Raw genomic sequence first — 114,892 nt, forward strand, 5'->3', positions numbered from 1 at the left:
CAATGGGATGAAGTACCAACTTGGCAGCGGGATGGTCAACTTTGGCTACTGGACCCACGTGGGGAGGTAGTGCTTGGTTATACCGGCGATGTTGATCCCGGCAAGGTATTGGACGACATCAATCATTTGTTGAGAATCAATTCAGATAACCCCATGGAGGCGGAATTATCCAGCCGATGATGAAGCATAGCGGCTGAAGTGGAATGGCCAGGACAACGATAATCAGGGGCTGCCATGTCAAAGGTTGATGCCAGGCTTCGACTACTGAAGCACTTGAGCTTGATTGGAGTTCTCTTCACCGTGCTGGTGATCCTGGCCGGGGCTTGGACCCGTCTGGTGGACGCTGGCCTGGGGTGCCCCGACTGGCCTGGCTGTTACGGACGTTTGGTGGTGCCCGATACCGATACTGCCTTGGCCCACTCTCCTGAGGTGCCGTTGGCAGCTTTCCAGGCTTGGGTAGAGATGAGCCATCGCTATGTCGCTTCGGCACTTGGAGTGCTGGTGCTGGTGTTGATTTTCCTGGGGGCTTCCTTGCGACGACGCCCGGGATATCCCTGGAAAGTCAGCTTGGCGTTGTTGGTCGTGATTCTGATGCAAGGCGCCTTCGGTGCCTTTACCGTTACTCTTAAGCTTTGGCCGCAAGTCGTCACGCTTCATCTATTGAACGGCCTGGCTGTGATGCTGCTATTTCTATGGCTGCACCTTCGGTTGCGGCAGCATGTTCAAGGGCAGGGACAAAACGGACGCGTGGTGAAATCGAGGCCACTGTCGCCACTATGGGCCATGGCGGTGATACTGTTGGTCCTGCAATTGGCTCTGGGTGGTTGGACCACCAGTAACTATGCTGGAATCGCCTGCCAGGGGTTCCCTACATGTAACACCCAGTGGTGGCCCGATATGGACTGGAGTGAAGGCTTCCACCTGACCCAGACGGTAGGGCCGAATTATCTGCATGGGCAACTGCATGCCGAGGCGCGAACCGCCATCCATTTCGGGCATCGCCTGGGTGCGCTGGCCTTGGGGATGGTGCTGATGCTCCTGGCCTGGAGGCATTGGCGTGAACAGCGCCTGCGCTCTGTGTTATTGCTCTTGCTAGGTGCCTATGCAGGGCAAGCGGCATTGGGAATCGCCAATGTCTTGCTATGGATACCGCTGGTGTTGGCGTTGTTGCATACCGCAGGGGCCGTCTTGTTGGTGGTGGCCATGGCGCTGGGTGTTTGGCAGTGGCGACAGTTAGGAACCTTGTCGACGTTCGATGGAAAGGGCAGCAAGAAGGAGTGGGCGCATGCGTAATATGGCGATCGAGCGAGTCGATGGGGTATCGCAAGCAGTCTGGCAGTGGCGGGATCTGATAACGCTTTGCAAGCCGCGTGTGGTGATAGTGATGTTGGCTTGTGCGTTGGTGGGCATGGCACTGGCGTCGCCGGACTTGCCATCCTCGGGAGCGGTGATTTTCGGCCTGGTAGGCATCGGATTGGCGGCCTCCGGCGCTGCGGCTTTCAATCATGTACTGGATCGCCGCCTGGATGCTTTGATGATCCGGACGTCTCGTCGCCCTTTGGCTTCCCAGCGTCTACCCACGAGTTATGCCTTGGCATGGGCGACATTGTTGTCCGTTGCGGGGATCGGATTATTACTGTGGCAGGTCAATGTGCTGACTGCTTGGCTGACCCTGGCGTCCTTGATCGGTTATGCACTGATCTATACGGCGTTCCTCAAGCGTGCCACGCCGCAGAATATCGTGATCGGAGGCGTGGCTGGTGCGTCGCCGCCGTTACTGGGATGGACAGCGGTTACAGGGCATTTGAGTCCCGAGCCATTGCTGTTGATGTTGATTGTATTCGCATGGACTCCTCCTCATTTCTGGGCGTTGGCCATTCATAAGCGGGATGAATACGCCAAGGCGGGTATCCCGATGCTACCGGTAACCCATGGCGATGCTTTTACCCGTTTGCAGGTTTGGCTTTACGGTTGGTTGACGGTGGCGGCAACCTTGTTGCCATTCGTGATCGGTATGAGTGGTCTCGTCTATCTGGTCGGCGTCATGGCGCTGAACGCTCGCTTCATGTACTGGAACTGGCGGGTTTGGCGTGGGCATGATTCCCAAGCGCCACTTGCTGCGTTCTGGTTCTCGATCCGCTACATACTGGGAGTGTTTGGTGTGTTACTGCTCGATCATTATGCGCATGGATGGTTCTATTGAGCCAAGGAGCTTGACGCATTGAGGTTTGCGGTTAAGCATCATTGTTGCTTGCGCTCGATCCTGGCCCCCTGTAGGGACAGGGGCAGCCATCCTCGTTATACTCCAACGCGCCCAGAAACCGATATGAGATTTCCCGTCGATGAGTGAAATGACTGCCTTGATCTTGCTGGGTATTGCGCTCACGATTTTGGCTGGCCTCGGGACCTATGCTTGGACACTCTGGAAAGAGGTTCGCCGCCGCGAAGCGTTCAGGCGCGATGAAGCTCGCCGTGCCAATGAGAACTGCCTGGAAAGCTTGGATGCCATTGCTAGGGCCATGCTTCAGGAACAGGTCGATCCCACTGAGGGAGCTTTGCGTTGCAAGGTCTTGCTCGAAATCATCGATCCTGCCCTGATGGAGCGTCAGAGCTTCCGAGTGTTCGGCGACATTCAGGCTCGAACCGCGCACTTGCATACGCACTCGGCTCGCCGCGCCTTGACCCCTCGAGAGCGGGTAAAGGAAGATCGTCAACGGTTGGTGGTCGAAGAAGAATACCGTCAAGAGCTGCTCGCTGCAGCAAGGGCCGTTCTAGAGTTCAAATCGAACTGGCCGAGTAGCTTGCACTGAATGAGAATGGCTATGTCGTGTGCCGTCATCTGAGGAGGGTATTCGCGATTCTCTACCGTCATACAACAATGATGCACACGGTCACGTTTGCAACATTTTTGGCATTACGGCATTCTGATGTGAGGGCTAGTGGTGCCGATCTCATAACGATATCATTGGCCAAATCAGGAAAAGCACCTGGGAACACTGAATAAATGCGTGTGTGGGAAAACGGCCATGTTTAATGGCGTTGAGCGAGGATTTCGTCCAATTTTTTTGCATTTCCCTCAAGGTGTCTAGGCTTTCAGTGCTTCGTCACCTTGTCCTTCGTTCGGGGATGTCTGGTCCGCTCACCAATTTGTTCTGCCGTTCCGCTAGCCGAATCGTATATGATGTGCTTTCTTTTGCGGAGTAAGGTGAAGTAATCTCTTGTCCGCTTTGGGGGTTCCGCAAAGACGATGGACCTGCTGAGTAACGAAGAGTTACAACAAGCGTTGTGTTAAGAAGGAGTCTTACATGAAGAAATCAACAACTGGCTTGATGCTTGGTTCCGCTCTGGTCGTCGGCCTTTCCGGCTGTGCCAGTTCCGGGTCTCAGTCCTCTGGGGGGATGTCCACTTCCGCAGATCGCGCCTGGTACCAGCACCCGGTTGTATGTGGTCTCGCGGGTGGCCTGATCGGTGGCGGCATTGGTTATGCCACCAGCAGTGAGTCCGATGAAGACAGTGGCGCCGCGATCGGCGGGACTGTCGGTGCCACTGCCGGTGCGATGTTGTGCGCCGATCGCACGCCGGAGCCTGTTGAGCCACAGTGTCCGAGCTACGGTGAAGTACCGGCAGGCGTTGCCACCGATGCCGAAGGCTGTCCGCTGGATTCCGATGGCGACGGCGTCCCGGATTATCTTGATCAGTGCCCGGGAACTCCGGCCGGCGTCGAAGTCAATGCCCAAGGCTGTCCGCTGGATTCCGATGGCGATGGCGTGCCCGACTATCGTGACCAGTGCCCGGATACGCCGGCCGGTGCCGAAGTCAATGCGCTGGGTTGTACCGAAAGCCTGATATTGCGTGATGTGAACTTCGAGTTCGATTCCGCAAAATTGACGCCGCAAGCCGAGACGGTGCTGGATGAAGTCGCTGAGCGTTTGGTTGCCAACCCGAATGTGCGTGTGAGCATCGATGGGCATACCGATTCCGTTGGATCGGCTGCATACAACCAAGACCTTTCTCAGCGTCGTGCCCAGTCGGTCGTCGATTATCTGGAGTCACGTGGTGTCGAGCAGCATCGCATGCGTGCCCAGGGCTTCGGTGAGGAACAGCCGATTGCTACCAATGAGACCGATGCCGGTCGCGCCGAGAACCGCCGCGTCGAACTCGACGAGTGGGAATAAGATATCGTCGATGACGATGTAGTGGTTTAGTGACGGCTAGCGGTATTGCCGCTCGCTTGATGCCAGGGTGCCCTCGGGTACCCTGGCGTTTTCGTGTATCAAGGCGAATCGCGCATGATGGTAGCTTGATGCTCTGGACGTCCGCTATATGTGCCTGCTAAGGTTCGCCTTTTGCTACATTGTGCCGCTGGCACCGTCTCATCCCGAGCGATAGCGATCTCGCATCGTGGTGATGGTCAGCTGGCTTGGTGGCAATACCCCGCACTTTTTACCATAGCCTGCGACATGTGAGCCTTGGTATGGCTCACCACTGCGCTTAAGGATATTTTGCAATGCCTATCGTGACACTGCCTGATGGCAGTCAAAGACACTTCGACACTCCGCTGACTGTCATGGAACTGGCCGAATCCATTGGGCCGGGTCTGGCCAAGGCCTGTGTGGCCGGCAAGATCGATGGTGAGCTCGCGGATGCCGCCGATGTCATCGACCATGATGCTGAGGTGGCGATCATTACCGCTCGTGACGAGGAAGGTCTAGGAATCATTCGCCACTCCTGTGCGCACTTGGTAGGTCATGCCGTCAAGCAGCTCTATCCCGATGCCAAGATGGCCATCGGTCCGGTGATCGAAGACGGCTTCTATTATGATATCGACTTTGGTCGTTCGGTGACGCCAGAAGACCTCGAAGCGATCGAGCAGCGCATGAAGGAGCTGATCGAGCGTGGTTACGATGTGGTACGTGAATATGTCGATCGCGATCAGGCAATGCTGACTTTCTTGCACCGTGACGAGCCCTATAAGCAGGAAATCGTGCGTGGGATTCCGGAAGGAGAGACTATTCGCCTCTACCACCATGAAGAATATATCGACATGTGCCGTGGGCCACATGTCCCCAACACTCGTCACCTCCAGGCCTTCAAGTTGACCAAGCTGGCCGGTGCCTATTGGCGTGGTAATGCCGACAATCCCATGTTGACCCGTATTTACGGTACAGCCTGGGCGGACAAGAAACAGCTAAAGGCTTATCTCAAACACCTCGAGGAAGCCGAAAAGCGCGATCATCGTAAGCTGGCGCGTAAACTGGATCTTTTCCACATGCAGGAAGAAGCGCCGGGTATGGTGTTCTGGCATCCACGGGGCTGGACGCTTTGGCAGATCGTCGAGCAGTACATGCGCAATGTCTACAAGGCGAGTGGTTATCAGGAGATCCGGTGTCCGCAGATCATGGACGTATCCCTGTGGAAGAAATCAGGACACTGGGATAACTACGCAGAAAACATGTTCTTCACGGAGTCGGAAAAGCGTGAATATGCGTTGAAACCGATGAACTGTCCTGGCCATGTGCAAGTATTCAATTCCGGGCTGCGCAGCTATCGTGAGCTTCCGGTACGCTACGGTGAGTTCGGTGGTTGTCACCGTAACGAGCCTTCTGGTGCGTTACATGGCATCATGCGCGTGCGGGCGTTTACCCAGGATGATGGGCATGTCTTCTGTACCGAGGAACAGATCGAACCGGAAGTGACGGATTTTCATCGGCAAGCGTTGAAGGTTTATAGTGACTTCGGATTCGATGATATCGCCGTCAAGATTGCTCTGCGCCCCGATAAGCGTATCGGCAGCGATGAGGATTGGGATCGGGCCGAGCAGGCTCTCCGCGGGGCATTGTCCAACTGCGATGTGGAATGGGAAGAGTTGCCTGGAGAAGGGGCATTCTATGGTCCCAAGATCGAATACCACATGAAGGATTGCCTGGGGCGCGCTTGGCAGGTTGGGACCATGCAGGTCGATTTCATGATGCCGGCCCGCCTTGGTGCTCAGTATGTCACTGAGGATGGCTCGCGTCGGGCACCGGTAATGCTGCATCGTGCCATTGTCGGCTCCATGGAACGGTTCATTGGTATTCTCATCGAGCACTACGCAGGTGCCATGCCGCTGTGGTTGGCTCCCCAGCAAGCCGTGGTGATGACGATTACCGATGCTCAGCGTGATTATGCTCAAGCATTGACGCAGCGCTTGCAGAAAATCGGCTTGCGCGTCAAGGCGGACTTGAGGAATGAGAAGATCGGCTTTAAAATTCGGGAACATACGTTGCAGAAAGTTCCCTATCTCCTGGTGGTGGGAGATAAGGAAGTCGAATCCGACGCCGTGGCCGTGCGCACCAGAAGTGGTGAAGACCTCGGCAGCATGAAAGTCGATGAGTTGATTGCCAGACTTCACGCAGAGCGGGTGTGACGGTAACGTCAATTGCCAGAACGGAGATGTAACGATCAAGCGGAATACTCAGCGCGGGCGTCCACAAGACAAGCGCCCACCAATGAACGACCGTATCAGTGAAGACGAAGTTCGTCTGATAGGCAGCGATGGCGAGCAGCTTGGTATCGTCTCGACTCGCGAGGCGCTAGAACAGGCCGAAGCCGCTGGTATGGATCTCGTACAGATTTCCAATGCCGACCCCGTGGTCTGCAAGATCATGGACTACGGCAAATTCGTCTTCGAGCAGAAGAAGCAGAAGGCTGCTCAGAAGAAGAAGCAGAAGCAGATCCAGGTCAAGGAAGTCAAATTCCGGCCTGGCACCGACGAGGGTGACTATCAGGTGAAGCTAAAGAACCTGATACGATTCCTCGAAGGTGGCGACAAGGGCAAGGTGACACTGCGTTTTCGTGGACGCGAGATGGCGCACCAGGACATCGGCCGTCGGCTGATGGAGCGGGTCGCTGCGGACCTCGAGGAGGTGGCAACCGTGGAGTCCTTCCCAAAAATGGAAGGGCGCCAGATGATCATGATCCTTGCCCCCAAGAAGAAGTGATCCAAAGGCAGGTTAACGGGTGGTCGCCAGTGACGAAAGCGCTGGCGAGCTACCGGCCTTGGGTTTTCTGAAAAACACCGAGTGGAGATTTCCCTCATGCCGAAAATCAAGAGTAACAGTGGTGCGGCCAAGCGCTTCAAGAAGACAGCCAATGGCTTCAAGCGCAAGCAGTCTTTTCGTAGCCACATCCTGACCAAGAAGTCCACCAAGCGTAAGCGTCAGTTGCGTGGGATGCAGCAGGTCCATGACGCCGACAAGGCATTGGTTCAGCGCATGCTGCCGAATCTTTGAGCTTGGTTGATCCTTTTTAACGTCAGGAGAAAGTTATGACTCGTGTCAAGCGTGGCGTGGTGGCTCGTCGCCGCCACAAGAAGATTCTGAAGCAGGCCAAAGGTTACTATGGCGCTCGTTCGCGTGTATTCCGCGTAGCCAAACAGGCGGTTATCAAGGCAGGGCAGTATGCCTACCGTGACCGTCGCCAGCGCAAGCGTCAATTCCGTGCACTGTGGATCGCTCGTATCAATGCGGCGGCTCGTCAGAACGGTTTGTCCTACAGCCGTTTCATTGCCGGCCTGAAGAAAGCCGGTATCGAGATCGACCGTAAGGTTCTCGCCGATCTCGCCGTTCACGAGAAAGCGGCTTTTGCTGCCATCGTAGAGAAGGCCAAGGCTGCTCAGTAAGTGACACTGGCCGTATCGATGTCCCGATCATGATCTGATAGTCGGACATCGCGTGAACGTCACAGGGGAAGGGCAGCTGCTCTTCCCCTGTTTTTATTTCAAGACCCCGTTTTGAGCGGCCTCGTGTCGGTCGAAACGCATTCGGAGCTGAACGGATGGACCATCTTCCCAATCTGGTTGCCGAGGCTCGTTCTGCGATCGAGGCTGCCGAGGACATGCAGTCACTCGACGAGGTTCGGGTGTGCTATCTCGGCAAGAAGGGCGAGATCACAGCCTTACTCAAGGGGCTGGGCAAGCTGCCGGCAGAAGAGCGTCCTGCAGCAGGCGAGCGAATCAACCAGGCCAAACAGCAACTCGGGGCTGAGCTCGATAGCCGCAAGCAAATGCTGGAACAGGCTGCCTTGGATGCGCGATTGGCCGCTGAACGTCTCGACGTGACCTTGCCGGGGCGTGGCCAGGCCAGCGGCGGCTTGCATCCCATCACACGGACATTGGAGCGTATTGAGGGGCTTTTCACCCGCATCGGATTCGATGTGGCCGTAGGCCCGGAAATCGAAGACGACTACCATAACTTCGAAGCCCTGAATATTCCTGCTCATCACCCGGCTCGCGGCATGGCCGATACGTTCTATTTCGATGCCACCCGACTGCTGCGGACGCATACCTCACCGGTACAGGTACGTACCATGAAGGAGGCCGAACCACCGATTCGCATCGTTTGCCCGGGGCGCGTCTATCGTAGCGATTCGGATCTGACCCATACTCCGATGTTCCACCAGGTCGAGGGTTTGTTGGTCGATGAGGACGTCAGCTTCGCTGATCTCAAGGGCACTATCGAAGACTTCCTGCACGCTTTCTTCGAGCGTGATGATTTATCGGTGCGCTTCCGGCCGTCCTACTTCCCCTTTACCGAACCGTCCGCCGAAGTCGACATTCAGTGCGTCATGTGTAGCGGGGGAGGATGTCGAGTCTGCTCGCACAGCGGGTGGCTGGAAGTCATGGGATGCGGCATGGTACATCCGGAAGTGTTTCGCCACTCCGGTATCGATGCCGAGCGCTACAAGGGGTTCGCATTTGGCATGGGCGCCGAACGCTTGGCCATGCTGCGCTACGGCGTCAATGACCTAAGGATGTTTTTCGATAACGACCTGCGCTTCCTGCGACAGTTCGCCTGACCGCATAGACCGATACCAGAAGACAGGAATGCCCATGAAATTTTCCGAACAGTGGCTGCGTGAGTGGGTTTCCCCACAACTGGCGACTCAGGCGCTGGCCGATCAGATCACCATGGCTGGGCTAGAGGTTGATGCCGTGGAAGCGGTTGCCGAGGAGTTCAGCGGTGTCGTGGTGGCTCTCGTATCCCAGAAGGATCCCCATCCCGATGCCGATAAGCTCAGTGTCTGTCAGATCGACGATGGAAGCGGCGAACCGCTGCAGGTGGTGTGTGGGGCGACCAACGTAGCGGCAGGCCAGAAAGTGCCGTTTGCGCGTGTCGGTGCGTCGTTGCCCGGGGACTTCAAGATCAAGAAGGCCAAGCTTCGTGGCGTGGAATCACGTGGGATGATTTGTTCGGCTTCCGAGCTGGGGCTTGAAGAGGGACATTCGTCTGGCATTCTCGTGCTCTCGGACACGGCGCCGGTAGGCGAAGACTTCCGTACTTGGATGACGCTCGACGATAACATGATCGAAGTCGATCTGACGCCGAATCGCGGTGATTGCTTGAGTCTCAAGGGGTTGGCGCGTGAGGTCGGTGTGCTCAACCGTTTGGCGGTTCAGGAGCCGGTTATCGAGCCCCTGGAGGTCGCGCATGATGAGCGCTTCGCGATTCGTGTCAGTGACCCCGAACGTTGTCCGCGTTATATCGGACGAGTGATCAAGGGTGTCGACGTTGGAGCTACGACGCCCCTATGGATGGTCGAAAGACTGCGTCGCAGTGGCATCCGTAGCATCGATCCGGTGGTAGATGTCACCAATTATGTGATGCTTGAGCTCGGTCAGCCGATGCACGCCTTCGATCTTGCCAATCTTCATGAGGCAATTGACGTTCGTCTGGCGCGGCAAGGCGAGCGCCTGGTGCTACTCGATGGCCAAGAGATTGCCCTACGCGACAATACCTTGGTGATTGCGGATCGGCGCGGCCCCCTCGCGATCGCGGGTGTGATGGGCGGAGAACATTCCGGCGTTGGCCTCGAAACGCGTGACATCTTCCTCGAGTCAGCCTTCTTTACTCCCTTGGCGGTGGCGGGCCAGGCTCGATCCTATGGTTTGCATACCGATGCGTCTCATCGTTTCGAGCGCGGTGTCGATCCCGATTTGACTCGCTTGGCTGTAGAGCGGGCGACGTCGTTGTTACGCGAAATCACCGGTGGGGAGCCAGGCCCCGTGGTGGACGTGACAAGTCATGAGCATCTGCCACCAGCGCGTCAGATCGAACTGCGGGCATCGCGTATCGAGCAAGCCTTGGGAATGCCATTGAAATCGGAGATGGTGGAAGACATTCTGCAACGCCTTGGCATGGTAGTGAGTGAAAGCCGAGAGGGATGGCGGGTCGCAGCACCGAGCTGGCGGTTCGATATCGCCATTGAAGAGGATCTGATCGAAGAACTGGCACGGATCCATGGCTACAATCGTTTGCCGGTTCGTCGCCCGGCAGCCCGTCTGGCGTTGCGGCCGGATGGCGAAAGTCGCCAGCCTTTATCGCGCTTGCGTCACCAGATGGTGGCACGAGGCTACCAAGAGGCTATCAGCTATAGCTTCGTGTCTCCCGATTTGCAGCGAATTCTAATGCCCCAGGCGGTATCACCGCGGCTTGCCAACCCGATTTCCAGTGACATGGCTGTCATGCGTGCCAGCCTGTTCCCAGGGTTGATCAAGGCTCTGGAACACAACCTCAATCGCCAGCAAAGTCGTGTGCGTCTATTCGAGTCAGGTCTGGTGTTCCGTGGCGACCTGGACGATCTCGAACAGATCCCTATGCTGGGCGGTTTGGCTTGCGGTCTTCGCGAGCCGGAAGGGTGGTCCTCCGGGCGTGAAATGGTCGACTTTTACGATGTCAAAGGTGACCTCGAGAGCCTGTTGGCGAGTGGCGGAAATGCTTCAGCCTGGCGCTTCGAGCCAGGTCAGCATTCATCACTACACCCCGGTCAAACGGCACGCGTTCTATATCGCGGAGATGACGTCGGCTGGATCGGAACATTGCATCCGGCGGTGCGTGCTGAATTAGGGTTGAAAGTCGATGCAATATTGTTCGAAGTACGACTCGATGCCTTGACTCAAGGTTGCTTGCCGTCTTTCGTTCCGTTGTCTCGCTTCCCGGAGGTGCGTCGCGATTTGGCGTTATTGGTCGAGGAGAGTTTGCCTGTCCAGTCATTGCTGGATTGTCTGCGAGAACAGGCCGGCGAATGGCTGACGGAACTGCGCCTGTTCGATATTTATCAGGGCAAGGGGGTTGCCGAAGGTTACAAGAGTGTGGCTTTGGGCTTGACCTGGCAGCATCCTTCGCGCACGCTTAATGACGATGAAATCAATCAGTTAGTTGATGCAATCGTCACCGAATCCGGGCAGCGGTTCGGTGCTCGGCTGAGAAGCTGAGCTTCCGTTCTGCGCGGCGGCGGCGATCCAACGAGGGAATGATCATGGGTGCGTTGACCAAGGCGGAACTAGCCGAACATCTGCACGTCGAACTGGGCCTGTCGAAGCGTGAAGCCAAGTCGATGGTAGAGGCCTTCTTCGAGGAAATCCGTGGTTGCCTGCGCGAGAATGAGCAGGTGAAGTTGTCAGGGTTCGGCAACTTCGATCTGCGTGATAAACGGGAACGTCCCGGACGCAACCCCAAGACTGGCGAGGAGATTCCTATCTCGGCGCGGCGCGTCGTGACTTTCCGACCCGGTCAGAAACTCAAGGGGCGTGTCGAGGAGTTTGACGGTCCGTTGCAGCATTGACATTGTAGTGCTGCCTCCAGCGATGGGCAGTCATGATCATTAAGGCGCCATTCTCAGGAATGGCGCCTTTTCATTACGCTAGGGCTGGGAGCAGCGACCGGCGAGGTTAAGGCAGAGCAAAAATCGGTGGAAAAAGGGGGTTGGAGCTATCTGGGTTAGGTGGAGCCTTCCATCAGATAGGTGATGACGACTTTGATGATGTAGCCCAGCATCCCGGCCCCCAGCACAATGAACAACATGATGGTGCCAAACTTGCCAGCCCGGGATTTGCGGGCCAAGTCCCAAATAATGAAGCTCATAAATAGGATCAGTCCGCCGATCATTAGCGGTGTGATCCAAGCTTCGAATGTTTCCCGCATGATGTCTCCTACGCCGAAAAAAAGCCCAGTATAGCCAAGTGTTCAACGTCATGCAGATATTGAGGAGTGGTTGACGTGGTAGGGGCAGCGGTTGGGATTCGGCTAAACTGTCGACTATGTTACCATTCGAGAAAATTTCTCAAGTAAAGCAGGCCCATGCCCATTCTGAAGATTTTCGTTGGCACTGTGTACGGCGGTGCCCTGGACGTTGCCGAACAAGTGAAGCCACTCTTCGAGCAAGCCGGCTACGACGTCAGCATCTACGATCAACCGACCTTGGAAGATCTACTTGGCTCGCCAACCGATCTGGCGTTGTTCTGTACTTCGACTACCGGTAGTGGCGACTACCCGGGTAGCCTTGTGCCTTTTACGCGGGCTCTTGGCGAGCAGAGCCCCTCGCTGGCGGAAGTGCGCTATGGCTTGATTGCGCTTGGCGATAGCTCCTACGGAGATACCTTTTGCGGTGCAGGAAGAGCCTTGGATGCTCTGCTTGAGGACCTGGGGGCTCGTCGCCTCGGTGAACGCCTCGAAATCGATGCCATGGAAACCTTCATGGCCGACGATGAGGCGCTGCCGTGGGCGGAGGCCTGGATCGCCGAAGAGAACCTTCAGGTTGCCTGAGGTGCGTATCGGCCCTTCGCCTGAGCGGCTCAGTGCCATGCTGGGCTTGTTGGTGGTGATCCTTGCCACACTACCACGTTACGTGGATCAAGGATTGGATACGCGGCTGTCACTGATTGGAATGGCATTCGTGGTGGTGTCCATTATCGCTGTGGTTCACTGGCGTATGCTGGCACCGGCAGCACGTGCGCGATTGCTGCCATTGTTGCGACGCCTTGGACTTGCCGTTATCGTCGGTATGGCTGTGATGGCGGCCTGGCATGCCTTCTTTTCGCCAACGTGGGTTCGCTGGCAAGTACTGCTGGCCCAGGGCACAACCACGGGTCTGCTACTGCACGTGTTGGGAATGTGGTGGAACCCCGTCAGTGATCGCTCTGACTCTGAATGACAGCTTCCGCGTGCGAGGTGGTCGCGGCTGACGCCGCGACCATATCTTCCTTCCTTTATTGCAGCGTATAGCAAGGCACGTAAGTGCTGCCCGGAAGCTTCATGCGCCCTTGGGCGACGAAGGAGCTAAGCAGCTCGTCCAGTTGTGCCATCAGTGTAGATTCTGCATGCAGTCGGAAAGGGCCATTGGCTTCGATAGCGCGGATTCCAGATTCCTTGACATTGCCGGCGACGATGCCCGAGAACGCGCGGCGTAGATTGGCGGCGAGTTCATGAACGGGCTGGTCGCGATGGAGGGCGAGACCTGCCATGGCCTCATGGGTCGGTGTAAAGGGCGCCTGGAAGTCACGATCGACATTGAGGCGCCAGTTGTAATAGAAAGCATCCTGATGGGCACGGCGGAAGTCGGTGACCTCGTTAATGCCAGCACGCATGCTGCGTGCCACTCCTACAGGGTCGTCGATGAGGATGCGATAGCGGCTGCGAGCTGCATCACCGAGGGTATAGGTAAGAAACTCGTCGATGCGCTTGAAATAATCGGCTGAGTCGGCTGGGCCGGTAAATATCACCGGAAATGGCATATCCTGGTTGCTGGGATGAAGCAGGATCCCAAGGAGGTAGAGGATTTCCTCGGCGGTGCCGACCCCGCCAGGAAAGACGACGATGCCGTGGCTGACCCGTACGAATGCCTCCAGGCGCTTTTCGATATCGGGCATGATCACCAATTCATTGACGATCGGGTTGGGGGATTCGGCGGCAATGATTCCTGGCTCGGAAATACCCAGATAACGGCTCAAATTGCGGCGCTGCTTGGCATGGGCCACATTGGCTCCTTTCATAGGCCCTTTCATGGCACCGGGACCGCAACCGGTGCAGATATCCATGTCACGCAGGCCCAAGTGGTAGCCGACATCCTTGGTGTATTCGTATTCTTCTCGGGAGATTGAGTGACCGCCCCAGCAAACTACCATGCTGGGGTCGCGTGAGGGCTTGAGAGCACCGGCTTTGCGCAGGATATGGAAGATGGCATTGGTAGTGCCTTCCCCCGTGCTGAGATCGAAACGTTGCTGGGTCTGGATCTCGTTATAGACATAGACTACGTCACGCAGTACCGCCGATAACAGTTCGCGAATACCGCGGATCATCTTGCCGTCGACGAAAGCTTCGGCAGGGGCATTGCTGAGCTTGAGGCGAATACCGCGATCCTGCTGCAAGACTTCGATATCGAAGTCGCGATGGGTTTCCATGACCTTGCGACTATCGTCGGTGGGGTTGCCACAGTTGAGTACCGCCAGGGAACAGCGGCGCAAGAGGTCATGCAAGCCGCTGGCAGAGGTGTCGCGCAGACGATTTACCTCATGCTGCGAAAGTACCTCGAGACTACCTTCAGGAGAAATCGTGGTGGAAATGGTGTCCGGCACGGTTGGGGTCCTTGTCATGCGACGTCGGCCTATTGTCAGGAAATTGGATAGCCCTGAGCGAAGACGAAGATATCGCTCTTGGGGGCTGACATTCTCTGGTCGGGAACGCCTGATGGATGGTATCGGGCTCGACGGGCGAGCATGTTCGCAAACTCGCGGTTAGCGTTTCTTTCATAATGCTATCATGCCAGCGCCATGCGCACAGCGCTGCGTAAATAGCTGAAATCTGATAAAATGAACGCGCTGTACGCACACCTCCGACAGGCTGAATGAGTGGACCGTTGCTCCATGTTCAATGCCCAGTACTTCAGGACCTTCATCACGCTGGTCGAAACCGGTAGCTTCACGCATACCGCCCGCCGGCTGGACATGACCCAGCCTGGTGTCAGTCAGCATATTCGCAAGCTCGAGCAATATCTTGGCAAGCCTTTGCTCAATCGGCATGGCCGCAAGTTCACCCTGACCGAGACTGGGCGCCGTTCCTACGATTATGCTATCAAGCTGTTCGCTGAGCACGAGCACTTCCGGCATTCCTTGGATAACGACTCGCTTGATTCCGGAGAGTGTCGCATCGCCTCGCCGGGCAGTGTCGGTTTGATGTTCTATCCATTCCTTCTTGGCTATCAACAGATGTACCCCGGCCTGACGGTGAGCTACAGTTTTGCCTTCAACAATGAGATCGTGCAGGACGTGCTGGCCGGGCGCTATGATCTTGGCATCGTCACCGATGTGATCAAGCATCCTGATCTCGATTATGAACTCTGGCATCAAGAGCCGCTTTGCCTGGTGGTGCCGGCTGACTTCACCGGTACGACACTCAATGATTTACTGGGGTTGGGGTTCATGAACTACTCGGATGGCATCAATCATGCCAGCCAGTTGATGCGTGCCAATTTTCCCGGTGAGTTTCGTTCCATGAGTCACTTCCCTGAGCAGGGGTACACCAATGAAGTTTCCATGGTGCTGGATGCGGTGGCTCGAGGGTTAGGATTCACTGTGATATCGCGCTTGGTGCTGGAAACTTCGCCTTGGCAGCGTCAGGTCAAGGAAGTGTCACTACCGAACCCCGTTCATGAAAGCTTGCATCTGGTGATGCCCTCGGGTGCCGAACTACCTCGCCGCTATGCTCAGCTGCTGGATGATTTCCGTCAACATCGAAGGCATGCACTATACGGCTATTCCGAAGAACCGAGTTTCGGCTGAGAAGTCACTCGGTAGTAGGTTTGGGCGGGGGAAGGTCGCTCATCATTTATCGGTTGCCGTGGTGACGTAGTGAGCCAGAGCCTTGATCTCATCGCTCGAGAGGGTTTCCTCATAGGCCGGCATCACGCCGACTCCTCCCTTGACGGCGCTCATCACCATGTCGGTGGTGGGGGCAAGCTCATCAAGATTGGGCCCGATCTGGCCACTTGATCCGGCATCGCTAAGTGTGTGGCAAGTCGCACAAGGAGGCTTGGCACCCTGGGTGAATAGCCTCTTACCGATTTCGAATGGCTCATCGGCCATTGCCGACAGGCTCAGAAGGGCAGTGAGCAAGAAGGAGGGTATAAAGGGCTTTGTCATGAGGGGCTCGTCGATCCTGTAGTAGTCGAAGCAGCGGCCATTGGGTCGCTGCCCAATGCCCGCTGAGGGAGTGCTCAGCTCACCGTGACGGTGACGCCATGATCACGCCAACCGTTGTGCCCATAGCCCCTTTCATTATCCATCCGTGCTTCAGGCTGACTGTTGCCTTCCACGTCGGTGGCCCGTGAGACGATGCGATACTCACCCGGTGACAGCTCGGTGGCCAACACGAAAGGCCGCCAAGCGTAAGGTCCCAAGTCCGGCCCCAACAACTCCGCTTCTTGCCAGGTTTCGCCGTCGTCCACCGACACTTCGACCTTGTCGACCGTTCGGGTGCCGCCGAGCGCGACGCCGTAGAGCATGTTGCGACCCTGTTCGGTGGTGTCGAGTGGCAGCGTGATCCAGGACTTGATATTCATCTCCCACATGGAAGGCTGGTCCGGGGCGCCACTAACACCTACGTCGCGGACACGATAGCCCGATACCTGGATCTTGGCGTTGCTCTCGTTTTCGGTCAGAGCGACGTACTTGACGTACTTGACGTTGTTGACCCCATAAAAGCCGGGCACCACCATGCGCAGTGGGCCGCCATGCGCAATGGGGATAGGGTCGTCATTGAGTTCCCAGGCGAGAAGAACGCGTTCCATGACCTCCAGAGGCACGGAACGCTCGACCATCACTTCCTTGGCATCGAGGCCATCGGGAATCTCTTCGCCACCGGTGCCGGTGATGAACTTGGCACCGCCAGATGGACCACCGAGCGTATCGATAACCGCCTTGAGCGGCACCCCGGTCCACACGACGCAACCTGCCGCACCGACGCTCCACTGCGTACCGCTTGCACCATGCGGGAAGAAAGCGCGACCGTTGCCTGAGCATTGCAGAACCGAAGCGACGGTCTGAACATCGATCTTCTTGAGTTCTCCGAGGGTCAGGGTGCGAGGATCGTTGACGCCTTCGAAGCGTACCTCCCAGGCGTCGGGGTCGGCAACGATACTGGCATCGGGGGCCGGCAGGTTGTTGCGTACGAACAGTGTCTCGCTGGGGGTAACGATACCGCTGCGGATGGCGTTGCGACGGGTCTCCATGGTCGCTTCGCTATGCAGGATCAGATCCTGCTTGCGTTTCCACGACGCATAACCAGGTAGCGATGAGAGTTCCTCAGCTCGTACGAAAGGGGTCAGGCTCATGATGCCCAAGGCAGCCACCGCGCCGGCGCTGCCCTTGAGCAGTAGTCTCCTCGCGGGATTTTCCAGGATCTCGGTTATCTCGGTAGGCATTGTGGAGGTTGTCATGACGTGTCTCCTGGGTTGTTGTGATATGGGAGACATGACCTGGACGAAGCCGGTACATGGAATTTAGGTATATGTTCGTTTCCTTGGATTGGTCAAGGCGAAGAGACGCTGTCACTAGATGCACGAACCCCCCGGCACTGGCCGGGGGGGCGTGCGATACACGGCACTGGTGTCAGTCGCGGTATTCGTCGATGCTCGGGCAAGAACAGATCAACTGACGATCGCCAAACACGTTGTCGACGCGATTGACCGCTGGCCAGTATTTGGCTGCCTTGACGGCCTCCGAGGGGAAGGCGCCCAGTTCGCGGGAGTAGGGTCGCTCCCAATGCGAGTCCATGAGATCCGCCATGGTGTGCGGAGCATTTGCCAAGGGGTTGTCATCGACCGGCCATTCACCTTTTTCCACTCGGGCGATTTCTTCGCGAATGGCGATCATGGCATCGCAGAAGCGGTCGATCTCATAGAGCGACTCCGACTCAGTAGGTTCTACCATCAATGTGCCGGGCACTGGGAAGGACATGGTTGGGGCATGGAAGCCGTAGTCCATCAATCGCTTGGCGATGTCCTCTTCAGTGATGCCGGAGGTAGCCTTGAGTGGCCGAATGTCGATGATGCATTCATGGGCGACGGTACCGTTGGCTCCTTTGTAGAGAACCGGGTAATGCCCATCCAGGCGCTTGGCGATGTAGTTGGCGTTGAGGATGGCCAGTTCGGTTGCTTCGCGCAGCCCGCGTGTCCCCATCATTTTGATATAGGCCCAAGAGATGGGCAGGATCGAGGCTGAACCAAAGGCGGCCGCCGATACGGCGCCGCAATCGGGATTGACACCCGTGATGGGTGTCACTACGTGGTTGGAGACATAAGGTGCCAGGTGCGCCTTGACTCCAATCGGTCCCATACCCGGGCCACCGCCTCCATGGGGGATGCAGAAGGTCTTGTGCAGGTTGAGGTGCGAAACGTCGCCACCGAAGTCCCCTGGGCGGGCCAGGCCGACCTGGGCATTCATGTTGGCACCGTCGATGTAGACCTGGCCGCCATGGTCGTGGACGATCTTGCAGGCTTCGCGAATGCTTTCCTCGAAGACACCGTGTGTCGACGGATAGGTGAGCATGATCGCGGAAAGATTGTCACGGTGCTGCCCAGCCTTGTCACGCAGATCGTTCAGGTCGATATTGCCATCCTTGTCGCATTCCACCACCACGACTTTCATATGAGCCATGGCGGCAGAGGCTGGATTGGTACCGTGAGCGGAACTGGGGATCAGGCAGATATCACGATGTCCTTGGCCTTGGGCGACCTGATAGCGACGGATAGCCACCAAACCCGCGTATTCGCCTTGGGCTCCGGAGTTGGGTTGCATGGAGATGTGTTCGTAGCCGGTAATTTCCACCAGGAACGCAGCCAACTCGTCGATCATCTGCTTGTAGCCGACGATTTGATCCTTGGGGGCGAAGGGGTGGATATGAGCGAATTCCGGCCAGGTGATGGGAATCATCTCGCTGGTGGCATTGAGCTTCATGGTGCACGAACCCAACGGGATCATCGCATGAGTCAGTGACAGATCCTTGTTTTCCAGACGCTTGAGATAGCGCAGCATTTCGGTTTCGCTGTGATAACGCTGGAAGGTTGGGTGCGTCAGGAAGTCGGATTTACGCTGGCAGGCAGCGGGAATGCCGCTTAGACGCTTGGCGACTACCTCCTCGTCCAGTGCCGCGGCGGAGAGTTCGTGCTCCTCGCCGAGCAGCACGTCGAAGAGCACGCCAAGATCCGCCGTCGTCGTGGTCTCGTCCAGGCTGACGCCGATATCGCCGTTGTCGAAATAACGCAGGTTGATTTCATGCGTCATGGCGCGGCCATGAATCTTGCCGGCATCCACATTCGTCAGGCGTAGGGTGTCGAACCAGCTGTCGTGTACCAACTGCACCCCTTTGCGCTTGAGTCCTTCGGCGAGGATCGTGGTCAAGCGGTGAATACGCGAGGCAATGGTACGTAGACCGGAAGCACCATGGTATACGGCGTAGAAGCCGGCGATATTAGCCAGCAGCGCCTGCGCAGTGCAGATGTTGGAGGTCGCTTTCTCGCGGCGAATGTGTTGCTCGCGGGTTTGCATCGCCATGCGTAGCGCTTGGTTACCCCGGTTATCCTTGGAGACGCCGATGATACGCCCGGGAATGGAGCGCTTTAGCTTGTCGGTGGTGGCGAAGAAGGCAGCGTGGGGGCCGCCGAAGCCCATTGGCACGCCGAATCGCTGGCTATTGCCAATGACGATATCGGCTCCCAGGCTGCCGGGCTCCTTGAGCAACACCAAGCTCATGATGTCGGCAGCCACGCAGGTCATGACGCCACGCTCGGCGGCAGCCTTCAGCAGAGGAGCAAGATCGCGAATCTCGCCACTCTGGCTCGGATACTGCAGTAGAGCACCGAACACATCATGGGCCGCGATCTCTCCGGCCGGCGCGACGATCAATTCGAAGCCGAAGTAATAGGCGCGAGTGCGTATGACATCCAGCGTTTGGGGGAGGACATCGTCGGCGACGAAAAAGGCTTGGCTCTTACTCTTCTTGTTGGCCCGCTTGCACAGGGCCATGGCTTCAGCCGCCGCTGTCGCTTCATCCAACAGGGATGCATTGGCCAGCTCCATGCCGGTGAGATCCATGACCATCTGCTGGAAGTTGAGCAATCCCTCCAAACGGCCTTGGGCGATTTCAGGCTGGTAGGGCGTGTAGGCGGTATACCAGCCAGGGTTTTCCAATACGTTGCGCTGGATCACCGCCGGCAGGTGAGTGTTGTAATAGCCTTGGCCGATATATGTCTTAAAGACCTTGTTTTGACGTGCCAGGCGCTTGAGATAATCGAGCGCCTCGGCCTCGGCTCGTGGAGCGTCGAGGTTCAGCTCACGACCCAGCCGAATATCGGCTGGCACGGTTTTCTCGATTAATGTCGAGATGCTGTCGATATGCAGCATCTTGAGCATCTGTACAACGTCGTCGGCATCGGGGCCATTATGACGTTGAAGAAAGGCGTCGTGGCCGGCCAGTTCGGCCAGGCGGCGATTATCTAAAGCCATGAAGCACCTTGCATGTGTAGCGGAGCGGTCAAGCTCCTGACGGATAAAGGGACGAGATTGGCGAACCGCTGCGCGGCCCGCCAAACTCGTATGTCAGTCGTCGTCCTCAGCCAACTGGCCGTAGGCATCGGCATTGAGCAGGCTGTTGAGTGCTTCGATGTCGGCCGGCTTCAGCTTGGCGATCCAACCATCTTCATAGGGCGATTCGTTGAGAGTCTCCGGAGCATCCTCGAGCGCGTCATTTACCTCTAGCACCTCACCAGCCAAGGGGGCATAAAGGTCCGATGCGGCTTTGACCGACTCGATGACACCGAACTCTTCTCCAGCCTCGAGCTCGCGTCCTACCTCGGGTAGCTCAACGAAGACCACATCGCCCAATGCTTGTTGGGCATGATCAGTGATACCTATCGTGACGGTGCCGTCACCGTTGTCCAGAACCCACTCGTGGCTTTCGGTGTAATTCAAGTTCGCGGGAATTGTACTCATCACGTTTTCCTATACGAAATGGTTTTTCTGATTCGGGGAATCGCAGCATCATTATGCCTGAATAGTGAGCCGACTGGCAGCTATGGTGCGATTCTCCATCTGGAGCGCTTGACCGCAACCTAAGGGTGGCCGGCTTTGTCGGCATCGTCCAGCATCAGTGCTGAATTGCTCGGTGGGCGGATCGCAATCAAGCGTATAGCTGGTTCAGAGCAGTCATACAGAAAGGATACGCAACCTCAAGGTGCTCCCCGACTTGTACGGTGTCCCAATGCAAGCTAATGTACCCGTGTTTCCTATAAGAAACAAATTTCCTCCTTCTTGGCGCTGATGTATCTGCGCTGGCCAGGAAGTGGTGCAGTGCTATATTTTCGTTACATCGGTCATTTGGACAATGTTTTCTATGGGATGCTGGAGAAATTATGGTGGGATCCGCTATGGTACGCCAGTTCGAGCGGCAAGGGGCAGCAAGGGCTCGACTGGCCGTAGCGGAAAAGCGTCCGCCAGGTTCGCCAGGCCCCTGAGTTGCTGACCAAGCACATCCATGCACAGACAGACGTGCACAACAAGAAACGGAAAGGGGGTAAATAGATGGAAACCTTGAATAGTGTCTTCAGCGCTATCAATAGCGTGGTCTGGGGACCGTTGATGCTGATCCTGCTACTAGGAGTTGGCCTTTATCTACAGCTCGGTTTGAAGCTGATGCCGATTCGTAAGCTGGGCATGGGCTTCAAGCTAATGTTTCAAGGGCGGGTTTCGGCCAAGGATGACGAGAAGGAAGGGGAAATATCACCCTTCAATGCCTTGATGACCGCACTGTCGGCTACCATCGGCACCGGTAACATCGCCGGGGTGGCGACGGCTATCGCTCTGGGGGGGCCTGGAGCGGTGTTCTGGATGTGGATCACTGCGTTGGTAGGCATGGCCACTAAATTTGCCGAAGCCGTGCTGGCGGTGCGTTACCGCGAAGTCGATGATCTTGGCAATCATGTGGGTGGCCCGATGTTCTACATCCGGAACGGTTTGGGCAAGAAATGGGCATGGCTGGGCGGTGCTTTTGCATTTTTCGGGGCAGTGGCAGCCTTTGGTATCGGTAATACGGTGCAATCCAATTCGGTAGCCGATGCCTTGGATGCCTCTTTTGGCATGCCGCATTGGCTGACTGGCGTAGTGATCATGGTGTTGGCCGGTGCCGTTATCCTGGGTGGGATCAAGCGTATCGCCAAGGTGGCGGGCAAGCTGGTGCCGATCATGGGGATTGCGTATGTCATCGCTGGTCTGGCGGTATTGATCGTCAATGCCAGCCAGATCGGCTCGGCTTTCAGCATGATCTTTTACTATGCTTTCAACCCGCATGCTGCCGTCGGGGGTTTTGCCGGAGCCGCTGTGATGGCGGCCATTCGCTTCGGTGTGGCGCGAGGTATCTTCTCCAATGAGGCAGGCCTTGGTAGTGCTCCCATCGCCCATGCCGCCGCACAAACCAAGAATCCGGTGCGGCAAGGCCTGATCGCCATGCTGGGAACCTTTATCGATACCATTATCGTATGTTCGATCACAGCATTGGTGATTCTCACTTCCACAGTGTGGGAGACAGGGGAGGAAGGTGCCTCACTGACGGCCATGTCCTTCGAGGCTGCCTTGCCAGGTGTGGGTAACCATATCGTATCGATTGCCTTGGCGGTGTTTGCCTTCACCACGATTCTGGGGTGGTCTTTCTACGGTGAGAAGTGTTTCGAGTACCTGTTTGGCGTGCGTTCCATCACGCTGTATCGCGTGTTGTTCGTATTGGCCATTCCGGTGGGCGCTCTGGCCCAACTTGGCCTGATCTGGCTGATGGCAGATACGTTCAACGCCATGATGGCGATTCCCAACCTGATTGCACTAGCGTTGCTGTCGCCCATGGTCTTCAAGCTGACCAAGGACTTCTTCGATGGCAAGGATGTGTTGCCAGGCGAAGAACTCAAGTAATGGATAGTCAGGCGGGAGTAGGATGGGCTTCTCTCGCCGACTCCCTTATCGATATAACCGAGGGTGAGAGCACAAGCGATGAGCGAACTCAATAGAACACCGCTTTACGATCTGCATGTCGAACTGAAAGGCAAGATGGTGCCCTTCGCCGGTTACGAGATGCCGGTCCAGTATGCACTGGGGGTCAAGAAGGAGCATGAACACACTCGTGCCGCCTGTGGCCTGTTCGACGTCTCCCACATGGGGCAGGTGATCGTACGTGGTGCGGATCCGGCGGTGGCACTGGAAGCCTTGGTGCCAGCAGATATCGTGGGGTTGGCGGTGGGGTCGCAGCGCTATGCTCTATTCACCAATGATGAAGGCGGCATTCTCGACGATCTGATGGTGGTCAAGGCCGAGGACCATCTCTATCTGGTCGTCAATGCTGCCTGTAAGGAGCAGGATATCGCCCACCTCCGTAAGGGGTTGGGTGACGGCTATGAGGTAGAGGTGCTGGACCGCGGTTTGCTGGCCTTGCAAGGACCTCTCGCGGCAACTGTCATGCGGCGTTTGTGTCCTGCTGCCTGTGAGATGATGTTCATGCAGCATGGAAGATTCCACATCGGCGGTATGGATGTGTGGATCAGCCGCAGCGGCTATACTGGCGAAGATGGGTTCGAGATCTCGGTTGCCGTTGAGGATACCATGCCCTTGGCCAAGCGGTTGCTAGCCGAATCGGAAGTCGAGCCGATCGGATTGGGGGCGCGTGATTCGTTGCGTCTCGAAGCGGGTTTGTGCCTGTACGGCCATGATATCGACACGACCACGACCCCGGTCGAGGCAGGGCTGATTTGGGCCATTGGCAAGCCTCGTCGTCATGGTGGTGAGCGTGAGGGTGGTTTCCCCGGTACCGAGCTCATTCTACCGCAGGCCGAGAACAAGGATCATACACGCAAGCGGGTCGGGCTGTTGGGTGAGGGGCGTGCGCCAGTTCGGGAAGGCGCTGAACTGTATAGCGAAGCAGGCGAGAAAATCGGTGTCGTTACCTCGGGTGGCTTCGGTCCGAGTGTCGGAAAGCCGGTGGCGATGGGATATGTAGCGATAGAGCATGCTGCTCTCGATACACAAGTGTTTGCCGAAGTGCGTGGCAAGCGGCTACCTATGACCGTCACCAAGATGCCGTTTGTGGCTCCTGGTTATTTCCGTGGCTGAGAGCCTTTAGATGATTTATACCGTTATCTTAAAAGACAACCCTATCTGTATGAGCTTGAAAAACCGCCTCTCTATGAGAGGCGGTTTTCATGCAACTCACCGGGTTGATGCCATGATGGGATGAATCCATCGGAAAGTCAGGCTGATCCGCAAGCCTGGTAAGCGTCTGGGGAGCAAGGCATGTTGCAGTTGCTGCTGAGTCCCGGGTCCCATGAGAAGTAGGCTGTCATGGGGCAGCCACAAGTTGAAGGCTGGTGCGTGTCGATCGCGCCAACGCATACGCAAAGGGCGTTCCGCGCCGAGACTGACAGCAGCGATTACCGGGGATGGCCCCAATTCCGGTTCATTGTCGCTATGCCAGCCCATGCGCTCTTCACCATTGGCATAGCGATTGAGCAATACGCTATTGAAGCGTGTCGGCGTGCCATGCGCTTCCAGCAGTTCTTCGAGACGTTGGCACAGCGCCTCGACGTCAGGATGCCATGGGGTGGGAGTAAAGATCTGGCCAGAGTAGCGATAATGGGCGCTCGGATCTCCCATCCAGACCTGCTGACGAGGAATCGGATGGTCGCGACCGTAAAGTCGGAGGTTTGGTCGTTGCCAATCCAGATGGGCATCAAGGCGCTGTAGAAGTTCATGGCCAGCGGTGTCGCCAAGAACTCCCAGGAAGCGCCATATCGGGGGGCTTTCGAGTAATTTCTGCCAGCCGTGAGCATCGTCATGATAGTGCATGACGATAGATTGCCAGCATCGGATTGTCCTTGTCAGCTCACCAATGGGTTGGCATGAGTCTTAGGCTGAGCAAGGCAAAGGCGGTGCCGATCAAGGCTCCACCGAGAACGTCACTGACATAGTGCAGGCCCAGGCCTACCCTCGACGCCGCTATCAGCAGGCTGAGCGGCGCCACAATGAACAACAGTTCGGGTTGGGTGGCGGCGCACAAGCAACAGAACATGACCGCGTGCATGGTATGCCCGCTGGGGAAGCTATAGCGGTCCCGGGCTGGCATGGTGCAGGGGATCGAGCGGAAGGTGATGAAGGGACGTTCACGGCATAGGCGAGTCTTGAGTAGGCGATAGACCAGAATGGCCAGCAAAGCCGTCAGCACGAATTGAAAGAACCACCGCCATCCCATGCGTTCGTGCAGTAGCGGCTGAGCGCCGATCAAGACGACCCATGCTGGCCAGTCACCCAGGCGGCTGGCCAGGCGCAAGGTGGCGAGCCAGGGGCGATAGACACTGAAGCTAGCCAGACGTTGACAGAGCTGCCATTCGAGCAGGTCCAAGCGTTCAAAGACGGCAGGGGTGCGAGGCGTCATCGATGGGCTCCCGTACATTGTTGAGAATGGCGAGGAAGGTGCTGGCGATATGTTCCCAGCGGCATGATTCGATGCGTGTACGTGCTGCCCGCCCCAGTCGCCCATAGCGCGCCGGGTGTTGGCAAAGTTCAACTGCCGCAGTGATGAAAGCCGATGTGTCACCACAAGCAACAGTCACTCCGTGCTGACCGTTATCGATCCACTCGTTGGCAGCGGCATAGTCGAAAGCGACGATTCCCAGTCCGCTGGCCATGGCCTCTGCAACGACATTACCGTAGGTTTCGGAGAGTGAAGGGAAAATGAACACCTCGGCGCTAGCATAATGGCGAGCCAAGGCATCGTGGTCGATGAAGCCGGTGAAGATTGCTTCGGGGAGGCGCCGTTGCAGAGAGGCCCGAAGGGGGCCGTCGCCCACTAGCACCGTGGCCAGGTCGGGTTGTGCCTCCTGCATGGCTTGCAGGGTATCGACCAATAGGTCGAGATTCTTCTCGCTGGCAAGTCGGCCAACGTAAAGTGCGACTGGCTGGTGCTCGCCGACCCCCCATTGCTGGCGTAATGTCGGGTCACGCTTGTCAGGAGTGAAATGATGGCTATCGATGCCGCGCCCCATGACGTGGACATTGTCGAATCCCTGCGTCCGAAGGGCGTCTGCCTGTGTGGAGGTGGGGACCAGTGTGGCCTGAGTACGGTTGTGAAAGCGTCGTAGCGTTGCCTGCACTGGCACCTTGAGCCATCGCATGCCGTAATCACCGGCGTAATGATCGAAGTTGGTGTGAAAACCGCTGACGACTGGGATACCGAGGCGTCGGGCTACGCGTAGAGCAGAGAATCCCAGTGGGCCCTCGGTTGCGATATAGACGGCATTGGGGCGCTGGCTTCGCCACAAGCGGTTGATCGCTCGCCCCGCTGGGAAACCTAGCTGCACATCGGAATAGCCAGGTACTCGAAACCCCTTGACCTGTAACTCGACTTCCGCAGCCTCGAATGTAGAGCCATCCTTGGGTCGGGGGCGGATCAGTTGCAGCTGAATTCCTTGTCGTTGCAATTCTTGGCTGAGATGGCCGAGGGTATGGGCGACGCCATTGATTTCTGGCGCCCATGTCTCGCTGACCAGGCAAATACGCATGCGGTGTTCTCGTCATCATCTTTTTGTGACAGTGTCGCGATCCTCGATGACAGGTTCTGGACACCGCGATGACCGAATGATGACAGGGACGGAAGATCTCTAACGCAATACCTGGCGTGGATCGATGGGCTTTCCCCCGTGACGCAGGTCGAACAGCAAGTCATAGCGTTCGCTGGCGTTGCTGTAGCCCACCTCGCACAACGGGGTGCCGCGTTTGACACCATCGCCGTTGGCAACGGACAGACGGTCACACAGAGCGTAGACACTTTGCAGATTGTCGGCATGGTGCACGATGACGACCTTTCCGAGTTGTCGCATGCTACTGGCAAAGCGTACCTCGCCATCGGCGACGGCCTTGGCTTGCTGACCACTGCTGGTGGCCAGCAACATGGGTTGCAGGGTGCCACGGGAGTCGGTACCGAATTGGCGGACTACACGATAGTCATCCAATGGCCATGGCCAGCCACGTACCTTGTCAGGTAGTGGAGCGGGGGCCGGGCGAGAGGGGGCGTGTTGACTGCTGCCGCCACTGCGGCTGTTGCTTGCATTGGCCACTACTCGACTGCTGCCGTTGAGAGGGACCTGGATCAGTTGCCCAACTTTCAGTTGGGTGGGGTTGAGCTGGCGATTGGCTGCTTGAACACGTCCAGGCGTGGTGCCAAAGCGGCGGGCGATGCTCGAATAGGTGTCGCCGGGACGGATCTGATAGCGATAAGGGCCGCCTGATGGCGCTCGCTCATGTGTGGAAGGTACGAGGATGCGCTGGCCAACAGCCAGGCGGCGGGCATCGACACCAGGGTTGAAGCGCTGGAGGCGAACCAGAGGCACATTGGCGCGTGCGGCAATGCGCCCCAAGGTGTCGCCACGCTGGATGGTGACCCAATCGCCAGCGATCGTCTGGAGGCGTTGGGTTCCCGAAGGGCTGGCGGCACATCCGGCCAGCAACAACAGCAACATCAAACCGGCGAGTCGAGTGCGCCATCCTTTTCGTACCACAGGCCATTGAGCCATGAATGGAAGCGTTCCTTATAGTGCGGGTCCTGATGATAGTCGCCTTGCAGCATCCAGCTCGGAACGTCCAAGCGCCTGGCATGCAGGTGGATGGGCCCTTCGCGACCACAGAGAAATCCCCAGAAAGTGGGGTTAGGGCTGGCATAGCGAAGCGTTACGTCGAGAATGCCACTCAAGCGTTCTCCCATCAGGCTGATGACCTGAGCGGTCCCGCCGGCCTTGGGGCGTAGCAGGTGGCGAAAAGGGCTTTGCTGGGCATCGCGCTTGGCAGGGGTGAACCGCGTGCCTTCGACAAAGTTGTAGATGGCGATCGGCATTTCCCTGGCACGCTGGCACATACGCTCGGTTGCCTCGCGATCGACCTGTGCCAGATCGGGATTCTTCTCCAACTGATCGCGTTTGTAGCGTCGCATGAAAGGGAACTCCAAAGCCCACCATGCCAAGCCAACGATAGGAACCCAGATCAGCTCGCGTTTTAGGAAGAAGCGAGGCATGGGAATCCGACGGTGCAGAGCCATCTGCAGCATGAAGATATCGGTCCAACTACGGTGATTGGAGATCACCAGCCACCATTGCTGCGGCGACAGCCCGGCGGGGAGATGGACCGTCAGTTCAGGCTTGAGCCAGCGACGCATCCACCAAAGATTGGTACCGATCCAATTCAGCGCCACATGGTTGAGCCCTCGGAGCACACATCGACGCAGAACACGCGTCGGTGTGACCAGTTTGAGCAAGGTGAGGGCGAACAGTGGAACAGCCCAGAACAAGGTGACGGCGATCAGTAACACCAGGCTGACGAGCCCTTTAAGGGTCGACATGCATTCTCCTTCAATGACACGCCCTCGATGACTGGTCACTAATGTTACTGGAAGTATCGATCACTGCCCAGCCACTGGAGTCAGCAGCTGGGCAACGATTCAGCTCTGCAACTCGGGAAGGTCCTCGTAGAGTTCCAGTGCCTCGGGGTTGGCCAGGGCGTCGAGGTTCTTGACAGGACGTCCATGGACGACGTTGCGTACGGCGAGTTCGACGATCTTGCCCGACAGAGTGCGCGGGATATCGCTGACCTGAAGAATCTTGGCTGGAACGTGACGGGGGGTGGTATTGGCCCGAATAGTACGCCTTATCTCGTCACGCATGGCATCGTCGAGGGTCAAACCTTCCTTGAGGCGTACGAACAGCACCACACGGATGTCGTCATTCCACTCCTGACCGATGCATAGTGACTCCATGACGGCTTCGACTTTCTCCACTTGGCGATAGATCTCGGCCGTGCCGATACGCACGCCACCTGGATTGAGCACGGCATCCGAGCGTCCATGGATGATCAGACCGTCTTCCGGGGTGATTTCGGCATAATCGCCGTGTGCCCAGATGCCGGGAAAGGTAGCGAAGTAGGCATCGTGATAGCGTTTGCCTTCAGGGTCGTTCCAGAATCCGATCGGCATCGATGGGAAGGGGCGGGTACAGACCAACTCGCCTTTTTCTTCACGCAGCGGCTGTCCCTCGGCGTCGAAAACGTCTACCGCCATGCCTAGGCCACGACACTGCAGTTGCCCACGATAGACCGGCCGGATAGGGCAGCCCAAGGCGAAGCAGGACACGATGTCGGTCCCACCCGAGATCGAGGCCAGCAGAAGGTCGCTCTTGATCTCGCGATATACGTAGTCGAACGACTCATGGGCAAGTGCCGAGCCAGTGGACAGTACGGCCCGTAGCGGCGATAGATTGAAGCGTTTGCCCGGCGTCAGGTCTTCTTTCTCGCAGGCGGCGATATACTTGGCGCTGGTGCCGAATACCGTGATCCCTTCACGCTCAGCCATTTCCCACAGCACTTCGGGGCCGGGGGAGAAGGGTGAGCCATCGTACAGCACTAGAGTGGCGCCACAAGCCAGTCCAGAGACCAGCCAGTTCCACATCATCCAGCCACAAGTGGTGTAGTAGAACAGCACGTCCCGTTCATTGAGGTCGGTATGCAGGCGCAGTTCCTTGAGGTGTTGCAGCAGCGTGCCACCGGCGGAGTGAATGATGCACTTGGGCACACCGGTGGTGCCGGACGAGTAAAGAATGTACAGCGGATGATCGAAGGGCTGGGACTCGAAGAATATCTCCGAGGCTGGGTTGTTGAGATAGTCCTCCCACGTCACGGCCTTGTCGATGCCGCGTGTATCGGGTTCCTCTTTGAGGAAGGGAAAGACCACCACCTGGTTGAGTGAGTCGATAGCCTCGCTGATTTGTACTACCCGCTCGCGAGTATCGATCGGCTTACCGTTCCAGGTATAGCCGTCAGTAGCGATCAACACTTTGGGCTGGATCTGGCCAAAACGATCGAGCACGCCGTGGAAGCCAAAATCCGGTGAGCATGATGACCATACGGCACCAATGCTGGCACTGGCGAGCATGCCGATCACCGCATGCTCGCTGTTGGGCACGAAACCGGCGACCCGGTCACCGGCTGTTACGCCGCTTTGTTGCAGAGCATGCGCCAGCTTGGCGACCTGTTCGTATAGTTCCTTGTAGCTGATCTGTTTACGCCGCTGACGCTCATCCCGTACCACCAGAGCAGGGTGGTCGTCACGACGCTTGAGCAGGTTGGCAGCGAAATTGAGCCGGGCCTCGGGGAACCAGCGCGCGCCAGGCATGGCGTCGGGATGCTCGAGAACAGTGTCGCCCTTGGTGTCGGCAATGATATCGACCTCGTCCCATAGCAATGACCAAAATGCTTCCAGATTCTCGACACTCCAACCATGCAGATCGGTATAGTCACGAAGAGTCACCGACTCCTCTCGATTGATGCGCTGCATGAGAGCGGCCATCTGCGTGGCATCGATGGCGGCCTGGGTCGGCTGCCATAGCGGCATGGTCATTAGCTCCCCTCCATGTTCTTGTATGGAATGTATGGCGTTACGTATAGCCTGCCAGTCTTTGATGGTGATGCAAAGCTGCTGCGGTGCACAAGTCGTTGCATTTAATACTAAATGCTAAGCGACGACACCGGTGTCGAAAAACTGATCATTGTGTAACGACTCCTAGTAATGTCGCGGATAGGTGTCACTGTACAGCGGCTTTGCACAACGTTATCCACAGAATTTGTGAATAACCTCGAGCCGACTTGGCGACGCAAATTTTGCTGACCGACTAGAATACGCGACACTTCCTTTGATTCAGTTTGACCGTGATCGTTTCGGGTCGGAACGGGATGTGTTGGGTCACAAAGTTCGATGCACCTCGCCCGTCAGGGCAGGGATGGAGGTACTAGTGCGTAGTCTGCCGGCTACCTTGCCGATCCTTTTCCTGTGTGAGATCTGTTTCCTGCTCGGTCATGGGTTGATCATGACCTTGCTTGGCGTCCGCATGTCGCTGGAGGGGTTTCCCTCCCAGATGGCGGGTTTGTTGATGTCGAGTTTCTCATTGGGTTTCGTGGTAGGTAGTTACTGGCTCGAGAAGCGAATTCGAGCGGTCGGGCATATCCGCGTTTTCGCGGCCTGTGCCGCCTTACTGGCCGTTACGGCGATGTTGCATGGTCTCTGGGTGAATCCTTGGGCCTGGTTGGCATGGAGGTTGTTTGGTGGGTTGGCCACGGCAGGGTTGCTGATGGTCATGGAGTCCTGGGTCTCGGGCGAATCGACCAATGAGAATCGTGGTCGGGTACTGGGCTGGTATATGGTGATCTCGACCACCTCGCTGGCCGGAGGTCAGTGGCTCTTGAATATCGCGGACCCGTCGACCTCGGTGTTGTTCTCAGTGGCCGGCATGCTGTTCGCCTTGTCACTGGTACCACTTTCCATCCATCGAATTCATGGACCGAGTCGTGCCGGGGAGGTACAGCCTCAGAAGATCAAATTACGTGCTCTGTACCACCGCGTCCCGATCGGCTTGATAGGGGCCTTTGTGGCCGGTTTGATGGTGCAGGCGTTCTTTGCCATGACGCCCTTTTATGGCCAGGAGATCGGCTTGAGCACCTCACAGACTGCTCAATTCATGGCGGTGACAACGTTGGTGGCGTTGGTGGCGCAGTGGACATTGGGACGTGTATCTGACCGCTTCGATCGGCGTAAGGTGATTCTGTGCATGGCAGTGGTCATGGCCATCGCCGGAGCCTTCATTTCGGTGGCAGCACGCATCAATTTTCTGATGCTGTTGGTGGTGGCGTGCTTTCATACGGCCATGTTGCACACCTTGTATTCTCTCAGCCTGGCACATACCAATGATTGGTTGGAACCTGGAGAGATTGTGGCGGCCAACGCCAAACTGATGATCTGGTATGGCATCGGCTCCATCATTGGCCCCTTTAGCGCATCGTTGGTGATGCAAGCGGCTGGACCCGATGGGCTGTGGCTGTTTCTAGGCAGCGTGGCCATGATCCTGGCGATCTTCGTGCTGATACGCATGCACGGTCAGCGGAAAGTGCAACCCGAGTTGGAACAGGAGCCCTACGTCGCGGTGCCGGTCATGGAAACGCCGCACTACATCAGCGAATTGGATCCACGCTATGAACCTCAGCAATATGAACTGGAATTGGAGCTCGAACCCCTGGCTTTTGGGAACGAGCCCGCTTCCGTTCCCCGAGCCAGATATGAATATGAGGATACCCGGTGACAGAACTTGCCAGATAAGCCATTGGGCGTTATCTGGAAAGTCAAAGCCTAAACGATTTCGCAGCGTGTATGCTGCGGCAATAACAATTCCGCCGAGCGTTCCAGATTGCTCGGGAGGCATTTCTGTACCAAGGCCAAGCCACCCAGGGAAATGCGATGTTCGTCGCCGCCAGCAAACGGCAGGCGCTGTGAACAGGTCGGGTAAAAGCGGTAATTGAGCAGTGGGGAAACAGGGAATACGCCGTGATGACGGTCGGCACTGCCAGTCAGGCCGGCTTGTTGTATCTGCTGGTCGAGACTCACCAAGTCGGTGCCCAGTCGCTCACAGTCGAATCCAACATGATGCATTCTGGGGCCCATGATTGACAGCCAGGCTGCCAGAGGATGAGCCTTTCGCAACCGCTCGTAACCATCCCAGTCGGGCATTGGCCAAGGGCGGCCACGTGTCAGCAGGTTCTGTCCCTGGCGGTCCTCGATAGGGCTTTGGCTGACCAGGGTCTCGAGGTAATCCCTTGGTTGCCGTGTCAAGGTGCCGAGTTGCAATTCCCCCAGCACTAACCAAGCGCCATCATCGGGGGCGGCCAGCAGCGTCACCAACAAGCCACGATCCGCCATGGCGTAGTGGTCGACGGCGCGATAACCGAAGTGCAGCAGAGGAGGAATCAAGGTATCGGCTGCAAACGAGCCATGGTTGAGCGTCAACAACGCCAGGTATTCTGGCGTGCTATCGAGGGGCCATAGGCGTAGCGCCCCCAGTTCCGGGTGCTGATGGATGTAGTCGAGCCAGAGCTGTTGTAGAAACTCTTGCCGTTGCATGTGACGCCCTCTTTCGCCGCGCCCTGATGGGGTAACAGAAAGTATAGGCACAAGGCCTGAGAGGGCTTTCAACGCCCGAGCGACGTTAGTTGAGAATGTCGTTCAGCAAGGCTTGGCTGGCGATGGCGATTTCGGCTTCCTCGTCGGTGGGAATGACCCATATCGAAGGACCGGTACCACGGTCGAGGCGCTGGGCATGACGGCGATTGGCCGACTCGTCCAGTTGGAGGCCCAGCCAGTCAAGGCGCCGACATACCGCCTCGCGAATTTGGTAAGAGTTCTCGCCGATGCCGGCAGTGAATACCAGGGCATCGAGACCACCGTTGAGCGCCGCCAGGGCGCCGATTTCGCGTACCAGGCGCTGGATGAAGAGAGCGATGGCCTGTCGTGCATGGGGATGATCGCGAGCTTCCAGGTCTCGCATGTCATCGGATATGCCGGATACCCCGTAGAGGCCGCTATCATGGTAGAGTAGGTGCTCGATCGCCGGGGCATCGAGGCCTTTGTACTGCATCAAGTAGAGAATCACGCCGGGATCCAGACTGCCGCAACGACGCCCCATCATCAGGCCGTCCAAGGCTGTGAACCCCATGGATGTCGCTTGGCTTTTACCATTGTGTAGGGCACAGAGACTGCAACCCTGTCCCAGGTGAGCGACGATCACTCGGTCTCCGACCGTATCACCCAGCAGTTCACGCAAACGACGAGCAATATAGGCGTAGGACAAGCCATGGAATCCATAGCGCAAAATGCCTTCCTCGGTCAGGGCGCGGGGTAGAGCGAACCACTGGTTTACCCAGGGCTGGGTGCGGTGGAAAGCCGTATCGAAGCATGCTACCTGAGGAACGTCGGAATAGCGGCTCAGCAGGTGGCGTGCGATAGCCAGTGCCTGGGGCTGGTGGAGCGGTGCCAGAGGCACCAGAGCCTCGAGGCGTCCAAGGGTCGATTCATCGAGTCGTACCGGATCGGCGAAATCGCGTCCACCATGCACTACACGATGGGCGATACCAGAGAGTCCATCGAGTTCATCCTTCGCTTCGAGCCAATCGTGCAGTGCCACGCTCACTGCGGCATGGTCACTCCCTTCGGAATGGAAGTCGTCGGTAGCAAGGTCCGAAGGTTGCACCATGACCAGTTGCGGCTGACTCCCAATGCGTTCGATACGTCCACGCAAGTGCTCACGTTGCTGGCGGTAGAGTGCGAACTTGAGTGTCGACGAGCCCCCGTTGAGGACCAGCAGACTCATGAGTGTGACTCATCGCGGGACTGGAAATGCACCAGACGCAAGGCCAGTGCTGCTGATGCCAGCCGCGCATCGATGTCGTCGGCGCGGCTGGTCAACATGATTGGTACTCGGGCACCGACGACCAGCCCGGCTGCTTGGGCTCCAGCCAGGTGGATCAATAGCTTGGCAATCATGTTGGCGGCTTCGAGGTCTGGGGCCATGAGAATGTCCGCTTGGCCGGCGACTTCGGAAACGATGCCTTTCTGGCGCGCGGCTTCACAGGAAACGGCATTGTCGATGGCCAGGGGGCCATCGAGTCGACCACCTTGAATCTGGCCGCGCTCGCTCATCTTGCACAAGGCAGCGGCATCCAGGGTCGAGGGAATATTTGCCCTGACGGTTTCGACCGCCGACAACAGGGCAACACGCGGGCGTTCGAGCCCCAATGCCAAAGCGAGATCGATGGCGTTCTGGACAATGTCACGTTTGGCTTCCAGATCGGGAGCGATATGCAGGGCAGCATCGGTAATCAGCAGGGGAAGGGGGTAACTGGGCACGTCGAGCGCGTAGACATGACTCATCTGGCGCTCAGTGCGCAGCCCCGCTTGACGCGACAATACCGCTCCCATTAACTCGTCGGTATGCAGGGCTCCCTTCATCAAGGCCTCGACGTCGCTACTGCCGGCCAGGCTCACGGCGGTATCGGCGGAAGCGTGACTGTGCGGCGTATCGACGAGTTCGATACCGTCCAGGGAACTGCCCAATACTTGTGCGGCAGACTCGATACGTAGGCGTGGACCAACCAGAACGGGTTCGATCAATCCCTCGCGCCAGGCCGCCAAGGCGCCACCCAGGGAGGCTGCGTCACAGGGATGCACGACCGCCGTCCGAATCGGCGCCAGCCCACGGGTAGATTCGATCAGTTGACGATGTCGTTCACCGATGGCGTGGTGATGATGGTGAGGCGACATGTTCTTCTCCGTGCTATCCCGATAGGCTCCCATGGACCAAGCGCTCCCTCGTATCTGAAGGCATTGTCATCACTTTAAGCAGTTCGAGGGTGGGGCGACAGGGGTATTGCGCACTTTGTTGACGAAGATCAGGAGGTAGGAATGACGATGCCGCCCAAGGGGGCGGCATCGTTATATGTTGACAAGGAACCTTACTGGGTAGCCCCTTCCGGCATCAATTCATTGTCATGCACGTAACGGTCGAACTCAGTGAAGCCGCCGATGTGGTTTTGGTCAATGAAAATCTGCGGAACGGTCTCCACCGGCTTGCCGATGGTCTTCTCCATGTCGGCCTTGGTGATACCCTCCTCGTGGATATCGACATAGCGATAGCCAGAGATGGCACCGATATCGCTTAGCTTGTCGGCAAGTTCCTTGGCGCGGACACAGAAGGGGCAACCAGGACGACCGAAGATCACGACGAACATGTGTAGCGTTCTCCTTTGCTTCGCAAAGCAAAATGATGAATGTCTGAAATGAGTAAGCGTTGGGCGCCATTGTTCCCTAGCGCCTGCCCATTTGCCAATAGGCGCTAGCTAAACCTGCCATTGTGCACCGCTATGGCCGGTCCTCGTCGGCACGCTTCAGTAACTTGCTGAGTTCGCCGTGGATATCGGGGGCGCTGACGATGATGTTTTCGCCGTACAGATCTTCCGGGATACCGGAAGGACAAGGGTAGAGATGGCCCGTACGGGCGCCAGCTTCGCGCGCTATCAAAAGCCCAGCGGCAAAGTCCCAAGGTGACACACTCTCGTAGTAAGCATCCAGTCGGCCGCAGGCGACGTCGCAAAGATCCAGGGCAGCGGCACCGTTGCGTCGAATGTCCTGGCACTGCATCAATACGGCGGTCAAGCGTCGCAACAAAGGGGCGCGACTATCGCGATTGTAAGGGAATCCAGTGGCGACGAGGCTGCGAGCGAGGGTAGTGGTGCGGCTCGTACGAATACGCTCACCATTACAATAGGCACCTGCACCGCGTATGGCAGTATACGTTTCGTCGAGGAAGGGCGCATACACGACACCGAGTTCGGTGCGGCCGTCTTTCACCCAGGCGATGGAAACTGCCACATGCCGCAGCCCGTGTGCGAAGTTGACGGTGCCATCGATGGGGTCCACCACCCACAAGGTGTCATTGAGATCGAGATTGTCTCGATCCGGATTCAGTTCTTCGGTCAGGCGCGGTTCGTTGGGGAACTGCCGTTCGAGGGCCTCGGCAATCAGGGTATCCACGGCTACATCGGTATCGGTCACCAGTTCGGTGCCTTTCTTGTAGCTTTGCTGGAAATCTTGAGCGGCTCGAGCTTCGCGAATGGTTCGCCCTGCCTGGTGGGCGATATCGACGGCCTCCTCGAGGCGCTTGGCAAGTGGCATGAGTACTCCTTGCGGTAATATTTGGCATGTAGAACTGATTCCCAGTCTAACAGTATCTGCCCATAGTGGATCGATCCATTATACTGGGTGACTCGATGGTCAGGTGGAGACGCTTTCATGCAGGCGCTCAGCGTCGAACAATATGCGCGCTTGCAACGTCTTGCGCATTGTTATCAGCACCGTCACGCTCGCACCATCAAGGCGTCTTCAAAGCGCAATCCGCACCTGAGCGTAGATGCCCTGTGTTTTCAGCCGTTGGCTGAAGCGCATGGCGAGAAAAGTGCGTTGATTGGAGCGCTGCTGACTCCCTTGGCGCTGTCGCTGGCGATCGTACCTCCCGAGGGCGAGACGATGCCTGTCGAAGGTGAGCGCTGCGTGGTCAATCTGCCCGGTGGTCGTTACCCATTCTGGGCCGAGCGTTTGGATGAGCGGGAATGGCTATGGCGATGTCCGCTGCTTGACGATTTGCGTGATCTCGATACGTTGCAGGAGGCTAATCGATTGGCTCAGCAATTATTGGAGCGTGTCATGACGCCTTCCGTTGACAACTCGCATGATGAGAAACCGTTCGCTCGGTAGCGTTGGCCTTACCCCCCGGCTTATGCTGAAGGTGGCCGTTTTCCCCAGCGATGATCTTCAGGAGTGAACGATGAGCCCCTCTTCTCAGTCGGCCACGCCACGCGTGGCCTTGGTGACAGGAACCACCAGCGGTATCGGCGAGGCTGTCGTCAAGCATTTCTGCCAGCAGGGACATCAGGTGCTGGCGGTGGATTTCAATCCGGACGGCGAGGCAAAGGCGGATGCCGCCGGGGCCGCTTTCTTCCAAGCCGACTTGACCGAGGCCGATGCCTGTCGGGCTGCGGTTGGTGAGGCGATCAAGCGTTTCGGCCACCTCGATATTTTGATCAACAATGCTGGCATCCAGCACGTGGCAAATATCGAGGAATTCCCGGAATCCAAGTGGCGTCAGATCCTGGATCTAATGCTTACCGCCCCCTTCTTGCTGACACAAGCGGCGTGGCCGCATATGCGTAAGGCCGGGTGGGGGCGCATCGTCAATATCGCGTCGGTGCATGCTCAGGTGGCCTCTCCGGGAAAGGCCGCTTACATCAGTGCCAAGCACGGCATGATCGGACTGACCAAGACCGCCGCGCTCGAGGGTGGTGCCCATGGCATCACTGCCAATGCGATTTGCCCGGCCTATGTAAAAACTCCGCTGGTTGACAACCAGATAGCCGATCAGGCACGCATGCACGGCATGAAAGAGCAGGATGTGATAGAGCAGATCATGCTCAAGAATGCTGCCATCAAGCGCCTGATCGACCCCTCCGAAGTTGCGTCACTGGCTGCCTATCTGGCTTCTGACGCGGCCGGAGCGGTGACCGGGGCGAGTTGGAATATCGATCTGGGATGGACAGCCCAATAACAAGATCGTCGCTACGCGGCTCGAAGACGGAAGAACGCTGCTGTGCAGCTTGAAGTAGGAAGACGGCACTTCGTGCCCTGAAGAGGGAAGAAAAACCCTTTGTGCGCTAGTACATCGACTCCCTCATACTGCTCTTCCTTCTTCCTTCAGCGTCGCACCGGCCGCTTCTGCAGTTTGCGTTGCAAGGTGCGGCGATGCATGCCCAACGCACGTGCGGTGGCGGAGATATTGCCGTCGTGCTCCTGAAGTACTTTCTGGATGTGTTCCCAGGTTACACGGTTGATTGATGGTGGGTTGTCGGCGACTTCGGTATCGGGGTCGCCGGTCTCCCGGTCGAGTGCGGCAAGTATCTCGTCGGCATCGGCGGGTTTGCACAGGTAGTTGACTGCACCAAGCTTGATGGCTTCCACGGCAGTGGCAATGCTTGAATATCCGGTCAGTACCACGACTCGACAGTCAGGTGCGATGGCTAACAACTCGGGTAGCAGCTTGAGCCCTGAACTATGCTCGAGCTTGAGGTCGAGAGTCGCGATATCAGGAGGGGTCTGACGGGCCAGCGTCAGGGCTTCTTCGGCATCGACGGCGACCATGACCTCGAATCCGCGACGCACCATGGCACGCTGCATGACATGGCAGAACATTTCGTCGTCATCGACGATCAGCAGGTGTTGGCTGTCTTGCATGGTGTTCCCCCTTTTTAACTCCGACTGGTATCGTGTCGTGGCAGTTTCACTTCGGTCAGGGTTCCCCCTTCCTCGTGGTTGTAGAGGCTCACGCCACCGCCGAAACGATTGATGGTGGCATGGGTCAGGAACAGTCCGATTCCCATACCTTTGCTTTTAGTAGAAACGAAAGTGTCGCCGAGTTGGTCGGCGATCGACATTGCCACGCCTGGCCCGTGATCGCGAATATCGATGATGACCTGGTCGGTATCCCAGTCCAGGTTGATGACGATATTTTCCGGGTTGGCGTCGGCGGCATTGTTGAGCAGATTCATCAACGCTTGATCCAGGGTGGCGTCCACAGCGAGGCGAGGGAGGCCCCGTCGTTCAGCAATCTCCAGGCGATGGCTGACATCCGGGCGCAGCACCAGCCAGCGCTGGATCACTTCGCTGAGCCAGGTTTTGGCTGATTTGATTTCGGGTTCTGCCAAGCGCCGCCGATCGGCATTGGCCACCAGGTGCTGTAGGCGCGACTTGCAAGTATCGACCTGGGTACGCAAGAGATCGATATCCTCGCGCAACGGAGAGTGCTCCGGTGCATCCTGACGCATTTCCTGAAGCAATACCGCCATGGTGGATAGTGGCGTGCCCAATTCATGAGCAGTTCCGGCGGCCTGGGTGGCGACCGCCAATACCTGTTCGTTGCGCAAGGCGGTTTCGCGAGTCCGGGACAGGGTCTGGTCACGGCGGCGCAGGGCATGTGCCATCTTGTAGATGAAGAATGTCACCAATCCCGCCGACAGACCAAAGTTTAGCCACATCCCCAATACATGCAGATTGATGGAGCCGATGAGCGTACCTTGGCTGAGTTGTGGCACCGGCTCATAGAGCAGCATCAGAAAGGTGTATCCGGCCATCGCGGCACTGGCGATGATCCAGGCATACAGCCAAGGCAGGGTAGCGGCGGCGATGGTTACCGGTACCAGGTAATAGGTGATGAAGGGATTGGTGGAACCGCCAGTGTAGTAGAACAGCAACGTGAGCCCGGCAATATCGGTTAGCAGGTGCAAAAGATATTCGGTATCCGTCACTGCACGAGGACGGCCCAGGCGCCACCAAGTGGCCACGTTGAGCAGTCCCATGGCAATGATCACACTGATCACCGGCAGCACGCGAAGCTGGAAACCGAGGACTTCGATGCCGAAGATGATGGCGGCGAGGAAGCCGGTCCAAGTAATGCCGCGCACGATTGTCAAGCGCACCAGGTTGCGGTTTGGCGTCGACAATGGCAAGGGCAGGGCTGGTTGCATGATCACTCCACAAACTGTCGTACGTCATGATACCCGATAGCGTGTTTCTTGCTTAGCCTCGCAGGCCTCCGGTTGCCGGTGGTGGGTGCCAGACCTAGACTCGATATATCCATTGATGAAGAACGGAGAGCGACCATGCGTACGGAAACGGTAAACGATGCGGTGTTCTTCGAGAAGCTGAGACGCAGTCTGGGGGGAGAGCATATCGTGATCGATCATGATGGTACGCATTATCCTGCGCGCATTCAGTATGTGACGGGAACCGGTGTAAAGGTGATTCCTGAGTCCATGTTGGACGGAAGCCAGGGCGAGCCGGGTGATCTGAATGGCGTCATGGAGTCCTTCGCCTATGTCGTGGAGCTGGAGAAGGACGGCGTTCTCTATCGGCGCGAGCGCTGAACCAGCCTTTCTGTACGATAGACCTACACGATGTCCGCTCAAGGCCGTAGAATTGCAGCCACTTCAATCCATTCGTGGCCAGAAGGTGCTTGCACCTTTGCTGGACACTGCAGACGTCGTGAACACCCTACATGTCAGAGTCGCCATTGGCCCGGGAAGTCGGGCTGCGCAGAACCTTTGCAATAATTAGCCACCCCGATGCGGGCAAGACCACTATTACCGAGAAAATGCTGCTGTTCGGCAATGCCATCCAGTTGGCAGGCTCGGTCAAGAGCAAGCGCGCTGAGCGTCACGCCACTTCCGACTGGATGAAGATGGAGCAGGAGCGCGGTATCTCGGTCACTACTTCGGTAATGCAGTTTCCCTATAACGGCCGCATCGTCAACCTCCTCGATACCCCGGGCCACGAGGACTTTTCCGAGGATACCTATCGCACCCTCACAGCGGTGGATTCGGCGCTAATGGTCATCGATGCGGCCAAGGGGGTTGAGGCGCGTACCATCAAGCTGATGGAGGTTTGCCGTCTGCGTACGACTCCCATCCTGACCTTTGTCAACAAGTTGGATCGCGATATCCGTGACCCCATCGAGGTGATGGACGAGATCGAGACCGTGCTCAATATCCAATGTGCCCCGATGACGTGGCCGATCGGTATGGGGCGTCATTTCAAGGGTGTCTACCATCTCTATAACGATGTCATTCACCTTTACACCCAAGGGCAGGGGAATCGGATTCCCGACGACAAACGCATCGAAGGGCTCGACAGTCCCGAAGTGGATGAGATCCTCGGTGCCGACCAGGCCGAAGAGCTACGCATGGAAGTCGAGCTGGTGCGTGGCGCTTCCCATGAGTTCGACCTCGAAGCCTACCGTCGCGGTGAGTTGACACCTGTCTATTTCGGCACGGCAATGGGCAACTTCGGTGTGCGCGAGATGCTTGATGGTTTCGTCGAGTATGCTCCGGTTCCTCAACCGCGTGAGACCAATACCCGGGAAGTCGAGGCCAATGACGAACGCTTCAGCGGGTTCGTTTTCAAGATTCAGGCCAACATGGACCCCAATCATCGTGATCGGGTGGCATTCCTGCGTGTTTGCTCGGGAAAGTACGAGAAAAACATGAAGATGCGTCATGTGCGCATCAAGAAGGACATCAAGATTGCCGACGCCTTGACCTTCATGGCTTCCGATCGTGCCCATGTCGAAGAAGCCTGGCCTGGCGACATCATCGGTTTGCACAACCATGGCACCATCCAGATCGGTGATACTTTCACCATGGGCGAGGACATGCGTTTCACCGGTATTCCTCACTTTGCTCCTGAGTTGTTCAAACGCGTGAGGCTGAAGGATCCGCTGAAGATGAAGGCACTTCAGAAGGGGTTGCAACAGCTTTCCGAGGAGGGGGCGACGCAGGTCTTCATGCCGTTGGATAACAACGACCTGATCCTTGGTGCCGTGGGTAGCCTGCAGTTCGATGTGGTAGCTCACCGCCTCAAGGAGGAATACAAGGTGGACTGTATCTATGAAGCGGTGAACGTCCATACCGCACGCTGGATCTATTGCGACGATGCCAAGATGCTCGACGAGTTCAAGCGCAAGGCCAGTACCAACCTGGCGCTCGATGGCGGCGGTTACCTAACCTATATCGCCCCGACACGTGTCAACCTGCAGATGACCCAGGAACGCTGGCCCGGCGTACGTTTCGCCGCGACCAGGGAGCATTAAACACAGCCATAAGCTGTAAGCCGTAAGCTTTAAGTTGTTAAAGCTTAAGGGGGCTGCGAAGTGCTTACAGCTTACAGCTCCAAACTTACGGCTGCCTTATGCTCATCGACGCCCATTGCCATTTGGATTTCCCTGACTTCGACGCCGACCGAGAGGCGATGTTCGAACGGGCAAGGGCGGTGGGTGTCGAGCACTTCGTGGTGCCAGGGACCACACGATCACGCTGGTCGGCGGTGCTGGCGTTGGGGGAGCGAGCCGATATCAGCGTCTGCCTAGGCCTGCATCCCTATTTCATTGCTGAGCACGTAGATGATGATGTCGAGGCGCTGCCACATGCTATTGACGCACACCCCGAGGTGGTGGCGGTTGGCGAGTGCGGTATCGATGCTCGCTTCACCGAAACGCTCGATGCCCAGTGGGCACTCTTCGATGCTCAGTTGCGATTGGCCAAATCACGACGATTACCTGTGGTCATTCACTGTGTGCGAGCCAATGATCCAGTTGCCAAGCGCTTACGCCAGCTCGATCTTCCCGCCGGAGGATTGATTCATGCCTTCGCGGGTAGTGAGGAGCAGGCTAAGCGCTTCATTGACTTGGGCTTCGTCGTAGGGCTAGGTGGGGCGGTGACGCACGAGCGGGCCCAGCGATTGCGGAGAGCCGTGGCTAGCCTGCCGGAAGATGGTTATGTACTCGAGACCGATAGCCCGGACATGCCCATGGCGGGTTATCTGGGAATGCGTAACGAGCCGGCTAGGGTGGTCAAGGTTTGTGAGGTCGTCGCCGCGCTACGTGACCAGTCGTTCGATAACGTGGCCGCGCAAAGCACGGCCAACGCCTATCGGCTATTTGGCATTTCCAAGGAATAAACTGGTTAAGCTTTTGGCGTTGGGTGGGCCAGACTTTCCGGATCCAGACGTTCCACGACATAGGGAAGCTTAAGCGGTTTGAACCGCTGACCGTCCACGCTAAGCGGGCCGGGTGCTTCCCGGGTGGTCACCACGGCCAGGATTTCCACTTGGCCATAAGCGTCGAGTTCAGCACAGAAAACTTCACCATGCGCCTTGCCTTCGGGATCTTCCACTGCGGTGCCCGGGGCAGGCAACTCGGCTCCTTCGAGCTGGGCGCGTATCAGGCGTTTCTTGACCTGGCCGCGAAAGTGGGCTCGAGCCACCACTTCCTGGCCAGTGTAACAGCCCTTCTTGAAGCTGATACCACCCAACGCTTCCCAGTTGATCATCTGCGGCAAGTAGGTGTCCCGGTGCACGTCGCGCATCCAGGCCATGCCGGCCTGAATGTCGTGCAAGCACCACACGGCATTGCCCACCGGAAATGTCTGGGGAGTCAGTGCGTCCCACACAGTGTTCACGTCTTGTTTGGGCACGATCAGCATCAGTCGTGATCGTGGTCCGGGATGGCGCAGTACATGCCAGCTGCCACGGCACACATGGTGCCATACGGCGGGTGGCTCGATGTCCAGTTTGGCTTCGAGAAGCGCTGGTGCATCGTTGCCAATCAGGCCAAGGAGTGCCAAGTCGTCGCGCTCTTGCATGTCAGCCTTGTAGAAAGCGGCGAACTTGCCGAGATGTGCCTTGAGTGAGGCCATCAGGCTATGCTCCAGGATCAGCCAGAAGCGTTGGTCTTCGACACGTACTACCTGAGCATTGGCCAGCATGCGGCCCTTGGGGGTACAAAAGCAGGTCAGAGGTGCGAATCCCGAAGATGCCAGACTGAGCTGGGCGCTGGCCTGTCCCTGCAGGAAACGCTCGGCATCGGTTCCGCTGATTTCAAGAACGCCTAAATGGGCAAGCGGCGTACGAACACTCGCATCCAGTGCCTGGCGTGCCTGGTTAGGGGTATCGAACTCCACGCGTCGTTCGTCCAAGGGCGTAGCGCCTACCAGGGCACTCCAGTCGATCATATGGATACTCCATCATCATATCGGGTAAGGCATCATTACATCATACTGCATGGGGGCTGGGAGCGGTGATTCAAGGTCAACCCATGGTGGTGGACGCATGATAGACTGATGCATGAGTTCATGCCGCTTTACAGGAGCCGATCATGGCCCATATTTCCCTGTGCTTCGAAGGCGTCGACGATGCCGAACTGATCAATCGCATCACCACCGAGCTGATGATGCTGGATGGCGTCGAGAGCGCTGAAGTCGGGCGCCATGGAGCTGAAGTGGAAGGGCGAGTACGTCGCGATGCCCTGATAGAAACCGTCGAAGCACTCGGCGTCAAGGTGAGCTGATATGACGATTACGGTGATCAGTGAACGTGAAGGAAAGTATCGACAGCGTGCCGTCTTCGACAGTTTTGAGGATTTGTTCGTCGATTCTCCTCGGATCGTCGGCGGTGATGAAAGCGCTCCAGACCCACATGACTATTTCGACCTGTCGCTGGCGGCCTGCAAGGCAATCACGGCCCAGATGTATGCCTACCGCAAGGAATGGCCGCTCGAAGGAGTAACCGTAACGGTGAAGCGTGACGAACGTGATGAGCGTCATGGTGTCTATCGGCTTGAGGTATTGATGAATTTCCACGGCGACCTCGACGCCAAGCAGTTGGCACGCCTGACCGAAATTTCGAATCGTTGCCCCATTCACCGTTTGATGACCACTTCGACAGTCGAGATTACCACTCGCCAGGAATGAGCGCGTGCCTTTCCTGGCAGTCGGTCGATGAGAGATCGCTCATGAGCAAAGTCTTCAAGCTGAATTCCAAGTTCCAGCCCGCCGGCGATCAACCAGCAGCCATCGATAGCCTGGTCAAGGGGCTGGAGGCGGGGTTGGCGCACCAGACCATGCTTGGTGTGACCGGCTCGGGCAAGACCTTCACCATGGCCAATATCGTCGAACGTCTGCAGCGACCGACCATCGTCATGGCGCCTAACAAGACGCTGGCGGCCCAGCTCTACGGTGAGTTCAAGGCGTTCTTTCCCGACAATGCCGTGGAGTATTTCGTCTCCTATTACGATTATTACCAACCCGAAGCCTATGTGCCGTCGTCCGACACCTTCATCGAGAAGGATGCCTCGATCAACGACCATATCGAGCAGATGCGCCTGTCGGCGACCAAGGCGTTGCTGGAACGACGTGATGCATTAATCGTGGTCTCGGTATCTGCCATCTACGGGTTGGGCGATCCCGACCAATATCTCAAGATGCGCTTGCACTTCAATCGAGGCGAACTGATCGATCAGCGCTCTTTTCTGAGGCGCCTGGCTGAGTTGCAGTACACACGCAACGACATGGATTTTCGCCGTGGTACCTATCGGGTACGTGGTGATGTCATCGATATCTTTCCTGCCGACGCCGACGAGGAAGCGGTGCGCGTCGAGCTGTTCGACGATGAGATCGACTCCATTCGTCTATTCGATCCCCTGACTGGGGAGGTGCACGGCCAGGTGCCGCGCATGACCATCTATCCCAAGACGCATTATGTCACCCCGCGTGAAACCATTCTTGCGGCCGCCGAGCATATCAAGCTGGAACTTACTGAGCGTCTGGAGTGGTTGCGTAAGCACGACAAGCTCGTCGAGGCCCAGCGCCTCGAGCAACGTACGCTCTACGATATCGAAATGATGCATGAACTGGGGTATTGCAACGGCATCGAAAACTATTCGCGCTATCTCTCGGGGAGGGCCCCCGGTGAGCCACCCCCGACGTTCTTCGACTATCTACCGCCTGATGCGTTGTTGTTCATCGACGAGTCGCACGTCAGCGTGCCACAGGTAGGCGGCATGTATCGTGGCGACCGTTCGCGCAAGGAAACACTGGTGGAGTATGGATTCCGTTTACCGTCTGCGTTGGATAACCGTCCCATGACCTTCGAGGAGTGGGAGCGAATCTGCCCGCAGGGCATCTTCGTTTCGGCCACGCCGGGAGCCTACGAGAAAGAACACGCTGGCCAGGTGGTGGAACTGGTGGTTAGGCCAACGGGCCTGGTCGATCCTGAAATCGAAGTGCGTCCTGCTTCCACCCAGGTGGATGATCTGCTTTCGGAAATCCGATTGCGTACCGAAGTAGGGGAGCGAGTACTGGTCACCACACTCACCAAGCGCATGGCTGAGGACTTGACCGAATACTTGGATGAGCATGATGTTCGGGTACGCTACCTACACTCGGATATCGACACCGTGGAGCGGGTCGAGATCATTCGCGACCTTCGCCTTGGCAAGTTCGACGTGTTGGTTGGTATCAACCTGCTGCGCGAGGGCTTGGACATTCCTGAGGTGTCGTTGGTGGCGATACTCGATGCCGACAAGGAAGGGTTCCTGCGTGCCGAACGCTCATTGATCCAGACCATTGGGCGTGCAGCGCGTAATGCCAACGGCAAGGCGTTACTTTACGGTGATCGCATCACCGACTCCATGCGTCGTGCCATTGATGAAACCGAGCGCCGGCGGGCTAAACAGATCGCCTTCAACGAAGAGCATGGCATTACGCCACAGACAGTGACCAAATCGGTTGCCGACATCATGGAAGGCGCTCAGACCCCTGGCAAGAAAGGTGGGCGCAAGCGTACCGAACGCCTGGTAGCCGAACGTGACGCGGTCTACGACAGGAACAAGGATCATCCAATGGGCGGCGACGAGCTGAAGCGCGAGATCTCGCGTTTGGAAGATGCCATGTTCGAAGCGGCCCAGAACTTGGAGTTCGAGGAAGCGGCGAGACTGCGTGACCGCCTTCATCAGTACAAGGAGCAATTGTTGACCTTGGGGTGATCAAGAGAAGTTATACCGTTATCTCTCGTGAAAGAAAAACCAAGGATCACCTCAAACTCCTAGCATGATCGTGAGAGCAACTGCCGCGTCCCAGGGGGATAAGGTATAATCCGCGCCCACCAGGGCTCGCTTCGTTTCCTGACGATGTTTTGCGAGCCATTCGTCACAGCCAAGGAGCGCTTTTCCTCATGACCGTGATTCGCCAGGATGACCTCATCCAGAGCGTGGCAGATGCCCTCCAGTACATCTCCTACTACCATCCCAAGGATTTCATCGATGCCATGCATGGCGCCTATGAGCGCGAGGAGAATCCCGCCGCCAAGGATGCTATTGCTCAGATTCTGATCAATTCCCGGATGTGTGCCACTGGCCATCGGCCCATCTGCCAGGATACTGGTATCGTCACCGTCTTCGTTCACGTAGGCATGAACGTGTGCTGGGAAGGTGACATGAGCCTGGACGATATGATCAATGAAGGTGTGCGTCGCGCCTATCTGCTGCCGGACAACGTGCTGCGTGCTTCGGTATTGGCTGATCCGGATGGGCAACGTCAGAACACCCAGGACAATACCCCTGCGGTGATTCATCATAAGCTGGTTCCGGGTGACACGGTCGAGATTCATGTTGCAGCCAAGGGGGGCGGCAGCGAAGCCAAGTCCAAGTTCGCCATGCTCAATCCCTCGGACAGCGTGGTCGATTGGGTGCTGGAACAATTACCGAAAATGGGGGCCGGCTGGTGCCCCCCCGGAATGCTGGGGATCGGCATCGGCGGCACCGCAGAAAAGGCCATGGAACTAGCCAAGGAGTCGCTGCTCGATCCGATCGATATCCAGGAACTTCAAGCGCGAGGAGCGAGCAATCGCGCTGAGGAATTGCGCCTGGAACTTTATGACAAGGTCAATCGTAGCGGTATCGGCGCCCAAGGGTTGGGTGGCTTGACCACAGTGCTCGATATCAAGGTCAAGGATTATCCGACTCACGCCGCCAACAAGCCGGTAGCGATCATTCCCAACTGCGCGGCAACTCGCCATGTGCACTTCACCTTGGATGGCAGTGGCACCGCCGAACTGCCGGCTCCCAAGCTGGAGGACTGGCCGGAGATTACCCGCGAAGCAGGAGAGAACGTCAAGCGCGTCAATCTCGACACCGTTACCGCGGAAGAGGTACAGAGCTGGAAGCCCGGCGATACCTTGTTGCTCAACGGCAAGCTCTTGACCGGCCGCGATGCCGCCCACAAGCGCATGGTCGATATGCTGGCCAAGGGGCAGGAGTTGCCAGTGGACCTGAAGGGGCGTTTCATCTATTACGTAGGTCCAGTGGATCCCGTGCGCGACGAAGTGGTCGGGCCGGCGGGGCCCACGACGTCGACACGCATGGATAAGTTCACTCGTACCATGCTGGAAGCGACTGGCCTGCTGGGTATGGTCGGTAAAGCTGAGCGTGGTCCAGTAGCGATTGAGGCGATTCGCGATCATCAAGCCACTTATCTGATGGCCGTGGGTGGTGCTGCCTACTTGGTCGCCCAGGCGATCAAGAAGTCACGCGTCGTGGGCTTCGAAGATCTGGGCATGGAAGCCATCTATGAATTTGAGGTGGAAGACATGCCAGTCACCGTGGCCGTGGATAGCCAAGGAGAGTCGGTGCACCAGACCGGCCCGGCGAAGTGGAAGGAAATCATCGCCGAAAGGGTCTAAGGAAAAGGTCTACCGACGGCGCCATTTCGGTGGGGCCGTCGACTCTCGGCAGACGGATCTGAACGGAGAGCGACATGACGTCTTGGTTGATCGGGTTTGCGATCTTCATGGTGCACCTACTGGGGATTCTTTCCGCAGTGGTAGCCCTGATGTCGAGCCGAACTTCGCAAGGCGCTGTCGCCTGGATCATCTCGCTGGTGACGTTTCCCTATGCCGCAGTTCCCGCCTATTGGGTTTTCGGTCGGCCACGCTTCTATGGCTACGTTTCGGCACGAGGTGAACGCGATACGGTGTTGCGCCGTGTGCTGGCACGCTACCGTGACCTGATCGAACCCTATTTGGCCACGGCTAGTCAAGGTGATGTCCGGGCCGTCGAGCAGCTCGCGATGATGCCACTGACCAGTGGTAATCGTGCTGAGTTACTGATCAATGGCGAGGCTACCTTCGACAGTTTGTTCACTGGAATCGATGAAGCCGAGGAATACATCCTTATCCAATTCTTCATCGTGCGTAATGACACGCTAGGTCTCGAACTCAAGCGGCGGCTCGTGCACGCAGCGGAACGCGGCGTGAGAACCTATTTTCTGTTCGACGAGATCGGTTGTCATAAACTCAATGACGGCTACCTCAACGATCTGCGAGAGGCTGGAGTAGAAGTCAGTGCTTTCAACTCTTCACGGGGGATACGCCACCGCTTCCAGCTCAACTTCCGCAATCATCGTAAAGTGTTGGTGATCGATGGCCGTCTTGGCTGGCTCGGTGGTTTCAACGTCGGCATAGAATATTTGGGCCAAAACAAGCGCCATGGTCTGTGGCGGGACACGCATCTCAAGCTGGCCGGCCCAAGTGTGTTGGGGTTGCAAGAGGCGTTTTGGGAGGACTGGCATTGGGCAACGGGCGATGTACTCAATCTGACCTGGCTTCCTCAGGTGACCTGCGTGGAATGTCAGAATGTCGTGATTGTGCCCTCTGGGCCGGCCGACCGCCTTGAAACCGCTAGCTTGCTGGTACAGCAAGCCATTCACAATGCCAGTGAACGATTCTGGGTGACCAGTCCTTATTTCGTGCCCGACCAAGGCGTTCAGGATGCTTTACGCCTGGCGGCGATGCGTGGCGTAGATGTCAGGGTCATGATCCCCGAACGCCCCGATCATTTGTTGGTCTTTCTCTCGACCTTCGCCTTCCTGCCAGACATGTTACGTGCGGGAGTCAAGATATATCGCTATCAGCCTGGTTTTTTGCATCAGAAGGTAATGTTGATCGACGACCACAGCGCGGCCGTTGGTACCGTCAATCTCGATAATCGTTCCTTCAGGCTCAATTTCGAGATCACGGCTTTCGTATCTGACAAGCGCTTCGCGGCGGAGGTCCGGCTAATGCTCGAGAAAGACTTTGCCGCTTGCCGTCGTATCAGTTACGACGAACTCAGACAGCGGCCATTATGGAAGAAACTGGTTTCGCGTGCGGCTTATCTGTTGTCTCCGGTTCAATGAACATCATCTCGACAAGCGCAGCCTCGGCTGCAAGGCTGCGCCATGGCGTTGCAGAAAATCGACAGCGTCGTTGGCCGGTCGATGTCGCTCAAGTAAACTGTTGTTTTCCATGACACGTCATCGGGAGTCACGGTGAACCTCGAGACCAAATGGCTGGAAGATTTCGTCGCTCTGGCCAACACCCGCAGCTTTTCCGCATCGGCGCGACAGCGTCATGTCACTCAACCGGCGTTCAGCCGGCGCATTCGCTCTCTTGAGCAAGCGGTGGGCGTAACCTTAGTGGATCGTTCCACCACCCCAGTAGGGCTGACGCCAGAAGGGCAACTGTTTCTGGTCACGGCCCGTAATCTGGTCGAACAGCTCAGTGAATGCCTGGGCCATCTACGCGGCCTGTCGATGGCCAACGAAGCGCTCGATATCGTCGCCGCCCATTCCCTGGCACTGGCTTTCTATCCGCAATGGATCTCACGTCTCCAGCAAGGGCTGGGGGAACTGCCCACACGGCTGGTGGCCATGAACGTTGGCGACGCCATCCACGTACTGCGCGAAGGCAACTGTGATTTGATGCTCGGCTATTACGATCCTTATGCCAGCATGCAACTCGATGCCGAGGTCTTTCCGTCCTTTTCCATCGGCCAAGTCAAGATGATACCAGTCTGCCTTCCTGACGAGCAGGGGCGGCCGCGCTTTCCCCTGGACGGCGAAGAACCAATTCCCTATTTAGCCTATACCCAAGGAGCTTTTCTCGGCCGTAGTGTACGAATGTTGCTGAAGAACGACCCGCTGCGTCTACGCTTGCGGACCGTCTACGAGACAGCAATGGCCGAGGGGCTGAAAGGTATGATGCTGCAAGGGGTTGGCATGGCCTGGATTCCTGACTTCTGTATCCGGGAGGAGCTGGCTACCGGTCGCTTGGTCAGGGCCGCGGATAGTACATGGGACGTGCCGTTGGAAATTCGCCTTTATCGCTGTTCCCTGGTCCACAAGCCTGGCGTAGAGAAATTGTGGCGACAGATGATGAAGCTTCCGCGCGATTTCCTCCAAGCCTAAGAATACACTGAATGATTTCCTGCGTGAGTGAGTCACTGCATGGCGCGGTTCTCAGGGGCCGCTGAAGTCGGCAGGCAGACCCAGGAAGTTCTGAATGATGAAGAAGTGATCCTCGAACAGAGTCTCCGGCTCGAGATCGGCCAATGCCACCCAACGTGCTTGATCACCACCTTTGACTGGCTTGAGCCGGGGAAGTTGTTGTTCGGGGCGTAGTGCGAAGTAGAAGGCCTCGGCCAAGGTTCGGCCACGCCAACTGCGGTGGGGCTCATCGAACAATCGTTGGCCACGCAATGAGCCCTTCAGCACCGGTTCGGGCACCTTGAGGCGTACCCGCTCGCGCAACTCGCGCAAGCAGGCATCCAGTAACCGCTCATGGGGATTGATGAACCCGCCAGGTAAGGCCAGTAGCCCTTTGCCTGGAGCGGCGGTGCGATTGACCAGCAGTACGTGGCCGGACTGTACCACCACGGCATTGACGGTGACGAAGATAGGCGGATAGGGCGCTTCCGCCCAGGCCTGGCGATACTGATTCAGCAAATGCTGCTCTTCCAGTAGTTGTTGCCAGGGTTCGCTGCCTTCGAAGTCCCGTAGCGTCTGATGTACGCTCGGGGGCAAGTCATGAGCGGCCCCTGTCGTCATATAGTCGTTCGCCGAGGACAGCGATCGAAATAGACGCTCCCGAATTCGGCTCGCAGAAATGCCTTCGACCAGCGGTACACTGACTGATTCCCATTGTGGGAACAGGCTAAGGTAGTAGCTCGATTGTCCCCGACTCGCACCGATCAGCCCGATTCTGGGAAGCTTGCCATGACTGGGGCTGGCTATGTCGCGCACCTTGCGCTGTACATCACGTACCCAGACATCGTTGTTGTACAGGGCATCCAGCAACGGCTCGATTTCCAGGCGCTGGTTGTCTTCCTCGTCAAAGCAGCTCCTGAGCATTGTCAGCCGCTCTTCGAAGCGCCATGGGTTACGTAGTGAGCGTGCCTGCCAAGCGGACCCGACCAATACGATGACCTGACGTGCCCGTTTCAAGGCTTCGTGGATTACCGCCAAATGCCCCAGGTGGGGGGGTTGGAAGCGCCCGATGAACACTAGGCAGTCGAAATCGGGCAGCGGCTGTGGCGAAGACGCCATAAAATCCCCCGGAGCAATACATGTGGCAATGGCCTGCGACCGCTACATTATCAAGGCCAATGCACGTCGCTGCAATGCAGCTATACCCTCTTTGGCCATGTCAGTAAACGCTTGATTAACTGCATGATCTGCCGGCCTCGCGTATGCTTCAACATGAATGGAAAGGCTGAGGAGCATTCGTGATCAAGGATCTGACCCTCTATTGGTGGCACATCGTTCGCGACGCCACGAGCTTATGGATCGAGCGCAATGCCTTCAGTTATGCCGGCTCGTTAGCGTTCTATACGCTGTTTTCCTTGGCGCCAACCGTGATCATTGCCGTCACGGTGATTGGTATCGTGCTGGGAGAAGATGCTGCCCGAGGGCAGATCGTGGCCCAGCTTCAGGACACCATGGGGGTAGAGGCGGCCACGGCCATTGAGCATGCCGTCGCCCAGTCGCGCATCGAAGAGTCTGGGCTCATGCCCTCATTGCTCGGGTTTGGTGCACTACTGGTAGGGGCAACCACGGTCTTTGCCCAAATGCAGTTCTCACTCAATACCATCTGGGGAGTGACGGCCAAACCGAGTAGCAATAGTTTATGGATTTTCCTCAAGAACCGGATACTATCGCTGACAGTGGTGCTGGCGTTCGGCTTCATCATGCTGGTGTCTTTGGCCTTTGGCATCGTATTGCGAGCGTTACTGCATGCCACCAGTCTATTGCCTGCAATCGAGGCATTACTCGGCGGTGCCGAATTCCTGGTGTCGTTGGCAATGATCGCCGCCTTGTTTGCCACCATCTTCAAGGTATTGCCCGATGTCGTGTTGCATTGGAAGGATGTCGTTGTCGGGGCGGTGGTCACCGCCGTGTTATTCGCGATAGGACGCTACGCCATCGCAACCTACCTTGCTTATACTGCAACGGCCTCGACCTATGGCGCCGCCGGCTCCGTGGTGCTGGTTCTGCTGTGGGTCTATTACTCGTCCCTTATCCTTCTGTATGGTGCCGCCTTCACCAAGTGCTACCTGTTGGCGCGCGGTCGTGACATCGTGCCTCGTAACACGGCGGTGCTGGTCAGGCGCGAGTTGATGACCGAGGAGTGAGAAGGAAGTAAAACTGCAAAGCCTGCCCTCATCTAGCTAGGGGCAGGCTTTTCGCTTGGGCTTTCAAGTCCCCCCCTTCAAGCAGCCTGATGCGTCTGCGCCTTGAAGCGTTCTTCGGCTACCCGATCGGCAATTTCTTCCGGCGGAGAGTGTTCGCGGCGGGCACGTTGGAATATCTCATCCAAGGTATCCTCGATGCCTTCGACATGAGTCATCACGTCTTCCCGGCGATAGTCGTGACGACGCTGCCACGCCACTTCGATCACGCCTCCAGCATTGGCAGCATAGTCAGGCGTATAGAGAATGCCGCGCTCGTGCAGCCGTCTTCCCGCCGCTGGGGTGGCAAGCTGATTGTTGGCGGCGCCAGCGACGACGCGAACTTTCAGACGCTCGCAAACCTGATCGTCAATCACACCTCCCAGAGCACAGGGGGCGAAAACGTCAGCATCCACGTCGAAAATTTCGGCGGGAGCTACCACTTCGGCACCAAGCTCCTTGGCCAGTTGTGCGGTAGCGGCTTCGTTCACATCACTGACAACCAACTGGGCACCGGCAGCTCGCAATTCGCGAGCCAGATACGCTCCTACATGACCGACCCCTTGAATCGCTACTCTGAGATCTTGCAGATGCGTTCGGCCAAGGCCGTGACGTACCGCGCAACGCAAGGCACAAAACACGCCGTGGGCGGTAAAGGGTGAAGGGTCACCGGACTCGACCCCTGGTTTACGCAAACCACTGACGTGTTCGGTTTGCCTGGCTATCACCTGCATATCCGCCTCACTGGAGCCGGAGTCTTCAGCCGTGATATAGCGACCTCCCAATGAGTCGACCAAGCGACCCATGGCTTCGAGCAGAGCAGACGTCTTGTGGCGTATGGGGTCGGCGATGATCACCGCCTTACCACCCCCCAACGGTAGGTTGGCCAATGCCGACTTGTAAGTCATACCGCGGGACAATCGTAATACATCGGTCAGAGCATCCTCTTCGCTAGCGTAGGGATATATGCGCAAACCGCCCAAGGCTGGGCCGCGATAGGTGTTATGGATGGCAATGATGGCCTGCAGGCCGCTGTTGTCGTCGAAGCCGAAAACGACCTGTTCATGTCGATCGAATTCCGGATGCTGGAAGACTCGCATGGCGGTATCCCTTTTGAGGATTGTTGTTGATGGGCCGGGTAGGGCCACTAGCATGGTTTACGAAAGCTTTTGGCTTCTCGTACTTGAAAGACTAGCGCACCTGAAGAAGCGTTCCCACCCTGGCGCTTTTGTTGGCATTCTGGTGAGCTGCTAGAAATAGGATCAAGGATCAATACAGGTGAATGGAGGCGGCAATGGCGAAATGCTGTGTAAAGGCGGTAGTGACCGGCAAGGTACAAGGCGTATGGTTTCGTCGTGCAACTCAGGAACAAGCATTACGAATGAGGGTGACCGGCTATGCCAAGAACCTGCCTGATGGGCGAGTGGAGGTACTGTTATGCGGAGAGGGGGAGGCCGTCAATAGTGTGACCCAGTGGCTGTGGCAGGGGCCGCCAGATGCCCGGGTGACACATGTCGAATTGGAAGGCGTCGAGTGGAGAGACCATGACGCCTTCCTTACGCTTTGAGCTTTTGGCGGTTGCTATTTGAGGGTATCGACGATCCACTCTACGACCGCCTTGCCATCGGCACCGGTACACACCTCGACCACAGGGGTTCTCGCCCAACGTTCATCAATGAAAGGCCGTCCCTCCAGGGCAAAGACGGTTTGGCCCTCGGCGTCACCCTCGGTGATGACAGTGAGGTGGCCGCGAGCGGTGGTGAAAAGCTCCGGTTTGATCAACCAGGCCAGAGCACAGCTATCGTGAGGACAGCATCCATCGATTCCCAAGGCACCGCGGTAGAAGTCACTGTAGAAGGCATAGCTGCCGGCCAGCACGTTGCCCAAGCGTCCTTGACCAGCCGCAATAGCTTCCATGTCGACAGGTCGCAACACGCAACGATGGGTGGCATCCAGCCCGACCATGGTCAACGGCCAATCGGCAGTCAATACCCGGGATGCTGCATGCGGATCGTTGAAGATATTGGCCTCAGCCACAGGGGTGACATTACCCCCTTCCTTGACCGAGCCTCCCATGATCACCACCTGCTTGACCTTGGTGACAATATTGGGATCGAGTTGCAAAGCGGTCGCTAGATTGCCCAATGGCCCGACTGCCACCAGCGTGATTTCTCCCGGGCGAGCGTTGACCTGATCGATGATGAACTGGGCTGCACTACGAGCCTCAGCTTGTCCCTTGATGGGGGGGAGGTCGATATTGCCGAGTCCGTTTTCACCATGAATGAAAGCTGGTGCGGGATGCTTGGCTTTGACCAATGGTGCAGCAGCGCCTTGGGCAACGGAGACGATTTTTCCAGCCAGCTCGCTAAGCAACAAGGCGTTGTGCGTGGCGGTTTCCACGTCCACGTTGCCATAGGTGGTGGTTAGTCCCAGCAACTCAATCTCAGGGTGGGCGAGAGCAATGGCAATAGCTTGGGCGTCGTCGACCCCAGGGTCAGTATCGAAGATGATCGGGTAGCTCATGGGATTTCCTTTTCCTCTCTCAATATGATGTCAATTTCAGCTTAGGCCAGTGACGTGTAGTGGCTTCGACATCGCTGTCAACGGGGATGCTGGGGGCCGCTCCAGCACGCTGCACACATAGCGCCGAAGCCGCGCTAGCCAAGCGTAGGCAATATTCAACATCATGTCCGTGTTGGCGGGCCGCCATGAAATAGCCGATAAAGGTATCGCCTGCAGCGGTGGTGTCGACAGCCTCGACCTGGTGAGCAGGCAGGCACAAACGCTCTCGGTCGTGTTGATAGCAAACTCCTTCGTTTCCCAGAGTCAGAACGATTTCGACCTTGGGCAAGCGATGTCCTAGCGCGTCCAACAACGCATGTTGATCGGTTTTCTCGTCGAGTTCCAGAAGTGCCGTGGCTTCGCCGCGATTGACGAACAGTAACTGACATGCCTCCAGAGGTAATTCGAGTACGTCGGCTGTCATTGGCGCCGGGTTGAAAGCAATGGCCATACCACGTTCGCGAGCGAGCGTCATGATATGCGACAAGCCATTGCACTCATTCTGCAATAGCAACCAATCACCGGGATTTGCCTGAGCGATCAGGGCATCGATTCTCGAGACCTCGAAACCATGATTGGCGCCAGGGAACAGAATGATGGCATTCTCGCCTCGATCATCGACCTGAATTAAAGCATGGCCGCTGGGATCGTCGATCAGTTCGACATTGGAGGTGTCCACTCCAGCCGCTGACAAAGTTTCAAGTACCCAGTGATCAATGTTTCCGAGTCGTCCCCAATGACAAACGTTGCCACCGGCACGGGCGATGGCTAGCGACTGGTTGGCTCCCTTGCCGCCAAGCACCTGGCGATAACTCGAGCTGGCCAGGGTTTCTCCTGGACGGACGAGGTGTGGTACCCGGTAGATATGGTCGATATTGATAGAGCCGAAGTTGTAGAGCATGGGGTCTCCTCGGGCGAAGCGGAATCATGCACGGGTCTGGTACCAACGGTGCAGATTCTCGGCGGTAAGGCGAACCACGTTGGCACGTGCCTCAGGGGTAATCCAGGCGTTGTGAGGGGTAACGATCAGGTTGAGCGGTTCAGCGGCGGCCGCAATCAAGGGATGGCCGTCGCGTGGTGGTTCGGCGGGTAACGTATCAATACCCAAACCGCCCAGTCGCCCACCTCGGAGGGCGTCGAGTGCGGCCAATTCGTCGATGATGCCACCACGTGCGCAGTTGATCAGCAATGCATCACGCTGCATTCGTCCCAGCATGTCGGCATCGATCAAGTGATGTGTCGCTTCGGTCAAGGGGCAGTGCAAGCTGACGATATCGGCCTCTGGTGCCAAGTCAGCAAGTGATGGGCGGTCGTCGCTGGCCTCATTACCCGGGCGAGCGGTGAAACTTACGCGCGTGCCGAACGCTTCGGCTAATGTCGCCACTCGCCGTCCCAATTCACCCTGGCCGACGATGACCAAATGCTTGCCGGCAAGCTCCAAGGTGCGATGATTCATCAAGCAAAAGAAGAGGCTTTCCCCCCAACGGCCAGCAGCTACGTCGCGCTGATAGAGCGGTAGCCGGTTGGCCAGAGCCAGCATCAGCATCAGCGTGTGTTGGGCAACACTCTGCGTGCCATAGGCTGTTACGTTCCTGACGTCGATACCCAGACGTTTGGCAGCCTCCATGTCGATATTGTTGGTACCAGTGGCCAGCACACAGATCAACTCGAGTTCGGGCAGTGCTTCCAGTACCTTGGCATCCAGGACGACCTTGTTGACGATGGCGATCTGGGCGCCGGTGAGGCGAGTGACACGTTCCTCAGGCGAGGTAATGTCATGGGCTTCCAGTTCCTGTACTTCCTCATGCAGGGGGGTAAGATCGATATCATCGCCAAGCGTCGCGGTATCGAGAATCACGGCTTTCATGGTCAGATTCCTTTTTCACGGCACCGGGAGCGCCAACTTGCCCGCCGGGGGGCGCAACACGCTATAATATTCGGCTTTCAAGCCTAGCTTGGAAAGTACGACGAGTGGCCACATATTGCCAGCTGCCAAATCAGTGGCTGCGCGATACCCCGGTCATCGCGTTTCTACAGGCGTTTTCGTATCCAAGGGTGATGAAAACCATGCCGATCTATGAATATGAGTGCAAGGCCTGTGGCCATCGTCTGGAAAAGCTGCAGAAAGTCAGTGCCGCGCCGTTGACCGACTGCCCAAGCTGCGATGCCGCCGAACTGACCCGTCTGGTATCGGCCGCTGGCTTTCGCCTGGCGGGCGGTGGCTGGTACGAGACCGACTTCAAGTCGGGTGGCAAGAAGAATCTGGCTGGAGACGGTAGTAGTAGCGATGGCGGTACCTCCAAGACATCCGCCGAGAGCAGCAAGACAGCCTCCGCTTGAGTGTTGGCCGGCAGCTTGTGCCGGCCAACACCGACAATGACGAATTTTCGATAACGCAACAGAACAGGATTTGACATGCGCAGCCATTATTGCGGCCAGCTCAACGAAACCTTGGTAGATCAGCAGGTCACGCTGTGCGGCTGGGTACACCGTCGACGTGATCATGGCGGGGTGATCTTCCTCGACATGCGTGACCGCGACGGCATTGCCCAAGTCGTGGTCGACCCCGATACTGCCGAGGCCTTCGCCAATGCCGACCGAGCGCGTAACGAGTTTGTGCTGCGCATTCAGGGGCGTGTTCGTCTGCGCCCGGAAGGGACCCAGAACCCCAACATGCCGACCGGCATGATCGAGGTGCTGGCCAAAGATGTCGAAGTGCTCAACACTGCCGCGACACCTCCCTTCCAGCTCGACGAACACGGCAAGGTCGGTGAGGAAGTACGCCTCAAGTATCGCTATATCGATCTGCGCCGCCCGGAGATGATCGATAAGCTGCGCCTGCGCTCACGCATTACCCATCGGGTCCGTGCCTTCCTCGAGGACGAAGGGTTTCTCGACATCGAGACGCCGATCCTGACTCGCGCCACGCCCGAAGGTGCTCGTGACTACCTGGTTCCCAGCCGTACCCATGCAGGCAGCTTCTTTGCACTGCCTCAGTCGCCTCAGCTTTTCAAGCAGTTGCTGATGGTATCGGGCTTCGATCGCTACTACCAGATCGCCAAGTGCTTCCGTGATGAAGACTTGCGCGCTGACCGTCAGCCCGAGTTCACCCAAATCGACCTCGAGGCATCGTTCGTCGACGAAGACGATATCATGGGTATCACGGAATCGATGATTCGCAGCCTGTTCCGCGAAGTACTCGATGTCGAGCTTCCCGAATTCCCGCGTATGCCTTATGCCGAAGCCATGTCGCGTTACGGCTCTGACAAACCAGACCTGCGTATCCCGCTGGAGTTGGTCGATGTCGACGACTTGATGAAGAATGTCGACTTCAAGGTTTTCTCCGGCCCGGCCAACGCCGAGGATGGTCGCGTAGCCGCGCTCAAAGTCAGCGGAGGCGGCAAGCTGACCCGCAAGGAGATCGACGACTATACCAAATTCGTCAGCATCTACGGCGCCAAGGGGCTAGCCTGGATCAAAGTCAATGAACGTGCCAAAGGGCTTGAAGGGCTGCAGTCGCCGATCGTCAAGTTCATGGAGAGTGTGATCGAGGAGCTACTCGATCGTGTTGGTGCCGAGGATGGCGACATCATCTTTTTCGGTGCCGACAAGACCCGTGTCGTCAACGAGGCGTTGGGTGCGCTACGGGTCAAGCTCGGTGAGGAGCTCGAGCTCTATACCCGAGAATGGGCTCCGCTATGGGTCGTCGACTTCCCGATGTTCGAGGATGATGGCAGCGCCCGCCTCCAAGCGCTGCACCATCCCTTCACAGCACCTTCTTGTGATGTGGAAACCCTGAGAAGCAATCCTGTCGTGGCGCTCTCACGTGCCTACGATATGGTGCTCAATGGCACTGAACTTGGCGGTGGATCGATTCGTATCCACGATCAAGACATGCAGCGTGCAGTCCTGGAAGTGTTAGGAATCGACCAAGCTGAGGCGGACGAGAAGTTTGGCTTCCTGCTCGAGGCTTTGAAGTTCGGTGCGCCCCCGCATGGTGGCTTGGCCTTTGGCCTCGACCGCCTGGTGATGCTGATGAGTGGTGCCCGCACCATTCGCGAAGTCATCGCTTTCCCCAAGACTCAGAGCGCTGCTTGCTTGATGACCGACGCACCTGGCGATGTCTCTCAGGATCAGCTCAAGGAGCTCAATATCCGCTTGCGCCACAAGGCCAAGGTCGAGACAGCCGGAGAGTAATGTTTGGGGGCATCAGGTCTGGCAGTACCAATGCAGTAGCTTGTTCACCGGCGCCCATGGGCGCCGGTGACATATGATAGGAGTTTGCATGGCAGGTCACAGCAAATGGGCGAATATCAAGCATCGCAAAGCCGCGCAGGATGCCAAGCGTGGCAAGATCTTCACCAAGCTGATTCGTGAACTGACCGTGGCCGCTCGGCAGGGCGGTGGCGAGCCAAACGACAACCCCCGCTTGCGGGCAGCGATCGACAAGGCACTCGCCAATAACATGACCAAGGACATCATCCAGCGCGCCATCGACCGCGGTACCGGTAGTGCCGAAGGCGACGACATGGAAGAAATCGTCTACGAGGGCTACGGGCCAGAAGGTGTGGCGGTGCTGGTGGAGTGCATGACCGACAACCGCAATCGCACGGTTTCTGACGTTCGCCATGCGTTCAACAAGCATGGCGGCAACCTTGGTACATCAGGTTCAGTGGCCTTCATGTTCCACAAGCAGGGGCGCCTGTTGTTGCCGGAAAGCGTGACGGAAGAGGCTGCCATCGAGGTGACGCTCGAGGCGGAGCCCGAGGATATCGTGCCCCAGTCGGATGGCACACTCGAGATCGTTACGAGCCCTGAAAGCTTTGGGGCCGTCAAGGATGCGCTGACAGAGGCCGGTATCGAGCCTTTATCCAGTGATGTGGGCTTGTACCCGGATAATTACACACGTATCGACGATGTGGAATTGGCACGCAGAATCATCAAGCTGATCGACATGCTCGAGGATCTCGACGACGTGCAGAACGTCTACTCCAACGCGGATTTCGATGATGCCATTCTTGAACAACTGGATTGAGGTATGCCGGCGATGCTGATCCTCGGCATCGACCCCGGTTCACGCCTCACGGGTTATGGCGTCATCGATGCCGGAGCTGCCAAGCCCGTCTATGTGGCCAGTGGCTGCATTCGTCTCCAAGCGGATGATCTGGCCCAGCGGCTTGCCCAGATCTATGCAGGCATCAGCGAGCTGATCGCCGTGCATCGACCTGGTGAATTCGCTATCGAACAGGTCTTCATGGCCAACAACGCCGATTCGGCCCTGAAACTCGGCCAGGCGCGCGGTACGGCCATCGTGTGTGCCGCCAACCATGGTTTGCCGGTCAGCGAATATGGGCCACGCCAGATCAAGCAGGCGGTGACCGGTACTGGAGCAGCCGACAAGCGCCAAGTACAGCATATGGTGACAGCTATTCTGGGGCTGGACGGTACCCCTCAAGCTGACGCGGCTGATGCCCTTGCCATCGCTCTGACCCACGCCCATGCCCGCCTCGGACTGGTCCAGACCGGCAGTTTTGGTGGCCGGCGTGGTAGCAAAGGGCGGGGAGGGAGTTGGCGGGACTACCGCCCCAACTGAGATGTGACCTCGCGGCAGTTTCATTACGCTAAATTATCAAACAGCGTTTGATAGAACTGCTGGTCAGTCGAACGACCGATGAGTATAGTGGCCTGCAACCACACTCATTGAAGCGTGTAATAGCCATGATTGGACGCCTGCGTGGCACACTATTGGATAAACAACCCCCTTGGCTGGTCATTGACGTGGCTGGGGTTGGCTATGAGCTGGAAGCATCCATGAACACGCTGGTTGCGCTTCCGGCACCAGGTGAGGTGGTACAACTCTATACCCATCTTGCGGTGCGCGAGGATGCTCACTTGCTCTATGGTTTCGCACGCGAGCAGGAACGCTCCCTGTTTCGTGCCTTGATCAAGGTCAACGGTGTCGGCCCCAAACTGGCTCTTGCGATTCTGTCCGGCATGGAAGAAGAGCAATTCATTCGTTGTGTGATGGATGATGACATCAAGGCCTTGACGCGCTTGCCGGGGGTCGGAAAGAAGACCGCCGAGCGGCTGATCATCGAAATGCGCGACCGTTTTCCTCAATGGACGCGCGCTACCCTGGATGGGATACCTGGCCAAGCTACAAGTACTCGGCCTACGGAGGCGAATGCCATGGTGGACGCCGAAGCTGCTCTGGTATCGCTGGGCTACAAGCCGACCGAAGCATCTCGCATGCTGTCCGGCCTTGGCGACGAGCTATCCACCGAGGCCTTGATCAAGGCGGCGCTGGCCCGCAAGCTAGCAGGTTGATGGAAAGGAAGCATATCGATGGATGGACGATTCCATGATCGAAAGTGATCGACTGATTGCCGCTCAGCCACAGGCTGATGAAGGGCGTGTCGACCACGCCATTCGTCCTCGGCGGCTGGTCGAATATATCGGTCAACCCGGGGCACGCGAGCAACTCGAAATTTTCATCAGTGCTGCTCGCGGGCGTGCTGAAAGTCTCGACCATACGCTGGTGTTCGGGCCGCCTGGGCTGGGCAAGACGACGTTGGCCAATATCATTGCCGCCGAGATGAATGTCGATATCAAGTCAACGTCTGGTCCCGTGCTGGAGCGTGCTGGCGACTTGGCAGCCATGCTCACCAATCTGCAACCTGGGGATGTGCTGTTCATCGATGAGATCCATCGTCTCTCGCCTGTCGTCGAGGAAGTGCTGTATCCCGCCATGGAGGATTTTCAGCTCGACATCGTCATTGGCGAAGGGCCGGCGGCACGTTCCATCAAGCTCGATCTGCCTCCTTTCACCTTGGTAGGGGCCACGACGCGAGCCGGACTCCTGACGTCGCCGCTACGCGACCGGTTCGGTATCGTTCAGCGTTTGGAGTTCTACGGAATCGACGATCTAACCGAGATCGTCGCTCGTTCCGCGCGGCTACTGAGGGTCGAAGCGGACCGTGAGGGAGCTGCTGAAATTGCACGTCGCGCACGGGGAACGCCGCGCATCGCTAATCGTCTATTACGGCGTGTACGTGATTTTGCCGAGGTGCGTGGCAACGGCCAACTGAATGCCGAAATCGCCGATCAGGCGTTGAATATGTTGCATGTCGACCGACATGGCCTGGACCACATGGATCGTCGTCTGTTGCTGGCGATGATCGAAAAATTCGATGGAGGGCCGGTAGGGGTCGACTCGCTGGCCGCTGCCATCAGTGAGGAACGCGATACAATCGAGGATGTCATCGAGCCCTACCTGATTCAACAGGGGTTCATGATGCGGACGGCAAGGGGGCGGGTCGTCACTCGCCAAGCCTATCTGCACTTCGGTCTGGCGGCACGGGATGATATCCCCCATGCCAGCGACGAGGTTCGCTGATGAGTCAGGGATTTCAATGGCCGGTGACTGTCTATATCGAAGATACCGATGCGGGAGGCATCGTTTATTACGTCAACTATCTCAAATATATGGAGCGGGCGCGCAGTGAGTGGCTCCGCCGATGCGGCTTTACGCAACGCGAACTGCTCGAAATTGGCATCCAGTTGGTAGTGCACCGTCTGGAGTGCCGTTATGCCAAGCCCGCCCGACTCGACGATGCCCTGCTGGTTAGCGCTGATATCGAGGATTTTTCCTCCTGCCGGCTGAGTTTTCGTCAGGAAGTCACTTGCTGCGGGGAACCCCTTTGTGATGCCAGGGTCGACATCGCCTGCGTGGATGCGGTGCGACTCAGGCCAATACGCTGGCCGACGGCGCTTGCCGCGGCAATTAACGGTTAATTTGCAAGACTGACGAGGACACCCGTGAACGACTCCATGTCCATTCCCCATCTGATCATGAATGCCAGTGCCGTGGTACAGCTCGTCATGCTGATTCTCACGGTAGGTTCGGTTTTATCCTGGATCGTGATCTTTCAGCGCAGCTTCGTGATTCGTCGGGCCAGAAGGGCTCATCAGAACTTCGAGGAGCGCTTCTGGTCCGGTATCGATCTGAACGAGCTATATCGCGAGACGCCTTCCGAGCAGGAAACTGTCGGTGCCGAGCAAGTCTTTCGGGCTGGCTTTCGTGAGTTCAATCGCCTGTTGCCCAAAACTCGTAGCCCCCAATCGATCCTTGATGGTGTGCAGCGCAGTATGCGGGTTGCTTGGTCTCGTGAAGAGGAACGCTTGACCCTGCATCTGGTGTTCCTTGCCACAGTGGCATCAGCCAGCCCGTATATCGGCCTGTTTGGGACCGTGTGGGGGATCATGGGCTCCTTCCAGAGCTTATCCATGGCGCAGCAGGCGACGCTTTCGACGGTGGCTCCCTGGATTGCCGAAGCCTTGATTGCTACCGCCATGGGGCTGTTTGCCGCCATTCCCGCGGTCATCTTCTATAACCGGCTGTCGTCCGAGTCCAGCAAGCTACTGGGCAAATACGAGGACTTTGCCGAAGAGTTCCATTCGATCCTGCACCGCAATCTGCAGGGACGTGGCGACAGCAGCGGCGCGGCCTGAGGGAGTACCAGAGATGCATGGTCCGTTCCATCGCGGCGGTAGCCGCAAGCCCATGGGCGAAATCAACGTCGTACCGTTCATCGATGTCATGCTGGTACTGTTGGTGATCTTCATGATCACGGCCCCCATGCTGACTCAGGGAGTGCAAGTCGATCTCCCTCAGGTAACGTCGAAACCCATCGAGGACATGGAGGATCGCGAGCCGGTCATCGTCTCCGTGGACCGGGAAGGGCAGTATTTTATTTCGCTGGGAGATGAGGAAACTCCGGTATCGCTGGAGGATATCTCCGATCGCGTGATCGCCATACTCAATCGGCGTCCGGACACTCCCGTCATGGTGCGAGGTGATCGCAACGTTTCCTACGGGCAGGTCGTCACTCTGATGAGCACCCTGCAGGTGGCCGGTGTGGCGAACGTTGGACTGATTTCCGAACCACCAACCAGTGATTCGCGTGAGAGTTGAGGTATTGTCATGGCCAGACACGACCAGCGTGTAGGCTATGGCCTGCCAGCGATACTCGCCATTGGGCTGCATGTGTTGGTACTGGTGGTGAGCGTGATCAGCCTGCCATCGCGTGATGCCGATCCATCGTCGTCATCGATCGTTCAGGCGACCTTGGTCAGTAACGAAACCGTTACCGATCAGGCGCAGCGTGCCCAAGAGGCACGTGAACGGGCGGCTGCCCGTCAGGCCGAAGAGGAAGCCAAAGCCGCCGAGGAAGCGGAACGCCAAGCAGCGGAGCAGGCTGAGGCCGAGCGCCAAGCACAGGAACAACGCGCCCAGGCAGAAGCAGAACGTCAAGCCGCCCAACGTGAGCGGGAAGTTGCCCGTCAGCAGGCGGAAGAGGAAGCGCAACGTCGTGCCGAGGAAGCCGAGCAACAAGCTAATCGCCGCGCCGAGGAAGCCGAACGTCAACGCCAGGCCGAACTCGAGCGCCAGCGTCAGGAAGAGGAGCGTCGTCAGGCTGAGGCCGAACGCCAGCGCCAGGAAGAGGAGGCTCGTCGTCAAGCCGAGGCCGAACGCCAGCGCCAGGAAGAGGAGGCTCGTCGCCAGGCCGAGGCCGAACGTCAGCGTCAGGAAGAGGAGGCTCGTCGCCAGGCCGAGGCCGAACGCCAGCGCCAGGAAGAGGAGGCTCGTCGCCAGGCCGAGGCCGAACGTCAGCGTCAGGAAGAGGAGGCTCGTCGTCAAGCCGAGGCCGAACGACAGCGTCAGGAAGAGGAGGCCCGTCGTCAGGAAGCGGCCAGGCGAGCTGCTGAAGCTGCCAGTCAAAGTCTCGACGAGGCCATTGCTGGAGAAGCTTCAGCTGTTGCCAATGCACAGCAGGGCCAGGAAGCTGCCAATGGTTTCATCAACCTGGTTCGGCGTGCGGTAGAGCAGTCATGGGCAATTCCGGCGGGCAGCAATCAGGGAGTTGTGGCGACCATCACGGTTCGGCTTGGCCCTTCAGGCGAACTTCTTGGTGCCTCTGTCAGCCAAAGCAGTGGTGACAGCGCGTTCGACCAGTCTGCGTTACAAGCGGTACAGCGAGCTGAGCCATTCACCGAACTGATGCGCTTACCCGCCTCAACGCAACGTGAGTTCCGTCAATTCAACTTGAGATTCCAACCAGGGGATGTGCGCTGATGAAACGTTATTTGACCCTATGGCTGGGTGCGATACTGATGTTTGTCGCTGTTCAGGCCCAAGCCGACCTAACCATCGAGATCACCCGCGGCAGTGATCGAGCTACACCTATAGCCATTGTGCCTTTTGCCTCTGAGGGGAATCTCTCGTTGCCAGAGGATGTCGCTCAAGTGATCAGCGACGACCTCAAGCGTAGCGGGCAGTTCGAGCCACTGGCTCGTGACTCGTTGATTTCGCGTCCCACTCGTAGCGAGGACGTTAACTATCGTGACTGGCGTGCCGTGGATAGCGACTACTTGGTCGTAGGGGAAGTCGCCCAGGAAGGAGGCGGCTATCGTGTCCAGTATGAGCTCCTGGATGTCTATGGCGAGCGCCGCATGATCGGGGAATACATCACCTCGAATACCGAACAACTGCGTAGAACGGCGCACTACATCAGCGATAAGATCTACGAAGCGATTACCGGGGTCCGGGGGGCCTTTTCCACCAAGATCGCTTATGTGACGTCTCAAGGGAGTGGCGATAACATCCGTTACGGGCTGTATGTTGCCGATGCCGACGGACGCAATAGCCAGGAGATCCTGTCCTCCAACCAACCGATTCTGTCTCCCGCCTGGTCGCCGGATGGCAGCAAGCTAGCCTATGTTTCCTTCGAAACCGAGCGGCCCGCAATCTATATCCAGGAACTGGGATCGAGCCGTCGCGTCCGTGCAACGTCGTTCCCGGGGCTCAATAGTGCGCCTGCCTGGTCGCCGGATGGTCGCAAACTGGCGATGTCGCTGTCGAAGGATGGCCAGCCGGAAATCTACGTGATGGATATCGCTAATCGCAGTTTTCAGCGCCTTACCAACAATTCTGCGATCGACACCGAACCAAGCTGGTCACCCGATGGGAGTAAGCTCGTCTTTACCTCCGATCGTAGTGGCGGACCGCAATTGTATCGCTACGATATTGCCAGCGGGCAGGCCGAGCGCATAACCTTTACAGGTAATTACAATGCACGTGGGCGTTACTCACCCGATGGCGAGTCGATGTTCCTGGTTCATCGCAGCGGCAATGGCTATCAAATTGCCAAGCAGGATCTGGAGACCGATCGCCTTGTGACACTGACCGATTCCCGTTGGGATGAATCTCCCAGTGTTGCGCCCAATGGCAGCATGGTAATCTTCGCCACCCAGCAGGGAAACAGCGGGGTGCTGGGGGCCGTATCGGCTGATGGCAATGCCTCTTTCCGGCTGCCCGCCGCGCAAGGCGATGTGCGGGAGCCCGCATGGTCGCCGTTCTTGAACTGACGTGATACTCACAACGTGTCATTCGATCCTAACAAGGAGTTGACAATGCAATTCAAACCGTACGCCAAGAGTCTGGCAGTCGCCTTGTCCCTTGCTTTCGTGGCCGGCTGTTCCAGCAGCGGCGGTACCCAGGATGGGGCCCTGGATGGCACCGCTGGCAGCGGTACCGGAGGTGTTGCAGGGCAGGGGCAGGGTATGATGTCTGGCCAGGCCGGTGGCACGTCGATGCAAGCTGGCCAGCAAGGCCGTATTCCCGATGTGCGTACCATCTACTTCGATTTCGATAGCGATCAGATCCGTAGCGAGTTCCAGTCGGTGCTTACCGCACACGCCCAGTACCTGCGTAGCAATGGCAATGCCAGAGTCGTGTTGGAAGGACATTCCGATGAGCGCGGCACGCGTGAGTACAACATGGCGTTGGGCGAGCGTCGGGCTCAGTCCGTCGAGCGATTCCTGACTGTGCAGGGTGTATCACCATCACAGTTCGAGATCGTCAGCTATGGTGAAGAGCGTCCGGCTGTCCGTGGACATAGTGAAGATGCCTACGCCCAGAATCGTCGCGTGGTATTCTCTTACTGAAACCCGCGTGACTAGGCTCCAGTGGAGTAAAGCATGAAACGCAGTCTGAAAGGACTGTGCGGCGCGGGAGCCCTGGTGCTCCCGCTGTCCGTATGGGCCGCCCCTGTAGTGGAAGATCTCACGGGACAACAACCGCAGAGCTTCTACGATCAAACGCAAATCCGTGAAGAGGCCGGTGGCAACCTGGTGCTCTTCAATCAGATGCAGGCCAACCAGCAAGAGATCCAGCAACTCCGTGGCCAGCTCGAAGAGTTGCGTTATCAGATCGAGCAGTTGCGTCGCCTTTCCCAGGAACGCTACCTTGATCTGGAAGAACGCATTCTGGCCGGTGGCGGTCTCGGTGGCCAGCCTCAACCCGGGACTCAGGTAGATGCCGATACCGCTCGCGATATCGCTACTGCTGCACCGAGTGGCCCCAGCGATGCCGGAGGCCCCGGCGGTCCTACTGAGGATGCCCGGGCGGCTTATCAGCAGGCCTTCCAGCATGTCCAGAATCGTGATTTCCCGGCAGCCATTCAAGCTTTTGAAGCATTCGTCAACAACTACCCTGACAATAGCCTCACTGCCAATGGCCATTATTGGCTGGGTGAGCTCTACTCGGCGCAGTCCGAGCTTGAACCGGCAGCGCAAGCCTTTGAGACGGTGATCAACGATTACCCGCAGAGCAACAAGGTTCCCGATGCCCTTTACAAGCTGGGACTGCTTCGGGCGCGTCAAGGACAACCCGATGTCAGCCGAGAACTGCTGATCCGGGTGCGTGATGACTATCCGCAGAGCAGTGCGGCCGGAATGGCCAACGATTTCCTGAATCAATCAGGAATCTAGCGGTTGTCACCTAAGGAGTATCGATGAGCTGCAAGATCGATTATCGCCCCTCTGTGGAACTGCTTGCGGGCAGGGTAATTCTGGTGACAGGTGCTGGTGATGGCATCGGACGGGCCGCCGCATTGGCCTATGCTGGCCATGGAGCAACAGTGATTCTGCTGGGACGCACCATTGCCAAGCTGGAGAAGGTCTACGACGAGATCGAGGCTGCAGGCGGCCCTCAGCCGGCCATTTTCCCATTGAACTTCGAGGGGGCGACTCTCAAGGACTTTCAGGACATGGCCGACACTCTGGACAAGGAGTTCGGTCGGCTCGATGGTCTGCTGCACAACGCGGGATTGCTGGGCCGGATCACCCCCTTCGAGCAATACAACCCCGAGCTCTGGGAACAGGTGATGCAAGTCAACTTCAATGGCCCAATCTGGATGACCCAGGCATTGTTGCCATTACTGAAGGCTTCCAAGGATGCCTCTGTCATCTTCACTTCCTCGAGTGTTGGTCGCAAAGGGCGTGCCTATTGGGGGGGGTATGCCGTTTCCAAGTTTGCCACAGAAGGCTTTGTGGAAGTGCTGGCCGAAGAGTTGGAGCATCTGGGAACACTGCGTATCAACAGCCTCAATCCTGGCGCGACTCGTACGCAGATGCGCAAAACCGCCTATCCTGCCGAAGACCCTGACAAACTACGCACCCCCGATGAGATCATGCCTACCTATCTGTGGCTGATGGGACCCGACAGCTGCGGCCACAACGGTGAGCGTTTCGATGCTCAGCCACCCAAGAGCTAATCCAAGGCCCAATATTCAATACGGCCTCCGCTAGCGGAGGCCGTATTGCATCAGCGCTGCTGTAGTGCTTGGATCAGGGCCTGAGGGGATTCGAACCAGCGGTCCGCCGGCCAGGCCTGGATATCGTCGTTCTCGTCCAGATAGCCATAGCCCACAGCGATAGCCGTCATACCAGCAGCCCGGGCTGCCTGCATGTCCCGGCGGTGATCACCGATGTACCAGCAATCACCAGCGCTCACGCCCAATCGATGTGCGGCTTCCCACAAGGGCTCTGGAGAGGGCTTCTTCACTGGCAGATCGTCAGCACAGAGAAGTGCTCCAGGAATTAGCCCCAGTGCCTCGATCAGTGGGACTGCGTAAGCGCGCGGCTTGTTGGTGACGATACCCCACACGCGGGGTGGGATGGACCAGGCGCCAAGTAGAGAGTCAAGCCCGGGAAACAAACGACTTTCGGCGGCGACATCCCGCCCATAGGATTCGAGCAGGAAGGTGCGTGCCTCAGCATGTCCATCGGCCCCTTGCTCCAACCCCAACGCCAGCGTGACCAGCGCGCTGCCACCGTTGGAGACTTGGGCACGAATGATGGGAAAGGGCAGTGCCTCAAGGCCATGATGCGCGCGTAAAGCGTTAGTTGCCCGAGCCAGATCCGGGGCAGTATCCACCAAGGTACCGTCCAGATCGAAGAGTAGGGCGCGCGGCAGGGCAGAAGCATTGCTCATCATGGCATCTCCAGTCGACAGTGCATCAGGTAGTTGACTGAGACGTCACGCGCATCGAGCCGGTAGCGGCGCATCATAGGATTATAGACCAGGCCGCTTTGCTCACAGACTTTCAACCCTGTGGCGCGACACCAGCTCGACAACTCCGATGGGCGAATGAACTTGCGATAATCGTGGGTTCCCTTGGGCAACAAACGCAGCACGTACTCGGCCCCCAAGATAGCGAAAGCATAAGCCTTGGGATTGCGGTTGACAGTCGAGAAGAATACCTGCCCACCGGGCTTGACTAGTGTCGCGCAGGCACGTACCACCGCTTGTGGATCCGGGACGTGCTCAAGCATTTCCATGCAAGTCACGACATCGTACTCTCCTGGATGGGTAGCGGCCATTTCTTCAGCACTGGCCTGGCGGTAATCGACATCGACACCACTTTCCTGCTGATGCAGGCGTGCCACCGATAACGGAGCATCCCCCATGTCGATGGCCGTAACCTTGGCCCCACGGTGTGCCATCGCTTCGCTCAAGATGCCACCGCCACAGCCGACATCGATGACCGTCTTGCCGGCCAGACCACCGCGTGCTTCGATGAAATCGAGACGTAGCGGATTGATGTCATGCAGGGGTTTGAACTCACCTTCCTTGTCCCACCAGCGACTGGCCAAGGCTTCGAACTTGGCGATTTCGCCCTGATCGACGTTCTGGCGATACTGGTGGGGATCCTGTGCGGTTTCCATCTACATTCGCTCCTTTCCCTGCGACGCCGTAGCGGTCATAGCGTTCTGGTAGTGGTGTGTATTGGCAAGTATGGCCTCGGCATCGAGTGCCTCGAACTCACTATCAGTCAGGTATGGCTGTCCGCCGATCCAGACGTGGCTGACCTGCTGGCTTTGCATGGCATAGACTACGGCTGAGGCCGGATGATGCACCGGAGCGGTATTCAAGCGCTCCAGGTCCACGGCGATCACATCCGCTTCGAAGCCTTGGTGTAGCTGACCGAGTCGCGCTTCCAGCCCAAGTGCCTTGGCGCCTTCACGCGTGGCCATGGCCAGCGCTGCCATGGCGGGTAAGGCCGCAGCATCGCCACTGACTCCTTTGGCCAGTAATGCTGCGCACTTGAGCTCATCGAACATGTCGAGGTCATTGTTACTGGCAGCGCCATCGGTTCCCAACGCTACGGTGATGCCCGCATCAAGCAGGCGGGCTACCGGGCAGAAGCCACTGGCCAGTTTCAGATTCGATTGTGGGCAATGCACAATGCGAGTGTCGGTTTCACGCAGAATAGCCAGGTCCTGATCGTCGATCTGGGTCATGTGCACGGCTTGGAAATGGGGGCCTAGCAAACCGGCCTCGAACAACCGTGCCAGCGGTCGTTTACCATCCTTCGCCAAACCCTGCTCGACCTCATCTGCGGTCTCATGGACATGCATCTGAATCGGCAGCCCGAGTCGGAGATGAGCGTCATGCAGGCGCGTCAGGCTCTCGTCGCTGACCGTATAGGGAGCATGAGGCCCTAGCGCCAATGAGATACGGGGATGATCGCGATAACGCTCGAGCAGAGCCTCGGTCTTGGTCAATCCGATCGCGAAGTCAGGTGCCCAGGGGGTCGGAAAATCGATCAGTGGCGTACATAATTGCACGCGCATGCCCAAGCGCTCCACGACCCCGGCCACCGCTTCAGGTGCCAGATACATGTCAGCAAAGGTCGTGGTACCTCCGCGCAGCATTTCAGCACACGCCAAGCGGGTGCCCGCAGCGACGAAGTCGGGGTTCACATGCGCAGCCTCGGCCGGCCAGATATGGTCGTTGAGCCATGTCATCAACGGTAGGTCGTCGGCAAACCCTCTCATCAAGCTCATGCCGGCATGATTGTGGGCATTGATCAGCCCTGGTAACAAGGCATGATGGTCCAGGCGCACGACTCGCAACGGCCGAACGTGATGACGTGCTTCCGATTGCGGCCAAGGGCCTAGCAAGTGCCCGTCATGCATGGCGATGGCATGGTCCTCGAGTGTCGGTAAACCATCGCTCATCGGCAATATCCAACGTGCCTCGATCAGCAGGTCGACATCACGCGGTGCGGTGGATGGCATCGCAGGTCTCCTTCGGTATGATGAGCGTTATTCTACCCGCTCTAGTCGCCGCTTTCCCATCGCGATCGGGAAGAACCTTTCAGGAGAAATCATGTCCGTACCTTCCATAACGCCAATTCGCTGGTGTGACGATGGTCATCTCGAGCTACTCGATCAGCGGGCTTTGCCGGACCGTCATCTGACTCTGGATGTGACCAGTGCCGATGGTGCGGCTGAAGCGATTCGCGCGATGGTGGTGCGTGGTGCACCCGCGATCGGTATCACTGCCGCTTACGGTGTGGTATTGGCAGCGCTGAAGCAACGGGGCAGCGATTGGCAACCCGGGGTGGAAGCCGCCATAACGATTCTGGCCGCTTCACGCCCTACCGCTGTCAATCTGTTCTGGGCCCTTGAGCGTATGCACCAGGTCATCGCCATACATCGGCATGAAGAGGTGGCTCCGGTAACTGCGCTACTCGAGGCGGCACGTACCATTCATCGCCAGGATCTCGACGATAACCTCACCATGGGAGAATTGGGCGCCGACCTGATCTCTCGCGAGGCGCCCTGTGCGGTGATGACACACTGTAATACCGGGGCACTTGCCACCGGAGGGCACGGCACGGCGCTGGGCGTGATCCGCAGTGCCTGGAGCAGGGGATTGATCACCCATGTCCATGCCAATGAAACCCGCCCCTGGCTGCAAGGCGCTCGCTTGACGGCGTGGGAGCTCGACCAAGAGGGAATTCCCGTAACCTTGGCGGTCGACTCCGCCGCATCGCTGCTGATGGCTCAAGGCAAGGTCGGCTGGTTGATCGTTGGCGCCGATCGCATCGCGGCCAACGGCGATGTGGCCAACAAGATCGGCACCTTGGCGCTGGCTGTTCAGGCACGTTACTTTGGTGTCAAAGTGATGGTGGTGGCTCCATCGAGTACCTTTGACTTGGAGGTCGCCAGCGGCGATGCGATTCCCATCGAAACCCGCGATGCCCGTGAACTCACGCATCAAGGAGAGCGTGTCGTCGCTCCGGAAAAAATCAATATCTACAACCCGGTGTTCGATGTCACTCCAGCGTCGCTGATCGATGCCATCGTCTGCGAGCGAGGGGTCATCGAACACCCCGATCATGCCGGTGTCGTGCGCATGATCGAGACATGCAGGGGAACTGAGGTATGTCATAATCTCTCAAGAACTTATGAAAGGAAGGACCCCGAATGATCCGCAAGGCCGTACTCCCCGTCGCCGGCTTCGGCACTCGTTGCCTGCCGGCTTCCAAAGCGATTCCCAAGGAAATGATCACCATCGTCGACAAGCCGGTGATCCAGTACGTGGTGGAAGAAGCCGTGGCCGCAGGGATCAAGGAAATCGTGCTGGTCACTCACTCCAGCAAGGGTGCTATCGAAAACCATTTCGACAAGCACTTCGAACTGGAGAGTACGCTCGAGGCCAAAGGCAAGCACGAATTGCTCAAGGAGCTGCACGATATCATCCCCGATGATGTCAAGATCATCAGTATTCGCCAGCCCGAGCCTCTAGGGCTTGGTCACGCCGTTCTCTGTGCGCGCCCCATCATCGGTGACAGCGAGCCCTTCGCCGTACTGCTGCCGGATGTGCTGGTCGACGCAGAAGGACTTGCCCGTAATGACTTGGCCGGCATGGTGGAGGCTTTCAATACCACTGGCCAAGCTCAGATCATGGTCGAAAACGTGCCCCGCAGCATGGTTTACAAGTACGGCATCGTTGCACTCGACTCGCCTGAGCTGGCCCCGGGTCAGTCAGGCGGGATTACTCGCGTGGTCGAAAAGCCTACGGTCGAGGAAGCACCCTCCACTCTGGCGGTCATTGGCCGCTACCTGCTGCCAGGGTCGATCTTCCCCTTGTTGGCAGAAACCCCTCCTGGTGCGGGTAACGAGATCCAACTCACCGATGCTATCGACGAACTTCGTCGCCAGGGCGGCGTAGCTGCTTATCGCATGCAGGGCACCACCTACGACTGTGGTCACCAGTTGGGTTATTTGGAAGCGATTCTGGCTTTTGCCAAGCGTCACCCCAAGTATGGGCATGATTTCAGCCAATTGTTGGCCCGATACGCCGGCCAGGAGTAGACGAGATGCGCGTTATCGTCCATGGAAGTGAGCTAGCTTCGGCCACGGCGGCAGCTGCTTTGTCGAGTGTCGGTCACCGGGTCGATTGGACCCCTCATCCCGATTTGCCTTGGGACGCGTTACGAGAAGCCGAATGGTTGGCACGGGAGCCTGAGCTGCTAGCCCATCTGCATGCTTCCTGTCAGGGAGGTACGCTACGAATTCTAGGGGAACACACCGGCGACACAGAACTCGACGAAGCCGATATTCTATGGCTGGCCCTGGCCCCGGATCAGCGCCAAGAGGCCGAAGCCCTGGTGGCCCATGTGGCCAGCCGTCAGTCCTTGCCATTGGTGGTCATCAATAACTCTACCTTTCCTGTAGGGACCACTGAACAGTTCGAGTCATGTCTGGGACATATTGGCCAAGTGGCCGTTGCGTTACCCGATATGCTCGAGGAAGGGCGTGCCTGGCAGGTTTTCACCCGACCGTCGCGCTGGTTGCTGGGATGCGAGGATGATGAAGCCGCCATTCAAGTTCGCGAATTGCTGCGGGCTTTCAACCGTCGTAGTGATAATTTCCAGCGCATGCCGCGCCGAGCCGCGGAGCTGACCAAACTGGCCATCAATGGCATGTTGGCCACACGCATCAGCTACATGAACGAGATTGCCGGTCTGGCCGATTCGTTGGATGTGGATGTCGAGCATGTGCGTCAGGGCATGGGGGCGGATAGCCGCATCGGCTACGAGTACCTGTACCCCGGATGCGGCTTCGGTGGCCTGAATTTTTCGCGCGACCTGATGCGGCTGGCCGATGTCCAGTCAGCCAGTGGGCGGGCCTCGGTCTTGCTCGATCGCGTGCTGGATATCAACGAGCACAAGAAAGAGACCCTGTTTCGTAAGCTGTGGGCTCATTTTCACGGTCAGTTGGAGGGTCGCACGGTTGCGATATGGGGAGTGGCCTTCAAGCCGGGCACGACACGTATCGATCATGCCCCGGTCTTGACGCTGCTCGATGCTTTGTGGGCTCAAGGCGTACATGTACGCTTGCACGACCCGGCGGCTCTGGCCTCCCTGGAAGCGCATGTCGGTCCCCATCCGTTGATGACCTTGTGTCCCGATGACCCTTATCAGGCGTGCGAGGGAGCCGATGCCTTGATGCTGGTCACTGAATGGAAATGCTACTGGAATCCTGACTGGCGCCGCTTGGGAGACATGCTTGGCGAGCGTCTGGTTCTTGATGGGCGCAATATTTATGACCCTCGTTATGTGGCGGCACGCGGCCTGACCTATCGAGGTATCGGAAGAAGAGCGGACCCATGAAGCCCCATAGTCATTAACGAAGAAGGCCCCACTATAGTGGGGCCTTTTTTGATCATTCAACTGAGCGTATCACGGACCTCAATGATACACCGAATGACTGGAATTCAGCTGAAATTTTGGGCGACGAAGTCCCAATTGAGCAGGTTCCAGACATTTTCCAGATACTTGGGACGCGCATTACGATAGTCGATGTAGTAAGCATGTTCCCACACATCGATGGTCAGCAGCGGTGTCTGTCCATGAGCGATGGGAGTGTCAGCATTACTCGTATTGACGATGTCCACGCCACCATCGTCAGTCTTGATCAGCCAGGTCCAACCGGAGCCAAAGTTACCCACGGCTTGAGCGTTGAAGGTCTCTTTGAACTTGTCGAAGGAACCGAATTTGGCGTTGATGGCATCAGCCAGAGCGCCGCTGGGCTCACCGCCGCCATTGGGTGACAGGCAATGCCAGTAGAATGTGTGATTCCACACCTGAGCTGCCTGATTGAAGAGGCCGCCGGAAGAGGACTTGATGATCTCCTCGAGAGATTTGTTGGCATCGGGAGTGCCGTCGACCAGTTCGTTGAGCTTGGTCACATAGGCTTGATGATGTTTGCCATAGTGATAATCAAGTGTCTCGGCGGAGATATGCGGTTCCAGCGCATTCTTCTCGTAAGGCAGGGCGGGAAGTTCAAATGCCATGATTACTCCTTTTTTCCTTTTAGTCACCGATGAAAACAGCGCCTGATGTTATGGGGATTCCTGCCTCGGGCGTCAAGGGTTGGCAAGAGACAAAACGACTTGGCCCGCTATCCGTCCGGGCGAAAAAAACCTTACAATACCAAGCATCTGCGAAGGTGGTGTCGCGACATCATAGCACCCTGGGGTATGCTCGCCAATTCCGACAGCGTCACTCGGACATGTAACGGCAACCTCAAATGGCGACCGTCACTGCCTTGTTCGTGCATGGTTAAGGAGTCTCTCTATGGCCGAGCGCCCGGAGGAAGAGCGCCACACGCCCCGCATCGTCCCGGATGCCGATGCTAGTATCGCGGCTCATCGGTACCGCTATTCTTCTTCCCCTCGCGTATGGCCGTTATGGTGTCTGATCGTGTTGCTCGGCCTGGCACTCGGTGGCTTGGGCTACCTGGCTTGGCAAGAGCGCCAAGGCATGCTGGAAGAAATCCGTCGCCTCGAAGGACAGCTATCCAATGTCCATGCCCGATTCGATGCCTTCGGCGATAACCGTACCGGTGCTGTCGATTCCCTGGAAGGGCAAGTCGAGTCGCTGATTGATGATCATCGTTCCCTGCGCCAGCGGGTGGAAGAACAGGAGCGTCTTCTCGACTCGGTGCGTGAGACCGGTATCGACGACAGTGAACTGGAACCTCTGCAACAGCGTCTGAATGAACTAGGGGAAGCGATCGATTCTCAGAAAGCCTTGATCGCAGCCATCCGCACGTCCCTGGATGCCCTGGAGCGTGCCGGCGAGGATGGCCGAGCCTTTCTAGCCACACGATTGTCCGGCTTCGAAAGCGCTCAGCAGCACCATAGCGAGCGTCTGGATAACATGGCCGAGACACTGGGTACGTTGCGCGAGGCACGGGATACGCTTCGCCGGGGGCAACGTGAACTGGAGGAGCGGGTGGATGACTTGCCCGTGACGGATCCGGAACGCTTGCAGGGGTTGGAACAAGAACTGGCCTCATTGACCCGTGCAGTTGAGACCCTGGAAGAACAACGTGATACTGACCGCGAGGCATTGGAAGCCATACGTGGCCGCCTGAGTAGCAGCCAGGCTCAGTTGACCGAGCTAAGGCAGAATCAGGTTGCCTTGAGCGCGAGCCTGGAAGCTCTGCGGAGTCAATAAGGACATGGGGTGATATGGGACATCGCATACTTGCGCCATTGGGTGTGGCGGCGTTGAGTTCATGCTTGACGCTACCCACCTTGGCTTTGGAGGCGCGAGTCGAAGGGTTGACAGGCGCTCCCGAAGACAACGTTTCGAACTATCTGGAAGGACTTGATGCAACCCAGTACAGTCGCAGCCGTCTCGAAGGAGAAGTGCGCCGGCGGACGGGTGAGGCATTACGTGTTTACGGCTACTATGAACCCGACATCGTTCTCGAATTCGTCGGCGAAAAACCCGACTCGGTCAATGTGACGATCGACCCGGGGCCGCGGGTCAAGATCTCAGCGCTGGATATCCAGGTCCGTGGCGAGGCCGAAAATGATAGTGCCTTCCGCGATGTGCTCGATGCTTTTCCTCTCGCTGAAGGCGATCCCTTGCGGCACGCGCCGTATGACCGGCTTCGCAATCAATTGTCCAGCCTTTCCCTCGAACGCGGGTATTTCGATTCGATTTTTCTCGAGCGGCGAATGGAAGTGCGTCCGTGGAAGCAAAGCGCTCGACTCTACCTCATTCTTGATAGCGGCGATCGCTATCGTTTTGGCGAGATCGACTATCACGGTAGCCAGATCGATGAGGCACGCTTGCGGCAAATGCTGCCTTTTTCACCAGGGGAACCTTATCTGGCAGCCCAACTCGCCGAATACAACCAACGACTGAGTCAGAGCGAGTGGTTTTCATCCATTGCCATACGCCCAAGGTTGCGCGAAGAAGAGACACTGGCCTTGTCATCTTCTCCCAGCCACTGGTGGGAGCAGGTAGAACGCCAAGGGAGTGTCCCTTCCCCTTCTGTTCAGCCTACTGGGCCCGTTATCGACGCAACCGCACTGAATAGCGCATTGTCACTGCGAGGTAGGCGAAGTCTGGATGTTCCGCTCGATGTCAACCTGGTTCCCGCGGATCGACATCAATTCGAGACGGGGATCGGTTATGCCACCGACGTTGGTCCCAGGTTGCGCTTTTCCTGGCACCGGCCCTGGTTGAACAGCGCCGGCCACAGCTTGAACCATGATCTGTTCCTGGCGGCTCCCGACCAGCGCCTGACCGGCGAGTACATCATGCCGTTAGAGGATCCGTTGCGAGACAGCTACCGCCTGCAATATGGCTTCCGACAGCGCGATAACGAAGACACGCAAAGCATGGAAGCCTCTGTGGAACTGGCTCGTCGCTGGCAGTTCGACAATGATTGGGTGCAGAGTCTCTACCTTCGCTCTACTTTCGAAGACTTCACCCAGGCGGATGAATCGGCCCAAGTCTTTCTGTTGTACCCCGGCATCAGTTGGTCGCGAATACGTACTCGCAATCCCCGCTTCCCCACCTGGGGCGATCGTCAACGGCTAGCGTTCGAGTACTCGAACCGCGCCTGGGGATCGGATGCTAACTTCTTTCGGACTACCCTCGACTCCCAATGGATTCGCATGCTTGGCAGCAATACCCGCTTCGTCGGCCGTATCGGGCTGGGAGCAATCAGTACTGAGGATTTCGACAAGATTCCACCTTCATTGCGCTTCTTTGCCGGCGGGGACCGCAGCGTTCGAGGGTATTCCTACGAAAGCCTGGCGCCACGCGACGAGGAAGGGGATTTGCTTGGCGGCCAGCAACTGTTCACCACCAGTCTGGAAGTTCAACGTCGTGTGACCGGTGACTGGTGGGGAGCCGCTTTTGTTGACGTCGGTGATGCTTTCAATGATTGGTGGCCCAGCGAGCTCAATACGGGTGCCGGTCTCGGTGTACGTTGGATATCACCAGTGGGGCCGATCCGTTTCGACATTGCTCACCCCTTCGATGACGAGGAGAAGTCGTGGCGCATACACTTCGCAATCGGCCCAGAGTTTTGAGGATCATGGTGCCGATCTGGGCATTGTTGCGCATTCTGATCTTGCTCCCCCTGTGGCTGCTGGGTTTGGTGATCTTCATTCTCGGCCTGGCCTTGTCGCCTTGGGGAACCGATATATTGCTGGAGCAAGGGCAAGCGCGAGGTTGGTTTCAGTACGAAAGCGTCGAAGGCGCACCCTTGGATCGGCTGGAGCTCCGAGGATTTCGGGTCGACGCCGGTCCCGCCAGCATTGCACTCGAGCACTTGGTCCTCGACTGGGCGGAAGACTGTGTCTTGAGTGGCCGGCTATGTGTCGACGACCTGGCTCTTCAAGGGGTTAGCATCCAGGTGTCGAGAAGTGAGGGCACTTCCGAGGAGGATGAGGAAACAGGCGATACGGCCATGCAACCTGGCTCCTTCGCGCTGCCGTTCCCCATTGAGATCCGAGCCCTGTCGTTGGTCGATGTCGACATTCAATTGGCTGACGGCACTCGTCTGCAGTGGGAGCACTTCAACACCGGCGCACGCGCCGAGGGAGATACCCTGAACTTGGCACCGACTCGTTGGCAAGGAGGCCGTTTGAGCTTGCCTTTGTCACCAGGTGCCAGGCTGGCTCTGTCGGCAAGTGAGCAGGCCGAGGAAGAAGGGACTCCGTCAGCCAGGCAACTGACGGCGGAATCGATCGATGCCGCCATTGCGGCACAGTCGCCGTCGCCTGTCATGACTGAGAGTCAGGAAGAACGAGAGATGTTACCACTCGACCAGCGTGACCGTCTCTCGCTGCCGGAGATTCACCTGCCGCTGGCCATCGAGGTGCCAAGCTTGGTGGTCGAGGATTTCCGGATCGCTGGCCCCTTCGAATATGGCATCGAACGCCTGGCCTTGACCCTTGACGCACGCGATCAGGAAGTGAGCATCGAGCCATTGAGCTTGAGCAGCATCGATGCCGACGCTGAACTGACAGCGCACGTCGAACTGCGTGACGATTACCCCCTCGAAGCCCACTTGACTGGCACACTCATGCTCCCCGAGATCATGCCCGAGCTTGCCGGTGAGCGCCTGGAGCTGCAGGCTAGTGGCAACTTGGCTGATCTCTCTCTGGATCTGGAGACCAAGGGACCCGTTGCCTTGGCATTGAGCGCTCAGCTCGACGCCCTCGATCCTACCTTGCCATTCACTGCCACACTGCGTGCGGATGAACTGGTGTGGCCGTTGCCAGGTGCTGCTGCCACAACGGAAAGCGACACTCCAGAGAGTGCTACCGATCCATACCGCTTCCGCCAACTCGTGGCGCGAGTCGAGGGCGATCTACAGGGGTACCAGGCGGCGCTGTCGGTGCAGGCTTCAGGTCCTGAGATTCCAGCAGCACAACTAGCGTTGACAGGAAGTGGCGATCGGCACCACTTCGCCTGGTCCCCCATATCGCTAGCGTTGGAGCGTGGCTCTCTGATCAGTCACGGTGATGTTCGTTGGGTCGATGGCTTGGCCATCAGGGCCGGGCTCAGGCTGTCCAATCTCGATCCGGCTCTGGTTACCGAGGCGGTAAAGGGACGTCTAAGTGGCACGGCCGAGCTGCATTTCACGCAGGATTTTCAAGGATGGCGTGTTGCAGTTCCCGAACTGGCGATCCGCGGTCAACTCCAGGAGTTGCCGATGGAGCTCGATGCCCGTCTGACGGGAAATAGCGATATGCAGTGGCAGATCGAGCAATTCAATTTCCGCCAGGGTGACAACCGATTGAATGCTCAAGGGCGAATCGGTGAACGACTGTCGTTGAGTGGTGATCTTCAGGCGCCAGCGTTGGAAGCGCTCTCTCCACAACTTGCCGGGGCTTTGCGCGGTGATTTCAATGTCGCTGGAACTCTTGAAGTTCCACAGATGGAGCTGGACTTGCAGGGTGAGGAGCTGCGGTTCGCCGGAAACCGTCTGCGGCGCCTGACGCTGGCAGCCAACATGAACGGACTCGACGATCCGGATCTGGATGTGCAACTGGATATCGAGCGGCTCAATGCCGGCGGTCAGCGTTTCACCACCGTCGCCCTAGCACTTGATGGGCGATTGTCATCACATCGACTGACCCTGGATGCCCAGGCCGGGCGGGGTATGCCGCTCTCGCGAGTTGGGTTGGCTCTAGAAGGCTCCATGAATGCTGAGCGTACCCGTTACAGTGGACGACTGGCCCCATTGGAGGTTGATAGCGAGCATGGCGATATCCGTCTCGACTCGCCAATGACCTTCGTCGCCGATATTGGCACCAATCGCGTCAGGGTTCAGCCATTTTGCCTGCGTCGCTCGCAGGGTGGGGAGTTGTGTGTCGACGAACCTCTCGAAGCGTCCGCCACTCAAGGTAGGGCGGTGCTGGCCCTGCGTGAGTTGCCAATGGCATTGCTCGATGAAATGGTTCCCGAGGACTGGGAACTCGCTGGCAATAGCCGAGCCGACGTTACCATCGGCTGGCGACAAGGTGGTACCCAATGGTCAGTGGACGCCCAGCTCGACAGCGGCCTGACGCTAAGTGGCTTGGATGCTTACGGCCAGCCTTGGGAGTTGCCAGAGTCCAGTATTTCATTGACTGCCGAGGCGAACCAAGCACGGGCCGATGCCAATCTCGAGGTGACATTGTCTGGAGCAGGACGGATACGTCTCGAGATTGCTGTTGACGAACCTATGACCCGAGGAGATATCAGTGGTCGATTGGTCGCCGATGATATTCGGCTGGCACCCTATCGCACGCTGGTTGCCGGCATGGAGCAGTTACGCGGAGGAATATCCGGAGACGTTGCCATCAGCGGTAATATGCAAACGCCGCTCTTGAATGGCGATATTCGTCTTTCGGGGCTACGGGCTCGGGGCGGAGAGGTTCCGGTGGAAGTGAGAAATGGGGAGCTGAATGTTCGTTTGAACGGCGATCGCGGTACTCTCGATGGTTTTATCGCTGCCGAACAGGGACGTCTTGCCATCAGTGGCGATGCTGCCTGGCCCAGCAGTGATGACTGGGAGGCATCGATAAATATCGATGGCCAGGAAGACCCCTTGCTGGCGGTTCTACCGGCGTTTGGGCGTCTGCGTCTTGCCCCCGATCTACAAATCGATATTGACCCTAGCCTATTGCGGGTTCGGGGGCGCGTTGAAGTTCCCTGGGCGCGTCTGAAAGTTGGTCAGGTTCCGACGTCGGCGACCACTCCCAGCAGTGACGAGGTCATCATCACACAGCGCGACGAAATGCGTGCCCGACGTGAAGCGGAGCGTGCTGCCGAACAGGGTGAAGCGGGCGCTGGAGAGGAGGCGGCCGATACCCTGGCCAATAGAGGCATGGCCATCGATGTACGTATCGATCTGGTGCTAGGGCCTGATATGCAGCTCGAAGCCTATGGACTGGAGGCAGGATTGCAAGGCAACCTCGAGGTGCGCCAACGCTCGGGGCCAGTGCAGCTTTTCGGTGATGTCAATCTGATTGACGGCCGGTTCCGCGCTTTCGGTCAGGATCTGCTGATACGCCAGGGGCAAATAATTTTCAGTGGTCCAGCGGATCAGCCACTATTGCAGTTCGAGGCGATTCGCAATCCCAATGCCACTGAAGACGATGTGATTGCCGGACTGCGGGTCAGCGGCTCGGCCGAAGCCCCGAATCTACAAGTCTTTTCTGAGCCGGCCATGGAAGAGTCCCGGGCGCTTTCTTACCTGTTGCGCGGCAGGGCACCCGAGGATGGTGATACCGATGGCGCACTAACCTCAGCATTGATCGGACTGTCTTTATCTCGCACCGGTGGCGCCGTCGGTCAACTTGGCCAGGCCTTTGGTATCCAGGACTTGGCTCTCGAATCGGCGGGCACCGGAGAAGAGAGTCAGGTCGTGGTCAGTGGCTACCTGTTCGAGGATTTACGAGTCAGCTATGGTGTAGGGATCTTCTCGCCAATCGCTGAATTGACGCTGCGTTACACCTTGTGGCGCAACCTCTATCTGCAAGCCGTTTCCGGTGTGGCCCAGGGAGTGGACCTGATTTACAGTTTCAGCCTGGGCAAAGCACAGCAGAGTCCCTGACGTCCCACTATGTGACATGCGAGTAATGAGGCCAAAGATCATGTGGACAGCCAGCAAGCAGCATCTGGTCACTGCCGACCAGGCACTACCCGGGCGAGACACGCCACTTACGGTCAGTGGCGTGCACCATGTGACCGGACGTTCGATGCTGCCCCCATTTCCCGAGGGGCATGAGGTAGTGGTCGTGGGCCTGGGTTGTTTCTGGGGCGCTGAGCGTCTGTTCTGGGAACTGCCTGGGGTCTACGTGACCGCAGTGGGTTATGCGGGGGGCTTCACCCCAAATCCCACCTATGAGGAAACCTGTACGGGTTTGACCGGCCACACCGAAGTCGTGCGCGTGGTCTTCGATCCCCATGTGATCGGTTTGCCGGAATTGTTGCGGGTATTCTGGGAAGCTCACGATCCTACACAGGGGATGCGTCAAGGCAATGACATCGGTAGCCAGTACCGTTCAGCGATCTATACCACGAGCGAAGATCAGCGGGCTTTGGCTGAACACAGTCGCGATCAATTTCAGCAAGCCCTGAATGGATCAGGGAAGGGGAAGATCACGACGGAAATCGCACCGCTTAACAAATTCTACGTGGCTGAGGAATATCACCAGCAGTACCTGGCCAAAAACCCAGGAGGATATTGTGGGTTGAAGGGCACTGGTGTCAGTTGTCCGATCGGCTGATCGGAACGGCGCGCAGCCATTCGCTGGTGGCAGGCAAGAGGGTTGCCCAATCGTCGAGCTGACGTGCGACTCGTTGGACCAGCCATGACCGCAAACGGCCACGTCGAAAAGCGATGAAGCCGACATGGCCACCCTGGCGTGCGATCTCAACCCGCACGGCATCGGAAGGTGTTGGTAGCCGGTCGAACAGGTCTCCGGGCATAAAGGGATCGTCGGCAGCATGCAGGATCAGAGTCGGCAGTTCGATGTCGCCGATCAAACGTCCCGCAGAGGCTCGTTGATAGTAATCGCTTGCCGAGCTGAAACCGTGTAAGGGGGCAGTTACCTCATTGTCGTAGGCCCAGAAGCTGTCGAGTTCCTTCAACTGATGAGGTGATAGCGAAATCGGCAGGGGGCCTTGGACCATCTTGGCCGACACCTTGCGTTTCAGTGACTCGAGTAGACGACGCTGATAAAAGCGAGAAAAGCCGCTGTTAAGTGCATCGGCACTGGCAGCGAGATCGAGTGGTGCACTGATGGCAATGGCACCCGCCAGGTCGAGACCATCGCCACCCTGTTCCGCCACTAGTTTGACCAGCATGTTGGCCCCCAACGAAACACCTGCCGCGACCTTGATGGCATGCGGATAACGCTGCGCCAGTTGTCCGATCAGCCAATAAGCATCGGCCGTATCACCACTGTGATAAGCGCGAGGTAGCCGGTTGGGGGCTTGTCCGCAACCACGGAAGTGCATCATCACCGCACGCCAGCCCCGCCTGGAGGCCATGCCCAGAAGCGCTCTGGCGTAAGGAGAGTCGAACGATCCTTCCAGACCATGAAAGAGCAGGAACAGTGGCGCATCGTCACGTAGCGGTGCCGGGCGCACCCAAGCCAATTCGACGAAGTCGCCGTCGGGCAAATTGAGGATTTCAGTCTCGCGCGCCAGTCGCGGCTTGGGCAGCAACCGCGGCAACAAGGTCTGAACATGGCGGTTGCTGAGCCCACGTGGAGCGCGGAAATCGGCGGGAACGATGGTGCGTGACATGCCGGCCTCGCTGGAACCTTACCCTCTTAAGCTTATCGTGCCTGACCGGCCAAGCAAACGGCTGATGCCTCGTTCAATCTCCTGGCGTCAGGTTGTCGTGGCCGTCCGGCGTGATCGCCACATTATCCTCGATTCGAATGCCTCCATGAGGAGCCAATTCCTCGACCAATGCCCAATTGATGTCGCGGCCAGTCGCGTTGTCATGCAAGGGAGCCAGTAGCATGGGTATCACGTAGAAACCAGGTTCCACAGTAAGCACCATGCCGGCTTCCAACTCCCGGGTCAGGCGCAATGCAGGGTGATTGGCCGGTGCCGGCAGGGGAGTTCCATCAGCTCGACGGCGCCCTGCCACATCGTGGACCTGCAGCCCCAGTAGATGGCCCAAACCATGCGGGCAGAAGGCACGGGTGATGCCTTGTGCAACAGCCGCGTCGGCACTGCAATATACTATTTCATGACCGGCCAATAGCTCTCCCAGTTCCCGGTGCATTCTTTCATGCATGGTCAGATAGGAGTGGCCAGGAGCGAGCGACTCGATCAGACGCCGCTGCAAGCTGCTGACACCTTCGATCAGGGCGGAAAAGTGCTCGCTTGATTCACGGCCAGGCCACGTGCGTGTGATATCCGCGCAATAACCACGATAGCGATGGCCAGCATCAACTAATAGGCTGCACTGATTCTGAGGTGGTTGTATGTCGTAATGCTGATAGTGCAGTACGCCAGCATGGCGATTGATGCCAACGATGTTCTGATAGGGAACGGCGGATTCGCGTTGGCGACTTGCCGCCAGGTAAGCGAGTTGGATGTCGAGTTCGGCTTCCCCGGCATCGAATGCTTCGCGAGCTGCCAAGTGTCCCGCGAAAGCGCAGGTATTGGCTTCGCGTAAACAGGCCACTTCATAAGGGGTCTTGCGGACACGTAGTTCATCCAGGGCAACGGTCAATGCTTCAGGATTGAGCTCGGCTCCCAGCTTGGCGGCGGTTTCGCTGTCCACATCGCCTAGCACGGCGAAACGTCCTTTCGGTAGAGACGGGGACCCGGGCTCGGTGGTCAGTTCGACAGTGAAGTGTTTCACCCATGGCTCGTCGGGCAACTCGGGCGGTAGATGCCAGAAGTCCTGAGGGGCATGCCAGTAGAGTAGAGGGCGCTGACCGGGACGGATCAACAGCCAAGAGTGCTCAATGACCGCTAGTGGCACCCAATGCATGAAATGCCCGTAACCGGTGAAGCTGGCAGTCTGGTCGTCACCGAAATGTTCGTGAGCATGGCCACTATACAGCAGTACTCCCGTATAACCATGTTCATTGAGGACCCGTTCATAGGCGTGATCCAAGGCAGCCAGATGCTCCCGATGGAGGGAGGCGAGTGCAGCGGTTTTCATGAGGAGGCTCCAGGCAAAGAAGATAAGGAGGACAGCGGCATTTCCATGTGATCGAGCCGGTCCCATAATGCTTCCAGACCACTATGCTGGCGGTTGCGGTGGCGATACAGCCGGATCTCCAGCGGTACGTCCCAACGTGCTTCTCCGGCACGAACCAGATGGCCATCATCCAAGGCCTTCTGGGCAACGCGTTGCGGTAACCAGCCAACCCCATATCCCAACCCTACTAGTTCCTTCACGTTGGTGGTCTGAATGCTCTCGTTGACGATATTGAAGTGACTAGCCTCTGGTTGTCTGGCCAAGTGCGCAGCGATCGCTGAGCTCAGTAGGCCACGTGGATGATAGGCCATCAATGGCAAGGGCGAGCGACGGCTGCCTGGCAGCAAGAAACGTGGCCGACCGACATCATCTGCCACCGAAAGAGGCACCAGTCGTTCTTCGCCGATAATGCGATAATGGAAAGCACTGGTATCGAGGTCCAATTCGCATCGCTCCACTGGCCAATAGCAGAGAGCCAAGTCACATTCGTTGCGCTCCAAGGCCTGAAAATAATCAGCCAATAGCCAACTCGTCGCCCGTAAGTAGGGGACGACAAGCTCTTCCAGACCAAGAGTCCTCAGCCAGTCCGGCAACAAATGCGACAACAGGCTTTGCGGCGCGGCAATCAGTACCCGGCGTGCCTGCTCTTCGGTCAACCTTTGGATGCGCTCGCGCGTCAGTCGCACACGGTCGGTGACCTGTTCGCACAGTTGCAGAAATTCCTCGCCTGCGGGAGTCAGAGACAACGGCAAGGTCTGCCGGTTGACCAGCGTCGCTCCCATTTCCTCTTCCAGCAGCTTGATGCGGCGCGAAAAAGTCGGCTGGGTGACGTTCTGTTCGTCGGCCGCCCGCGAGAAGTGCCGGGTCCTGGCCAGGGCGATGAAGTCTTCCAGCCAGCGGATTTCCATTAGCTTGGCTCCCTATAGACGTCCTTCCTCGACGCCATGGCATGCCACTCGAGTTCCGTCTCCCTGGGCGATCAATGCCGGCACTTCCCTTCGACAGCGTTCATTGGCGTAGGGGCAACGCGCATGGAAGACGCAGCCTGAGGGAAGATTGACCGGGGTGGGCACCTCGCCGCTGAGGCGAATATGCTGAGGGCGATCGTCTTCCAGACGTGGAATCGCCGACATCAAGGCCTGGGTATAAGGGTGCCGGGGGCTGGCAAACAAAGTCGCCGTCGGCGCCACTTCACATACTGTCCCCAGGTACATGACCGCGACGCGGGTACCAAAGTGTTCGACCACTGCCAAGTCATGGGTGATGAACAGGTAGGTCAGATGGTGCTGCTGCTGGGCATCCATCAATAAGTTGAGTACCTGCGCCTGGATCGAGACATCGAGAGCCGAAATCGGTTCGTCAGCGACGATAAACTCTGGATCGACCGCCAAGGCCCGGGCGATGGCGATGCGCTGACGCTGTCCACCAGAGAACTCGTGACCGAAACGCTTGCCCCAGTCCGGATCGATCCCGACCGAGGTCATGACCTCGGTGACCTTGTCACGTACCTGCTCGCGCTCCCAGTTGGGATGATGCAGGCGCAACGGCTCTTCCAACGTCTGCTGAATCGTCATGCGCGGATTCAGCGATGCATAAGGATTCTGGAAGATCATCTGCATGCGCTTGCGGTAGGGCAGTAGCTGACGGGGGGTGAGATGATCGATTCGCTTGCCGTCGTAGCGGATCTCACCGCTGCTTGGTGTCAGCAGCCCCATGACGATGCGCGCTACGGTGGACTTGCCACAACCGGATTCTCCCACCACGCATAGCGCCTCGCCACGCTGGATGTCCAAACTCACTCCATTGATGGCATGCACATGTTCCTGATGGCGAACGAGACGGCCGCCCTTGAAGCGTAATTGCTCGAGAAAATCCCCCGACAACGAGAAGCGTTTGGTCAATTCGCGGATTTCCAATAGCGCTTGAGTCGATGCCTCCTTCCCGAAGGATGCCGTTTCGGTAGCAGCAACAGCGGGGGCATTGGCAACGTGCGTCATGACGTTTCCTCCTTGGCGAGGCGTTGTTCTTCCTCGAGCATTTCGGCCACCATATGGCAGGCAACGCGGCAGTTGCCGGAATCAACGAAATCCGGCACTTGTTCCAGGCAGGCACGGCGCGGCTGGCCGTTGGCGTCATTGACGAAACCGCAGCGCGGGTGGAAGGCGCAACCGCTGGGCAGGTTCGATAGCGATGGCATGCTACCGGGGATCTGATTGAGGCGTTCTCCCGGCGTCGCCATCTGTGGCAAGGCATTCATCAGACCTTGGGTGTAGGGATGTTGTGGATCGTTGATGATCTCTCGTGTCGGGCCCTGCTCGATCACCCGTCCGGCATACATCACCAACATGCGTTGGGTAACCTGGCTAACCACCCCCAAGTCGTGGGTGATCAGGATCAAACCGACATTGTGCTTCTCACATAACTCCAGCAGCAGCGCCATGATTTCGGCTTGGATGGTGACATCCAATGCCGTGGTCGGCTCGTCGGCAATGATGATGTCCGGATCGAGCAGCAGGGCAATGGCGATGATGATACGTTGACGCATCCCTCCGGACAGTTCATGGGGATACTGATCCAGACGCGTCTCGGGCGAGGGGATCTGTACTTGTTGCAGCTTGTGCAACGCGATCGCCCGAGCCTCTCGATGCGAGATGCGCCGATGCGCCTTGAGACATTCGATCATCTGCTCACCGATCGAAAGCACCGGGTTGAGCGTCATCATCGGGTCCTGGAAGATCATCGAAATGCGATTACCACGCACCTTGCGTAGCGCACGGTCAGACAGGCCGGTCAGTTCCTGGCCGTCGAAGCGGATGCTACCGCCGGCGATGAACCCTGGACTGGCGATCAAATTGAGCAGGCTGAAAGCCGCTACCGATTTTCCGGCACCGGACTCACCGACGATCCCCAAGCGCTCGCCACGGTCAAGGGAAAAACTGACATTGCGCAGGGCGCGCACTTCGCCTTGTCGCAGGGCAAAGCGCACGTCCAGGTCGGAAACTTCAAGCAGGGACATGGTGCACTCCTTACCCCTTGTACAAACGCGGGTTCATGACATCTCGTAGCCAGTCGCCCAGCAGGTTGATGACGAGTACCAGCACCACCAGCACGGCACCGGGAATCAACGTGATCCACCACGAACCAGACTGGATATAGTCGAAGCCGGACTTGATCAACGACCCCAAAGAGGGGTGGGTTTCCGGCATGCCCAGCCCCAGGAACGACAGTGCGGCCTCGGAAATGATGGCGTTGGCGATCTGTACGGTCGAAATCACGAATACCGGTGATAGAGTGTTAGGCAATACATGACGAAACATGATCCGCCTGCTGCCAAGCCCCATCACTCGTGCTGCATCGACGTACTCCTTGCTTTTTTCCGCTAGTACCGAAGCGCGCACGGTACGCGCATACTGCGGCCATTCCGCCAGGCCGATGATCAGGATCAACATCAGCACCGCATATTGACTGTAGAAGCTACTACCCAGTGTCGCCTTGACCACGGCACCGACCACAATGGCTACCATCAACGTCGAGAACGATAACTGGATATCGGCCAGGCGCATCAGGATGGCATCCACGCGCCCGCCCAGATAACCGGCCAGCAGGCCAAAGGTAACGCCCAGAATGGCTTGCAGGATCACCGCGCCGAAACCGATTACCAGCGAGACGCGGGTCCCGTAGAGAATGATCGACAGCAGGTCGCGGCCTTGGGCGTCAGTCCCCAAGGTATAGTGCTCAACGGCCCCTTCGATCCAGAAGGGCGGCAATTCGGAATCAAGAATGTCGATCTGGCGCAGGTCGTAAGGATTCGTCGGTGCCAGCCAGGGAGCCATGAAGGCCGCCAGCACCAAGCAGAGAAAGATCGCCAGGCATAACTGCGCGCTCCAGGTCCGCTTGAAACTGTACAGCAGATAGGAATCGCGGAACCTGGCCCAGCGTGTTGTCGTGGAAACTTGAGTCGTCATGCGGGCTTACCGGTCAGTTTGACGGTGGGATTCACCAGGCCATAGATCAGGTCGACGATGGTGTTGGTGACCACGAAGATCACGCCCACGATCATCAGATAGGCCACGATCAGCGGAATGTCGGCACGATTGATGGCATCGAGGAACATCAAGCCCATCCCCGGCCACTGGAAAACGGTCTCGGTCAGGATGGTATAGGCCACCATGGTGCCGATCTGAACCCCTCCCACGGTGATGACCGGCAGCATGGTGTTCTTCAGGGCATGCACAAAATAGATTCGCCACGAGGAAATCCCTTTGGCACGAGCGAATTTCACATACTCCGATTGCAGTACTTCCAGCATTTCGGCACGAATCAGGCGGATGAACAGCGGCAGCATGATCGATGCCAGAGCGATGGAAGGCAGTACCAGGTGCTGCAAGCCCCCGGCACTGAACAGATTCGAATCCCAGTAACCGACCACGTGCACCAAATCCTGGCCACGGCCGAATGATGGCATGCCCCCCTCGGTTGATAGGGTGGCATTAAGCCAGCTTCCCCACGCGGTACTCTCCGGGAAGAGCGTGACCTTCATGCCGATGGCGAAGATCTGGATCAGCACAATGGCAGTCAGGAATACCGGCACCGATATACCGACGATAGAAGCACCCATGAAGAAACGCGAAAGAGGCGAACGAGGCTTGATAGCGCTATAGACACCGATCGGTACTGACAGCAGTACGATGATCAGTGTCGCACCGAAGACCAGCTCCAGGGTGGCGGGGAGGTGGCGGGCAATGACATCCAGCGCCGGTTCGCGATAGAAATAGGAATACCCGAAGTCTCCCTGTATGGCGTTGCCAGCGAAGCGTAGATATTGCACATGGAATGGATCATTCAACCCCAGTCGTTCGCGCAGGGCCTCGCGCTCGCTCTCGGGGACCGACTGGCCCACCATCTGCTGAATGGGGTCACCCAAATTATCCTGGATAGCGAAGGCGATCACGCTGATGACCAACATCACCAGTATTGCGTGCATCAGCCTTTTGGTCAGAAAAGCAATCATGGCTTGCGCCACCTTTCAGGAGAGTCGTGACAATGCTTCGCCGTCCCCCGGTGGCTACCGGAGGACAGGCGATATGCTTGAAGAATAGGTCGATCAGTTGGCGTCTTCGATAACCAGATCGCCTAAGTAAGGGAAGTCGAGGGCATTGAGTATCGGTTCAGCATCAACACCATCGCGTGCCGCATAGGCCAGGTTCTGCCAGTGCAGCGGAATGTAGCCGGCGTCTTCATACAGCATCCGCTCGGCTTCGCGCAGCATTTCCTGACGTTTCTCGGGATCCGTCTCGGTGTCTGCCGTCGCTACCAGCGCATCCAGTTCCTCGTTGCAGTAGCTACCGTAGTTGTACTGTCCTGCACCGGTTTCCTCATTGATGCAGGCACTCAGGTACTGGAAGAAGTTGGCACTGTCTTCGGTATCCGCGTGCCAGCCGATCATCGCGATATCCGACTGGCGGGTATCGTACTCCGGCCAGTATTGGGCAAGCGGCATGGTACGCAGATTCACGTCGATGTTAATGCGCGCCAGCATGTTGGCCACCGCTTGCGCAATCTGGGCGTCGTTCACGTAACGGTTGTTAGGTGCGATCATGTTGACTTCGAAGCCATCCTCATAACCGGCTTCCGCCATCAGTTCCAAAGCGCGGTCGACGTCGTAACGAGGCGTGAGCTCCGGGTTGTGGCCAGAGTAGCCTTTTGGCGAGAACTGGGCTGCGGGCGTGGCGAAACCACGCATCAGGCGTTGAGCGATGCCTTCCTGGTTGATGGCATAGGCCACTGCGAGACGCACACGGGGATCCTGGAAAGCCTCGATTCGCTCCTCGTTCAGCTGAAAGCCGATGATGCGGGTACCGGGGATCTCGACCAGGTTGACACCGTCAGCCTCACGTACGCGCTCCAGGTCGTTGGGTGGCACGTGGTCGATGAAATCCACACCACCGGAAAGCAAGGCAGCTACACGCGAGGCATTCTCACTGATGGGGGTAAGCACGATATTGTCGACGTTGCCAGGTGATTCGGTATCCCAGTAGTCGTCGAAGCGCTCGAAGTCGACCCGAACCCCTTGGCGACGCTCGGTAACGATGAAGGGGCCGGTACCAGAAACATTACGTGAGGCAAATGAGTTGCCGCTCTTGACGATCTCGGCCTTGTCGTCGCCATCAGCGGTAGTGCCGCTGTAGAACTCGCTGTCCATGGGGAAGATATAGGTCGCCAAATTCAGCAATATCGGATATGGCTCGTGAGTAGTGATCTCCACGGTGGTATCGTCGATGGCTTCAGCACTGGCGATAGGTTCGAAGATGGCCTTGTAGTCAGGGCTTTCTTTCAAACGCTCGATAGTCCAGACCACGTCCTCGGCAGTGAATGTGTTGCCGGAGTGGAAGGTGACATCGTCACGCAAGGTCATGCGCAGGGTAGTATCGTCGACCTGCTCCCATGACGTGGCCAGACGTGGTTCGAACTGGAAATCCTTGGTCCAGCGTACCAACGGATCGAAGGAAAGGTGCGAGAAGCGCAGCATCCCTCCGGATAGCTGCTCATGAATGTCGAGCGTTTCCGGGTCGGCGCTATATCCGATGCGCAGGGTTTCGGCGTTGGCCGTCATGGGCAGCAACGCGGCGCCGGTCATGGTGGCGCCCACTAGGGAGGCCAGTAGGGTCTTGTTGAAGGTCATGATGATCCCCATTTGTCGATTGTTATGGCTGCCCATAAAAACCGGCAGCTAGAAACGCACATTAGTCAGTTGACCATCCGGGCGACAATCGAAATATTGACTGGCGTCATTCAGAGAGCGAATGACGCCAGTCCGGGACCATTGACCAGATGGAATCAGTCGACTCCATCTCCTGCAGGGACAAGCCGGTCGACACGGTAGAGTTGCGGTACCTGGTCGAGGCCTTCGACGGTACATTCGAGATCGGTGACTCGACCGTCGCCCAAGCCATAGACCCAGCCATGTACCGCCAATGTCTGGCCACGTTGCCAAGCGCGCTGAATGATCTTGGTACGACACAGGTTGTCTACCTGGGATTTGACATTCAGCTCGCACATTCGGTCGACTTGCTCGTCGAGACTGAGCTCTTTCAAGGATTGACGATGTCGGCTGTAGAGTTCGCGCACCGAATGCAGCCAGAAGTCGACGATACCGAACTCTCCTCCGGTTACCGCCGCACGCACACCACCGCAACCGTAGTGGCCCACGATCATGATGTGTTTGACCTTGAGAACGTCGACGGCGTACTGCACCACGGACAGGGCATTCATGTCATTGTGATGCAGCAGATTGGCCACGTTCCGATGCACGAAGACTTCGCCGGGGGGCAGATCGATGATCTGGTTGGCCGGTACCCGGCTATCCGAGCAACCAATCCACAGGTAATCGGGATTCTGTTGTTGCGAGAGTCGTGTGAAGAAGTCCGGGTCATCACGGCATACACTATCAGCCCACTGACGGTTGCGTTCGAGCAGTTCCTGCATCTCTTGTTTCATGTACAAGGCCTCCATGAATGAAGTGGCTGAGCTGGTGGGAGAATAGCCGCTAAATCGCTAAGTGGCGCTTTTTTACCTTTATGGCATGTGAGGGTCAACGGCCGCCACTCCCGACTGTCGTCGATGACTGGTATCATTTGGACATTCAGTCAGTGTCATGTCCAGGAGGACAGTGTGTCCGAATTCAACTACGATCTTTTCGTCATTGGTGCTGGATCCGGTGGTGTTCGTGCCGCTCGTACCGCCGCAAGCACCGGTGCGCGCGTCGCTATTGCTGAAGATCGCTATCTCGGCGGTACCTGCGTCAATGTCGGTTGTGTGCCCAAGAAGCTCTATTCCTACGCCGCCCATTTCCATGATGCCTTCGAGGATAGTGCCGGATTCGGCTGGGTCTTGTCTGAGGCACCGCGTTTCGATTGGGCGACGCTACGCGACAACAAGATCGAGGAGATCAAGCGTCTGAACGGCATCTATAGCCGTCTGTTGGAGGGCGCGGGAGTACGCTTGATAAACGGTCGCGCCAAGGTCCTCGACGCTCACCGAGTCGAAGTCGCCGGTGAAACCATCAGTGCCGAGAAGATTGTGGTTGCTACTGGTGGTTGGCCATGGGTACCGGAGTTCCCAGGTAATGAGCATGTCCTGAACTCCAATCAGATCTTCGACCTGCAGCACTTCCCGAAGCGTTTTCTGGTTCTGGGCGGCGGGTATATCGCGGTAGAGTTTGCCAGTATTTTCAATGGATTGGGAAGCGACACCCATCTGGTCTATCGCGGTGAGCTCTTTCTGCGTGGTTTCGACCGCGAAGTGCGTGAATTCACCCGCGACGAAATGGGCAAAAAGGGGGTTCAACTGCATTTCGAAACCAACGTCGAGTGTATCGACAAGGTTGAGGGCGGTCTGCGAGTCACCCTAACCAATGGTGAGAGTCTAGAGGTGGATGTCGTGTTGGCCGCCACCGGGCGTAAGCCGCACCTCACTGGGCTTGGGCTCGATCAATTGGATATCGAACTGAAAGGCGATGGTACGTTAAAGGTCAATGAGCGTTTTGAGACGTCCGTACCTTCGATCCTGGCATTGGGCGATGTCACCGGAGGCCCCGAACTAACCCCGGTGGCTCTGGCCGAGGCCATGCACATGGTTCAGCATCATTTCGGCAATAATCCGCCGTCGAAACCACTGGACTACCAGAACATCGCTACTGCCGTCTTCTGTCATCCGAATATCGGCACTGTGGGGCTCTCCGAAGAGGCCGCGCGCGAACAGTGTGGCAAGATTCGCGTCTATCGTACCGATTTCCGCCCCATGAAACACACATTGTCGGGCAGCGACGAGCGCTGCTTGATGAAACTGATTGTCGATGATGCCAGCGATCGCGTAGTGGGAGCGCACATGGTCGGAGAGGAGGCCGGTGAGGTGATTCAAGGGATTGCCATCGCTGTGCGAGCCGGCCTGACCAAAGCAGACTTCGATGCCACTGTGGGCATTCACCCGACGGGGGCTGAAGAGTTCGTCACCTTGCGCAGCGTGACACGCTGCTAATAAGGCGTACGGCATTTGTCATTTGCCGGTCATCATGACCTGCCACGCTCAAGGCCACCATGACGGTGGCCTTTTTCATGCTGCCTGCTATCGTGCTGAGAACGTCCCGTATGTCTTTCAATCACCTGAAGTCAGGCATTGCATGTACTATAATTTTAGTTTATGGATTGTGCGCTCAATGATAAACGACTCTTTGAATTGCGCATAAGCGCTTGTTATACTAATGCGCAAATTCGCCAACAGCGAAGCATAAACATGAACCTATCAACACAGCCCTTCACTCCTTCCGCCGACCTGGCACGCCCAAGTGTGGCCGATGCAGTGGTCGGCAGCGCCAAGACCCCATTGTTCATCCGCAAACCAAATCCGGATGACGGTTGGGGCATCTACGAACTGGTCAAGGCTTGCCCGCCACTGGATGTGAATTCGGCTTACGCCTACCTGTTGCTGGCCACACAATTTCGTGACAGCTGTGCTGTGGCAACCAACGAGGAAGGCGATATCGTCGGCTTCGTTTCCGGTTACGTGAAAAACAATGCGCCCGATACCTATTTTCTGTGGCAGGTGGCAGTGGGTGAAAAGGCACGTGGCACCGGATTGGCCCGGCGTCTGGTGGAGGCGGTCATGAGCCGACCGGAATTGGCGGAAGTACGTCATCTGGAAACCACCATCACGCCCGACAACGAGGCTTCGTGGGGGCTTTTCACCCGCTTGGCCGATCGCTGGCAGGCCCCCCTGAACAGTCGTGAATATTTCTCTACCGATCAGCTCGGTGGTGAGCATGATCCGGAAAACCTGGTGCGAATCGGTCCCTTCAAGCCCGAGCATATCTGAGCACCCACCCAATCTCTCTCTAGCGATGGCCGGCCTCGCATGCGGCGGCCTGTCGCCTCGTTTTGTCCATCGACCAGGAGGTCATGATGCAGACCCAGACTCTCGAACGCATGGAATCGGAAGTACGTACCTACTCGCGTTCGTTTCCGGTCGTCTTCACCGAAGCCAAGGGCGCGCGCCTGACGTCGGAGGACGGCAAGCAATACATCGATTTTCTTGCCGGTGCCGGTACCCTGAACTATGGCCATAACCATCCAAAACTCAAGCAAGCATTGGTCGATTACCTGGCTAGCGATGGCATCGTGCATGGCCTGGACATGTGGACCAAGGCCAAGCGTGACTACTTGGAGACGCTGGAAGAGGTGATCCTCAAGCCACGTGGTCTGGAATACAAGGTGCACCTGCCGGGTCCAACCGGTACCAATGCTGTGGAAGCCGCTATTCGCCTGGCACGGGTGGCTACCGGTCGGCACAACATCGTTTCTTTCACTAATGGCTTCCATGGCGTGACCATGGGGGCATTGGCAGCCACCGGCAATCGCAAGTTCCGTGAAGCCACCGGGGGCATCCCCACCCAGGGCAGCGCCTTCATGCCTTTCGATGGCTACCTGGGAGAAGGGATCGACACCCTTGATTATTTCGAGAAGCTGCTGGGAGACAACTCCAGCGGTCTCGATCGTCCCGCCGCGGTGATCATCGAGACAGTGCAGGGCGAGGGCGGTATCAATCCTGCCAGTGACGAATGGCTACAGCGTCTGGAGAAGATCTGTCGCGCGAATGGCATCCTGTTGATCATCGACGACATCCAGGCCGGCTGTGGCCGCACAGGGAAGTTCTTCAGCTTCGAGCATGCCGGTATCACCCCGGATATCGTGACCAACTCCAAATCGCTGTCTGGCTTTGGTCTACCGTTCGCGCATGTGTTGATGCGTCCTGAGCTCGACAAGTGGAAACCGGGTCAGTACAACGGCACTTTCCGGGGCTTTGGCTTGGCTATGGTCACCGGTGCCGCCGCGCTGCGCCATTTCTGGAGCGACGACACCCTGGAGCGTGACGTGCAACGCAAAGCGCGCGTGGTCGAAGATCGCTTTCAGAAATTGGCCACTTGGCTGACCGAGAAAGGAGTCCCTGCTTCAGAGCGCGGACGTGGCCTGATGCGTGCATTGGATGTCGGTACCGGTGACAACGCCGACAAGATCACTGCCGAGGCCTTCAAGCGCGGCCTGGTGATCGAGACCAGTGGGCACGAAGGGCAAGCCGTCAAGTGCCTGTGCCCTCTGACCATTAGCGATGAAGATTTGATCGAAGGACTGGATATTCTGGAAGCCAGTATCAAGCATGTCTTCGGTTGACTATTCTCGATAGAGCCTGTTGACGATGACAGCGGGCCTATCGACAGCCGTTCGGCCTGAGAGACCGTCGGGCCGTTTTCTGTTTGAATCGCAAGGACCATACCCTAACGGCCCTGCGAGAAGAGGAGCTTTCACGATGATCGTGCGCAACCTAGAAGAAGCCCGTCAGACCGAGCGTCTGGTAACCGCCGAAACCGGTACCTGGGATAGCACGCGCTTAGTGCTAGCCGGGGATGGTGGTGGTTTTTCCTTCCATATCACCCGTATCTTCGAAGGTACCGAAACGCATATCCACTACAAGCACCATTACGAGTCGGTGTATTGCATAGAAGGGGAAGGGGAAGTCGAGACCTTGGCCGATGGCAAGATCTGGCCAATCAAACCCGGTGATATCTACATTCTCGATCAGCATGATGAACACCTGCTGCGTGCCCACAAGACCATGCATTTGGCCTGTGTGTTCACACCGGCGATCACCGGCAATGAAGTGCACCGTGAAGATGGCTCCTACGCACCGGCCGATGATGAAGCGGACGATGCAAAACCCCTCTAACGTTTGAGCGTCTTTCGTTTCTAAGCCCAGCAATTACATCTTGCTGGGCTTTTTCGTGCTTGACCCTCCACAAAGCGGGAGAGGAGCTAACAAAAAATGACGTTTCTTTTCATGTCACGTGGTAGCGGTGCTGTGTCGGCTCTTGGGAGCGGCCGGAAGCACCAGTACGAGTATCGATGCCTTTCATGTACGCCGTACGAGAATTGGTATTCTCACGGCAGAGCTTCTACAGTCACTAGCTGCTACCTGACTTAACCCTCTGTTTTTCAGTAAGCCAGGTAAGCGTCCAAATGTTTCCTCGGAGGATGGCTCATGCCGAGAAAACAGGTTCGGCTCGAACACTCCGTCGAATACCTTTCAGTCATGGACAAGCGGGGCCGGGTGGATGAGAAGTTAGCCCCCAAGATCGATAACGAGCGCCTGCTGGAAATGCATCGAACGATGCTGCTGAGTCGACGTCTAGACGAACAGATGCTGATTCTGCAACGGCAAGGACGTATCGGTACCTTTGCTCCCGCCATTGGGCAGGAGGGTTGCCAGGTGGGCGCCATGGCGGCACTTTCTAGACGTGATTGGTTTGTCCCCGCGTTTCGCGAAACATCTGCCATGCTGTGGCGGGGATTCGAACCTACCAATCTGCTGTTATATAACGCCGGCTATAACGAGGGAGGAGCCATTCCCGAGGATAGCCACGACCTGCCAATTGCCATTCCCGTGGCATCGCAGCTTCCTTATGCCGTAGGCCTAGCGTATGGCACCGATTATCGCGATACCGATGAAATCGTCATCACCTTCTTCGGTGACGGGGCGACGTCAGAAGGCGATTTTCATGAAGCGATGAATTTCGCTAGCGTGTTCAAGACACCGATAGTCTTCCTGTGCCAGAACAACCATTGGGCCATCTCAATGCCACGTCGTCGCCAAAGCGAGTCCAAGACATTGGCGCAAAAGGCTTTGGCGTACGGTATGCCGGCACTCCAGATCGATGGCAATGACGTCTTCGCCGTCTATGCGGCTGTAGAGGAGGCGGCTGAGCGTGCTCGTGCCGGGAAAGGGCCGATGATGATCGAGGCCATCACCTATCGTATGTCGGTACACACTACCGCCGACGACCCCGGTAAATATCGAGATGAAGAGGAAGTGGAAAAGTGGCAGGAGTGGGATCCGATCCTGCGCCTGCAGAAATATCTCAAAGCCAAGAAGCATCTGACTGACCAGCAGATAGACGAACTGGAAGAGGAAATTGCGAAGCAGGTCAATGAGGCGTGGGAGAAAGCAGACAAGCAGATGCAGGAACTCGACGATCCATCAGTCATCTTCGATCACCTTTATGAACAATTACCGGAGTATCTGAAGGCGCAGCGGCAGGCGTTCGAGCAACGACTCAAGCATGGGGGTTGATTCAATGGCCAACCTGAACATGGCGGATGCATTGAATCTGGCGCTGATGCAGGAAATGGAAAAGGACGGCGATGTGATCGTCTTCGGTGAGGATGTCGGTGTCGATGGCGGCGTGTTCCGGATCACCGATGGCCTGCTCGATCGTTTCGGTGAGCGTCGAGTCATCGATACTCCCGTCGCGGAAACGGCGATTGCCGGATTCGCCATTGGCATGGCTGCCTATGGCCTCAAGCCGGTTGGAGAAATGCAATTCACCGGTTTCAGCTACCAAGGTTTTCATCAAATGGAATCGCATGCTGCGCGATTGCGTTGGCGCAGCCGCGGTCGCTATCCGATTTCCATGGTACTGAGAATGCCGTATGGAGCAGGGGTGCATGCCCTTGAGCACCATTCGGAAAGCCGTGAGGTCTACTATGCCCATACGCCAGGCCTCAAAATGGTAATTCCTTCCACTCCTCGCAATGCACGCGCGTTGCTGGTCAGTGCCATCCGCGACCCTGATCCAGTGATCTTTTTCGAACCCAAGGCCATTTATCGCGCGTTTCGTGAGGAAGTGCCCGAGGAGGAGGAAACACTGCCGATCGGGCAGTCACGAACCGCCCGCCAGGGAAGCGACCTGACCATGATTTCCTATGGTGCCATGCTGCACCGTACCCTCGAGGCAGCCGAGCGTCTCGCCGACGAAGACGGTGCCGAGGCCGAGGTCATCGACTTGTTGAGTCTGTCGCCGCTGGATCATGAACGTTTCACCCAGTCGGCGCGCAATACGGGACGCGTTGTGATCGTCCATGAGGCCCATCGTAGTTATGGGCCCGCGGGGGAAATAATGGCCCGGCTGATTGAGGAATCCTTCTACTATCTCGAGGCACCGATCCGCCGGGTAACCGGTTTCGATACCATCGTGCCGATGTTTGCCCGCGAGCAGGATTATTTGCCTGACGTCGAACGCATTCTGGAAGCCACACGTGCTGCCATGAATGACTGAAGCGGTAACGGACTATGAGCCAGGAATTCAAGTTTTCCGATCCCGGGGAAGGGCTGCAGGAGGCCGAAGTACTCGAAATCCACGTAGAGGAGGGCACTTATGTCAATGATGGCGATATAGTGTTCACCGTGGAGACCGACAAGGCCGCCACGGACATTCCTGCACCATTCACGGGGAGGGTGGAAAAGATTCACCTCAAAACCGGGGACACTGTCCGGGTCGATGACGTTTTGCTCACTTACCAACCCGCTGACGAAGGTGATGAGGAGCAGCAACAATCCGATTCGGAGCAGGAGCAGGAACAGAAGCAACAAGCCAAAACCGAGAAAGAGGAGAAGGAAGAGCAAGAGAAGAGAGACGCTGATACGGGAAAGCAAAAGGAGAGGGAAGCCACCAAGCGCAAACAGGAAGACAAAGCCGAGCCGAAGGCGAAAGAGCGCGAACACCAAGCGCCGGTCCCCGCCTCGCCGAGCACACGGCGCATCGCTCGAGAACGTGGAATCGATTTACGTGATGTCGAGCCAAGTGGACCGCAAGGCCGAGTTACGACCGAGGATGTCGAGGCTTTCGGCGGCGAAAGCAAGGAAAAAGCGTCAGGGGAGGCCTCATCCAAGTCCACCACGCTGCCTGATTTCACTCGCTGGGGAGAAGTCGAGCGCCAGCCGATGCGCTCCATCCGTCGAGTCACCGCCGAGCGAATGTCGCAGGCTTGGCGGGAAATACCACACGTCTTTCATCAGGACATAGCCGATGTCACGGAACTGGAGCGCTTCCGCCATCAGTATGAAGACAGTGCCCAGGCCAAAGGTGGCAAGTTCACGCTGACCATTCTGGTGATGAAAGCGCTGGTCTTTGCTATGAAGCAATTCCCTCGTTTCAATGCCAGTTTGGATACCGAGAATCAAGAAATCATTCTCAAGCACTACTACAACATCGGCATGGCAGTTGCCACCGATCGTGGACTGTTGGTCCCCGTCATCCGTGATGTCGATCGCAAGAACCTCATTGAACTCACCGAGGCCGTCAGTACCACGGTGGAAAAGGCACGCAACGGTGAACTACGCCGCGAGGACATGGAAGGCGCTAGTATGACGCTGACCAATCCTGGACCTTTGGGTGGCACCTCGCTGTCGCCATTGATCAACCCGCCCGAAGTGGCGATTCTGGGGCTTGGGCAAGCTCGATTGGAGCCTGTGGTTCACGGTGATCTCGACAACTATGAAGTCAAGCCGAGACGGCGCCTGCCGCTGTCGCTCGGTTTCGACCATCGCGTCAATGACGGGGCCGATGCGGCAAATTTCGTCACGACTTTGATTGGTGCGCTGGAGGATCCACGATCGCTGCTTCTCAAGATCTGACGGAGAAAAGACGACGATGGCACGCAAGGAGCAAGACGCAACGATACCCGAACGTACCGATGTTGCTGTCATCGGCGGTGGTCCTGGAGGTTACGCCGCCGCATTCGAAGCGGCTGCGCACGGACTCGACGTCACCCTGATCAGCGACGAAGAACGCATCGGCGGGGTCTGTCTGTTGCGTGGTTGCATTCCTTCCAAGACGCTATTGCATGTCACCGAACTGCTGCATGCGACGCAGCATGCCGACAGCATGGGGATCGCTTTCGAGCCACCCAGGATCGATCCGGAAGCGTTGCGAAAGTGGAAAGATGAAGTGATCGTCAAGTTGACCGATGGGCTCGCGGCGCTATGCCAACAGCGCGGTGTCCGCCTGGTCCAGGCACGAGCCAGGTTTGCAGGCAATCATCAACTGCGCCTCGAGGGAGCTGAACGCGACACACTGGGCTATGGCCATGCCATCATCGCGACTGGATCTCGACCCACGGCTTTACCGGACGTCGACTTTGCGGCCAGTGATCGGATCATGGATTCGACCGATGCGCTGGCCTTGAAAGAGATTCCCAAGTCGTTGCTGGTTGTCGGAGGCGGCTATATCGGGCTTGAGATGGGCATGGTCTACCAAGCGCTGGGTAGCCGGGTGACACTGGTCGAAATGGCCGATCGCCTGATGGCAAATGCCGATCCCGATCTGGTCGAGCCGTTGGCCACCAAATGCGACAAGTTGTTCGAGAGCGTCCAACTGAATACCAAGGTGGCTGGACTCAAGGAGACACGACGGCAGGTCAAGGCCACATTGGAAAGTGACGATAGCAGTCAAGACCGCCATTTTGAGCGGGTATTGGTTGCCGTGGGTCGCCAACCCAATACCGACGAATTGGGGCTCGACCAGACAGATGTCGAGTACGATGATGAGGGATTCATTCAAGTCGATGCGCAACGGCAGACTCGTGACGACAAGATCTATGCCATCGGTGATGTGACTGGCGGTATGTTGTTGGCCCATGAAGCCATGCACGAAGGCAAGGTCGCTGCCAAGGCCATTGCAGGGAAATCAGCAGCATTCGATGTGCGTGCAGTACCGGCGGTGGTATTCACCGCACCTCAGTTAGCCTGGTGCGGACTTACTGAGCAGCAAGCGAAACAAGATGACATCGAGATCAAGACGCTGCGTTTTCCTTGGCAAGCCTCGGGACGCGCACTGTCGATGGGTGCTGAGGACGGCATGACCAAATGGATCGTCGAACCTGAAAGCGGCCGTATCCTGGGTATGGGGATCGTCGGTCCGCAGGCGGAATCGCTGATCGCCGAAGGCGTACTGGCCGTCGAAATGGGGGCAGTCGCCGAGGATCTCGCGCTGACAGTGCATCCACATCCAACGCTGAGCGAGACCATTGGCGAGTGCGCCGAGCTATTTCTTGGCCAAGCGACGCATTATGGCTGATGGCCAGCGGGCACATGAATATATATAGACTTCGCATAATATATATTATGTTAAATCAGAGATACGCATCTTTCTTCAAAACTACCCAGTTAATTAGCGCTCACGGAATTGGACAGCACCTCAACCGCACCGTAACATTCGCCAACGGCAACGCCTGTACGGGCTTTTATCAGGAATCCTCCAAGGAATATCCTTTGTCATGCGAATTCGGTGTCTTCTGTCTTCTACCACTCTATTGACCACCAGCTTGGTGGCCGGCTGCGCCTTCAATCAACCTGCTGCCGAGCCCACGCCCACTCTGGATCCCCAGGTTTTTGAGCAGCGTATCGATCAGCTCGAGCAACATTTGGCTGGTCGCTGCGATCTCCAGAATGTGGCGCTCCAGGGCCAGGACAACCAGATCCGCGCCCTACGCAGCGAAGTACAGGCAGTCGGTAGCCTAACCCGTAATTTGCGTGCTGATGTCGAACGAATCGCCGGCGAACCGACAGTCGTTACCACCCAGTGCGAGAACGATGAGAAAGGTTTGCTGTACGACAAGGAAGTGCTGGGGCGCAGCGAATGGATTGGCCTGCCAGGCATCGGTACTTACCTGAAAGCACGTATCGACACCGGTGCCAATACGTCATCGCTATCGGCAAAGGAAATTACTCGCTTCGAGCGTGATGGCGAGAATTGGGTGCGTTTCAAGCTTGCTTTGAATGAGGATGACGTAGCTGTCGACCAGGTTCGCGATGAATGGATCGAAGCTCCCATTGTGCGCCGCGTACGCATTACACAAGCGGCTGGCAATGATTCACGTCCGGTCGTCAGCTTGCCGATGACCCTGGGCTCAATCAACGAACAAGTGGAATTCACTCTCAACGACCGCACACACCTCAACTACCCCGTTTTATTGGGCCGCCGGTTCATGATGGATATCGCTGTTATCGATGTCGCCCAAACCTATATCCACCCTCGCCCGGAATTCCCCGGTGGCGCTCCTTCCGAGCAAGCCGGCAAAGACGAAGCCGGTGACGACGAAGAAGATTCGGCCGAAACCAGCGAATAAGGACGCCACATGTCACGCCTGCCTTTCTATCTCTTGACCGGCATCCTTCTGGTTGCAGGTATCGCACTCAGTATCCATCGTCATATTCAATTCGAGGTGCCGTGGACGCCGGGTGAGCAACGTCAGGTCTGGGAAATTGAAGCCCAGGTCAATTTCAGCGCCCAGGGGGATCCGGTTCTCGTCGACATGGCGCTTCCGTCCCACCAGCAGGGTTACCGTATCCTGACCGAAAATACGGCCTCTTCCGGGTACGGCCTGTCCTTTCTCGAAGATCAGCGTGGTCGGCGGGCGCAGTGGTCGACTCGCGAAGCGGCTGGTGCACAGCAGCTCTATTACTCTGCTCAATTGTTGGTCGTTCCGGACGGTCGGCCGCGAGAGATCCAGCCTCCCCCCCTGCCCGACAATATTCATTGGGAGAGCCCTTTCGCTAGCGCCGCCAACCAGGTCATCGAACACGCTCACCAGCGTAGCGCCGATCCTTTCACCTTTACGCGCGAGCTGGTACGCGACTTTACGGGGGATCGTCAGGGTGAAAACGCCCGGCTTTTGTTGACCCAATTCGACCGCACACCGTTGCTGGTGCGCCTACTCAATGAGGCTGGTGTGCATGCACGCGAGGTCAGCGGATTGCTGCTGGAAGATGGACGCAGACGCCAAAACCTGACGTCGTGGCTTCAGGTCTTCGGTGAGGATGGGAAATGGGTGTTGTTCAATCCCAGGACAGGAGAACAGGGACGCCCTGACAATTTGCTGTTATGGGAGGATCGCGGGCAAGCGGTGCTAGAAGTCCAAGGTGGAATCAATTCAAACATCAGTTTCTCGATGATCCAACACAACCAGCCAGCTGCAGCGGCGGTGCGCAATCAGTTGGCCGATAATACCTTGTTGAATTTTTCGATCCATAGCCTGCCGCTCGAAGAACAGGCGTTGTTTCAGACCATTCTGCTGATCCCCATAGGGGCACTGGTCGTAGTCTTCTTGCGCGTATTGGTAGGAATCAAGACTTCCGGAACCTTCATGCCGGTGCTGATTGCTCTGGCATTCATCCAAACCACTCTGCTCACTGGATTGGTCGGCTTTCTCTTGGTCGTGGCAGTAGGGCTAGTGATCCGAAGTTATCTCTCACATCTCAATTTGTTATTGGTGGCAAGGGTATCGGCGGTAATCATCACTGTCATCGGTATCATTTCGGTTTTCTCCGTCCTGTCCTATCGCTTTGGCCTCAATGCGGGACTGACCATCACCTTCTTCCCTATGATCATCCTCTCCTGGACCATCGAACGGATGTCGATCCTATGGGAAGAGGAAGGCCCCAAGGAGGTGTTGATCCAAGGGGGCGGAAGCCTATTGACCGCGGTGCTGGCGTATTTGGCCATGAACAACCCCTGGGTGAGGCACATTACCTTCAACTTCCTGGGCGTGCAGATGATTCTGATGTCCTTGATTCTGTTGCTGGGTAACTATACCGGTTACCGGCTGCTGGAGTTGCGCCGTTTCAAACCAGTGACGGAGGACTGACGGCATGTGGACCACGCCAGGCAAGTTGCGCGCCAAGGGAATCATCGGCATGAACCGGCGCAATATTCGCTATATCGGTCGCTATAACGATCGCCATCTGTATCCGCTGGTGGACGACAAGCTCAAGACCAAGCTGCTGGCCCATGAATACGGCATTACCACTCCGGCGCTGATCGGCACCGTGGCCACACAGTTTGGTGTCAAGCACATCACCGACATGATTGCAGGGCTTTCCGGGTTCGTCATCAAACCAGCCAAGGGCAGTGGCGGCAAAGGTATTCTGGTCATCGAGCGCGTGGAGGATAATGTTTACATCAAGCCTAGTGGTGCGCGCCTGGAGCGCGTGGATCTGGAGCGCCACGTCTCGAATATCCTCTCTGGGCTCTACTCGCTAGGCGGCACGCCAGACGTGGCGGTGGTCGAGGCTCTGATCAACTTCGACGAGACTTTCGCGGAATATACCTACGAGGGGGTTCCAGACATACGCGTGATCGTGTTCAAGGGCTATCCCGTCATGGCCATGATGCGCCTGTCCACCGCCGCCTCGGATGGCAAGGCCAACCTCCATCAGGGTGCCGTGGGAGTAGGCGTGGACATCGCCAGCGGCACGGCCCTGCGTGGCGTTCAGTTCGACCGGCCACGAACTGACCATCCCGACACCAGACACGAATTGGCCAGTCTGCGCATCCCTGGCTGGGAAACCTTGCTGACCCTGGCCGCCAGTTGCTACGAGATGACCGGCCTCGGATATCTGGGAACCGATATGGTACTCGACCGCGAACATGGGCCCATGCTGCTGGAACTCAATGCACGCCCTGGACTGGCGATCCAGATGGCCAATGGTGAAGGTCTACGCCCACGTCTCGATCTGATCGAACGGCAGGCTGAAGGTGCCGATGTTGCAGCTCGGGTCGCCTTCGCGCAGCAGCATTTCGCGCGTAGCGGTGAACTCCAGCCTACCCCCCTTCCCCAATCCGAGCGCCTGGCTGCCGACGTGCAGGACACGTAGAATGGGGGTTCACCTTAGACGATCAGGTCTCTCATGCTCGATACCAGCGCCTTGATGCAACAAGCCGAACGTCAGTGCCAGCAGCGTGGCGTCCGATTCACGCCGATCCGGCGTCGTGTGCTCGAGATGATCGCTGCCAACCAGGGCGGCCTCAAGGCCTACGACCTGCTCGACCAACTGGCTGTGGAACATGCCTCGGCTCGCCCCCCCACGGTTTACCGCGCTCTCGACTTCCTGATCGAACAGGGGCTGGTACACCGTATCGAATCGCTGAATGCCTATGTCGCTTGTCCTTGCCCCGAGCATGCTCATGGCTTCCAGCTTTTGATATGTCGACACTGTGGACGAGTCGAGGAGTTGCACCTTGACGACGTCAATGCCCAGCTCGCACAACGTGCTCGCGATCTCGGCTTCCGCGTCGAGCGCCAGACCATCGAGCTGCTAGGTGGATGTGACACCTGCAAGGTCGAGCAGCGCTGATCTTCATAGCCATAGCCCGGAACGAAAGTCATGAGTGAACTCTTCAAGCAACTGGAAAGTGCCCTGCCCGGCACACGTCGTGCGGCAGCCGAAGTGCTGGATGCTATCGCCTGGAATGCGGACGGCTTGATCCCGGCAATCGCCCAGCAACATGATAGCGGCGAAGTGCTGATGATGGCGTGGATGAACCGAGAATCCCTGCAAGAGACACTGGCTACCGGCCGTGTCTGCTATTGGTCGCGCTCACGCGGCAAGTTGTGGCGCAAGGGAGAGTCTTCAGGTCAGGAGCAGCACTTGCACTCGGCACATCTCGACTGCGATGGAGACACATTGCTGCTCAGCGTCGACCAGACGGGGCCTGCCTGCCATACCGGTCGCCGCAGTTGCTTTTACGTAGCGCTGGACAGCAAAGGTGGTGAAGTCGACAGCGCCCCACTGATCGATCCAAGCGAGCTTTATCGGAGAACATGATGTGTCGTGACAGCCAAGGCCTGGGTGACACCGCGGCCAAACTGCTGTCCTGGCCGCTGATCATTCTGATCAAGGTCTACCAGTACACGGTCAGCCCCCTGCTCGGCCCACGCTGCCGTTTCTGGCCGAGCTGCTCGCATTATGCATTGGAAGCGATCCACACCCATGGGCCGCTCAAAGGGGGCTGGCTGGCCCTGAAACGAATATTGAAATGCCATCCTTGGCACCCTGGCGGTATTGACCTGGTGCCGCCGGCCAGCGGAAAAGGTGGTTCCTGCAATCATCATTCCGATGGCGGGACAGAACACCACCAAGAGCGATAAGCGGTGCCTCAAGCGGCCTTGCTTTCCGCCACTTGATAGATCCTGCCGAGCATGGAGTGCAAGCCGTTGCTACGTGTCGGTGACAGGTGCTTGTCGAGTCCGAGATCCTCGAGAAAACTGGGTTCGGTGGCGATGATTTCCTGAGGGGTTCGATCATTGTAGATCCGCATCAGGACGGCGATCAGCCCCGACACGATGGCCGCATCGGAGGTGGCTTCGAAGTGCAGGCGTTCTCCATCCAGCCGATGGTGGATCCAAACGTTCGATTGGCAGCCTTCGATCTTGGTTTCGGCACTTTTCCAGTCATCGAGAAATGCCGGAAGCTGCTTGCCCATGTCGATGATGTACTGGTAGCGATCCATCCAGTTGTCAAACATCTCGAATTCGTCGACCAGTTCGGCTTGGGCATCTTGTGGGGTCATGATGTCTCCTCTCTATTGACAAGAGCCGCTTACAAAGCTCACTTCATTATACCGGTTCATTCCCGGTCGCGTCGCCTCACTCCATGGCCGGAGAGCTGTCGTTGCCACTCCTCGGCCTCGGCATGCAGATAGCGCGCCGTGGTGTCCAGGCGTGCATGGCGAGCTGTCTTTGCCAGGTAGCGCAGTTCTACACCATTCTGGGCCTGGTGGGTAATGGCGGTATGTCGCAGCCAATGCGGCGAGGCTCGCCGCAAGACATTCGCCATATGCTGGGTGCCCTCGCCCGCTTGAGCTTCCAACGCCTGTGCCGCTGTCACGAAGGTCGCCTTGATCAAACGATAGAGCTGATTGTCGCTCAAGCCTCTCTGGCCATTCAGAGAACGCAACACCGGACTATCGTCCTCGGGCTGCGGCTGTGCCGACGCTCCCAGCATCGTGCGCCATTCACCCAACAGTTCCAACATATCGGGAGGCACGGGAACTCGTGCCCACTTACCGCCCTTACCTACTACCTGCCACCACCAGTAGCCCTCGCGGTGTATGAAATCGCTCATCCTGGCTGTGACCATCTCACTGATGCGTGGTGCAAGCAAATAGGCAAAAGCGAAAATCAAGCGGCGACGTTGCCATAGCATCCACTCACGTCGACTCGCCTCCCCTGCCGGTGGCCGTTCGAGCCACTGCCATAGCCACTCCCATAACGGCCGTTCCAGGTAGCGTTCTATACTCATCTGACGATTATTCAAGCGTCGACGCTTGTCCCGCATCAAGCGGAACGGATTGTGATCGATCCACCCCGCTTCCACCAACCAACTGCACAGCCCTTGCAGAATCACCAGGCTCTGGCGGCGACTCGATGCTGACAGTGGCTGACGAAAAGGACGCCAGCCTGGATGATTTCGAGGTCGCGGTGGCCCAATCCATTGATCCTTTGGGCGTGGATCGGCCAGGAAGGTATCGAAATGTGCCAAGTGGTCACGGCGTAACTCTCGCAGTCCGAGCCCTTGCGACTGCAACCACAACAACAATCGCTCGGCCTCCTTGCGATAGGTGCGCCACGTTTGTGTGCTACCGCGGTACTCGGCTAGCCAAGCGTTTATCGCCTCCGCATCGCTGCCGGCCGCGATGCGCTTTCGTGGAGCCGATAGCGCTGCTTCATGCGCAAGGAGCCATACCCCTTCTTTTCTGTCCGCTTTTCCATCAGCCGGAGCCACCGGCATGTCCCGATTGTTCAGCACGACCTCCTTTCTCTCCTTCTCTTTTTGGCCAATCCATGACAGACACTGGTTGCCTATCCAGCATTGATCCTATTGTGACTATGATACGTCAAATAATCAAGATAATGCGCGTAATCATGAATTTCTATATTAAAAGATAAATAAAATTACGTTTTACGTAAAATGTAATTATCTTTATTCCTAGCAAAGTTGCCGCTATGCTGGAAGCATTCGACCCCGCACCAGCAAGAGATCGAACGAGGAGAACGAGATGGCGCGCACAGGAGTGCAGTACGAGGATGTGCAACGGGCGATTGACACCCTGCTACAACGCGGTGAGGCACCTAGCGTGCAAAAGGTGCGGGAAATACTGGGCACAGGAAGCTTCACCACCATCAGCGATCATTTGCGCGAATGGCGCGTCCGGCGCGAACAGAATCGCGACGCTCCTCCTCCCCAAGCCTTGCCTGATACCCTGCAGGCCCTGGCCCAAGAACTCTGGACCAAAGCGCAAGAAGCGGCCACCGAAGGATTGGTGCATTATCGCGAAGAGGCTGATCGTCGCGTCGATGAAGCCCGCGAAGAGGCCTCGGTTGCCACCCGTCAGGCGGAAGATGCCAAACAGCGTGAAAATGCCATTGCCGAGCACTTGGCCCAGGTTCAAGCACGACTCGAAGAACGCGGCGCTCAATTGGCACGCGCCGAAGCCGAGCGCGATGCGTTGGTTGCCCAAGAAAGGCAGTGGCAGGAACGCATCGACAAGCTGAAAGAACAGCTCCATCAACTTCAAGAGCGCAATGAAGGGTTGACCGCTAATCATCAGAACGCCCTGCGCGCGCTAGAGGAACAGCATCAGCAACAGCTCGACCAGGAAGAGCAGCGGCATGAAGCGGCCGAGTCACGTTTGATGGCATTGCTCGATGCCGCCCGTCAGGAGCGGCAGGCAACTGAGAAGCAATACAGCCGACGCGAGGTTCAGTGGGAAAAGCGTGTCTCTGAGCGAGATGAAGAGCTACAGACGTTGCGTCAGCGTCTCAACGAGGAAGAACGACAGCGGCAGGAACAGGCTCGCGAATTGCAACAACGCCAGGACCGCCTGAAGGATCTGCAGCGCGAGCAAGCCAAGCTCGAGGATATGCTTACGGAGAAGGCCCGCATGGCGGAACGCCTGAGTGAACAGCTCGCACAGGCCGAGGCCAGACTGGCCAAAGTGCCACTCCCCCCCTTCGTCTATTAACCTTCGATTGAAAAAATACCGGCTTACGCCTACTTAGGGCATTAAACACCAAGGGCCACCCATCACGGTGGCCCTTGACAATACCTGATCGGAATAACGTAGTGATTAACGATAATAGGCTTGACTGGTATCGGTATGATCGGTCACATCGCGAATGCCAACCAATTCTGGGATACGCTCCATTAATGTGCGTTCGACGCCTTGTTTCAGGGTCAAGTCGACTGCCGCACAGCCTTGGCAGCCTCCACCGAACTGCAGCACCGCCACATTCTCATCGGTGAGCTGGACTAGTTTGATCTCGCCGCCATGAGCCGCCAACCCGGGGTTGATCTCACTGTAGAGCACGTAGTTGACGCGATCCTCGAGCGGACTATCGGCATTGACCTTGGGCATCTTGGCGTTAGGTGCCTTGATCGTCAGTTGGCCGCCCATGCGATCGGCGTTGAAGTCGACCACTGCTTCCTCGAGAAAAGGCAGGCTGTGCTTGTCGAGGAAGACATTGATCTTCTCGAACTCGAGTTTCTCGTCGCTGGGCTCTTCCTCACCGGGCCGGCAGTAGGCCAGACAGGTTTCAGCGTAAGGTGTGCCCGGTTGGGTAATGAAGATTCGTACCGCAATACCCTCGACGTTTTGCTTCTCGAGCAGCTCTGCGAGGTAGTCCTGGGCACTGACGGTGATCTGGATAGGTTGACTCATGTTGCGGGAATCCTGACGCAGTGACGATGTTTCCTTACATGGTAAGGAAAAGCGTCCGTCGACACAATCCCGAGTGAAATACTTGGTTTTGTCACGACTGCCCTGCCCAAGAGCCTTTCTGTTACCATGTACGGCCAACAACGAGGCATGCGCGCGACGTGCCCTAGACGCCCTTATCGACGCTGGAGAATGACCCCGACCATGGCCGCTGCCCCCACTCCCTTGACAGCCTCTCTCATTGAGCGCCTCAACGACCGCATTCTGATCCTGGATGGCGGCATGGGTACCATGTTGCAGAACGCCAAACTCGGCGAGACCGATTTCCGTGGCGAACGCTTCCAGGACTGGCCATCGGACCTCAAGGGCAACAACGACCTACTGGCACTGACACGCCCGGATGTGGTGCGTTCGATTCATCGCGAATATCTCGAAGCTGGGGCCGAGATCATCGAGACCAACACCTTCAATAGTACTCGCCTGTCGCAGGCCGATTACGGGATGCAGGATTTGGTACCCGAGCTCAACCGGGAATCGGCACGCATCGCCCGCGAAGTCTGTGATGAGGTGGCGAACGAAACCAGTGTGCCACGTTACGTGGCTGGAGTGCTGGGGCCTACCAGCCGTACCGCGTCACTATCGCCTGATGTCAACGACCCGGCCAAGCGCAATGTCACCTTCGATGAGCTGCGCGAGAACTATTACGAGGCCGCCGAGGCGCTGGTCGAGGGCGGCGCGGACCTGATCCTGATCGAGACCATCTTCGATACGCTCAACGCCAAAGCCGCTATCTATGCCTTGGAAGAACTTTTCGAGGCACACGGCGAGCGCCTGCCGGTGATGATCTCCGGCACCATCACCGATGCTTCCGGACGTACGCTTTCGGGCCAGACCACCGAGGCTTTCTGGAACTCGGTTCGTCACGCCCAGCCGCTGTCGGTCGGCTTGAACTGCGCCCTGGGTGCCGAGGAGCTGCGTCCCTATCTCGAGGAACTGTCCAACAAGGCGGACACCTTCGTCTCGGCACACCCCAATGCCGGCCTACCCAATGAATTTGGCGAATACGACCAGACCCCGGATGAGATGGCTGCCATCGTCTCGGAGTTCGCGCAAAGCGGCCTGGTCAATATTATCGGTGGCTGCTGCGGTAGCACCCCGGAGCATATTCGCGCGATCGCCGAAGCGGTTCAGGGCATGACGCCTCGCACCGTGCCCAAGCGTCCACGAGTTTGCCGCCTCTCCGGTCTCGAACCCTTCAACATCGAGACCGATTCGTTGTTCGTCAACGTCGGCGAACGCACCAACGTGACCGGCTCGGCCCGCTTCAAGCGGCTGATTGTCGAGGAGGACTTCACCACCGCCCTGGAAGTAGCGCTCGAACAGGTGGAGAACGGCGCCCAGATCATCGATATCAACATGGACGAAGGGATGCTCGAGTCCCAGGAAGCCATGGTGCGTTTCCTCAACCTGATCGCAGGCGAGCCGGATATCTCGCGAGTGCCGATCATGATCGACTCTTCCAAGTGGGAGATCATCGAGGCCGGGCTCAAGTGCGTGCAGGGCAAGGCAGTCGTCAATTCCATCTCGATGAAGGAAGGCGAAGCCGCCTTTCGCGAGCAGGCTACCAAATGTCGGCGCTTCGGTGCCGCCGTGGTGGTGATGGCCTTCGACGAAGAGGGCCAGGCGGATACCTTCGCGCGCAAGACCGAAATCTGCGAACGCGCCTATCGACTGCTGGTCGACGAGATTGGCTTTCCGCCGGAAGACATCATCTTCGACCCCAATATCTTCGCCATCGCTACCGGTATCGAAGAACATAACAACTACGCAGTGGACTTCATCCAGGCCACCCAGTGGATCCGTGAGCATCTGCCACACGCCATGGTGTCGGGTGGTGTCTCCAACGTGTCTTTCTCGTTTCGCGGCAATAACCCGGTGCGCGAAGCCATTCACTCGGTGTTCCTCTACTACGCCATCCGTGCCGGCCTGACCATGGGCATCGTCAACGCCGGTCAGCTCGCTGTCTACGACGACCTACCCAGCGAGTTGCGCGAAGCGGTCGAAGATGTGGTACTCAACCGTCGCGACGACTCCACCGAGCGTTTACTGGAGATCGCCGACCAGTACAAGGGTGATGGTAGCGGTGGCGCCAAAAAGGAAGATCTCGAATGGCGTTCCTGGCCGGTCGAGAAACGCATCGAGCATGCCTTGGTCAAGGGAATCACCGCGTTCATCGAAGAAGATACCGAACTTGCTCGAGAACGTGCTGCACGTCCCATCGAGGTCATCGAAGGGCCGTTGATGGACGGCATGAATGTGGTGGGCGACCTGTTTGGTGCCGGCAAGATGTTCCTGCCCCAGGTGGTCAAGTCGGCGCGCGTGATGAAGCAGGCGGTGGCCTACCTGATTCCTTTCATCGAGGCGGAGAAGACCGAGGATACCAAGGCCAAGGGCAAGATCGTCATGGCCACGGTCAAGGGCGACGTCCACGATATCGGCAAGAACATCGTCGGCGTGGTCCTGCAGTGCAACAATTACGAGGTCATCGACCTCGGGGTCATGGTACCGGCAGAGAAGATCCTGCAAACGGCACGCGACCAAAAGGCCGATATCATTGGCCTTTCAGGACTAATCACGCCATCGCTGGATGAGATGGTGCATGTTGCCAAGGAGATGCAGCGCCAGGGGTTTGAGATTCCGCTGCTGATTGGCGGGGCGACTACCTCCAAGGCACACACGGCAGTGAAGATCGAACCGCAATACCAACACCCGGTGATCTATGTCACCGATGCCTCGCGTGCGGTGGGCGTGGCCGGCCGGCTGCTTTCGCCAGGCCTCAAGGAGGCCTACGTGGCCGAAATCCGCGAGGATTACGTGATGGTGCGTGAGCGTAATGCCAAACGCCGTCCCAAGGCGGCTGACCTCTCCTATCTCGAGGCTCGCGAACGTCGCTTCCGTAGCGACTGGGCGGCATATACGCCACCGTCCCCGGCATTCACTGGCCTGAAGACCTTCGAGCACTATGATCTCGATGAGTTGGTCGAGCGCATCGACTGGACGCCCTTCTTCATGAGCTGGCAACTGGCCGGCAAGTACCCG

The 114,892-nt window shown here is 57.5% G+C and carries 109 protein-coding genes (2 of these 109 only partly in view); 68 read left to right on the forward strand and 41 right to left on the reverse strand.

What is annotated here, in order from left to right; genetic code table 11:
- The 12 genes from L861_RS02880 to ihfA all read left to right on the forward strand — a co-directional run.
- On the forward strand, positions 1-180 hold the final stretch of the coding sequence (locus tag L861_RS02880; protein WP_016415052.1) for a redox-active disulfide-containing membrane protein. Its footprint begins 354 nt before the window's first position; only the last 180 of its 534 coding nucleotides appear in the window; its start codon lies beyond the left edge, outside the window; its stop codon occupies positions 178-180.
- Between the two features lie 54 nt (positions 181-234).
- Positions 235-1,293: a COX15/CtaA family protein gene (locus L861_RS02885; protein ID WP_016415053.1), complete on the forward strand. Its 1,059-nt coding sequence runs from the start codon at positions 235-237 to the stop codon at positions 1,291-1,293.
- Positions 1,286-2,203, forward strand: coding sequence for a heme o synthase (cyoE, locus tag L861_RS02890; protein ID WP_016415054.1), 918 nt, complete (start codon positions 1,286-1,288; stop codon positions 2,201-2,203). Before L861_RS02885 ends, cyoE begins: the two co-directional genes overlap by 8 nt.
- A gap of 139 nt (positions 2,204-2,342) precedes the next feature.
- Complete coding sequence (locus L861_RS02895; RefSeq protein ID WP_027947482.1) at positions 2,343-2,810, forward strand: DUF2489 domain-containing protein; 468 nt, start codon at positions 2,343-2,345, stop codon at positions 2,808-2,810.
- Between the two features lie 495 nt (positions 2,811-3,305).
- Positions 3,306-4,175 carry an OmpA family protein gene (locus tag L861_RS02900; RefSeq protein ID WP_016415056.1) on the forward strand — a complete coding sequence of 290 codons (870 nt, stop codon included), beginning with the start codon at positions 3,306-3,308 and terminating at the stop codon, positions 4,173-4,175.
- Between the two features lie 332 nt (positions 4,176-4,507).
- Entirely contained in the window at positions 4,508-6,406 is a 1,899-nt protein-coding gene (gene thrS, locus L861_RS02905) for a threonine--tRNA ligase (protein ID WP_016415057.1), read from the forward strand.
- Positions 6,378-6,980, forward strand: coding sequence for a translation initiation factor IF-3 (gene infC, locus L861_RS02910; RefSeq protein ID WP_081645762.1), 603 nt, complete (start codon positions 6,378-6,380; stop codon positions 6,978-6,980). The genes thrS and infC overlap by 29 nt, the downstream gene beginning before the upstream one ends.
- Positions 6,981-7,076: 96 nt before the next feature.
- The gene (gene rpmI, locus L861_RS02915) at positions 7,077-7,271 is read left to right on the forward strand and encodes a 50S ribosomal protein L35 (protein ID WP_016415059.1); all 195 of its coding nucleotides are present in this window, start codon (positions 7,077-7,079) and stop codon (positions 7,269-7,271) included.
- 35 nt (positions 7,272-7,306) lie between these two features.
- The gene (rplT, locus tag L861_RS02920; protein WP_016415060.1) at positions 7,307-7,660 is read left to right on the forward strand and encodes a 50S ribosomal protein L20; all 354 of its coding nucleotides are present in this window, start codon (positions 7,307-7,309) and stop codon (positions 7,658-7,660) included.
- A gap of 155 nt (positions 7,661-7,815) precedes the next feature.
- Positions 7,816-8,835 carry a phenylalanine--tRNA ligase subunit alpha gene (gene pheS / locus L861_RS02925; protein WP_016415061.1) on the forward strand — a complete coding sequence of 340 codons (1,020 nt, stop codon included), beginning with the start codon at positions 7,816-7,818 and terminating at the stop codon, positions 8,833-8,835.
- A gap of 34 nt (positions 8,836-8,869) precedes the next feature.
- Positions 8,870-11,251: a phenylalanine--tRNA ligase subunit beta gene (pheT, locus tag L861_RS02930; protein WP_016415062.1), complete on the forward strand. Its 2,382-nt coding sequence runs from the start codon at positions 8,870-8,872 to the stop codon at positions 11,249-11,251.
- 44 nt (positions 11,252-11,295) lie between these two features.
- Positions 11,296-11,601: an integration host factor subunit alpha gene (gene ihfA / locus L861_RS02935; protein WP_027947481.1), complete on the forward strand. Its 306-nt coding sequence runs from the start codon at positions 11,296-11,298 to the stop codon at positions 11,599-11,601.
- Between the two features lie 155 nt (positions 11,602-11,756).
- Here the strand turns inward: ihfA and L861_RS02940 are convergent, their stop codons facing one another.
- On the reverse strand, positions 11,757-11,960 hold the full coding sequence (locus L861_RS02940) for a DUF2788 domain-containing protein (RefSeq protein WP_016415064.1): 204 nt from the start codon (positions 11,958-11,960) through the stop codon (positions 11,757-11,759).
- 156 nt (positions 11,961-12,116) lie between these two features.
- Here L861_RS02940 and L861_RS02945 point away from each other — a divergent pair, with 156 nt between their 5' ends.
- Complete coding sequence (locus L861_RS02945) at positions 12,117-12,581, forward strand: flavodoxin domain-containing protein (protein ID WP_016415065.1); 465 nt, start codon at positions 12,117-12,119, stop codon at positions 12,579-12,581.
- A 1-nt stretch (position 12,582) separates the two neighbouring features.
- The gene (locus L861_RS02950; RefSeq protein WP_027947480.1) at positions 12,583-12,969 is read left to right on the forward strand and encodes a hypothetical protein; all 387 of its coding nucleotides are present in this window, start codon (positions 12,583-12,585) and stop codon (positions 12,967-12,969) included.
- A gap of 55 nt (positions 12,970-13,024) precedes the next feature.
- Here L861_RS02950 and ppnN read toward each other — a convergent pair whose 3' ends face one another.
- The gene (ppnN, locus tag L861_RS02955; protein ID WP_027947479.1) at positions 13,025-14,407 is read right to left on the reverse strand and encodes a nucleotide 5'-monophosphate nucleosidase PpnN; all 1,383 of its coding nucleotides are present in this window, start codon (positions 14,405-14,407) and stop codon (positions 13,025-13,027) included.
- Positions 14,408-14,677: 270 nt separating this feature from the next.
- Here ppnN and L861_RS02960 point away from each other — a divergent pair, with 270 nt between their 5' ends.
- A complete protein-coding gene (locus tag L861_RS02960) occupies positions 14,678-15,592 on the forward strand; it encodes a LysR family transcriptional regulator (protein ID WP_016415068.1) in 915 nt (304 codons plus the stop codon).
- A 42-nt stretch (positions 15,593-15,634) separates the two neighbouring features.
- On the opposite strand, the gene sorU is transcribed toward L861_RS02960, so the two are convergent.
- The 4 genes from sorU to gcvH all read right to left on the reverse strand — a co-directional run bounded on the left by sorU (position 15,635) and on the right by gcvH (position 20,800).
- On the reverse strand, positions 15,635-15,952 hold the full coding sequence (sorU, locus tag L861_RS02965; RefSeq protein ID WP_016415069.1) for a SorU family sulfite dehydrogenase c-type cytochrome subunit: 318 nt from the start codon (positions 15,950-15,952) through the stop codon (positions 15,635-15,637).
- Between the two features lie 74 nt (positions 15,953-16,026).
- Positions 16,027-17,247, reverse strand: a complete 1,221-nt coding sequence (gene sorT / locus L861_RS02970) for a SorT family sulfite dehydrogenase catalytic subunit (RefSeq protein ID WP_016415070.1) — start codon at positions 17,245-17,247, stop codon at positions 16,027-16,029.
- Positions 17,248-17,419: 172 nt separating this feature from the next.
- Positions 17,420-20,314, reverse strand: coding sequence for an aminomethyl-transferring glycine dehydrogenase (gcvP, locus tag L861_RS02975; RefSeq protein WP_016415071.1), 2,895 nt, complete (start codon positions 20,312-20,314; stop codon positions 17,420-17,422).
- Between the two features lie 93 nt (positions 20,315-20,407).
- Positions 20,408-20,800, reverse strand: coding sequence for a glycine cleavage system protein GcvH (gene gcvH, locus L861_RS02980; RefSeq protein WP_016415072.1), 393 nt, complete (start codon positions 20,798-20,800; stop codon positions 20,408-20,410).
- A 588-nt stretch (positions 20,801-21,388) separates the two neighbouring features.
- Here gcvH and L861_RS02985 point away from each other — a divergent pair.
- Together L861_RS02985 and gcvT are read left to right on the forward strand one after the other, a co-directional pair.
- Positions 21,389-22,765: an alanine/glycine:cation symporter family protein gene (locus L861_RS02985; protein ID WP_016415073.1), complete on the forward strand. Its 1,377-nt coding sequence runs from the start codon at positions 21,389-21,391 to the stop codon at positions 22,763-22,765.
- 78 nt (positions 22,766-22,843) lie between these two features.
- Positions 22,844-23,956 (forward strand): glycine cleavage system aminomethyltransferase GcvT, encoded by a 1,113-nt coding sequence (gene gcvT / locus L861_RS02990; RefSeq protein ID WP_016415074.1) that lies wholly within the window; start codon positions 22,844-22,846, stop codon positions 23,954-23,956.
- A 96-nt stretch (positions 23,957-24,052) separates the two neighbouring features.
- On the opposite strand, the gene L861_RS02995 is transcribed toward gcvT, so the two are convergent.
- The 6 genes from L861_RS02995 to L861_RS03020 all read right to left on the reverse strand — a co-directional run bounded on the left by L861_RS02995 (position 24,053) and on the right by L861_RS03020 (position 30,278).
- A complete protein-coding gene (locus L861_RS02995) occupies positions 24,053-24,688 on the reverse strand; it encodes an alpha-ketoglutarate-dependent dioxygenase AlkB family protein (RefSeq protein WP_016415075.1) in 636 nt (211 codons plus the stop codon).
- A gap of 37 nt (positions 24,689-24,725) precedes the next feature.
- Positions 24,726-25,274: a phosphatase PAP2 family protein gene (locus L861_RS03000; protein ID WP_016415076.1), complete on the reverse strand. Its 549-nt coding sequence runs from the start codon at positions 25,272-25,274 to the stop codon at positions 24,726-24,728.
- Positions 25,246-26,400 (reverse strand): glycosyltransferase family 4 protein, encoded by a 1,155-nt coding sequence (locus L861_RS03005; RefSeq protein ID WP_016415077.1) that lies wholly within the window; start codon positions 26,398-26,400, stop codon positions 25,246-25,248. The genes L861_RS03000 and L861_RS03005 overlap by 29 nt, the downstream gene beginning before the upstream one ends.
- Positions 26,401-26,499: 99 nt before the next feature.
- Positions 26,500-27,357: a M23 family metallopeptidase gene (locus L861_RS03010; RefSeq protein ID WP_016415078.1), complete on the reverse strand. Its 858-nt coding sequence runs from the start codon at positions 27,355-27,357 to the stop codon at positions 26,500-26,502.
- On the reverse strand, positions 27,357-28,229 hold the full coding sequence (gene yihG, locus L861_RS03015; RefSeq protein WP_016415079.1) for a 1-acylglycerol-3-phosphate O-acyltransferase, YihG family: 873 nt from the start codon (positions 28,227-28,229) through the stop codon (positions 27,357-27,359). Before yihG ends, L861_RS03010 begins: the two co-directional genes overlap by 1 nt.
- Before the next feature lie 99 nt (positions 28,230-28,328).
- On the reverse strand, positions 28,329-30,278 hold the full coding sequence (locus tag L861_RS03020; RefSeq protein ID WP_016415080.1) for an acetoacetate--CoA ligase: 1,950 nt from the start codon (positions 30,276-30,278) through the stop codon (positions 28,329-28,331).
- Between the two features lie 391 nt (positions 30,279-30,669).
- Between L861_RS03020 and L861_RS03025 the strand changes: the two genes are divergently transcribed.
- Positions 30,670-32,010 carry an MFS transporter gene (locus tag L861_RS03025; protein WP_016415081.1) on the forward strand — a complete coding sequence of 447 codons (1,341 nt, stop codon included), beginning with the start codon at positions 30,670-30,672 and terminating at the stop codon, positions 32,008-32,010.
- Between the two features lie 47 nt (positions 32,011-32,057).
- Here L861_RS03025 and L861_RS03030 read toward each other — a convergent pair whose 3' ends face one another.
- The 5 genes from L861_RS03030 to L861_RS03050 all read right to left on the reverse strand — a co-directional run bounded on the left by L861_RS03030 (position 32,058) and on the right by L861_RS03050 (position 36,431).
- Complete coding sequence (locus tag L861_RS03030; protein WP_016415082.1) at positions 32,058-32,825, reverse strand: VOC family protein; 768 nt, start codon at positions 32,823-32,825, stop codon at positions 32,058-32,060.
- Between the two features lie 85 nt (positions 32,826-32,910).
- The gene (locus tag L861_RS03035; protein WP_016415083.1) at positions 32,911-34,071 is read right to left on the reverse strand and encodes an acetate/propionate family kinase; all 1,161 of its coding nucleotides are present in this window, start codon (positions 34,069-34,071) and stop codon (positions 32,911-32,913) included.
- The gene (locus L861_RS03040) at positions 34,068-35,021 is read right to left on the reverse strand and encodes a bifunctional enoyl-CoA hydratase/phosphate acetyltransferase (RefSeq protein WP_035567726.1); all 954 of its coding nucleotides are present in this window, start codon (positions 35,019-35,021) and stop codon (positions 34,068-34,070) included. The genes L861_RS03035 and L861_RS03040 overlap by 4 nt, the downstream gene beginning before the upstream one ends.
- Before the next feature lie 191 nt (positions 35,022-35,212).
- A complete protein-coding gene (locus L861_RS03045) occupies positions 35,213-35,488 on the reverse strand; it encodes a GrxA family glutaredoxin (RefSeq protein WP_016415085.1) in 276 nt (91 codons plus the stop codon).
- A gap of 130 nt (positions 35,489-35,618) precedes the next feature.
- Complete coding sequence (locus tag L861_RS03050; protein WP_016415086.1) at positions 35,619-36,431, reverse strand: inositol monophosphatase family protein; 813 nt, start codon at positions 36,429-36,431, stop codon at positions 35,619-35,621.
- A gap of 117 nt (positions 36,432-36,548) precedes the next feature.
- Between L861_RS03050 and hybE the strand changes: the two genes are divergently transcribed.
- A complete protein-coding gene (hybE, locus tag L861_RS03055) occupies positions 36,549-37,010 on the forward strand; it encodes a [NiFe]-hydrogenase assembly chaperone HybE (RefSeq protein ID WP_016415087.1) in 462 nt (153 codons plus the stop codon).
- Positions 37,011-37,080: 70 nt separating this feature from the next.
- On the forward strand, positions 37,081-37,857 hold the full coding sequence (locus L861_RS03060) for a 3-hydroxybutyrate dehydrogenase (protein WP_016415088.1): 777 nt from the start codon (positions 37,081-37,083) through the stop codon (positions 37,855-37,857).
- Positions 37,858-38,003: 146 nt separating this feature from the next.
- Here L861_RS03060 and L861_RS03065 read toward each other — a convergent pair whose 3' ends face one another.
- Together L861_RS03065 and L861_RS03070 are read right to left on the reverse strand one after the other, a co-directional pair.
- Positions 38,004-38,540 (reverse strand): response regulator transcription factor, encoded by a 537-nt coding sequence (locus L861_RS03065; protein ID WP_016415089.1) that lies wholly within the window; start codon positions 38,538-38,540, stop codon positions 38,004-38,006.
- Between the two features lie 14 nt (positions 38,541-38,554).
- Positions 38,555-39,829 (reverse strand): ATP-binding protein, encoded by a 1,275-nt coding sequence (locus L861_RS03070; protein WP_016415090.1) that lies wholly within the window; start codon positions 39,827-39,829, stop codon positions 38,555-38,557.
- A gap of 135 nt (positions 39,830-39,964) precedes the next feature.
- Between L861_RS03070 and L861_RS03075 the strand changes: the two genes are divergently transcribed.
- The 3 genes from L861_RS03075 to L861_RS03085 all read left to right on the forward strand — a co-directional run bounded on the left by L861_RS03075 (position 39,965) and on the right by L861_RS03085 (position 42,815).
- Positions 39,965-40,228 (forward strand): hypothetical protein, encoded by a 264-nt coding sequence (locus L861_RS03075; protein WP_016415091.1) that lies wholly within the window; start codon positions 39,965-39,967, stop codon positions 40,226-40,228.
- A 131-nt stretch (positions 40,229-40,359) separates the two neighbouring features.
- Positions 40,360-41,949: a peptide chain release factor 3 gene (locus L861_RS03080; RefSeq protein WP_021029094.1), complete on the forward strand. Its 1,590-nt coding sequence runs from the start codon at positions 40,360-40,362 to the stop codon at positions 41,947-41,949.
- Positions 41,950-42,047: 98 nt separating this feature from the next.
- Positions 42,048-42,815 (forward strand): TatD family hydrolase, encoded by a 768-nt coding sequence (locus L861_RS03085; protein ID WP_016415093.1) that lies wholly within the window; start codon positions 42,048-42,050, stop codon positions 42,813-42,815.
- 5 nt (positions 42,816-42,820) lie between these two features.
- On the opposite strand, the gene ygfZ is transcribed toward L861_RS03085, so the two are convergent.
- Entirely contained in the window at positions 42,821-43,867 is a 1,047-nt protein-coding gene (gene ygfZ, locus L861_RS03090) for a CAF17-like 4Fe-4S cluster assembly/insertion protein YgfZ (RefSeq protein WP_016415094.1), read from the reverse strand.
- 143 nt (positions 43,868-44,010) lie between these two features.
- On the opposite strand from ygfZ, the gene L861_RS03095 reads away from it, so the two are divergent.
- The 6 genes from L861_RS03095 (at position 44,011) to L861_RS03120 (ending at position 50,914) form a co-directional block, all read left to right on the forward strand.
- On the forward strand, positions 44,011-44,202 hold the full coding sequence (locus L861_RS03095; RefSeq protein ID WP_016415095.1) for a hypothetical protein: 192 nt from the start codon (positions 44,011-44,013) through the stop codon (positions 44,200-44,202).
- A 1-nt stretch (position 44,203) separates the two neighbouring features.
- Positions 44,204-44,605 (forward strand): OsmC family protein, encoded by a 402-nt coding sequence (locus L861_RS03100; RefSeq protein ID WP_016415096.1) that lies wholly within the window; start codon positions 44,204-44,206, stop codon positions 44,603-44,605.
- 41 nt (positions 44,606-44,646) lie between these two features.
- Positions 44,647-46,677, forward strand: coding sequence for an excinuclease ABC subunit UvrB (gene uvrB / locus L861_RS03105; protein ID WP_016415097.1), 2,031 nt, complete (start codon positions 44,647-44,649; stop codon positions 46,675-46,677).
- A 188-nt stretch (positions 46,678-46,865) separates the two neighbouring features.
- Positions 46,866-48,371, forward strand: a complete 1,506-nt coding sequence (locus tag L861_RS03110) for a fumarate hydratase (RefSeq protein WP_016415098.1) — start codon at positions 46,866-46,868, stop codon at positions 48,369-48,371.
- 74 nt (positions 48,372-48,445) lie between these two features.
- Positions 48,446-49,864, forward strand: a complete 1,419-nt coding sequence (cls, locus tag L861_RS03115; protein ID WP_016415099.1) for a cardiolipin synthase — start codon at positions 48,446-48,448, stop codon at positions 49,862-49,864.
- Positions 49,865-49,996: 132 nt separating this feature from the next.
- Positions 49,997-50,914 carry a LysR family transcriptional regulator gene (locus L861_RS03120; protein WP_016415100.1) on the forward strand — a complete coding sequence of 306 codons (918 nt, stop codon included), beginning with the start codon at positions 49,997-49,999 and terminating at the stop codon, positions 50,912-50,914.
- A 51-nt stretch (positions 50,915-50,965) separates the two neighbouring features.
- On the opposite strand, the gene L861_RS03125 is transcribed toward L861_RS03120, so the two are convergent.
- The gene (locus L861_RS03125; protein WP_016415101.1) at positions 50,966-52,051 is read right to left on the reverse strand and encodes a bifunctional nicotinamide-nucleotide adenylyltransferase/Nudix hydroxylase; all 1,086 of its coding nucleotides are present in this window, start codon (positions 52,049-52,051) and stop codon (positions 50,966-50,968) included.
- Positions 52,052-52,230: 179 nt separating this feature from the next.
- On the opposite strand from L861_RS03125, the gene L861_RS03130 reads away from it, so the two are divergent.
- The gene (locus L861_RS03130; RefSeq protein ID WP_016415102.1) at positions 52,231-53,136 is read left to right on the forward strand and encodes a YihY/virulence factor BrkB family protein; all 906 of its coding nucleotides are present in this window, start codon (positions 52,231-52,233) and stop codon (positions 53,134-53,136) included.
- 77 nt (positions 53,137-53,213) lie between these two features.
- On the opposite strand, the gene L861_RS03135 is transcribed toward L861_RS03130, so the two are convergent.
- A complete protein-coding gene (locus tag L861_RS03135; RefSeq protein WP_016415103.1) occupies positions 53,214-54,272 on the reverse strand; it encodes a Glu/Leu/Phe/Val family dehydrogenase in 1,059 nt (352 codons plus the stop codon).
- 194 nt (positions 54,273-54,466) lie between these two features.
- Between L861_RS03135 and L861_RS03140 the strand changes: the two genes are divergently transcribed.
- Entirely contained in the window at positions 54,467-54,739 is a 273-nt protein-coding gene (locus L861_RS03140) for an acylphosphatase (RefSeq protein WP_027947474.1), read from the forward strand.
- A gap of 14 nt (positions 54,740-54,753) precedes the next feature.
- Here L861_RS03140 and L861_RS03145 read toward each other — a convergent pair whose 3' ends face one another.
- Genes L861_RS03145 through L861_RS03155 form a run of 3 tightly spaced genes read right to left on the reverse strand, consistent with a single transcriptional unit; the run spans position 54,754 to position 57,601 of the window.
- The gene (locus L861_RS03145; protein ID WP_016415106.1) at positions 54,754-55,695 is read right to left on the reverse strand and encodes a nucleoside hydrolase; all 942 of its coding nucleotides are present in this window, start codon (positions 55,693-55,695) and stop codon (positions 54,754-54,756) included.
- Positions 55,696-55,714: 19 nt separating this feature from the next.
- Complete coding sequence (locus tag L861_RS03150; protein ID WP_016415107.1) at positions 55,715-56,635, reverse strand: ribokinase; 921 nt, start codon at positions 56,633-56,635, stop codon at positions 55,715-55,717.
- A gap of 24 nt (positions 56,636-56,659) precedes the next feature.
- Positions 56,660-57,601: an NAD(P)-dependent oxidoreductase gene (locus tag L861_RS03155; RefSeq protein ID WP_016415108.1), complete on the reverse strand. Its 942-nt coding sequence runs from the start codon at positions 57,599-57,601 to the stop codon at positions 56,660-56,662.
- A gap of 200 nt (positions 57,602-57,801) precedes the next feature.
- Between L861_RS03155 and L861_RS03160 the strand changes: the two genes are divergently transcribed.
- The 14 genes from L861_RS03160 to L861_RS03225 all read left to right on the forward strand — a co-directional run bounded on the left by L861_RS03160 (position 57,802) and on the right by L861_RS03225 (position 69,350).
- Complete coding sequence (locus tag L861_RS03160; RefSeq protein ID WP_016415109.1) at positions 57,802-58,074, forward strand: FmdB family zinc ribbon protein; 273 nt, start codon at positions 57,802-57,804, stop codon at positions 58,072-58,074.
- Positions 58,075-58,149: 75 nt separating this feature from the next.
- Entirely contained in the window at positions 58,150-59,931 is a 1,782-nt protein-coding gene (gene aspS, locus L861_RS03165; RefSeq protein WP_016415110.1) for an aspartate--tRNA ligase, read from the forward strand.
- 88 nt (positions 59,932-60,019) lie between these two features.
- The gene (locus L861_RS03170; RefSeq protein WP_016415111.1) at positions 60,020-60,769 is read left to right on the forward strand and encodes a YebC/PmpR family DNA-binding transcriptional regulator; all 750 of its coding nucleotides are present in this window, start codon (positions 60,020-60,022) and stop codon (positions 60,767-60,769) included.
- Between the two features lie 12 nt (positions 60,770-60,781).
- Positions 60,782-61,327, forward strand: a complete 546-nt coding sequence (gene ruvC, locus L861_RS03175; RefSeq protein WP_027947473.1) for a crossover junction endodeoxyribonuclease RuvC — start codon at positions 60,782-60,784, stop codon at positions 61,325-61,327.
- Positions 61,328-61,452: 125 nt separating this feature from the next.
- On the forward strand, positions 61,453-62,061 hold the full coding sequence (ruvA, locus tag L861_RS03180) for a Holliday junction branch migration protein RuvA (protein ID WP_016415113.1): 609 nt from the start codon (positions 61,453-61,455) through the stop codon (positions 62,059-62,061).
- A gap of 34 nt (positions 62,062-62,095) precedes the next feature.
- Positions 62,096-63,130 (forward strand): Holliday junction branch migration DNA helicase RuvB, encoded by a 1,035-nt coding sequence (gene ruvB / locus L861_RS03185; RefSeq protein ID WP_035567731.1) that lies wholly within the window; start codon positions 62,096-62,098, stop codon positions 63,128-63,130.
- Complete coding sequence (ybgC, locus tag L861_RS03190) at positions 63,130-63,528, forward strand: tol-pal system-associated acyl-CoA thioesterase (RefSeq protein ID WP_016415115.1); 399 nt, start codon at positions 63,130-63,132, stop codon at positions 63,526-63,528. The genes ruvB and ybgC overlap by 1 nt, the downstream gene beginning before the upstream one ends.
- A gap of 24 nt (positions 63,529-63,552) precedes the next feature.
- On the forward strand, positions 63,553-64,245 hold the full coding sequence (tolQ, locus tag L861_RS03195) for a protein TolQ (RefSeq protein ID WP_027947472.1): 693 nt from the start codon (positions 63,553-63,555) through the stop codon (positions 64,243-64,245).
- A gap of 13 nt (positions 64,246-64,258) precedes the next feature.
- Positions 64,259-64,708, forward strand: a complete 450-nt coding sequence (tolR, locus tag L861_RS03200; RefSeq protein ID WP_016415117.1) for a protein TolR — start codon at positions 64,259-64,261, stop codon at positions 64,706-64,708.
- Between the two features lie 9 nt (positions 64,709-64,717).
- Positions 64,718-65,869, forward strand: coding sequence for a cell envelope integrity protein TolA (gene tolA / locus L861_RS03205; protein ID WP_016415118.1), 1,152 nt, complete (start codon positions 64,718-64,720; stop codon positions 65,867-65,869).
- Positions 65,869-67,161, forward strand: a complete 1,293-nt coding sequence (tolB, locus tag L861_RS03210) for a Tol-Pal system beta propeller repeat protein TolB (protein WP_016415119.1) — start codon at positions 65,869-65,871, stop codon at positions 67,159-67,161. Before tolA ends, tolB begins: the two co-directional genes overlap by 1 nt.
- Before the next feature lie 45 nt (positions 67,162-67,206).
- Positions 67,207-67,740: a peptidoglycan-associated lipoprotein Pal gene (pal, locus tag L861_RS03215; RefSeq protein WP_016415120.1), complete on the forward strand. Its 534-nt coding sequence runs from the start codon at positions 67,207-67,209 to the stop codon at positions 67,738-67,740.
- A 33-nt stretch (positions 67,741-67,773) separates the two neighbouring features.
- Positions 67,774-68,565, forward strand: a complete 792-nt coding sequence (ybgF, locus tag L861_RS03220; protein WP_016415121.1) for a tol-pal system protein YbgF — start codon at positions 67,774-67,776, stop codon at positions 68,563-68,565.
- A gap of 23 nt (positions 68,566-68,588) precedes the next feature.
- A complete protein-coding gene (locus tag L861_RS03225) occupies positions 68,589-69,350 on the forward strand; it encodes a YciK family oxidoreductase (RefSeq protein ID WP_016415122.1) in 762 nt (253 codons plus the stop codon).
- Between the two features lie 50 nt (positions 69,351-69,400).
- Here the strand turns inward: L861_RS03225 and L861_RS03230 are convergent, their stop codons facing one another.
- From L861_RS03230 to L861_RS03240, 3 genes are read right to left on the reverse strand one after another with little or no spacing between them, the layout of a single operon-like run.
- Positions 69,401-70,072 carry an HAD family hydrolase gene (locus tag L861_RS03230; protein ID WP_027947470.1) on the reverse strand — a complete coding sequence of 224 codons (672 nt, stop codon included), beginning with the start codon at positions 70,070-70,072 and terminating at the stop codon, positions 69,401-69,403.
- A complete protein-coding gene (ubiG, locus tag L861_RS03235) occupies positions 70,069-70,803 on the reverse strand; it encodes a bifunctional 2-polyprenyl-6-hydroxyphenol methylase/3-demethylubiquinol 3-O-methyltransferase UbiG (RefSeq protein WP_016415124.1) in 735 nt (244 codons plus the stop codon). The genes L861_RS03230 and ubiG overlap by 4 nt, the downstream gene beginning before the upstream one ends.
- The gene (locus L861_RS03240; RefSeq protein WP_016415125.1) at positions 70,804-72,159 is read right to left on the reverse strand and encodes a TRZ/ATZ family hydrolase; all 1,356 of its coding nucleotides are present in this window, start codon (positions 72,157-72,159) and stop codon (positions 70,804-70,806) included. It lies immediately after the preceding gene.
- 91 nt (positions 72,160-72,250) lie between these two features.
- On the opposite strand from L861_RS03240, the gene mtnA reads away from it, so the two are divergent.
- Genes mtnA through L861_RS03255 form a run of 3 tightly spaced genes read left to right on the forward strand, consistent with a single transcriptional unit; the run spans position 72,251 to position 75,545 of the window.
- A complete protein-coding gene (gene mtnA / locus L861_RS03245; RefSeq protein ID WP_016415126.1) occupies positions 72,251-73,357 on the forward strand; it encodes an S-methyl-5-thioribose-1-phosphate isomerase in 1,107 nt (368 codons plus the stop codon).
- Positions 73,354-74,244, forward strand: a complete 891-nt coding sequence (gene galU / locus L861_RS03250; RefSeq protein ID WP_016415127.1) for a UTP--glucose-1-phosphate uridylyltransferase GalU — start codon at positions 73,354-73,356, stop codon at positions 74,242-74,244. Before mtnA ends, galU begins: the two co-directional genes overlap by 4 nt.
- A gap of 5 nt (positions 74,245-74,249) precedes the next feature.
- Entirely contained in the window at positions 74,250-75,545 is a 1,296-nt protein-coding gene (locus L861_RS03255; protein WP_016415128.1) for a nucleotide sugar dehydrogenase, read from the forward strand.
- A gap of 104 nt (positions 75,546-75,649) precedes the next feature.
- Here L861_RS03255 and L861_RS03260 read toward each other — a convergent pair whose 3' ends face one another.
- Positions 75,650-76,228, reverse strand: a complete 579-nt coding sequence (locus tag L861_RS03260; RefSeq protein WP_016415129.1) for a superoxide dismutase — start codon at positions 76,226-76,228, stop codon at positions 75,650-75,652.
- Between the two features lie 283 nt (positions 76,229-76,511).
- On the opposite strand from L861_RS03260, the gene L861_RS03265 reads away from it, so the two are divergent.
- From L861_RS03265 to msrA, 4 genes are read left to right on the forward strand one after another with little or no spacing between them, the layout of a single operon-like run.
- Positions 76,512-77,396 carry a coiled-coil domain-containing protein gene (locus L861_RS03265; RefSeq protein ID WP_016415130.1) on the forward strand — a complete coding sequence of 295 codons (885 nt, stop codon included), beginning with the start codon at positions 76,512-76,514 and terminating at the stop codon, positions 77,394-77,396.
- A gap of 14 nt (positions 77,397-77,410) precedes the next feature.
- Positions 77,411-79,273 carry an autotransporter assembly complex protein TamA gene (gene tamA / locus L861_RS03270; RefSeq protein ID WP_016415131.1) on the forward strand — a complete coding sequence of 621 codons (1,863 nt, stop codon included), beginning with the start codon at positions 77,411-77,413 and terminating at the stop codon, positions 79,271-79,273.
- The gene (gene tamB, locus L861_RS03275; RefSeq protein ID WP_236617037.1) at positions 79,237-83,292 is read left to right on the forward strand and encodes an autotransporter assembly complex protein TamB; all 4,056 of its coding nucleotides are present in this window, start codon (positions 79,237-79,239) and stop codon (positions 83,290-83,292) included. Before tamA ends, tamB begins: the two co-directional genes overlap by 37 nt.
- 40 nt (positions 83,293-83,332) lie before the next feature.
- Positions 83,333-83,968: a peptide-methionine (S)-S-oxide reductase MsrA gene (gene msrA / locus L861_RS03280; RefSeq protein WP_016415133.1), complete on the forward strand. Its 636-nt coding sequence runs from the start codon at positions 83,333-83,335 to the stop codon at positions 83,966-83,968.
- On the opposite strand, the gene L861_RS03285 is transcribed toward msrA, so the two are convergent.
- The 9 genes from L861_RS03285 to can form a co-directional block, all read right to left on the reverse strand.
- Entirely contained in the window at positions 83,949-84,992 is a 1,044-nt protein-coding gene (locus L861_RS03285; RefSeq protein ID WP_016415134.1) for a hydrolase, read from the reverse strand. The two genes, msrA and L861_RS03285, sit on opposite strands and share 20 nt — an antisense overlap.
- A gap of 73 nt (positions 84,993-85,065) precedes the next feature.
- Positions 85,066-86,373, reverse strand: coding sequence for a Xaa-Pro dipeptidase (gene pepQ, locus L861_RS03290; protein ID WP_016415135.1), 1,308 nt, complete (start codon positions 86,371-86,373; stop codon positions 85,066-85,068).
- Positions 86,370-87,320: a LysR family transcriptional regulator gene (locus L861_RS03295; protein WP_016415136.1), complete on the reverse strand. Its 951-nt coding sequence runs from the start codon at positions 87,318-87,320 to the stop codon at positions 86,370-86,372. The genes pepQ and L861_RS03295 overlap by 4 nt, the downstream gene beginning before the upstream one ends.
- Before the next feature lie 12 nt (positions 87,321-87,332).
- Positions 87,333-88,409, reverse strand: coding sequence for an ABC transporter ATP-binding protein (locus L861_RS03300; RefSeq protein ID WP_016415137.1), 1,077 nt, complete (start codon positions 88,407-88,409; stop codon positions 87,333-87,335).
- A complete protein-coding gene (locus L861_RS03305) occupies positions 88,406-89,428 on the reverse strand; it encodes an ABC transporter ATP-binding protein (protein WP_016415138.1) in 1,023 nt (340 codons plus the stop codon). The genes L861_RS03300 and L861_RS03305 overlap by 4 nt, the downstream gene beginning before the upstream one ends.
- Positions 89,429-89,438: 10 nt before the next feature.
- The gene (locus L861_RS03310) at positions 89,439-90,377 is read right to left on the reverse strand and encodes an ABC transporter permease (protein ID WP_016415139.1); all 939 of its coding nucleotides are present in this window, start codon (positions 90,375-90,377) and stop codon (positions 89,439-89,441) included.
- Positions 90,374-91,423 carry an ABC transporter permease gene (locus L861_RS03315; RefSeq protein WP_016415140.1) on the reverse strand — a complete coding sequence of 350 codons (1,050 nt, stop codon included), beginning with the start codon at positions 91,421-91,423 and terminating at the stop codon, positions 90,374-90,376. Before L861_RS03315 ends, L861_RS03310 begins: the two co-directional genes overlap by 4 nt.
- Positions 91,424-91,516: 93 nt before the next feature.
- Positions 91,517-93,094, reverse strand: coding sequence for an ABC transporter substrate-binding protein (locus L861_RS03320; protein ID WP_016415141.1), 1,578 nt, complete (start codon positions 93,092-93,094; stop codon positions 91,517-91,519).
- Between the two features lie 155 nt (positions 93,095-93,249).
- Positions 93,250-93,909: a carbonate dehydratase gene (gene can / locus L861_RS03325; protein ID WP_016415142.1), complete on the reverse strand. Its 660-nt coding sequence runs from the start codon at positions 93,907-93,909 to the stop codon at positions 93,250-93,252.
- A 174-nt stretch (positions 93,910-94,083) separates the two neighbouring features.
- On the opposite strand from can, the gene gorA reads away from it, so the two are divergent.
- The 14 genes from gorA (at position 94,084) to yidD (ending at position 108,224) form a co-directional block, all read left to right on the forward strand.
- A complete protein-coding gene (gorA, locus tag L861_RS03330; RefSeq protein WP_016415143.1) occupies positions 94,084-95,448 on the forward strand; it encodes a glutathione-disulfide reductase in 1,365 nt (454 codons plus the stop codon).
- Positions 95,449-95,703: 255 nt separating this feature from the next.
- Positions 95,704-96,282 (forward strand): diaminobutyrate acetyltransferase, encoded by a 579-nt coding sequence (ectA, locus tag L861_RS03335; RefSeq protein ID WP_016415144.1) that lies wholly within the window; start codon positions 95,704-95,706, stop codon positions 96,280-96,282.
- Between the two features lie 86 nt (positions 96,283-96,368).
- Positions 96,369-97,634 (forward strand): diaminobutyrate--2-oxoglutarate transaminase, encoded by a 1,266-nt coding sequence (gene ectB / locus L861_RS03340; protein ID WP_016415145.1) that lies wholly within the window; start codon positions 96,369-96,371, stop codon positions 97,632-97,634.
- Between the two features lie 136 nt (positions 97,635-97,770).
- Entirely contained in the window at positions 97,771-98,187 is a 417-nt protein-coding gene (locus L861_RS03345; RefSeq protein WP_016415146.1) for an ectoine synthase, read from the forward strand.
- 312 nt (positions 98,188-98,499) lie between these two features.
- Complete coding sequence (gene pdhA / locus L861_RS03350; RefSeq protein WP_016415147.1) at positions 98,500-99,588, forward strand: pyruvate dehydrogenase (acetyl-transferring) E1 component subunit alpha; 1,089 nt, start codon at positions 98,500-98,502, stop codon at positions 99,586-99,588.
- Positions 99,589-99,592: 4 nt separating this feature from the next.
- Positions 99,593-100,573 (forward strand): alpha-ketoacid dehydrogenase subunit beta, encoded by a 981-nt coding sequence (locus L861_RS03355; RefSeq protein WP_027947465.1) that lies wholly within the window; start codon positions 99,593-99,595, stop codon positions 100,571-100,573.
- Positions 100,574-100,587: 14 nt separating this feature from the next.
- The gene (locus L861_RS03360; RefSeq protein ID WP_016415149.1) at positions 100,588-101,931 is read left to right on the forward strand and encodes a dihydrolipoamide acetyltransferase family protein; all 1,344 of its coding nucleotides are present in this window, start codon (positions 100,588-100,590) and stop codon (positions 101,929-101,931) included.
- Between the two features lie 16 nt (positions 101,932-101,947).
- Positions 101,948-103,372, forward strand: coding sequence for a dihydrolipoyl dehydrogenase (gene lpdA, locus L861_RS03365; RefSeq protein ID WP_016415150.1), 1,425 nt, complete (start codon positions 101,948-101,950; stop codon positions 103,370-103,372).
- A 199-nt stretch (positions 103,373-103,571) separates the two neighbouring features.
- Positions 103,572-104,423 (forward strand): ATP-dependent zinc protease family protein, encoded by an 852-nt coding sequence (locus tag L861_RS03370; RefSeq protein WP_016415151.1) that lies wholly within the window; start codon positions 103,572-103,574, stop codon positions 104,421-104,423.
- Positions 104,424-104,432: 9 nt separating this feature from the next.
- Positions 104,433-105,941, forward strand: coding sequence for a UUP1 family membrane protein (locus L861_RS03375; protein ID WP_016415152.1), 1,509 nt, complete (start codon positions 104,433-104,435; stop codon positions 105,939-105,941).
- A 4-nt stretch (positions 105,942-105,945) separates the two neighbouring features.
- Positions 105,946-106,950, forward strand: coding sequence for an alpha-L-glutamate ligase-like protein (locus L861_RS03380; RefSeq protein ID WP_016415153.1), 1,005 nt, complete (start codon positions 105,946-105,948; stop codon positions 106,948-106,950).
- 33 nt (positions 106,951-106,983) lie between these two features.
- A complete protein-coding gene (locus L861_RS03385; protein WP_016415154.1) occupies positions 106,984-107,430 on the forward strand; it encodes a transcriptional repressor in 447 nt (148 codons plus the stop codon).
- Between the two features lie 30 nt (positions 107,431-107,460).
- Positions 107,461-107,901, forward strand: a complete 441-nt coding sequence (hisI, locus tag L861_RS03390) for a phosphoribosyl-AMP cyclohydrolase (RefSeq protein ID WP_016415155.1) — start codon at positions 107,461-107,463, stop codon at positions 107,899-107,901.
- Complete coding sequence (yidD, locus tag L861_RS03395) at positions 107,901-108,224, forward strand: membrane protein insertion efficiency factor YidD (protein WP_016415156.1); 324 nt, start codon at positions 107,901-107,903, stop codon at positions 108,222-108,224. The genes hisI and yidD overlap by 1 nt, the downstream gene beginning before the upstream one ends.
- Before the next feature lie 8 nt (positions 108,225-108,232).
- On the opposite strand, the gene L861_RS03400 is transcribed toward yidD, so the two are convergent.
- Together L861_RS03400 and L861_RS03405 are read right to left on the reverse strand one after the other, a co-directional pair.
- Complete coding sequence (locus tag L861_RS03400) at positions 108,233-108,646, reverse strand: SufE family protein (RefSeq protein WP_016415157.1); 414 nt, start codon at positions 108,644-108,646, stop codon at positions 108,233-108,235.
- 56 nt (positions 108,647-108,702) lie between these two features.
- Complete coding sequence (locus L861_RS03405; protein ID WP_236617038.1) at positions 108,703-109,884, reverse strand: tyrosine-type recombinase/integrase; 1,182 nt, start codon at positions 109,882-109,884, stop codon at positions 108,703-108,705.
- A gap of 250 nt (positions 109,885-110,134) precedes the next feature.
- Here L861_RS03405 and L861_RS03410 point away from each other — a divergent pair, with 250 nt between their 5' ends.
- Complete coding sequence (locus tag L861_RS03410) at positions 110,135-111,100, forward strand: DNA-binding protein (protein WP_016415159.1); 966 nt, start codon at positions 110,135-110,137, stop codon at positions 111,098-111,100.
- A gap of 105 nt (positions 111,101-111,205) precedes the next feature.
- Here L861_RS03410 and nfuA read toward each other — a convergent pair whose 3' ends face one another.
- Entirely contained in the window at positions 111,206-111,796 is a 591-nt protein-coding gene (nfuA, locus tag L861_RS03415; protein ID WP_016415160.1) for a Fe-S biogenesis protein NfuA, read from the reverse strand.
- A 201-nt stretch (positions 111,797-111,997) separates the two neighbouring features.
- Between nfuA and metH the strand changes: the two genes are divergently transcribed.
- Positions 111,998-114,892, forward strand: the 5' portion of a protein-coding gene (metH, locus tag L861_RS03420) for a methionine synthase (RefSeq protein ID WP_016415161.1). 807 nt of this gene lie beyond the right edge of the window; 2,895 of the gene's 3,702 nt are visible here — the first part of the coding sequence; the start codon lies at positions 111,998-112,000; its stop codon lies off the right edge, out of view.

The organism is Litchfieldella anticariensis FP35 = DSM 16096 (assembly GCF_000409775.1).
GTDB lineage: Bacteria > Pseudomonadota > Gammaproteobacteria > Pseudomonadales > Halomonadaceae > Litchfieldella > Litchfieldella anticariensis.

What these genes read in the sequence shown, in the direction of transcription:
- L861_RS02885 (WP_016415053.1), top strand. Translation starts at nt 235, where the DNA reads ATGTCAAAGGTTGATGCCAGGCTTCGACTACTGAAGCACTTGAGCTTG.
- cyoE (WP_016415054.1), top strand. Translation starts at nt 1,286, where the DNA reads ATGCGTAATATGGCGATCGAGCGAGTCGATGGGGTATCGCAAGCAGTC.
- L861_RS02895 (WP_027947482.1), top strand. Translation starts at nt 2,343, where the DNA reads ATGAGTGAAATGACTGCCTTGATCTTGCTGGGTATTGCGCTCACGATT.
- L861_RS02900 (WP_016415056.1), top strand. Translation starts at nt 3,306, where the DNA reads ATGAAGAAATCAACAACTGGCTTGATGCTTGGTTCCGCTCTGGTCGTC.
- thrS (WP_016415057.1), top strand. Translation starts at nt 4,508, where the DNA reads ATGCCTATCGTGACACTGCCTGATGGCAGTCAAAGACACTTCGACACT.
- rpmI (WP_016415059.1), top strand. Translation starts at nt 7,077, where the DNA reads ATGCCGAAAATCAAGAGTAACAGTGGTGCGGCCAAGCGCTTCAAGAAG.
- rplT (WP_016415060.1), top strand. Translation starts at nt 7,307, where the DNA reads ATGACTCGTGTCAAGCGTGGCGTGGTGGCTCGTCGCCGCCACAAGAAG.
- pheS (WP_016415061.1), top strand. Translation starts at nt 7,816, where the DNA reads ATGGACCATCTTCCCAATCTGGTTGCCGAGGCTCGTTCTGCGATCGAG.
- pheT (WP_016415062.1), top strand. Translation starts at nt 8,870, where the DNA reads ATGAAATTTTCCGAACAGTGGCTGCGTGAGTGGGTTTCCCCACAACTG.
- ihfA (WP_027947481.1), top strand. Translation starts at nt 11,296, where the DNA reads ATGGGTGCGTTGACCAAGGCGGAACTAGCCGAACATCTGCACGTCGAA.
- L861_RS02940 (WP_016415064.1), bottom strand. Translation starts at nt 11,960, where the DNA reads ATGCGGGAAACATTCGAAGCTTGGATCACACCGCTAATGATCGGCGGA.
- L861_RS02945 (WP_016415065.1), top strand. Translation starts at nt 12,117, where the DNA reads ATGCCCATTCTGAAGATTTTCGTTGGCACTGTGTACGGCGGTGCCCTG.
- ppnN (WP_027947479.1), bottom strand. Translation starts at nt 14,407, where the DNA reads ATGACAAGGACCCCAACCGTGCCGGACACCATTTCCACCACGATTTCT.
- L861_RS02960 (WP_016415068.1), top strand. Translation starts at nt 14,678, where the DNA reads ATGTTCAATGCCCAGTACTTCAGGACCTTCATCACGCTGGTCGAAACC.
- sorU (WP_016415069.1), bottom strand. Translation starts at nt 15,952, where the DNA reads ATGACAAAGCCCTTTATACCCTCCTTCTTGCTCACTGCCCTTCTGAGC.
- sorT (WP_016415070.1), bottom strand. Translation starts at nt 17,247, where the DNA reads ATGACAACCTCCACAATGCCTACCGAGATAACCGAGATCCTGGAAAAT.
- gcvP (WP_016415071.1), bottom strand. Translation starts at nt 20,314, where the DNA reads ATGGCTTTAGATAATCGCCGCCTGGCCGAACTGGCCGGCCACGACGCC.
- gcvH (WP_016415072.1), bottom strand. Translation starts at nt 20,800, where the DNA reads ATGAGTACAATTCCCGCGAACTTGAATTACACCGAAAGCCACGAGTGG.
- L861_RS02985 (WP_016415073.1), top strand. Translation starts at nt 21,389, where the DNA reads ATGGAAACCTTGAATAGTGTCTTCAGCGCTATCAATAGCGTGGTCTGG.
- gcvT (WP_016415074.1), top strand. Translation starts at nt 22,844, where the DNA reads ATGAGCGAACTCAATAGAACACCGCTTTACGATCTGCATGTCGAACTG.
- L861_RS02995 (WP_016415075.1), bottom strand. Translation starts at nt 24,688, where the DNA reads ATGCACTATCATGACGATGCTCACGGCTGGCAGAAATTACTCGAAAGC.
- L861_RS03000 (WP_016415076.1), bottom strand. Translation starts at nt 25,274, where the DNA reads ATGACGCCTCGCACCCCTGCCGTCTTTGAACGCTTGGACCTGCTCGAA.
- L861_RS03005 (WP_016415077.1), bottom strand. Translation starts at nt 26,400, where the DNA reads ATGCGTATTTGCCTGGTCAGCGAGACATGGGCGCCAGAAATCAATGGC.
- L861_RS03010 (WP_016415078.1), bottom strand. Translation starts at nt 27,357, where the DNA reads ATGTTGCTGTTGTTGCTGGCCGGATGTGCCGCCAGCCCTTCGGGAACC.
- yihG (WP_016415079.1), bottom strand. Translation starts at nt 28,229, where the DNA reads ATGTCGACCCTTAAAGGGCTCGTCAGCCTGGTGTTACTGATCGCCGTC.
- L861_RS03020 (WP_016415080.1), bottom strand. Translation starts at nt 30,278, where the DNA reads ATGACCATGCCGCTATGGCAGCCGACCCAGGCCGCCATCGATGCCACG.
- L861_RS03030 (WP_016415082.1), bottom strand. Translation starts at nt 32,825, where the DNA reads ATGCAACGGCAAGAGTTTCTACAACAGCTCTGGCTCGACTACATCCAT.
- L861_RS03035 (WP_016415083.1), bottom strand. Translation starts at nt 34,071, where the DNA reads ATGAGTCTGCTGGTCCTCAACGGGGGCTCGTCGACACTCAAGTTCGCA.
- L861_RS03040 (WP_035567726.1), bottom strand. Translation starts at nt 35,021, where the DNA reads ATGTCGCCTCACCATCATCACCACGCCATCGGTGAACGACATCGTCAA.
- L861_RS03045 (WP_016415085.1), bottom strand. Translation starts at nt 35,488, where the DNA reads ATGTTCGTCGTGATCTTCGGTCGTCCTGGTTGCCCCTTCTGTGTCCGC.
- L861_RS03050 (WP_016415086.1), bottom strand. Translation starts at nt 36,431, where the DNA reads ATGCCACTTGCCAAGCGCCTCGAGGAGGCCGTCGATATCGCCCACCAG.
- hybE (WP_016415087.1), top strand. Translation starts at nt 36,549, where the DNA reads ATGCAGGCGCTCAGCGTCGAACAATATGCGCGCTTGCAACGTCTTGCG.
- L861_RS03060 (WP_016415088.1), top strand. Translation starts at nt 37,081, where the DNA reads ATGAGCCCCTCTTCTCAGTCGGCCACGCCACGCGTGGCCTTGGTGACA.
- L861_RS03065 (WP_016415089.1), bottom strand. Translation starts at nt 38,540, where the DNA reads ATGCAAGACAGCCAACACCTGCTGATCGTCGATGACGACGAAATGTTC.
- L861_RS03070 (WP_016415090.1), bottom strand. Translation starts at nt 39,829, where the DNA reads ATGCAACCAGCCCTGCCCTTGCCATTGTCGACGCCAAACCGCAACCTG.
- L861_RS03075 (WP_016415091.1), top strand. Translation starts at nt 39,965, where the DNA reads ATGCGTACGGAAACGGTAAACGATGCGGTGTTCTTCGAGAAGCTGAGA.
- L861_RS03080 (WP_021029094.1), top strand. Translation starts at nt 40,360, where the DNA reads ATGTCAGAGTCGCCATTGGCCCGGGAAGTCGGGCTGCGCAGAACCTTT.
- L861_RS03085 (WP_016415093.1), top strand. Translation starts at nt 42,048, where the DNA reads ATGCTCATCGACGCCCATTGCCATTTGGATTTCCCTGACTTCGACGCC.
- ygfZ (WP_016415094.1), bottom strand. Translation starts at nt 43,867, where the DNA reads ATGATCGACTGGAGTGCCCTGGTAGGCGCTACGCCCTTGGACGAACGA.
- L861_RS03095 (WP_016415095.1), top strand. Translation starts at nt 44,011, where the DNA reads ATGGCCCATATTTCCCTGTGCTTCGAAGGCGTCGACGATGCCGAACTG.
- L861_RS03100 (WP_016415096.1), top strand. Translation starts at nt 44,204, where the DNA reads ATGACGATTACGGTGATCAGTGAACGTGAAGGAAAGTATCGACAGCGT.
- uvrB (WP_016415097.1), top strand. Translation starts at nt 44,647, where the DNA reads ATGAGCAAAGTCTTCAAGCTGAATTCCAAGTTCCAGCCCGCCGGCGAT.
- L861_RS03110 (WP_016415098.1), top strand. Translation starts at nt 46,866, where the DNA reads ATGACCGTGATTCGCCAGGATGACCTCATCCAGAGCGTGGCAGATGCC.
- cls (WP_016415099.1), top strand. Translation starts at nt 48,446, where the DNA reads ATGACGTCTTGGTTGATCGGGTTTGCGATCTTCATGGTGCACCTACTG.
- L861_RS03125 (WP_016415101.1), bottom strand. Translation starts at nt 52,051, where the DNA reads ATGGCGTCTTCGCCACAGCCGCTGCCCGATTTCGACTGCCTAGTGTTC.
- L861_RS03135 (WP_016415103.1), bottom strand. Translation starts at nt 54,272, where the DNA reads ATGCGAGTCTTCCAGCATCCGGAATTCGATCGACATGAACAGGTCGTT.
- L861_RS03140 (WP_027947474.1), top strand. Translation starts at nt 54,467, where the DNA reads ATGGCGAAATGCTGTGTAAAGGCGGTAGTGACCGGCAAGGTACAAGGC.
- L861_RS03145 (WP_016415106.1), bottom strand. Translation starts at nt 55,695, where the DNA reads ATGAGCTACCCGATCATCTTCGATACTGACCCTGGGGTCGACGACGCC.
- L861_RS03150 (WP_016415107.1), bottom strand. Translation starts at nt 56,635, where the DNA reads ATGCTCTACAACTTCGGCTCTATCAATATCGACCATATCTACCGGGTA.
- L861_RS03155 (WP_016415108.1), bottom strand. Translation starts at nt 57,601, where the DNA reads ATGAAAGCCGTGATTCTCGATACCGCGACGCTTGGCGATGATATCGAT.
- L861_RS03160 (WP_016415109.1), top strand. Translation starts at nt 57,802, where the DNA reads ATGCCGATCTATGAATATGAGTGCAAGGCCTGTGGCCATCGTCTGGAA.
- aspS (WP_016415110.1), top strand. Translation starts at nt 58,150, where the DNA reads ATGCGCAGCCATTATTGCGGCCAGCTCAACGAAACCTTGGTAGATCAG.
- L861_RS03170 (WP_016415111.1), top strand. Translation starts at nt 60,020, where the DNA reads ATGGCAGGTCACAGCAAATGGGCGAATATCAAGCATCGCAAAGCCGCG.
- ruvC (WP_027947473.1), top strand. Translation starts at nt 60,782, where the DNA reads ATGCTGATCCTCGGCATCGACCCCGGTTCACGCCTCACGGGTTATGGC.
- ruvA (WP_016415113.1), top strand. Translation starts at nt 61,453, where the DNA reads ATGATTGGACGCCTGCGTGGCACACTATTGGATAAACAACCCCCTTGG.
- ruvB (WP_035567731.1), top strand. Translation starts at nt 62,096, where the DNA reads ATGATCGAAAGTGATCGACTGATTGCCGCTCAGCCACAGGCTGATGAA.
- ybgC (WP_016415115.1), top strand. Translation starts at nt 63,130, where the DNA reads ATGAGTCAGGGATTTCAATGGCCGGTGACTGTCTATATCGAAGATACC.
- tolR (WP_016415117.1), top strand. Translation starts at nt 64,259, where the DNA reads ATGCATGGTCCGTTCCATCGCGGCGGTAGCCGCAAGCCCATGGGCGAA.
- tolA (WP_016415118.1), top strand. Translation starts at nt 64,718, where the DNA reads ATGGCCAGACACGACCAGCGTGTAGGCTATGGCCTGCCAGCGATACTC.
- tolB (WP_016415119.1), top strand. Translation starts at nt 65,869, where the DNA reads ATGAAACGTTATTTGACCCTATGGCTGGGTGCGATACTGATGTTTGTC.
- pal (WP_016415120.1), top strand. Translation starts at nt 67,207, where the DNA reads ATGCAATTCAAACCGTACGCCAAGAGTCTGGCAGTCGCCTTGTCCCTT.
- ybgF (WP_016415121.1), top strand. Translation starts at nt 67,774, where the DNA reads ATGAAACGCAGTCTGAAAGGACTGTGCGGCGCGGGAGCCCTGGTGCTC.
- L861_RS03225 (WP_016415122.1), top strand. Translation starts at nt 68,589, where the DNA reads ATGAGCTGCAAGATCGATTATCGCCCCTCTGTGGAACTGCTTGCGGGC.
- L861_RS03230 (WP_027947470.1), bottom strand. Translation starts at nt 70,072, where the DNA reads ATGATGAGCAATGCTTCTGCCCTGCCGCGCGCCCTACTCTTCGATCTG.
- ubiG (WP_016415124.1), bottom strand. Translation starts at nt 70,803, where the DNA reads ATGGAAACCGCACAGGATCCCCACCAGTATCGCCAGAACGTCGATCAG.
- L861_RS03240 (WP_016415125.1), bottom strand. Translation starts at nt 72,159, where the DNA reads ATGCCATCCACCGCACCGCGTGATGTCGACCTGCTGATCGAGGCACGT.
- mtnA (WP_016415126.1), top strand. Translation starts at nt 72,251, where the DNA reads ATGTCCGTACCTTCCATAACGCCAATTCGCTGGTGTGACGATGGTCAT.
- galU (WP_016415127.1), top strand. Translation starts at nt 73,354, where the DNA reads ATGATCCGCAAGGCCGTACTCCCCGTCGCCGGCTTCGGCACTCGTTGC.
- L861_RS03255 (WP_016415128.1), top strand. Translation starts at nt 74,250, where the DNA reads ATGCGCGTTATCGTCCATGGAAGTGAGCTAGCTTCGGCCACGGCGGCA.
- L861_RS03260 (WP_016415129.1), bottom strand. Translation starts at nt 76,228, where the DNA reads ATGGCATTTGAACTTCCCGCCCTGCCTTACGAGAAGAATGCGCTGGAA.
- L861_RS03265 (WP_016415130.1), top strand. Translation starts at nt 76,512, where the DNA reads ATGGCCGAGCGCCCGGAGGAAGAGCGCCACACGCCCCGCATCGTCCCG.
- tamA (WP_016415131.1), top strand. Translation starts at nt 77,411, where the DNA reads ATGGGACATCGCATACTTGCGCCATTGGGTGTGGCGGCGTTGAGTTCA.
- msrA (WP_016415133.1), top strand. Translation starts at nt 83,333, where the DNA reads ATGTGGACAGCCAGCAAGCAGCATCTGGTCACTGCCGACCAGGCACTA.
- L861_RS03285 (WP_016415134.1), bottom strand. Translation starts at nt 84,992, where the DNA reads ATGTCACGCACCATCGTTCCCGCCGATTTCCGCGCTCCACGTGGGCTC.
- pepQ (WP_016415135.1), bottom strand. Translation starts at nt 86,373, where the DNA reads ATGAAAACCGCTGCACTCGCCTCCCTCCATCGGGAGCATCTGGCTGCC.
- L861_RS03295 (WP_016415136.1), bottom strand. Translation starts at nt 87,320, where the DNA reads ATGGAAATCCGCTGGCTGGAAGACTTCATCGCCCTGGCCAGGACCCGG.
- L861_RS03300 (WP_016415137.1), bottom strand. Translation starts at nt 88,409, where the DNA reads ATGACGCACGTTGCCAATGCCCCCGCTGTTGCTGCTACCGAAACGGCA.
- L861_RS03305 (WP_016415138.1), bottom strand. Translation starts at nt 89,428, where the DNA reads ATGTCCCTGCTTGAAGTTTCCGACCTGGACGTGCGCTTTGCCCTGCGA.
- L861_RS03310 (WP_016415139.1), bottom strand. Translation starts at nt 90,377, where the DNA reads ATGACGACTCAAGTTTCCACGACAACACGCTGGGCCAGGTTCCGCGAT.
- L861_RS03315 (WP_016415140.1), bottom strand. Translation starts at nt 91,423, where the DNA reads ATGATTGCTTTTCTGACCAAAAGGCTGATGCACGCAATACTGGTGATG.
- L861_RS03320 (WP_016415141.1), bottom strand. Translation starts at nt 93,094, where the DNA reads ATGACCTTCAACAAGACCCTACTGGCCTCCCTAGTGGGCGCCACCATG.
- can (WP_016415142.1), bottom strand. Translation starts at nt 93,909, where the DNA reads ATGAAACAAGAGATGCAGGAACTGCTCGAACGCAACCGTCAGTGGGCT.
- ectA (WP_016415144.1), top strand. Translation starts at nt 95,704, where the DNA reads ATGAACCTATCAACACAGCCCTTCACTCCTTCCGCCGACCTGGCACGC.
- ectB (WP_016415145.1), top strand. Translation starts at nt 96,369, where the DNA reads ATGCAGACCCAGACTCTCGAACGCATGGAATCGGAAGTACGTACCTAC.
- L861_RS03345 (WP_016415146.1), top strand. Translation starts at nt 97,771, where the DNA reads ATGATCGTGCGCAACCTAGAAGAAGCCCGTCAGACCGAGCGTCTGGTA.
- pdhA (WP_016415147.1), top strand. Translation starts at nt 98,500, where the DNA reads ATGCCGAGAAAACAGGTTCGGCTCGAACACTCCGTCGAATACCTTTCA.
- L861_RS03355 (WP_027947465.1), top strand. Translation starts at nt 99,593, where the DNA reads ATGGCCAACCTGAACATGGCGGATGCATTGAATCTGGCGCTGATGCAG.
- L861_RS03360 (WP_016415149.1), top strand. Translation starts at nt 100,588, where the DNA reads ATGAGCCAGGAATTCAAGTTTTCCGATCCCGGGGAAGGGCTGCAGGAG.
- lpdA (WP_016415150.1), top strand. Translation starts at nt 101,948, where the DNA reads ATGGCACGCAAGGAGCAAGACGCAACGATACCCGAACGTACCGATGTT.
- L861_RS03370 (WP_016415151.1), top strand. Translation starts at nt 103,572, where the DNA reads ATGCGAATTCGGTGTCTTCTGTCTTCTACCACTCTATTGACCACCAGC.
- L861_RS03375 (WP_016415152.1), top strand. Translation starts at nt 104,433, where the DNA reads ATGTCACGCCTGCCTTTCTATCTCTTGACCGGCATCCTTCTGGTTGCA.
- L861_RS03380 (WP_016415153.1), top strand. Translation starts at nt 105,946, where the DNA reads ATGTGGACCACGCCAGGCAAGTTGCGCGCCAAGGGAATCATCGGCATG.
- L861_RS03385 (WP_016415154.1), top strand. Translation starts at nt 106,984, where the DNA reads ATGCTCGATACCAGCGCCTTGATGCAACAAGCCGAACGTCAGTGCCAG.
- hisI (WP_016415155.1), top strand. Translation starts at nt 107,461, where the DNA reads ATGAGTGAACTCTTCAAGCAACTGGAAAGTGCCCTGCCCGGCACACGT.
- yidD (WP_016415156.1), top strand. Translation starts at nt 107,901, where the DNA reads ATGTGTCGTGACAGCCAAGGCCTGGGTGACACCGCGGCCAAACTGCTG.
- L861_RS03400 (WP_016415157.1), bottom strand. Translation starts at nt 108,646, where the DNA reads ATGACCCCACAAGATGCCCAAGCCGAACTGGTCGACGAATTCGAGATG.
- L861_RS03410 (WP_016415159.1), top strand. Translation starts at nt 110,135, where the DNA reads ATGGCGCGCACAGGAGTGCAGTACGAGGATGTGCAACGGGCGATTGAC.
- nfuA (WP_016415160.1), bottom strand. Translation starts at nt 111,796, where the DNA reads ATGAGTCAACCTATCCAGATCACCGTCAGTGCCCAGGACTACCTCGCA.